Origin of the sequence: Allomuricauda sp. M10 (assembly GCF_020782875.1) — a bacterium.
GTDB lineage: Bacteria > Bacteroidota > Bacteroidia > Flavobacteriales > Flavobacteriaceae > Flagellimonas.
Genome location: NZ_JAJGBN010000001.1, coordinates 1 through 115003 on the forward strand (window position 1 = coordinate 1; position 115003 = coordinate 115003).

Below are 115003 nucleotides of genomic sequence, written 5' to 3' on the forward strand. Positions count from 1 at the left end.
GTATTTGAAAAGTATACTATGTGATTTAAAAGTTTACGTATTAAAATCTGAGAGTCAGTTTAGTTATTTGTTAGTTAATGCAAGTCCAACCCAATTTATTTGGGTTGGATTTCTTATTCAAAACAGAAATATGTAGAAAGGAGGTGCAAATCCCTCAGCGCCCACAATCTAAAAGCGGTCAAATCCAATGATTTGACCGCTTTTGTTTTTTGGTGCCATTTCAAGACGTCACTTTTGGGAATCAATGTTGTCTTTGGCATTAGAAAATCCAATTGTCATATTTCCTCAAAAAGAACGTCTTTTGTTTTACGCACTTTTGTTCTGAACTGCGTATGATCTTTCGTTGACCGATACCCGACCGGGGCAATTACCGCAGCATTCAATCCTTTTTGGTCAAGTCCAAGAATGGCATTGAACTTTTCTTGCTCAAACCCTTCCATTGGGCACGAATCAATTTTAAGTTCTGCACATGCGGTCAATAGATTGGAAAGTGCCAAATAGGTTTGCTTTTCGGACCAAGTTTGCCAAGCTGAATCTGATTTTTCGGACAAACTATTCTTGATAAGATTACTGTAGCCGTTCAGTTTTTCCAAGGGTGTTCCTTGTATTTGGGAAGTTGCTTGAATGTATTCGTCAATATGCTCATTTTTTCTTTCGGTGTAATTACAGAACACGAAAATATGGGAGGCATCGGTCAATTGTACTTGGTCCCATGCCGCTTCCCTTAGTCTATTCTTGAGCTCTTTGTTTTTAATGATCAGAACCTTATAAAGTTGTAGTCCATAAGACGATACTGATAGCTGTACAGCCTCCTTTAGTTTCTCCAGATCTCCCTCTTTAATTGTTTTGGATGCATCAAATATTTTTGTTGCATAGCGCCATTTTAAGTCTTCCAATAAATCCATTGTCTTCTGTTTTTAAATTATTTTATTCATTGTTTTCAACTAGCTCTTATTGATCAATAAGATTCCAAAGGTCATCGCCAGCAACCCGAATGCCCTTTTTATAACAATGGGCTCTTGTGGCAATCCAAACCATCCATAATGCCCGGCAACCGCAGAAAAAATAAGCTGTCCAAAAAGGCCTATGGAAATCATGGTAGATATGCCAAGTTTTGGGATGGTATAGTAATAAAGCCCAATGCCAATGACACTGAAAAGTGCCCCGGTGAACCATAGATATTTGGGGATGTTCAGTAAATGTGATGCTTTTGGAAAGTCTTTGACAGTCAAGACAACTACCAACAGGGCGAAAAGCATACTAAAAAAGAATGTTGTTAGGGAAGCCAGCAAAGGATTTTTGAGTTGAACACCCAGTTGTGCGTTCAATCCCCCTTGCATGGCCAAGAACACCCCGCCTATAAAAGCCAATAAAATGTTGATATACTGGTTCATGACCCTACTGTTTGATGGATCAAAACTAGCAGGATCTCTTTTGGGAAATCTTAAGGTACATTAAGAAACAAGAACGGGTATGGGTCTAATTTTGGTTGCTGTTTTAATCACCAATTACCTGCTTTCTTAACCAAAGTCAATGAATAAGATGACATCACAAAATAGCTTTGCTGAATTATGAAAAAGTCAAAAAGTAAATATTGCGCCACTGTATTTCTAGGGGTGCAAAACCTCATTTTTTGGGTGATGTCGGTTTGTCCGATACTGGGTTTTGGTCAACTGTCCGATCAATCCAAGAATCAGATTGATTCATTGTTCATGGATTGGGAGTTGGGAAACCATCCCGGCGGAGTGGTGGGTGTCATGCAATCTGATGAACTTGTCTATTTGAATTCCTTTGGAAACGCCAGTTTGGAATATACGGTTCCCAATACGAAGACTACTTTGTTCAACATTGGGTCCATATCAAAACAATTTACGGCAATGGGTATCGTAATTCTTCAAGAACGAGGATTATTGTCTTTGGATGACCAGGTTCAACAGTATTTTCCTGGGTTTCCAATTTTTCATAACCCCATCAATATAAGACATTTACTACAGCACACAAGTGGATTAAGGGATTTTCATGATTTAATGGCATTGGCCGGTTGGCGTGGTGATGACTATAGAAACAATGAGGATATCTTAAGAGTGGTTCAAATGCAAACCGATTTGAATTTTGCACCTGGTGAAAAGTTCATGTATTCCAATACGGGATATGTTGTTCTTGCGGAAATCATTGAAAAAGTCACTGGGGAGGATTTCAAAATTTGGATGAAAAACAATGTTTTTGAGCCTTTGCAAATGCACAGTACCTATGTGGAGGACAATTATCAGCGTGTTGTTTCCAATAGGGCCACATCGTACTATCATAGTCACGATAAGGTGTTTGAAATGGCCCAGGGCTATTGGGCATATACAGGTGCCGGGAATATGTATTCCACAGCTGGGGACCTGTTGAGGTGGTCCGCTAATTTTTATACCTCCAAGGAAGGTTGGCAAAGGCCATTTGAAATCCTACAAACTTTAACCCGGTTGAATAATGGCACCATTAATAATTATGGTTATGGAATTTATGTGGATGAAAAGTTCAAAAAAAAGAGGATCCAGCATGCAGGAGTGGTAGGCGGCTATAGAACCTTCTTGAGTGTTTATCCGGATGAGGAATTGAACATTGTGGTATTGACCAATTTTTCGAACGCACCGTTTGGTGAAAGAGCGGATGATATTGCTGGGATCTTATTTTCAAAATCCAATGAAAGAGCAGGCCTGTTTCCCAATTCAAAAGTTGGGGAGAAGATGGAAGATCAATCCAAGCCATTATCGAATTTAAGCGATTTCACAGGCACATTTTATAGCTCTGAAATTGATACTTATTACACTTTTTATGTAGCGGACAATGCCTTAAAATGCTCCCATATCCGGCTTGGGGAATTTGTGATAGAGGAAATGGGTAATGATATGTTTAAAAGTAGTTGGCCTCTTGAAACCATAAAGATGTCACGCAATCTACATGGTGAAGTGGCTGGTTTTTATGCATCCACCGGGAGAGTTAAAAATTTGAGGTTCAAAAAAATCAAATCATCATCAATCAATTAATATCATGAAAACAGCGGTCATCAGATGTTTGTTGTTCGTATTGGGCTTGGCCTTTGGGTATGGTCAAAACGATACTATCATCATTCAAAATGTAAATGTAATCCCCTTGCACGAGGAAGCTGTATGGGAAAATCAAACAGTGGTAATTTCTGACGGCAAAATATTGAAAGTATCCGTTTCAATCGATACATCGGTGTACCGGTCGTCCAAAGTAATTGATGGTACAGGAAGATATTTGATACCAGGATTGAGTGAAATGCATTATCATTGGCGCAACAAACAAGGTGGGATTTCCCGCGACTTCAAATTGTTGTTGGCCAATGGTGTTACCACGGTACGAAACATGGCGGAATACGATTGGCAGGACCATATTGCAATACGCGACAGCATAAACAACAGCCAATTGATGGGACCTAATTATTATACGGCCGGACCCTATTTGCAATCTAGTGATTTAAAATCAAGTGCCGAGGTAAAAAAGGTAATTGAACTTCACCATAAAAAAGGGTTTGACTTTATAAAGATTGCAGACAATCTACCCAAAGAAATTTATCTGGAAGTTTTAGAAACCGCACAAACATATAATATTCCGGTGGTGGGACATGCACAACGGGAGATGGGCTTGGAGTTTTCACTTCGAATGAAATCCATTGAACATGTGGAGGAGTTTGTGTATTTGGTTGATGAAGAACAAAGAGACGATGATGGGTTCTTGCAGGATGCGGTGGAACAGATTAAAAACAGTGGAATTACAATTGCCCCTACTTTGGTGGTCTTTGATATGATCGTGAAGAGTTTGGATGACAAAAGCTTTTTGAAACTTGGTAAGGGGAATACAACAAAATATATGCTGAATGGAGATTATGGGTATTGGGCTTCGGATGAAAATCCTTATCGACAAAATTTAAAGGGAAAGGTAATCAACGGAAAGGATGCATTGCCTTTACTTGAAGGCTATTTCGAATGGATGAAAAAATTCACGAAAATGTTGGCAGATGCCGATGTGCCCCTGATGACCGGAAGCGATACCTTTGGATTTGTGGTGCCAGGGTTTTCATTACACGAAGAATTCCAATTCCTGCAAGAAGCAGGTCTTTCGCCCTATCAAATTTTAAGGGCAAGTACAGTTGTGCCTGCCCGCTATTTGGGGTCAATAGCCACGGAAGGCACTATTTCCGAAGGAAAAAATGCCAATTTGGTCCTATTGAACAAAAATCCCTTGGAGAATATAGCCAATACCAAATCCATTGAAGGTGTTGTGTTAAAGGGGGAGTGGTTCGACCGCCACCGATTGGACCATCTTTTGGAGGAAGTACAACTTTTGAATCAATAAGTCATTAAATTGAAATTTCCCATGCCACATTTTGTATTGGACTGTTCCCAAACTGTTATAGAATCGCAATGCCCGGAATCCATAATGCAATTGGTTTACAAAACCGCTGAATCCACAGGGTTATTTTACCCAGCGGATATAAAAGTGAGAATCAACCCGTTTGAGCTATATATGGTCGGAAATTCCAAGGAAAATTTTATTCACATTTTTGCCAATATCATGGAGGGTAGGACCACGGAACAAAAAGCAAATTTGTCTAGGCAGATTGTTTTGGAACTGAAAGCCATGTTTCCTGAGATTCCCATTATTTCCATCAATATCAGGGATTTTGAAAAGGCCACCTACTGTAACTAAAAGATGGTTTAAATTTATTGTATGAAGACAAAATCGATCATATCCATAATCACTATTGTTTTAATGGTCATGAACCTACAATCGCAAACAAACGTCAAGGAGAATGTTGTGGGTTCCATTCATCTGATCAATTCAGAGTTTTTGGAGGAAGAGCAGGAAGTGCAAATATATCTGCCTGCCAGTTATCAAGATTCTGACAAAAAATACCCGGTAGTCTATATTTTGGATGGCCAACGGTTCTTTTTGCATGTGGTCAGTTTGAGTCAATCGTTCCAACAATTTCAATTGGCACCTGAATTTATCATTGTAGGGATCAAGAATTCGTATCCTCAAAGGTTTCAATATTTTGGGGAAGAAAAGGAGACTTTCAAAAGCTTTATAAAAGAGGAATTGTTGCCTTACGTGAACCAACAATTCAGGGCCAACGGTGAGCAACTGCTTTTTGGTTGGGAGTATGGTGGAAGTTTTACTTTTGATGTGCTGTTGAAAGAACCATCACTTTTTAACGCCTATTTGATGGCGAGTCCATATCCCATTTTTGATGCGATTGACGGCATGGACACAACGGTAAACATTAATGCCAAGCTCTATTTTGCCGTGAGCCCAGATGAATATGATGTTAGGCACAGCACCGAAAAATTGAACGACAAACTGAGATCACAGCCTATTGAAGGTCTTGCATGGAAATATTTTGAGTTTGAGCTTGAAGAACACCGCTCCACAGGCTACCCTACCTTATACCATGGTCTTCGGGACTACTTTAAATATTATCAGGAGTTTGAAACGAACAACCTTAAAAAATTTATGGCTGCTGGAGGCATGGATTTCGCTTATTCTTATGCCGAGCAAAGGGCTAAAAAATATGGATTTTCATCGGAACTCTCCCTTTGGTCGCGTTTTACCATTGTTCGAAGTGCCATGCGCGCCGATGATTTTGAGCAGTTTGAGATCCTGTTGAGTGCCCTGGGCAATAAAATCTTTATAAGTGAACTGGTGGAAAATCGGGACTATGCCGTATCCCAAATCGCCATATTTTATGAAAAGCACCATCGGTTTCAAGAAGCTGTGGAACTCTATGATATCTTATTAAAAAAATATCCGGATTCGGAAAATTTGTTGACCAGAAAACAGAGCGCAGCATCAAAACTCTAAAAAGTCAAATTTAAAAGTGAAAGATAGAATGAAATATGGAATGCCTTTGCTGGTATTGATGCTGATAGCTTCCCATCAATTTTTTGCCCAAAGCACGGTTGAACAGTTGGAAGTAAACTCGAAATACTTGCAGGAAACGAGAAAGGTCCATGTGGTATTACCAGAAAAGTATGGGCAATCCACCAAAGAATACCCTCTTATTTTTGTGTTGGACCATGAGCTGTTGTTCAATACCACCGCTGCAATTTCCGCCCAATTGAGCGCCACTTCCCGAATGCCGGAATCCATTGTTGTTTCCTTGGTCGCCGGTAGTCAACATCGCAATTATTTTGCGCCAAATTTATACAACAATCATCGGGACCGTGCATATAACTATGGTGGTCATCAGGATAATTTTTTAGGCTTTATCGAAAATGAACTGTTGCCGCTTTTGGAGAAAAAATACAGACTTGCCAAGTTTAGAATGGTTGTCGGGTTTTCACCCTCTTCGGTTATTGCATTACATACTTTGTTGAACAAACCCGTATTGTTCCAGGCCTATATCTGCTTGGCAGCCGGGAATATCATTGGTGATGGCTATGCCAAAGATACTCGGCTGATAGAAACATTGGAGGAACTGTACAACAACCCAGGGATACCGGAACATTATCTTTATGTGGTATCGGGGGGCAAGGATGCAGAAAGTCAGCCTTACATTATTTCCAATGTTGAGGATTTTAATACGAAATTGACCAAGGCCGATCTATCCAAGGGTCATGCAAAGGCAGAAATTCTTTATGGGGAAGGCCATACCGATGTGGTGTTGCCCGGGTTGATCTCCGCCTTTAATTTTATTTTTCCAAGGGACAAGTGGGTTGTGGATTATTTGGATTTGATAGAACAGGAAGGATCAGCCAAGGAAAATATCCTTCATTTTTACGACCAACTGTCCAAGACCTACAACTTTCAAATTTATCCCAACGTGGATAGATTGTACAGCATGAGTTGTCTGAAAAATATTGGGCGACGATTGTTGGGAACAAATAAAGAAGCGGAAGCCATAGAACTTTACGAATATTGGACAGCTTTGTATCCCCAATCCCATTCGGCCCATTATTATTTAGGGATGGCCTACAAAGCAGCGGATAGGCTTAAAATGGCCAAAGAGTCCTTTAGCCGGTCCTATACCATAGCAATGCTTCAAAATAGTGAAGATGCAGCGCTGTACAAAAGGGCCCTAGAAGAATTGAATAATTAATAATCATTCAAGAAAAATGAAACTAAAACATATCCTTTTTTTTATGGTTTGGTGCATTGGTACCCATTTGATTACTGCACAGCAAGGCGAAACCATTGTTCCCGGTGAAAGGATCACCAACCTTTTGGAACAATATTACCAAATGAACCTTAAGGTTTTTCAAGCGGATTCCACACCCGAGGACATTGACAACATTTTTGAACTGTTCACGGACGATTTTACCTATGTGCATCCCAATTATGGTGGGGTTTACACCCGTGAAGACCTGTTTAACGGTTACGTGCGCAACCAGAAAAACGGGGGCTATGATGGCAGTGTAGTGAACATTAAGGTGGAGAACAAAATTTTGGGGCTCAATGCGGTGGCCGTAAGCAAACGGTTCATGACAAAGGAAGCAGGCAAAATTGTACAAGGTGAAGCCCAAATGGCCCTTTTTGAGTTTAGGGATGGAAAGATTTATAGGATCACGGAGTTTTGGTGACAAGTTGATTCGTTTTTTTGGAGTACTACCTTTTAAGTCAATGATGAATTTTTGAACAATTTTGATTTTTCTTAGCAATGAAAACTCAGATTATGAAAGTGAAAAAAAACATTGAATTTTTGGTGCTGGCATTTGTGCCAATTATATATGGTTGCGATACTAATAACCAAAGTGTAGAAAAAGGTGATTCATCAACCGCAAATGAAAACCTGTACTTTGGGTATAAGCCACCAGGATTAACTCCTGAAATTTTTATTCCCAAAAAGAGTACTTCTGAGGGTTGGAAATTAGGGAATGAGGACGCATTGGAAATGGAAGAGTTTTACTTCACTTACTCAGGTGACGACCTCTTTCAGCCGGCTGTTGTGGTTTTTCGGAATGAAGGCAGTTATTACAGATCGAACAAATACAGTTTTCACCATAATGGGAATGAAAATAGCGACATCTTATACTCAAGACAATATTATATTGAACGAACAGCTACTGGTTGGTCAAAATTGAAAACCCTGGGCCCAATGTTTGACAGGGAAGATTGGGGCATTATGGTGATGTCAGTATCCTCTAAAGGGACTATGGTCTTTGACGATTATAAAAATAATGATGTGCTCCGCATATCAACGATTAAAGATGGCAAGCGTGAAGAACCAAAACTGCTCGGTCAGGATATTAACACAGGGAGATGGACGGCCCATCCCTTTATTGCACCTGATGATTCCTTCATAATATGGGGTAGCGAGCGAGAAGATGGGTATGGCAAGTCTGACAATTATATCAGTTTTAAACAACAAGATGGTTCATATGGTTCGGCTATTAATATGGGAGATAAGATAAATTCAGAACTAGTTGAAAGTGGTGCAAGGTTATCCCCTGATGGAAAATATTTATTTTTTAGTAGGTCAGAAGAAAAAGTTAAGGAAGATGGAAGTACATACTGGGAGTCAAAAAAATATTGGGTTGATGCAAAAATCATTGAACAGTTAAGACCTCAATAATAAAATATGACTTCCGAATCATGGCTGCGATGGAGATATTATAATACAATAGTTGGCCGTAACTCCCTTACTGCAAATAAGGGCTTATTTAAACAAGTAAACGGTGAAGTGGTTGTTGGAGAAGCCCAAATGGCTCTTTTTGAATTTAGGGATGGGAAAATTTGTAGGATTTAAAACCCTCTTGTTATCCTAGTGGCAACACTACTTTTGTGTAGCCCACAAATGTTGGCCCAAGCAATTATTTTCCATTACTTCAATAAGTCGTTCTGAACGGTCATCTGGAATACCACGGTGATACTGTTACAAGATTCTTGCATTTGTTGTAGGTTGTCCAAGGCACTTTCGGGCAATTTTTGCTTGGCAGATTCCCAGGTCATCTTATCGGGCCATTGCGCATAGGCAATAAAGCTACCCATCTCGTTTTTGTGGAGACGGGAGCCAAGTCCTCCCGCATGTATCATAAATGCTTCTGTCACATGCTGCCATAAGGTCTCAAATTGCTCTTCCTGACCTTTGGTAACATCAAACTGATAGAGTACTGCATACATGTTGTTCGTATTTTTTTGTTTTCCTAATCCCAAGAGTGGGAAGTTGAGATGGCATGTTTGCCCGCACCACTATAGTAAAATGCAATTCCGGCCACTAGATAAATGAACAATAGATCCAAGGACCATCCCCCAAATTGGTTCAGGGTAAGAATGTTTTGGGTCTGCGCCATTAGTATGGCCAATAAACAATTGACGGATAGTATTAATCCGGCCAGTCGGGTCCTAAAACCTATCAACAGCATCAATGGGGCTATTATTTCGCCTATGAACACTCCATTGGCCAAAAAAACAGGTAGTCCATATTGTTCCATTAGATCTCCGATAAAACCTGTTCCGTTTTTTACTTTGTCAAAACCATAGATTAACATGGTAAAGGGAATGGCAATCCTAAATAAAAAAATAGCGTTGTTTTTGTTTCGTTTCATGATATGTTCGATTAAAAATTATAGGTAAAAAAGAGGCCCATGTTCTCCAGTTTTTTACGGGCATTATTGAATTGGTCCAGATTCACGGCCCAACCTGTGGCAAGTTGATTTTGTTGTACCCCTATTTTGAACTGTTGCAGGCCCCTTATGTACCCTTTGTTGCTTAGATTTCCCGTTGCCAACAGATGTATGTAACCAAAAAGTTCACCCCCAAGGTTTGGAGAATAGCCAACCACTAAAGACTGTTCAAACGAAAACCCGTTTTGATAGGTGCTACCGGCCGAATAGGACAATGAAAAATCAGGCTGCTTGAAATTATAGGTTAGGGAGAGTGTTCCAAAAGCGCCAGGATTTTTAATGCCGATTGCAGAATTGGCTTTTATGCTCTTGGTAAGGGCGTAGGACATGTTGTTCCGTATAAAATAGATGTTGTTGGAGTCATCCTCGTATCCGGCATCAAAAAGAGTCAAATTATCCACGGAAATCTTCGGATGGATGGTATACCGGATCATATGCTTGTAGGTTAAGGATCTATTCCCGAAAACAAAATCCGGAACAAAGTGTAGCTCCTGACAAAAAATATGGCTTGTCAAGGTTATGACAAATAAGACAGACAGTATAGTTTTTTTCATAATAGGGATGGATTAATATTGCCGCAAACCTATAATTGAACAAACTGGGAATGATTAAGGTATCTTAAGAAATTGAGAGGGCTGATTTTATCAAAAAATAAAAGGCGTAGGCTCATCATCATGCAGAACCAACGCCTTAAGAATGGAGTAAACCCCTTTTTCAGGGTCAATATAAGGGGAACGAAAAGCTTTCGAGATGGCCATAGGTTGTAAATCCTAATTTGTGATAGATTCTCTCCCCCTCTTGCGAGGCTACCAGAAAAACCATTTTGCTCTTTGCTTTTTGGCTTTGATGAATGAGGAACTGGGTCATTTTTTTACCAAGTCCCATGCCCCTATACGCGGCCTTGGTGCCTATCATGTGAATGCCCGATACCCCGTTTTTGTCTATGTAGACCATGCCGCAGCTTGCAAAGGAATTGCCCAATTTCCCTAAGAAAAGTTGTAATTCAGGCTTATCTGTCAAAACCTCAATGGTTGAAGGTGCTACAGGATAACCGAAGGATTCAGAAGCCACTTGGGCAAACAGCCTAGCCTCATTTGGTGACTCCACAGGGACAAAATCGGATACGGCCACTTGGTCAAAATCGATATTTGTCGTGTCCAATGCCATGGCCTTTATTTTGGAGGTTAAACGAAAACCTTGGGATTCCAAATTGTTCTTCAGGGTGTTACTTTGGTAGATTCCTATGGAGTTGGGTATAGTTTGCGATTGAATTTTTTGCTGTAATCCTTGAATGTCCAATGTGTCAACATCCAAGTTGAAAACTTTGCTGGGCCATGAGTCCTGGGATGGGTTGGTGAAGGTGTATCCCTGTTCGATCCCAAAGAAACCACCATACGTTCCAATTTGTTCCCAAAAAGCGAATAAATGTTCAATGATCTGCTTGTTCATCCTGTTTGAATCGTAATAAAAATCTTTTTCTTTTAAACTTTTAAAGGTATTTGTTGTAGCCCATCAATTTCGTGTTGGGTGCCATGGTTCCATTATATGGCTTATGGATTTGGGACTATTGCTCCCCGTAAACGGTACTACTTTTTCATGCTGTACTGTTGTTGTTCGGTACAAACCTATGGAGGGTAAAACTTAAGAATCTTAAGGTTCCTTAAGAAAATGGATCATTTCAGCTTTTTCCGCAGGGCGCTCAAAAATTCAGGGGTAATGCCCAAATAGGAAGCAACCATATATTGCGGAACACGTTGCTCAATACTTCGATACTTTAAGCGGAATTCAAGATAGCGTTGTTCGGCCGGTTTGCTCATGGAATTGATTGTGCGGTCCTGTAGGGCTACGTATGCTTTTTCAAACTTTGTCCTGTAGAATCGCTCAATGGTAGGCACTTTATCATAAAGCTCGTTTAATGTATCCCTGTGTATCTGTAGCACAGTGGTCTCTTCCAACGCCTGTACAAACTGTTTGGCAGGAGTTTGGGTCAAATAACTGTATAGGTCGTTGACCCACCACCCTTCAATACCAAATTGAACAATATGCTCTTTGGCTTCTTCATCCATATGGTAGGCACGTAGGCTACCTTTGGCAATGAACCGCATGTGGTTGGAAACATCACCGGCAAAGAGCAAGACTTCCTTCTTCTTCAAGCGTGTTTCCACATAGCTGTTGCATACAATATTTTCCTCATCAGAGGTTAGCCTAATCGTTTCCTTCAAGTGTGATATGAGTAATTCCTTTGGGTCCAAAATCTAAATTGAATTTGAATTTACTAAAAGTTGCAGAAAATGGGGTAATCGGTTGGTTGGATAGTTGGCAAGAAAATGTTCTTAACCAAAGTCAATGAAAAATGAAATACCCAGATTTACATTTGTTCCCATGTTTATTTCAAGGACAATGAATCTTAAGACTACTTTACGGGTTTCGGGTATAAGTTACCTTATGATATTCCTTACAGGGTTCTATGCTAATTTTTTTGTTCTGGAAGCCATAGTGGTTTCCACGGACCCCATAACTACCGTGACTAACTTTATCGAGTATCGCCCAATGTTGAGGGCGGGTATTTTGGGCTTTTTGGCAATGCTGTTTTTTGATGTTGTCTTGGTAGGTTCATTGTACTACGTAACAAACAAAGTGAACCGAAGGATGACCATTTTGGCTTCGGGATTTAGAATGTTGCACGCACTGGCATTTGCAGTGGCCTTGGCAAGTTTGTTCCATATTTATGGGATGACCGATCCTGCCACCGGATTGGATTTGAATCAACTTGAACCCAAAATCACGTTAGCATTGGAAAATTTTGACTCAATTTGGACATTGGGATTGCTGTTCTTTGGCGTACACTTGTTTTTATTGGGATATCTGTGTATTAAATCAAACGGGATAGCTAAAGGTTTAGGAGTCATGTTGCTTTTGGCAGCGTTGGGTTATCTCACGGATTGTTCGGCCAAGCTTTTTATGGGGAACTATGTTGATTATCAGGAGGTTTTTGGACTGTTGGTGATCATACTGGGAGTTGTAGGGGAGTTGACCTTCACCATTTGGCTACTTTTTAAAGGCTTCTTTGATGCTCGATTGGAAAGCATTGGTTGATTACCTATTGGTGATGCGTTTTCGAATCCTGCTCAGCGATTCAGGTTTGATGCCCAAATAGCTAGCCAAATGATATTGTGGAACCCGTTGAAGAAGTTCAGGACTATTTTGCATGAGGTCCGTGTACCTTTTTTCCGGATTGGACATCATAAACTGGGCCTGCTTATCCTGATATGCCCCGAGTTCTTCCTCAATGGTAACACGGCACAGGGACTCAAATCCCGGTACCTTTTCAAAAAGTTCCCTTTCCCTTTCCCTGGACAATATGGCCAATCGGGATTCCTCAATACACTCCAAGTAATGATTGGAGGGAATTTTTAGATTATAACTTTGTAATGATGAAATGGCATCATTTTCAATATAAAACTCCGTGGTTTTTTCTTCCCCATCCACCATATAATATTTGCGAACCAGTCCTTCAATATTAAAAAAGGATTCATTGGAAACCTGACCCTCTCGGAGTAAAATGTGTCCTTTTGGAAAAGTTACTATGGGAATGCATTCGGTCAGCACCTGTTTTGCTTCCTCGCTCAGGTCCAAGGCTCCTTCCAATAGCTGTACGATTTCACTTTTCAAATCCAAGTTTTGGATGTTCAACAAAAATTGAACTACTAAACTATGAAATCATTTGTCATCTTTATATCTAAAAAGATGTTCTTGAGCGTAATTTTTTTTTAAGTTGAGCCGATTTTTATTGCTTAGAAGTTATTCTTAAATAGTACCCGTCGGGATCTACAATGCGGAAATCTTCAAGCCCCCAAGCTTGCATAACCAAAGGTTCTCGTATGGGATATCCACTTGATTTTACCTTTTCATAGAGTCTCTTTACATTTTCAACTTCCAATACGATTTCTGCCCCATATCCTTTTTGAACATTTTTATGGTCAGGATTAAAGTGGTGATCATTGGAAAGTTTTGCCAAAGGGCCGATACCAATGGTAACGTTTCCTTGTTTAACAGGTTGATAGGATGGATTTAGTTTTGATCCTTGCATGGTAAAACCCAGGACCGTGGTATAGAAATGGACCGATTTTTCCATATCCGAAGTGAATAGCTCTATTCTAATGTTCATTCCATTTTGATCTTGGCCATTATTTTTGGATTTACAGGAATAACAGATAAGTAGGAGGCATGATAATATGATGGTAAATAGCTTCATAATATTGTTTGTTGATGGCATGCTAGGCAAGGGTTGTGGAACTTTTGCCTACACAGTGGTTTCTTGCCATTGATAAGTTCCTTTTACAGATTTTCTGTCTGCCTATTTTTGGGCAGTCAATTAGTGTAGTTATATAACGATTCATGTTAATTGTTACCTTGATCCGTTGCTTAGGAATTAAAAAGTGAAAGAATACGGATACAAAGCATTTTCATTTCTAAAACTTTATTAATTCGGGTACAAAGCAAAGTAGAAGGCATCTCAATTTCATTAACATAGGTTAAGAAAGTTGTTTGTTGAATATCATTATCCGGAATGGCCTAAACAGTTATTTTCTCATTTTTCAGATTTTGATTGATACCCATTCCTTTGGAATTCTGAAATCAAAGCTATTTAATCCGCCTTTTTCCCTTTGAGCAGGGCATAAATAGCCATGGCATGCCCGTGACCCAATCCAAATTCTTCTTTCAGCCAATTAGTAATTTGTGTGGCTTTTACCTCAGGTTTTATTTTTCCGTTTTGGGTGAATCCCATCTTTTCCGCTATAGCTTTAAAGTCGGAAGGCGATTTGCCCGTTTTTGCCTGAATGTTGTCTAAATACGCTTGGAACGACATTTATTGGGGAGGATTGAGTTTGTGATAGGCGAAGTAGGAAGCCATTAAAATGCCTAAAAATATCAATGGGAAGAAGGATTGAAAATCCATGCCGTCCACTGCAAAATGGCTGATGCTGGCAAAAATAAAATCGAATGCAAAACCGGCATAGGCCCATTCCTTGATGCGTTTTGAAACTTGAGGGATGATCAATGCTAGGGCGCCCAATACCTTGAAGACCACTAGGGCATTTCCAAAATAGTCGGGATAACCCAAATGCCGGATGCCCTCTTTGGCCAGTTCGGTTTGCGATGTAAGGGCCGGCAAAACGCCTTCCATTAAAAAGATGATGACCGTGGTGGTCCAGAAAATGATCTTGTTTGTTTTAGTTGTTGCCATGGTAGTTTGTTTATGTTTAGTTCAAAAATATTTGAATTTTAGTAGTTGATAAGAGGTGAATCCGACATATTGAAAGGTTGATTGCGACATAAAAGTCCCTATTTCATTTACACCCAAACCTGCATTTGAAAATTATGGTCAACCTTTAGGTTGGTCTTTTTCCTGATTTCAGCTTTTATGGGAAGAATATAGGTGTCCGCCTTGGTATCGAACCAGATTGCGGTGTCCCACTCCACAACACCGATCTTGGCAACTGCTTTCATTCTGCCCCAGCCTTCTTCCTGCCATTTTAAATGCTCCCTGATTTCTTTGGAAATGGTTTTGGGCAACGAAACAAAATACCAACCTCCCGGAGCATTGTGCTGCCACATTTTGGTGGTGAATTCATACTTGATTTTGGCTTGCATTTAATTATAGGATTGAATGCCTACTGTGATAAATTTTCTTCCGATCTTTTTTTCTGAATCTGTAAAATGTTATTCTGGATATCTTTCATTATCCATTTACCCCACCAACCTGCATAAAAATTGAAAGTTGTATTCATTCTGAAATTACTGTACAAATGCAAACGATGAAGACCATTAGGTAATTTTTCCAGTTCATAAGTGCCATTCAGAACATTAAAATAATCCCCACCTATTACGACATGTTCGTCTAGGGCAGTTGAAGGGATTTCGTGCGGATATGCCTTAATGTCAAATGTCATTCTTCGAATGTCAATATATTCTGTAACCGTTTCATGAAACACGAGTCCTTTTGTGAAAATCGCTTCACGGTAGGCACCAACTCCTTCAAAATTTAATTCTGCTTTTACTGGCCTAGGAAAACCAAGCATTCTTGTCAAATATCCTTTATCGTCTTCGACTGGTATTTCATGAACTCTAGTGACATTTGACCAAATTCTTTCTGTGGGAGCATCAATATCTATGTAAGTATATGCCTTGTAAGTTCCTGGTACAGATTCTATAAGACTTTCAATAGGCCCAATGAGGATTGGTAACAACACTAAAACTGAAATGTTGAGTCTATCACTTATTTTTTGAGTCTTTAAATAACCGCCAATTATTCCTCCTATTGATGAAGCTAAAAGGTAGACAGGCAATATCATAAGCCAGCAAGCCCAGCCTTCAATCACAAGAGCAAGAGTGATTACTAGAAACAGCAAAACGGAAATCCAAGGTGTGAAAACCCTATATGCTATCCTTTTTGCTTTTTCATGTGGTGATAAGTAAACCGTTAAAGCCCCAACTATTATGGGAAGCAAGAACAAAAAGGTAACTGACATTACCGAAAAGAGATCCATCCAAGTATCGATTCCGAAAAATAATCGAAGGACCACCGCGTATAATGTTGGAATCCCGATTGCAATTAAAAATCTTTTTGTTTTACTATTCATCCAAATATGCTTAGAAATCAAGTTTCAAAATCTTAAGATAACAATGTTTTCTATTTATTGCTAGAAAGGAATCCAGTTAAAAAAACACCCGAAGGGTGAGGTTTGGGGTAAATCCAAGAGAACGGCGGTAGATTACTTGATCAAGCATTAAACCATCACCATCTGTAGAAGTACGGTAAACAATGGAAAGGGGCACCACACGGTTGTAAAGATTCAGTGCAGAAAGACCCAACTGCATCTTGGCATTTCTCTCGTCCAAGTTAAATTCATAGACTGCCGAGGCGTCCAACCTGTGGAAACTGGGAAGTCTGTACCCGTTCAGATTGCCAAAGACCACGCTTCGGGTATCTTCATCATAACTGTTGATGGGGGTAATGGGTTGTCCAGTGCGGTATTGCCAACCCAGGGAAAGTTGAAAATTATTCAGTTGCAAACTATTCGAAATGCTGAAATTATGGGTAATGTCATTGTTTCCCCTAAAACTTTTTTCCTGGATTTCCTCAAAGGTGAAATTAACATCACTGAATGAATACCCAATCCAAAATCGATATTGATCAATTCGTTTTTTTATAAGGAGGTCCATCCCCATGATCCTGCTTTTACCTTCACTTAAACTGGGTTCTGGGAGTGTGAAACCTTGGCTATAAGTCGTTAAGCCGGTGAGTCGCTTGTAGTAGGCTTCTGCATCCAACGTCCAACCATTTTTATCGAAAAGTAGCCCTGTGGAAATCTGTTTGCTTTGCAGGAGCGGAAAATTCACATCATCGGAAAGCCTCCAAAGGTTGTTCTCCAATCGCAGCTCGGTTTGGTTAAATTCGATAAGTTGCGAAATAGGTTGGTTCCTTCGCTCCAACCCGGCCCGTAACCTAAGGGATTCGGATAGGGGCAGTTCCATATTCAGGCGCGGTTCCAGATAAACCCTGGCCAAGCTTCCGTAGTGCACGGTCCGCAATCCAATTTTCAATATACCGGTATTCTGTTTAATGAAGGAATACTCCCCAAAAAGCACATTTTTAAAATTGCTTTCATGCACCGGCAAGCTCAAATTATTGACGGGTTCCCCACTGGAAACTGAACTGAGGTCCACTTCCAGATTGGTGTTGGAAAGTTGGTAGCCAAAGGTAAAACGGTCTCCATTCCCCAAAATCCGATCAGATTTCAGATCCAAGCCAAAATCACTGATCCTGTTTCCTCGGATATTGGTCTCTTCCAATGTAGTGCCAAAAAGTTCCTCATTCAGATAATAGGAGTCATAGGATGAAAAATAGGTGGTCACTTCTTCGGTCTGGTTGGGGGAGGTATGATGGGTCCAGTTTACGCTCACCCCTCCATTGCCTGTGGTGAGAGAATCAACTTTGGTTTCACCTTCACTCATGAAGGAAAAATTCGTGCGGTTGCGGGTCATTAGGGCACTTAAGGAAATTTTATCCTTTGCAGAAGGTTGATACACAAATTTGGCATTCAGATCGTAGAACCGAAACTCGTTTTGGCTGTTTTCATACGTATAGTCGTCATCTGTGCTCACATTCAGCGGGTTGCCATTACTGTCGGTAATGGTTCCGCTATTGTTGAAGATTTTCCTTTCGTATGCTTCGTAAGTTGGACTTTCAAATACATCCAGATAGGAATTTCGTGCGAAAAGGGACAAAGAGGATTTTTTGGAAAGGGGCAGTTTGATAAAGCCGTCTACGCTCAAACCGTCTATGCCAAAACCCCCAGAAAGTTGGGAAGCCACCTTTTCATCCGTGGCAATATTGATTACTCCAGAAACCCTATCGCCATAGACCGCGCTGGTGGCTGTTTTAAAAATATCGGCTTTTTCAGTGGCATATGGATTGAACCGGGAGAGCATACCGAAGAGATACCCGGTGTTAAAAACCCTAATATGATCGAAGAGCACCAAATTTTGGTCTGAAGTTCCACCGTGGATTTGAATACCTGAGGCCGATTCGTCCAAACTTGTGACGCCCGGTATCATTTGAATGCTTTGCAGAATATCAGGAGTGGTCTGTCCCGGAATGGGTCCTAAAGGTCTTTGGGTCAGGGTGATGGATCCATCCCTGTTTCGGTCTATCCCTGTGGTGATATAGGAGGTTACAATTACTTCCTGAAGTTGTTTGTATTGTGGGGAAAGATAGATGGGAATACTATTTTCAGAGGATTCAAAATCAAAACTGCCATAACCGGAAACATCTAAATGGTGGGTTGGAAGACCATCATCAATGAATTGAAGAAATCCCTTTTGGTCGGTTTCAAGGAGTAGGATAGAGTCTACCATTACCTGATTTTCAACTAAAGGCATTCGGGTTTCCTGGTCCAATAAAAAAAGACTGATATTGCCCGAAATAGCAATGGGTGCGATAATGACTTGGTCCTGAGCTTCGAGTTTTTCAAAATGCAACGAGGTCTGCGCTTCTAGAACAGAAAGGAGTTCGGTTAAAAGTAATCCATCTACTTGTAGAGTGATTTGTTTGCTGGCCACAACATCTTCGGCATAGGAAAAATGAAGGTTGAGGTCTTTTTCCAGCTGCTGGATCACCACTTTTAAGGGTGTGGCATCAAAATCATAAAATAGCTTTTCTTGGGCATGGGAAGTGGTCATGCCTAAAACAAGAATGCATAATACGATAAAAATGTTCCTCATTTCTTACTCAGACAAGGTAACAATTCTTTTGTCTGCAGAAATGTGATATTTGAGGCCCATGGGTTCCATGGTAGTTTTTAAGGCATTTTCAAGATTTTGATGGGTAAATTGTCCCGTAAAAAGTCGGTCTGTTTGAATGGAATTCGCTTCAAAAGTGACGGGAAATTGTACCGATAATTCCTCCAATACTTCCGAAAAAGGTTGCTCGGAAAAGCGGGAAAAACCATTTTTCCAGTCGGGAGTCTGTTCGGTAAAATTGTGAGTATGGATCAAATTGTTCCGAAAATCCAATTCCATTCCCTGGGAAAGTTTTGTGGGTTCCAATTGGGAGTTTAATGGAGCAAATACCACGGTTCCCTCGTAACATTGGATTTTTAAATCTTTACGATTTTTAAGGTTGAATCGGGTTCCCAGTACGGATACGGTTCCTTGTCGGACCTTGACCTTGAAATCGTTACCGGAACGGATGTCAAAAAATGCTTCACCATCAAAATTAACGGCGCGATCTTCCTCCCAACCAAATCGTTTGTAACTCAGGGTCGAGTTTGCATTCAGTTCTATCATGGAGCCATCGGCAAGAAGTACGGATTCTTTTTCCCCTATACCTGTGGAATAGGTTACGTTGCCAAAAAAGTAGGTGTACCCTGCAAACAATAGCGCAATGGAAGCCGCTGCGGCCGGAATCCACCACAGCCTTTTCACTTTTGGTTCTTTTGTGGCCTGTTGGTTTTTGGCCGTGACCATGGCCAAGGCTTTCTCTACGTCAATTTCAGGACCGCTTAATTTTTTAGCCTCTTGATCAATGGCCATAAGCTGCCTGTAGACATCTGATGTCCTAAATCCCTCAAGTTCTTCCTCGGTCAGTTCCCCTGCCAACCATCGGGACAAAAAATCTTCATTGGTGTATTTTTCTTCCATAGGCATAGACCTTCTTGATTATAGGACAGTTATAGTTTAGATTACCCTATTAAAATTTTAATTCTTTTCCCAAAATATCCCTCAAACCCAAAAGTGCCCTACTCATTCTGCGTTCTACAGCCTTTACTCCAATTCCCGCGATCTCCGCGATTTCGGCATACGTTTTTTTCTCAACACGACTTAAGAGGTAAACTTCCCTTTCTTTTTGTGGGAGGGATGCAATGGCATTTTTCAGTTTTTCATGGAATTCGTCCAGCTCCATCAAATACTCTGGACTTTCATGATCAATGGAGTTGTTGGCTTGTTTTAAATGCTTCAACACAATTTTCTCGTGCTCCTTTTCATTGATGAAGGCATTGTTGGCGGCGCGGTACAAGTAAGCTTTCACCTTGGAGAAAGTAACGGTGGAACAAAGTTTCCAAAGCTTCACAAAAACATTCTGTACAATATCCTCGGCCTGTTGTAGGTCGCCACATTTATAATAAACGAACCGCGTCACCGCCTCGTAATGGGACCGGAAAATGTTCTCATATACTTTTTGCTCACAAATGGAAGGCTCTTGCTCTATCATGCTATGCTTGGGGCAAAAATTTTTGCGCTGGTCACAAAAATAATTAGAAAAAAATAGGGTGCGTTGCCATTTGCCTGTCTAACTAATAGAAAAAGAAATTTTATATCCTGATGATGCACAACAAAAGATGGATGGCGGCCTTGTTTTTGGGCTGCTTCCTAGCAATACAAAGCGTATCGGCACAAGAGTGGCAAACCAACCTGGGGAAGGCCCAGGAACTGGCCAAAAAGAATAACGAGAATATCATTTTGGTTTTTCAAGGGTCCGACTGGTGTGCTCCCTGCATTAAGTTGGAACGTGAGATCTGGAGCACCGAAGAATTTCAAAAATTGGCCAAGGATCATTTTGTAATGTTGAAGGCCGATTTCCCAAGAAAGAAACAGAACAAATTACCAGCTGCCCAAGAGGAGCACAACAAAACGTTGGCCTCTAAATACAACCCGAACGGATATTTCCCTTATGTGGTGGTGCTTGATGCCACTGGAAAAGTACTGGGGCAATCCGGGTACGAAAAGTCTTCACCCAAGGCCTATTTCAACAAGTTGAAATCATTTTAAGGGACAGTTATGTTGAAGTTGAAAAACATACTTTCCAGTGCAGTCCTGTTCCTGTTGGTAGTTGCGGCTTATCCAGGAAGTCCTAATAAAACACTATCGGATACCACCTCACAACTTCAGGTTTTCCAGCGCACCTTGAAATTGATGGGCAGCCGATTTGATCTCACCGTCGTAGCGGAAAATCAAGCAAAGGGAGATGAATATCTGGATATGGCCATTGCCGAGATTACCAGAATAGAGCGTTTGATTTCTTCCTGGGACCCCAATTCCCAAACCTCCATGATCAATAATAATGCGGGTGTAGCCCCAGTGAAGGTGGATCGTGAACTTTTTAATCTGATCGAAAGGGCGATCAAAATATCAAAATTGACCCAAGGTGCTTTTGACATCAGTTATGCCTCCATGGACAGGATATGGAAATTTGACGGTTCCGTGATGGAAATGCCATCCGAAGAAGCCATAAAACAGTCCGTTGCCAAAGTAGGCTATCAAAATATTGAAATGGATCCCGAGAACAGCACTGTTTTTTTGAAGAAGGAAGGAATGAAGATCGGTTTTGGGGCCATTGGAAAGGGATATGCAGCGGATATGGCCAAAGCGTTGCTGTTGAAAAATGGTGTGTTCTCGGGAATCATCAATGCATCGGGTGACTTGAATGCATGGGGCACCCAACCCGATGGTAAAGATTGGATGGTGGCCATCGTAAATCCCTTGAACAAGGAAAAAGTCTTTTCATGGTTGCCGGTGCGTGACCAAGCTGTGGTAACCTCAGGGAATTATGAAAAATTCATCATCCTGAACGGGGAACGCTATACTCACATCATCGACCCAAGAACCGGATATCCCAGTAAAGGGGTGCGAAGTGCCACCATTTTTACTAAAAATGCCGAACTCGCCGATGCCTTGGCCACTTCAATTTTTGTGATGGGAGTAGAAACCGGTGTGGATTTCGTGAACCAATTGAAAGGGGTGGAATGCATCATCGTGGATGATGATAATAAGATCATTACCTCGGATAATATAACCCTGAAAGGAATTGAAAATCAAAGCAAATAAATTGTTTATGAAGAAGATATTGATTGCCCTGTGCGCCATGACCAGTTTGTCATCTTGTGTGGTATTGCACGAGTATGAAAAGGTGGACATCAATGACCCCGATATGGTACTGGCCGATAAGAAATTCGTGAAGTTCGAAACCAATTACCAAGTATACCGTGAAGGGGCATCCGGTGGAAATGGAGGAAAGACAGGAGGTGGTTGTGGTTGCAATTAAGATGAACATATTCAGGTTGAGGTGGCTGTTGCTGCTCTGCCCACTATTGGGTATGGCCCAGCAGGAAAATGCCAATTCCTATAAAAAGAGGGTGTTGGAAACCACCGAGGTGGATATCCTTTCCAGTTATTATGAACAAACGGGTAACAACGCATCTGTAACTGGAGGTATCGGTACAGAAAAGCTTACCGACATAGCGCCTTCCATTGTGGTGAGCATTCCCTTGAATGCCGATGATGTTTTGAGTGTTGACGTGGGCATTTCTACCTATACCTCAGCTTCTTCCAGTAATTTGAATCCTTTTGACATTACCAAAACCAATGGAGGTGTGAGCGGTGCATCCACAGGAGGAGGAGGCAATGGTGGCGGTGACGACGATGGGGAGGACGATGACAATCCAAGTGGGTATTCTGGTGCCATCGGAAGTCCTTGGGTGGCATCGTCTGGGGCATCCCGCCAGGATACTTGGAGCAGTGTTTCTGTTGGGTATTCCCATAGTTCTGATGACCGAGATCAGATCGTAAACGGAAATGTTTCCTTTGCGGCGGAATTCGATTATATCTCCTTTGGTTTTGGGGGTGGTTACACCCGACTTTTCAATGAAAAGAATACCGAACTAAGCTTAAAGGGTAGTGTTTTCTTGGATACTTGGCTGCCCAGATATCCAACGGAATTGGATAGCTATTTGGAAGTCAATGGCAACTTGAATTCCGGGTTTTTTACTGGAGTCGATATTTGGGATCAAAATGGTAATCTTACGAGTAAGACCGGTTCCAATACCTGGCATCCGGTAGATGGTTTTAGCTTGATTTCGAATAAAAAACGGAACAGTTATGCTTTCTCGGTATCTTTTTCCCAAATACTAGGCAAGAATACCCAAATGTCCATTTTTGCGGATGTGGTCCGTCAAGAAGGCTGGCTTTCCAATCCCATGCAACGGGTTTACTTTGCGGATGTGCCCAATTATTTTATCGGGAATCCTGCCAGTATCCCATATTACACAACTTCCCAAAACACTGAGGTGTTTATGTTGGCGGACGATATGGAACGCTTGCCGGACAATAGGCTTAAATTTCCGGTCGGCATCCGTTTGAACCATTATTTCAATGAAATTCTGACGGTACGTACTTATTACCGTTACTATTTTGATGACTGGGGATTACAGGCACATACGGCCAGTGTGGAGCTGCCCATTAAGATTTCGCAAAATTTCACCCTCTATCCGTCATACCGATATTACAAGCAGAACCAGATAGATTATTTCGCACCGTTCGACACCCATTTGTCCACAGAGCAATACTATACCTCGGACTTTGACCTGTCCAAATATGATGCGCACCAATATGGGTTCGGTATTTCGTACACGGACATTTTCACCAAGTTCAAAACGTGGCGGTTCGGGTTAAAGAGTATTGATTTAAAGTATAACAACTACCAGCGGAGTACTGGCCTTAAGGCCAATTATTTCGGTGTTGGATTCAAATTTGAAATGGATTAAACCTAGGTCTTGAACCCCCAAGGCTCCTGCACATATTGATTGCATACATGAAAACGAGTTTAAAATTATTTCCTTCACGGTACACCTTGGTAAATGCCTTCGCGGTACTATTTATTACCTTGTCGTTTTTACTTCGATTGGCATTCATGATCATGGATTTCTCACAAACAGACCACTCCTTTATGGGGTTGTTGAAGGTGTTTTTTGTGGGACTGTTCTTTGATTTGGGCACGATATCCTTCTTCTATGTGGTGGCCACCCTTTATTTTTTGTTGATGCCCAAACGGTTTTATGGGACTTTGGTTGACCGAATCTTGGTTTACTTCGGATTTTCATTGGCCTTGCTGGTCATTTACTTTTCCTTTTTTGCTGAGATCACCTTTTGGGATGAGTTTCAAAGGCGGTTCAATTTTATTGCGGTGGATTATCTCATCTATACTTATGAGGTTTTCAAGAACATCAACGAATCCTATCCCTTGCCCATTTTGATCGGGGGAATGTTACTCTTGGTCGTGCTCACAGTTTGGATATTCAAACGAAAAGGATTTTTCCAAAGGACATTGAGTGCAAATGAAGGTTTTGCCCAAAAGTGGATTCCATTTGTCATTGCGGTTGCCCTGGTCTTGTTTTATGGCACTTCCATAGAGAACGATTTGGCCGAATCTTCGAGTAACCGATACAATAACGAATTGTCCAAAGCGGGGATCTATTCCTTCTTTGCTGCCTTCAGGAACAATGAACTCAGCTATACCGATTTTTATAAGACCATTCCAGAGAAGCAGGCCTTGGCCAATGTACAACATCAGGTAAGTGGTCCTTTGGACAGTCTGGTGAATCCCACCAAAAATATACTGAGACATGTAAAAGGTGGGGCAGAAAAACGTCCCAACGTGATCCTGATATGTGTGGAAAGCTTCAGTGCTAGCTATATGGGCATATTTGGAAATGAAAAGAACATTACTCCCAATTTGGATTCCCTTGCACAAGCTGAAACCTATTTTTCGAATCTTTATGCAACCGGAACCAGAACTGTGCGGGGTATGGAGGCCATTACCCTTAGTATTCCTCCAACGCCGGGTAGAAGCATTGTAAAACGCAAACACAACCAAAACCTGTTCACCATAGGTGAGGTATTTAGGAGCAAGGGCTATTCTCGTACCTTTTTTTACGGTGGAGATGGATATTTTGACAATATGGACAAGTTTTTCAGCGGCAATGGGTTCGATATTGTGGATCGTGGACGCGGATTCCTTCCTAACGGGGATATTGTGACTTCGAGGAAAAATATAGAGGATGATGAGGTGACTTTTGAAAATGCCTGGGGGGTTTGCGATGAGGATATTTTCAACAAAGTGATGAAAGAAGCAGACGCTGCGTCAGAACAAGGAAAACCGTTCTTTGATTTTATCATGACCACCTCCAATCATAAACCCTACACCTATCCGGAAGGTAAAATTGATATTCCTTCTGGTACTGGTAGGAGCGGTGCCGTCAAATACACCGATTTTGCCATTGGTCAATTCTTAAAGCAGGCAAAATCCAAATCGTGGTACAACAATACCGTTTTTGTAATCATGGCAGACCATTGTGCAAGCAGCGCCGGCCGATGGGAATTGGATGTGGACAATTATCACATCCCAGCGATCATTGTGAACTTGGAAGGAGGCAAAGGATATCAAATAGCACAACAATGTTCCCAAATCGATGTAATGCCGACTTTGTTTTCCCTTTTGGGATGGAACTATGAAAACAACTTCTTTGGACGGGATGTCTTCAGTATAAAACCCGATGAACAAAGAGCATTTGTGGGTAATTATAGAAAGTTGGGTCTTTTAAAATCCAATGAATTGATGGTTTTGGGAGACGGAAAAGTGGCCAATCAATACGTTTGGAATAAGCAAGATAATAGCCTTTCCAGTCAACCGACCAATGAAGCGTTTTTGACAGAGGCCATATCGTATTACCAATTGGCCGATTTTTTATACAACCATGGTGGTCTTGATTTAAAAGCAAATCCATGAACAAGGTCCATTTTATAGTAAATCCGATTGCAGGAAAAGGAGCAGCCGCATTTGATGAGGCCTCACTCTTCAGATATTTTGGGCCCGATCAATACAAACTAACGGTAAAAACATCCAACTATTCGGGGCACGCCACCATTTTGGCCAAAGAATCGGTTGGCGAAGGGGCAGAAATTGTAGTGGCCTGCGGGGGAGATGGTACCATAAATGAAGTGGCATCCTGTTTGGTTCACACTAAGGTATTGTTGGGAATCATTCCCATGGGTTCTGGAAATGGATTGGCCGAAAGTCTTGAAATTTCACGCAATATTAAAAGGGCCGTTGAAATCATCAAAAGCGGCAAAACCAATAGAATTGATGTGGCCATGGTAAACGGCAAGCCGTTTTTCAGCAATATGGGCATTGGGTTCGATGCCACGGTAATTTCCAACTATAATGCATCACAAAACCGAAGGTTTTGGGCCTATCTGAAGGCGGTGTTAAAATCCATCAAGGATTATAAATACAATGAAAAGATCAAAGTGGAAATGAACGGGCAGAGTTTCAAGACCCGACCTTTTATGTTTTTCATTTCCAACTCAAAAGTAATGGGTTATGATATTTCACTGACCCGAATGGCCTCGCTCCAAGATGGCTTGTTGGATGTGGTCATCATCGATGATTTGAGCAAAATGCAAATGTTGTTTTTGGGTTTGATCATCCTGCTGCGGTTGGACCAACACGTAAAGAAAATACAATATTACAAGGTCAAGAACTTAAAATTGGCCTTTGAGGACAAGCAAAGTGAACATTTAATGCAAGCGGATGGGGAGCTCCACAATTTGGTGGACAGGGAAATCTTTGTCAACGTAGAGGAAAGGGCTCTCCATGTTTTGTGCCCATAGAAGATGATGGTTTATTGGTTTTGAGTTTAAGTTGTTCATATGGGTGTTCAAGTTGGTTTTGATTGACTGAACTTGACGCAGGCCTCTGGGAAACTGGAGGCTTTTTTGTTTTATAGGAAAAGGAGCACATATTATCGATATGTTTTTTGGACTTTGGCAGAATAGTATTATGTTGCCGAGGTTAAAATAGCGCATGAAAAAAATTTACATTTCAACCTTACTGGGCTTGTTCCATTTCTTTGTTTCGGCCCAAACAGAATTCATTACGACCTGGAAAACTGACAATCCGGGTACTTCCAACGACAATCAGATAACCATCCCGACATTCCCAGGTGAGACCTATGACTTTACAGTAGATTGGGGCGATGGTACTTCCGATACCAATGTAACTGGTGATATCACCCATACCTATTTGGTTGCAGGCGTGTATACGGTTTCGATTACCGGAATGTATCCCCAAAGTTATTTTGCCCCGTTGGAAACTATTGAGGATGATGCCGAAAAACTTTTGACCATTGAGCAATGGGGTTCTCAGCAATGGAAATCGATGTGGAGTGCCTTTGCGAGTTGTAAAAACCTGGATGTTGTTGCAACGGATGTTCCCAATTTAAGTTTGGTGGAAAATGCAGGGGAAATGTTCCGGTTTTGTTCCTCTCTTATTGGTAATTCAAGTTTTGAAAACTGGGATTTGAGTAATGTAAAGGCCACCTTTAATATGTTTGATGGCGCCACTTTGTTCAATCAAGACATTGGTAATTGGGATATGGGCAATAATGTGAATACCCAGACTATGTTCCAGAATGCGGAAGCCTTCAATCAAGATATTAGTGGATGGAACGTTGAAAAAGTGACTGCAATGCTTTTGATGTTTTCAGGTGCCACAAGTTTTGATCAACCCCTTGGCGATTGGGACGTGAGCAATGTTACTACTATGATAGATATGTTCCAAGGCGCAAGTCTATCACAAAGTAACTATGACCAAACATTAAATGGATGGGCCAGTCTCCCCAGTTTACAAAACGGGGTGCAGTTCAACGCCGGAAACAGCACTTATTGTAATGGGGAAATTTCTAGGAACAAATTGATCAAAGAACATGGTTGGACCATATCTGATAGTGGCAAGGATTGTCCGTTTGTCACCACATGGAAAACAGACAACCCTGGGTTTTCAGCCAGTAACCAAATATTACTTCAAACATATTTTGGCGAATCCTATAATTATACGGTGGATTGGGGGGATGGATCTTCAGACACCAATGTAACGGGAGATATTACCCATACCTATGCCGTTCCGGGGATTTATCAGGTCTCCATCTCTGGCGATTTCCCAAGAATTAGTTCTGGAGAAGACAAGGATAAACTTTTAAGGGTTGATCAGTGGGGGAGCATAGTGTGGACCAGTATGGAATACGCATTTGCAAGATGTTCAAATTTGGCCATCGCCGCGAATGACGTGCCCAACTTATCCAATGTTACCAGCCTTGCAGGTATGTTCTTTTATAGCAATTATGCTTTCGATAATACGGGGACCCGGGAGTATGCCAACTTAAATGGCAATGAAAATTTCAATGCATGGGATGTGAGTACCATAACGGACATGGCAAACATGTTTGACAAATCCTCTTTCAATCAAGATATCTCATCATGGGATGTAAGCCAGGTGCAGAACATGTCGTTTATGTTTTATAGTGCTTCATTTAATAACCCAATAGGAAGTTGGGACGTGAGTAATGTGGAGAATATGGAAGGCCTTTTCGGCAGCAGTATGTTCAATCAGGATATCTCCAATTGGGATGTAGGAAGTGTAGCCAATCTCAACCTGATATTCAACAGTACCTATTTTAACCATGATATTTCGGGTTGGAATGTTGAAAATGTCGTTAGTATGCATCATGCATTTAGCCAAGGACATTTTGATCAAGATTTGAGTTCGTGGGATGTGTCCAATGTAACGGATATGTCCAATGCATTTGATGATTCCGATCTTTCCAGAGAAAATTATGATGCCATTTTAGCTGCTTGGGCACAACTCCCTGGCTTAAAAAATGGTGTTGTTCTGGGAGCCAATGATGCGGTGTACTGTTTGTCCGAAGTGGACAGGAACTCTTTGATCAATGACCATGGTTGGATTATAAACGACTATGGGAAAGATTGTGATCCTGAAGAGCCATTTATCACCACATGGAAAACCGATAATCCTGGTCCGTCGAACGATAATCAGATTACCATACCCACAAACGACAGGGAAATTTATGATTATCGGGTGGATTGGGGTGATGGTTCTTTTGATGAGGGTGTTACAGGGGATATTACCCATACCTATGCGCAACCTGGGGTCTATCAGGTATCCATTACCGGAAAATTTCCACGGATCTATTTTAATGGATCTGCAGTAAGTTATGAATTCGCTCCTAAAAACTCGGACGATCTAAAATTGCTTTCTGTGGATCAATGGGGGTCCAACCGCTGGAAGACCATGTCCTTTGCTTTTGCAGGTTGTGAAAATATGAATATGAAGGCTACGGATATTCCTGATTTTTCTCGTGGTATAAGTATGAATGGGATGTTTTTGGAATGTTCTTCATTAATTGGAAATGAAAGCATTTCCAATTGGGATACACAAGGGATAACCTCAATGTTTTTAATGTTCAAGGATGCCATAAATTTTAATATTCCCATTGGAACATGGGATATGTCTGGAATGCGATATATGGATTGGGCCTTTGAAAATGCAACTTCTTTCGACCAAGATTTGAGTGGTTGGGATGTTTCGAATGTAGACCTAATGATGGACATCTTCAAAGGTTCAGGTTTGTCCAATGCCAATTACAACAACATTTTAATTGGTTGGAGCCAATTACCCTCTTTAAAGAATGGAGTGCAATTGGGCGCACCGGATAATTATTACTGTAGTGCGGCAGAAGCACGTCAACTTTTGATCTATACCTATAGCTGGGTCATCAATGATGCAGGGCCCAATGGAGAATGTAATTTCGTAACAACCTGGAAAACGGATAATCCAGGGACTTCTGCGGACAATCAAATAACCATCCCAACTTTTCCCGGTGAAACGTATGACTACACTGTGGATTGGGGAGATGGAAATTCCAACACCAATGTAACAGGGGATATTATCCATACCTATGCCACTCCAGGAACGTATCAAGTTTCCATTTCCGGTAGTTTTCCGCGCATATTTTTTGTGGATGGGGATAAGGATTTTGAAAAATTGATCGCTGTCAACAATTGGGGAAATATACCTTGGACTTCTATGGCAGGAGCATTTGCAGGGTGTGCCAATCTTGATGTTTTGGCAACCGATTCCCCTGATCTTTCTAACGTGCAAAGCATGCAATCCATGTTTATGGGGTGTTCTAATTTGGTTGGCAATGCAGGTTTTGCTTCCTGGGATGTTGGGAATGTTACGGATATGTTCGGTGTTTTTATGAATGCTCCCCTTTTTAACCAAAACATCGGAAGTTGGAATGTTGCAAGCGTCACAGATATGGGAGCCATGTTTTTGGAAGCTACTTCTTTTAACCAGGATATTTCCTCTTGGGATGTATCCAATGTTGTCCGAATGGTCAATATGTTCAGTGGTGCTGGCTCGTTCAACCAAAATATTGGTGGATGGGATGTCTCCAGCGTTGATGATATGGCCTATATGTTTAGGGCGGCCAACAGTTTTGACCAGAACATTGGGAGTTGGAACGTCTCCAGTGTTCAAAGAATGGAAGGAATGTTTATGGCAAATAAAGCATTCAATCAAGATATAAGCAGTTGGGATGTTTACAATGTTACTGGTATGGGGGTCATGTTTCTTGGTGCAGAACTGTTTAACCAGGATATATCGGCATGGGATGTTTCCAATGTAACCGATATGGACAGCATGTTTCAAGAGGCACTATCCTTTGATCAAAATCTGGGAGGTTGGAATGTTTCCAATGTTACCAATATGAGTTGGATGTTCTGGAATGTTCCCATGTCCACAAATAACTACGATGCCATTTTGAAAGGATGGAGCAGTCTTCCAAACCTGCAAAGTAATGTTGAATTTAATGCTAATCTAAGTCAATATTGTAGCGCCAGTGCTGATCGTCAATTTATTATTGATACGTACGGTTGGACGATCACCGATGCCGGTGCCAATACAGAATGCTTGTTTGTGACTACTTGGAAAACGGATAATCCAGGGGCTACAAGCAGCGATAGGATTAGAATACCCACTTATGAATATGAAACCTATAACTATACGGTGGATTGGGGTGATGGTACAATGGATACCGGAGTAACAGGTGATATTACCCATCAATATGCAATACCTGGAACGTATACGGTAATGATTAGTGGGGATTTTCCAAGAATTTATTTTAATGATTTTGATGGAAATACCCAGGATTCAGATAAAATTCTCTCCGTGGATAATTGGGGGGATATTAAATGGATTTCGATGGATAATGCATTTACGCATTGTTCCAATCTAGATATTTTGGCAACGGATGTACCAAACCTTGCCGACGTAACCTCATTGTTGGCCATGTTCAGGTTTTGTGAGTCATTGGTTGGAAATGATAGCTTTGTTGATTGGAAAGTAGGGTCAATCACCCATTTTTCCAACATGTTCGACGGAGCATCAAAATTCAACCAAGATATAAGTTCGTGGAATGTTTCCAAGGCTGTTTATACAGATTATATGTTTTCTGACGCAAAAGAATTTAATATCGATATTTCTAACTGGGACATTTCAAGTTTAAAATACATGTGGGGCATGTTTTCAGGGGCCAGTTCGTTTAATCAACCTATCGGGAAATGGAAGGTTCATAACATTGATTCCATGCAAGCATTGTTTGCTGGTGCAAGTGCATTCAATCAAGATATTTCTTCTTGGGACGTGAGTAATGTGCTAAATATGGTAGCCATGTTTTCCGGGGCAAGTTCGTTCAATCAAGACATCAGTAATTGGAATGTTGGAAATGTTACCAATATGAACGTCATGTTTGCTAATACCGAGTCGTTTAACCAACCTATTGGTAAGTGGAATGTGAGCTCTGTAGAGGATTTGCGGGGAATGTTTGATGGAGCCATTTCCTTTAACCAACCGCTAAACGAATGGGATGTTCCAAATGTTACAGAATGTTATACAATGTTTGCAAATGCGACATCATTTAATCAACCGTTGAGTAACTGGGACCTTTCAAAAGTCACAGATATGAGAGGCATGTTTGCTAATGCTACTTCTTTCAATCAAGACCTTTCCGATTGGAACATGTCCAATGTCACATCAATAGGAGGAATGTTCAATGGGGCCACTTCTTTTAATCAAAGTCTTGGGGCGTGGGATGTCAGTAATGTGATAAATATGGATTATCTCCTATCCAGAACGGCGATTACTTTAGAAAATTATGATGACACATTGATTGGATGGGGCAATTTGGATTCCTTCCAAAATAATGTCACCTTAAATGCAGGAGGAGTTCAATATTGCGAAAGTACCGAAGTACGACAAAACCTAATTGATAACTATGGTTGGGTAATAACGGATGGGGGACAGGTTCCTCTGTGTGGCCAGGACAACGATGCTGATGGCGTTCTAGACCATATGGACCTTTGTTTAAATTCCCAACCTGGGGTGGTAGTGGATGAATACGGTTGTGAGATACTTCCGGTTGATGCCATTAAAGTATATGCACTTACCCCATCGTGCAATGGTAGCTCTGATGGGAAGATTGTGTTTTTAATGGACACAAAGGAACTTTTGTTCAATATTTCCATTGTGGGCGAATCCTATTCAAATCAATACAATAACATGAGTGGGGATGAATTTAGGATCAACAATCTTTCGGCAGGATTGTACACGATTACGGTGTCCATCCCAGAGATTCTATTTGAGCAGGTCTACGGGGTAACTGTAAATGATCTGGAATCTTTGACAGGTAAAAGAACGGGTATGGATCCCAAAGAGGGAACCGTTGTTTATGAAGTTTCGGGAAGTAAAAATTATCAGGTCAATATAAATGGTGAAAAACGGAGTTACACTTTTAATAGCACCGGACAGCAGACTATTGCTCTTGAAAACTTGTATGGACAAACCCAAATAACCATTTCGGGAGAAAGTGATTGTCAAGGAACCATTGCGGATAGCTTCTTCATTGGGGATACTATCCAAGTGTATCCTACCATAACGGCTTCAAATGTAAATTTCCTTACAGGGGAGAGCAGTTTAAAAGTAAATGTTTTTGGACTCGATGGAAGGTTGGTGAAACAGCTCTTCTATGACCAACAGCAAAAAATGTTGGATGTTTCAACACTAAAGTCTGGAGTCTATATACTGCAACTGGAAATGAGTGGTAGAATGGAAACCGTAAAGATTGTAAAGCGATGAAAAAAATAAAATCAATAACCGGAATTCTATATTTTGCAATCCTTGCCCTAATGGTTGCTTGTGGTGGCGGAGGCGGGGGCGAGCAACCTGCCCCAGAGCCTGAACCAAATGGTGATTTACCTGTTAAAAGTATCGGAACTCTACCCGTCAATGGTGAACCTTGTTCCGATTATGAAGAGGTAACGTCAGATGCTTCCAAAGTTTCCATTACATTCAAATGGAATGCCGCGCAGTATACCCAAAGTTATGAGCTAACGATTTTGGAAGGTACTACTGAAGTAAGCAACGGGAGTTATACTGTTTTGGAGGCTAAGGTTCAGCTAGACCGAGGAAAGACCTACACATGGTATCTGACATCGGTGAATGATGATGGGCAGACTAAGGGCGACACCTATTCCTTTACTACACCAGGAACTCCCATTGGCAATTATGCACCTTACGCCGCACAAATTACTATCGGATTTGATACCGGAACCATGGAAATGTCCGTAAACTGGATTGGGGGCGATGAGGATGCCGATGTGTTGACGTATGACGTGAAAGTTTGGGAAAATGATATTATTCTAATGGAAGAAGTGGATTATACCTCGGATTCATTACCGCTTATTTCATTTATCAGTGGCGAGAGCTACACTGTAGAAGTGGTTTCCAAGGATTCTTCAGGTAATTATTCAGTTTCAACTGTTAGCGAAACAGCTCCGGAATAGGAACAATAGAAAGGGTATAATTTTACCATTTCGAAATATAGATTGCAGAAAAGGATTTAAATTTGCGGCATGATTGCCACAATTTGCAGAAAAGCCCATTTTAATGCCGCTCATAGGCTCCATAATCCCCATTGGAGCAAGGAAAAGAACTTGGAAGTTTTTGGGAAATGCAACAGCCCAAGCTACCACGGTCATAATTTTGATCTGGAAGTCAGGATTAGGGGAACTGTGGACCCGGATACCGGTTTTGTGATGGATCTGGCCGAGTTGGGCATTTTGATCCGTGATGAGATCGAGGAACGTTTCGATCATAAAAACCTAAACGAGGATTGTCCTGAGTTCAAGGATCTGTTGCCGACTACCGAATATTTCGTAAAGGTCATCTACGATATTTTGAAACCCAAACTGGCCGATGGTCAATTGCTTCATATTACTTTGCACGAAACCTCAAAAAATTCGGCAGAGTATGGGGATTGGTAATATTTTCCGATATTGCACCGCTTTTTAATGGGATATTAGCTCAGTTGGTTTAGAGCGCTGCCTTGACAGGGCAGAGGTCACTGGTTCGAATCCAGTATATCCCACTTCATTTGATTTCCCTACAAATTTTCCAAAACCCTCTCCAAAGCCATTCCACGCGATCCTTTGATTAAAAGGGTTCCTTTTTTTATGGGTTGATGTGTCAAAAATTCCTTGAAGTCGACAAAACTTTTAAACTTTTGGAAGGAAGTGTTGGTGTTGTAAAAGTTTTCGCCCACCAAATACACCTGTTCAAAATTTAATTGTTGTACCAGGTCGGTAATTCCTTGATGTTCCACTGCCGCCGTTGGACCCAGTTCGAACATGTCACCGATAACCACAATCTTGTTTTCAGCATCCATGGCATCAAAGTTTTCCAAGGCCGCCTTCATACTGGTGGGATTGGCATTGTAGGCATCCAAGATGATCTTGTAGCCATTTTTCTCCATGATTTGGGAGCGGTTGTTCTTGGGTTGATATTCTTCAATGGCCGTTTTTATGTCTTCCAAAGGCACATTGAAATATTTTCCCATCAGAATGGCGGCACAACAGTTCGTGAAATTGTACTTGCCAATCAGTTGGGATTTGATTCTGATGCCCTCCACTTCCAAAACAACATAAGGATTCGCCTCAACAAAAGCAATGTTGTAATAGGTGCTATCCGATGTGCTGAACCCCATTTTTTTGGTATACGTTGCCAGTTTTTCCCTTTGGATGGGATCATCGGCATTCATAAAAACGTAATTACCGTTTGAGGTAAGGTAGTCATAAAGCTCACTTTTCCCTTGTATCACGCCTTCAACCCCTCCGAAACCTTCCAAATGGGCCTTTCCAAAGTTGGTGATGTATCCGAAATTGGGTTGGGCAATCTGGCACAAATGGGCAATTTCTCCTTTGTGGTTGGCACCCATTTCCACAATGGCCATTTCAGTATCTTTCTTAATGGACAAAAGGGTCAAGGGCACCCCAATATGGTTGTTCAGGTTGCCTTGTGTGGCAATGGTCCTGTATTTTTTTGATATTACTGCATTGATCAACTCCTTGGTTGTGGTCTTGCCATTACTGCCTGTCAAAGAAATGACCTTGGCGTTGTTGTGGTTTCTATGGTAGGTGGATAATTGTTGAAGGGCTTCCAACACATCGTTCACCAAAATGGTTCTGTCAGAAGTTTTATGCTCTTCTTCATCTATGATAGCATAGGCAGCCCCTTTTTCAAGGGCATCCTTCGCAAAGGCATTACCATTGAAGTTGGGTCCTTTGAGGGCAAAGAACATACAGTTTTCCTCAATTTTCCGGGTGTCGGTGCAAATGATGGGATGCTCTAAAAATAGGGCATGAAGCTTTTCCATTGTCATAAATCGAAGATAAAAAAAAGCCCCGACCTTTGGTCGGAGCTTTTAAAAATATGCTCACAGTTCTTATTTGGCTTTTTTGTGCCTAACTGTTTTGTTCTTGATTTTGGATTTGGAACCTACCCTAGACATGGCGCATCTGAATCCGACGTCGTCCGTGGCCATATATTGGGGCATGTACCTTCTTTGTGCAGGATCCAACCAGTAGGCCCTATCTCTCCAGGAACCACCTTTGTAAACCCTTACCTCGTCATTGATCAATGAGGTCCTGTAGTTAGAGGTGTCGTATTTGCGAACCAGTTTTCCTGTTGAATCACGCTCAGCTTTGAACTGTGGTGAATCGTACATTTTTCTGTTGTCTTCTTCATCGCTGAAACGATCGAAGAATCTTGATGATCCTGGGTCACCATCCCTATAACCACGGTTGTCACTTTGGTCAAAGTTGGTCCTTAGGTAGGTTTCTTCTTCACCAACTGGGACTTCTTTGATTTCACCAGGAAGGTTCATGGCAACCACTTTACCGTTTGGCAAGGTGTCATAAACGATCTGGTCGGTCAATATTTCTACTTTACCATCTTCACCAATGGCTTTCTTCATGAAAACGTTACCACGGTAGTAGTTAAAGTCACTGATCTCATCGTCAACAATGGGGCGATATACATCGGCTACCCACTCGCTTACGTTACCGGCCATATCGTATAGACCGAAATCGTTTGGTTTGTAGGATTTAACCTCAGCGGTAATGTCGGCACCGTCATCAGACCATTCGGCAATACCGCCGTAGTCACCTTTACCTTGTTTAAAGTTGGCCAACTGATCACCACGTCCCACACGTTGTCCGTTACGGGTGTAGTCACCTTCCCATGGATATTTTTTTCTACCTCTGTAGTTGTTGTACTCTCTGGAGCCAACCAAAGCGTTGGCAGCATATTCCCATTCTGTTTCGGTAGGAAGCCTGTACTCTGGCATGATTACACCGCTACTTCTTTTGGCAAATACGTTTACAGAGTCACGTTTTTGCTTTCCTTGCAACGAGTCGATCTCGCCACCATATACGGAATTAGGATTGTTCAAATAGGCCTCGGTGCTAAAAGTACCACCAACTTCCCCGTTCAATACTTTGTATTTGGTATCATCGGCCAAAAAGCCTTCCCTTTCCAACATGGCTTCGTTCACCCTATCCGTTCTCCATTCGGCATATTGGGTAGCCTGTACCCAGTTCACACCCACAACAGGATATTCTGCATAGGCTGGGTGCCTTAGGTAGTTGTTGGTCATGGTTTCGTTGAAGCCCAATCGGTTTCTCCATACCAAGGTATCCGGTAGGGCACCGGTATAGATGTTGGTGTAATTTGGGTTTTCTGGTGGGTACACTTCTTTAAGATAATCCAGGTATTCCAAGTACATTACATTGGTTACCTCGGTTTCATCCATGTAGAAGGACTGCACGTGTTGTTGCGTAGGTGTGTTGTTCCAATCGTGCATAATGTCATCTTGGACCTTACCTTTGGTAAAGGTTCCACCTTCAACAAATACGGTTCCAGGAGGAGTTTCCTGCTCCTTGAAGTCGGAATTGTATTGGAACCCTCCTTCTTTGGCGTTGATTTTCCAACCTGTGGCTCTGGAGACGTCCTTGGAAGATGAAGAGTTTTTACAACTTGAAAAACTTCCCATCACAATAGCGCAAGAAAGGACAACTTTGATAAAGTGTTTTTTCATAATTTGGGCTTGAGTACTTTAATACTTAGGGTTTTATACCCTTGGTAACTTCAACTTGTTTAGATTTTTTAATCCTTCAATGGCATTAAAACGACGTTTTTGCCATTATATTTTGTGGTCATCAAATAATTCTGGCCATTTCCACTTTGGCATTGGCTACACTTTTCTAACGGAGATGATAGGGAATTAGTATGAAGGCCTTACTTTTTAACGGTACTTTGCCTTATTCAAGAGGGCTAATGTTATATATAGGTATACTTACATCGAAAAAAGAACAAAAAATATGAAGCCTATCACAAGAATTTGTACAATTGACCGTTTACAGGTAATACATCCAAATGTATTTTGGAACGTGAACTTTACTAAACGCTAAAAACTTCGAATGAAAAAGTTACTCATTTTGGTAGTGTTTCTTATCGTGGCCCCAAGGATAAGTGCACAGCAAGAAAGAGCGATCACCACAGCCGTACCCTTTTTGACCATTGCTGCCGATGCAAGGGCATCCGGTATGGGCGATATGGGTGTTGCCACTTCCTTTGATGCCTATTCCCAGCAATGGAACCCGGCAAAGTATGCTTTTGCCACCCAGAAAATGGGTGTAGGAGTGAGCTATACACCTTATTTGGAAACCATTGTTAACGATGTTTCCCTTTTGAACGCCACTTTTTACAACAAACTCAACGATCGTAGTGCTTTTGCCTTTGGCCTTCGTTATTTTGGTCTTGGGGAAATAGAGTTAAGACAAACGATCGATCAAGAAGCAACTTTGGTAAAACCCAATGAATTTGCTTTGGATGGTTCCTACTCCCTTAAATTAAGCCAAAGCTTTTCCATGGCCGTTGGGGGTAGATTCATAAGTTCCAATTTGAGATTTCAGGATGGGACGCAGGATTCACAAGCGGCCAATTCGTTTGCAGTGGATGTGGCCGGTTTTTACCGATCACCTGAAATTGCCTATAGTAATTTTGATGGTCGTTGGAGATTGGGATTCAATATCTCCAATATAGGGGGGTCTATACAATATGATGAAGGCGGACAGAAAAATTTTTTGCCTACCAATTTGAAAGTAGGTACCGGGTTCGATTTTATTTTCGATCAAGACAATGTACTGGCGATCAATACCGAGTTCAATAAATTATTGGTTCCTACTCCGAGGGATTTTAACGGGGACGGTGAAATTACCGCCGAGGACAACGACGAATATCAGAACATCAGTTTCTTCAGTGGTATCTTCGAGTCTTTTGGCGATGCTCCTGATGGTTTCAGTGAAGAATTGAAAGAGATCACTTGGGCCTTGGGAACCGAATACCGTTTTAGGGAAGCCTTCATGTTGCGTGGGGGTTACTTTAACGAAAGTGCCGAAAAAGGTGCCCGTAAGTATTTTACCATGGGTGCAGGTTTCAAGTTTAAATCGGCCCAAATAGACTTATCTTATCTTTTCTCTACCTCACAGGTTAAAAATCCTTTGGAAAACACCTTGCGTTTTTCTTTGACCTTCAATTTTGGGGAAGAATTTTTGAACGACTGATCATCCAATAAATAAATAGACGAAGACCTGTCCCCATGGACAGGTTTTCTTATTTTTGGGTAATACCTAATATCGAATGGAAAAAAAGCGGATCGGGTTTGATCTTCTCGTTTTTGAGGACGAAGGGGAGTTGTCACAAAATGATCAAAAATTGTTAAGCGCTGCCGTGGCGGCCCGCAAAAATGCCTATGCACCTTATTCCCGTTTCAAGGTGGGGGCGGCCGCATTACTTGAAAACGGCGAAGTTGTTATCGGCAACAATCAAGAGAATGCTTCCTATCCATCCGGACTTTGCGCCGAGCGCGTGGCAGTATTTCAGGCGGGGGCTCGTTTTCCGGGTGTTGCCATTGTTTCCGTAGCGATCAGTGCGGCTTCCGAGGACCATGTAACGGATATGCCAGCAGCACCTTGTGGCAATTGCAGGCAGGCTATCATGGAGTATGAGCACAAACAGCAATCGCCCATTTCTATCCTAATGAAAGCGGAAAAAGGACCCATTTTTAAGTGCAATGCCATGGAGGAAATTTTGCCTTTGGCATTCAATAGCTCATTTTTGGGCGATTCTTAAATCAATTCTTTTTCCAAAACAGATATATATGTATTTTTGCTCTTCCCCAGTACAGGGAAATTTCAATTAATACTACCGTTGATGAAAAAAATCACCAAAGAAGTTTACTTAAAATGGTATGAGGACATGTTGTTCTGGAGAAAGTTCGAGGACAAATTGGCCGCCGTATATATTCAACAAAAAGTCAGGGGGTTTCTACACCTGTACAATGGACAGGAGGCGGTTTTGGCTGGCTCACTGCATGCCATGGACCTGACCAAGGACCGTATGATCACTGCCTATCGTAACCACGTTCAACCCATTGGTATGGGTGTGGATCCAAGAAGGGTAATGGCCGAGCTTTATGGAAAGGTTACCGGAACTTCTAGGGGTATGGGTGGTTCCATGCACATTTTCTCCAAGGAACACCGTTTTTATGGTGGACACGGTATTGTAGGAGGACAGATTCCTTTGGGAACAGGTTTGGCATTTGGAGATAAATACTTCAAAAGGGATTCCGTAACCCTTTGTTATATGGGTGACGGTGCTGTAAGACAAGGAGCCCTTCACGAATCGTTCAACTTGGCCATGTTGTGGCAATTGCCAGTGGTCTTCATTTGTGAGAACAACGGGTATGCCATGGGAACTTCAGTTGCCCGTACCGCCCACACAACAGATATCTGGAAATTGGGCTTGGGTTATGAAATGCCTTGTGGTCCTGTGGATGGAATGGATCCTGCCGCTGTAGCCAAGGAAGTGGACAAAGCAGTGGAAAGGGCACGTACCGGAGGCGGACCAACTTTCTTGGAGATGAAGACGTACCGTTACCGCGGTCACTCCATGTCCGATGCGCAACATTACCGTACCAAGGAAGAAGTTGAGGAATACAAAAAAATAGATCCCATCACTCAAGTGAAGGACATCATCTTTGAAAAAGGATATGCTACCGAGGATGAGATCAAGGATATAGATCAAAAGGTAAAGGATTTGGTCGACGAATGCGAAAAATTTGCGGAAGAGTCAGATTTTCCACCGATCGAGCAATTGTACGACGTTGTTTACGAACAGGAGAACTATCCATTTTTACCACATAAATTATAATTAGATGGCAGAAGTAATCACCATGCCTAGATTGAGCGATACCATGGAAGAAGGTACCGTGGCAAAATGGCTCAAAAAAGTAGGGGACAAAGTAGAAGAAGGAGATATATTGGCCGAAATCGAGACCGATAAGGCTACCATGGAGTTCGAATCCTTTCATGAAGGAACATTACTCCATATTGGAATTCAGGAAGGTGAAGGTGCTCCGGTAGATTCACTTTTGGCCATCATCGGAAACGCAGGAGAGGATATTTCATCCCTTTTGAACGGTGGGTCAGCTCCTGCCAAGGAAGAAGCAAAAGAGACACCTATACCCAAAGCTGAGGAAAAAGCCGCGGCCCCAAAAGCAGCAGCTTCCATTCCGGCCGGAGTGGAAATCGTGACCATGCCAAGGTTGAGTGATACCATGGAAGAAGGTACCGTTGCCAGCTGGTTGAAGAAAGTGGGTGATAAGGTGGAAGAAGGCGATATTTTGGCTGAAATCGAAACTGATAAGGCCACTATGGAGTTCGAATCTTTTTATTCCGGAGTACTTTTGTATATAGGAATTAAAGAAGGTGAAGGCGCTCCCGTGGATTCCCTTTTGGCCATTATTGGTCCGGAAGGCACCGATGTGGATGCCGTTTTGAATGCCCAATCCGGTGGGAGTACAGCGTCAAGCACGCCCGCAGAAGAAGCTCCAAAGGCTGAAGCACCCAAAACCGAAACAGCTACGGAAACCGTTACGGTTACCCAAGATGGCCATCGTATTTTGGCATCGCCTCTGGCCAAGAAAATAGCCAGTGATAAAGGCATCAACCTAGCCAATGTAAAAGGTTCGGGGGATCACGGTAGGATTGTGAAAAAAGATGTTGAGAACTATCAACCATCCGCAGCACCTGCAAGTGCCCCTGCAGCCCAAACCACTGCAGCCGCTGCACCAGTGGCTCCAATGAATTTGCCGGTAGGACAGGAAAGTGTGGAAGAAGTGAAGAATTCCACCATGCGTAAGGTCATTGCCAAGCGTTTGGGTGAATCCAAGTTTACCGCACCACATTATTATTTGACCATTGAAGTGGACATGGACAATGCCAAGGCTTCAAGGGAACAGATCAATAATTTGCCAGACACCAAGGTGTCTTTCAATGATATGGTATTGAAGGCCTGTGCCATGGCCCTTAAAAAACATCCACAGGTAAATACCTCTTGGAATGGCGATACCACCGTGTACAAACATCATGTGCATATGGGTGTGGCCGTAGCTGTGGAAGATGGATTGGTAGTGCCAGTAATCAAGTTTGCCGATCAATTGACCCTTTCCCAATTGGGAACTGCGGTGAAGGATTTGGCAGGTAGGGCAAGGACCAAGAAAATCAAACCGGACGAAATGGAAGGAAGTACCTTTACCGTTTCCAATTTGGGTATGTTCGGTATTTTGGAATTCACTTCCATCATCAACCAACCCAATTCGGCTATCTTATCCGTTGGAGCCATCGTGGAAAAACCTGTGGTTAAAAATGGACAGATTGTTGTTGGCAGTACAATGACGGTTACTTTGGCTTGTGACCACAGAACAGTGGACGGAGCTACAGGTGCCCAATTCCTTCAAACCTTGAGGGCTTATCTGGAGAACCCAGTAACTATGTTGGCATAATTTTTAGAGAATCGATTGTCAGTTCGAGCGCAGTCGAGATGTCACCCTGAGCGTAGTCGAAGGGAACAATAACATATGATGAAAGCATCCTTTTAAGGATGCTTTTTTTATCTTTAAAATTCAAAAAACGAATAACATGAAAACTTTTCTTTATGCCCTTGCGACCTTGATTGCCATGGAATGTGGAACGTCGCAGAACATGGGCAGTCCAGCTGCTGAACCGGGCACGATCAAAAAAACAACCGAAAATTTTACGGATGCGGAGCGAATAGGTGAGATGATGAACTATTTGGCATCGGACGATATGAAAGGGCGTGATGCTGGTACCGAAGGAATAGAATTGGCCGCGACTTACATCGAGAACTATCTAAAATCTTACAGGGTTAAACCGTATTTCAATTCTTATCGTGATACGTTGTCCAATTTCACAAAACCTGCGTTTAACATTGTAGGGATTGTGGAAGGGAATGATCCTGAATTGAAGAAGGAGTTTATTGTCATCGGAGCACATTACGATCATATTGGCATCGTGCCTATGGAAAACGGCGATGCTATTGCAAACGGGGCCAATGACAATGCTTCTGGTACTTCAACAGTACTTGAGTTTGCCCGATATTTTGGCACTCACAAAACCAACAAGCGAAGTCTAATCTTTGCCCTTTTCAGTGCTGAGGAAAAAGGATTGTTGGGATCAAAACATTTGGCCAAGGAATTGAAGGAGCAAGGTTTGAACCTATATGCTATGCTCAATTTTGAAATGACCGGAATCCCGATGAAGGATAAGGATTATTTGATGTACCTGACAGGTTACGAAATGTCTAACTTGGCCGATATCAGCAATGGCTACGCTAAGGAAAAGTTAGTGGGATTTTTGCCCACAGCGAAGGAATATAGTTTATTCAAAAGGTCGGATAATTATGCCTTCCATTTAGAGTTGGGTGTGCCATCCCATACGTTTAGCACTTTCGATTTTACCAATTTTGACCACTATCACAAAGTTGGGGACGAAGCGGATAAGATGGATTTTGTACATATGGCCAATTTGGTGAACAAAACTATTCCTGTGTTGGAAGGGATTGCCAATGCACCGACCCAGGAAATCAAAAATAATTAAGTGTCCTCTTGAAGGGATGGAAGGTAAGGTTTATGGATTCCCGTTTTCACGGGAATGACAAATTATAGTGATAATGGCAAATATTGTAATCACAGGAACAAGTAGGGGAATAGGATTGGAGTTGGTAAAACAATTTGCCCAGGAAGGTCATCAAGTTTTGGCCCTATCCCGCAATGCAAAGCCAGTTGAAAGTTTACAACTTTCCAACGTGCATACTTTTCCATTCGATTTGGGAAATCCTTCCGATTTTCAAAAAGTAAACGATTTTCTTTCCCAATGGCATGTGGTCGATGTGCTCATCAACAATGCAGGGCGATTGGTGAACAAGCCGTTTCAGGATATTTCAGCAGAAGAATTTGAGAGCGTTTACAAGGTAAACGTGTTCGGTGTGGCAGAAATGACCAAGACCGTACTTCCCTTAATGGGTAAAAACGGACACGTGGTCACCATCAGTTCCATGGGAGGGGTGCAAGGGAGTGTCAAATTTTCTGGCCTTTCTGCGTATAGTTCCAGTAAAGGGGCTGTGATTACATTGACAGAACTTTGGGCGGAGGAATTCAAGGAAACAGGCCCCAGTTTTAATGTTCTGGCCTTAGGTGCTGTACAGACCGAAATGTTGGAAGAAGCTTTTCCAGGTTACCAAGCCCCTGTGACCGCTGCCGAAATGGCTGCTTATATCAAGGATTTTGCCTTGACCGGACATAAACTCTATAATGGTAAGTTATTGCAGGTCAGTAACAGTACGCCTTAGATCAGTTGATTGCAAAGTTGTCCACGAATCAATTACCTTTGTTTCAGTGAGCACCACCCTTCAAAAATATTTACCGGAACGCGCAGTGGAACCCTGTTTTGAACTCATCAAGACACATGGGGTACACCTGAAGATCGTGAATCATAGGGTAACTCGTCATGGAGACTATCGCCGAATGCCCGGTGGCATGCACATGATCACGGTCAACGCATCCTTGAACAAATACCGATTTTTGATCACATTGGTTCACGAGATTGCCCATTTGGTGGCCTTTGAAAGGCATGGTCGCTTAATAAAGCCCCATGGAGAAGAGTGGAAACGTACCTTTCAACATTTAATGGTACCTTTTATCAGACCAGAAGTGTTTCCGAACCAATTATTACCTATCATTGCGTCCCATTTCAAGAATCCGAAAGCCAGCAGCAGTACAGATGCACGCCTGTCCATCGCACTAAAGGCTTTTGATGTTGAGGAACGGTTGAATAGCTATGTATACGAGTTGCCCTATGGGAGTGTTTTTAGATTGTATAACGGAAAGCTCTTCAGAAAGGGAGACAAAAAGGTAAAACGTTACGAATGCGTGGAATTGGCCACTGGCAGAATGTACCTGTTCCAGCCAAATGCCGAAGTGGAATTAGTAAATTGATTTGTAAATAGATTAACAATGAACAAGAATTATTACGCAGTTTTGATGGCTGGAGGGGTTGGTTCCCGATTTTGGCCGGTGAGCACTACCGCAAACCCAAAACAGTTTCATGATATGTTGGGAACGGGAAAAACCTTGATTCAAAAGACATTCGATCGTTTGAACAAGTTCATTCCCACTGAAAATATTTTAATCCTTACCAACGAGCGTTATAATGATTTGGTTCTGGAGCAACTACCAATGGTAAAACCGGAACAGGTGGTATCTGAACCTGCCATGCGTAACACGGCACCTTGTATTTTGTATGCTTCGTTGAAAATTCAAAAGATGAATCCCAACGCGGTAATGATCGTAGCACCAAGTGATCATTGGATTGAAGATGAGGCTGCCTTTGAAAGGGACGTAACCGCATGTTTCGATAAATGCGAAAAGGAAAATGTGCTTTGCACCTTAGGGATCCAGCCCACGTATCCCAATACAGGTTTCGGTTATATCGAATTTGAAAAAGGAAGTGGCGAAAAACTGAAAAAGGTGTCACAGTTTAGGGAGAAACCGGATTATGAAACCGCCAAGGAATTTTTGGCACAAGGCAACTTTCTGTGGAACGCCGGAATTTTCATGTGGAGTGTAGAAACCATTGTGGAAGCATTTAAATCGTACCAACCCGGTCAATATGAGCTTTTCGGTGCAGGGATTTCATGCTACAACACTATGGAAGAAACTGCATTTATCAAGGAAAACTATGCCAAGGCCGATAACATTTCCATAGATTATGCTATCTTGGAACAATCCAGATCCATTTACACACTGCCTGCTACCTTTGATTGGAACGACCTAGGTACTTGGGGAGCCCTGTATGAAAAATTGGATAAGGATGCTTCTGAAAATGCCGTAGTGAACGCCCAAGTGGTACTTGAAAATGCCAAGGGCAATATGATCAGGTCCCCAAAAGGTAAAATTGTTGTGGTCGATGGACTTGAGGATTATATAATTGTGGATAAGGAAGATGTGTTGTTGATCTATCCAAAATCCAAACAACAGGATATCAAAAAAGTACTTGGAGAAGTAAAAGATAAATTTGGGGAACAATTTGCATAATATATGAGCAAGGAACAATTAAAAGGGGTTACACGTCCAGACCAAGATAGTGGTGACGAAGTAAGAAAGGATTTTAAGGGACTTTTGGGCAGTATCAGAAAGTTTCTTTCCGATTTGTTGGAAATTCGTTCCAATACCGATGTCGTTACAACTACAGAATCCATCATTGCTGACATTCCGTTCAAAGGTCACACCTCGTGGATTCTTATTTGTTCCATTTTTATTGCTTCCATCGGGCTTAATGCAAACTCAACCGCTGTGGTCATCGGAGCCATGTTAATTTCCCCATTGATGGGTCCAATTTTGGGTATGGGACTTTCCTTGGCCATTAACGACATCGATACGTTGCGGAGATCGCTCAAAAATTTCGCCGTAATGGTGGTGTTGAGTGTGATCACCGCCTTTTTGTTCTTTTATCTTTTTCCCTTGAGAGATGAATCTTCGGAGTTGTTGGCGCGGACCAAACCCGATATCCGTGATGTGCTTATTGCTTTTTTTGGGGGCTTGGCATTGGTAATCGCCAGGGCTAAAAAAGGAACGATTGCAAGTGTGATCTTTGGTGTGGCCATTGCTACCGCTTTGATGCCGCCACTCTGTACCGTAGGTTTTGGGTTGGCGATCGGTAAGCCTTCCTATGCGGCCGGTGCCCTTTATCTGTTCATTATCAATACTATATTCATCGGACTGGCCACGTTCTTGGTTATCAAGTTTTTACGATTTCCGATGGTGCGTTATGCCAATTCGCACAGAAGAAGGTTGATTTCCCGATTGGCTTCCATTACAGGGATTTTGGTAATGATCCCAGCTGGATTTACCTTCTACCAGGTTTTTCAAGAATCACTGTTTAAGAAGCAGGCCCAGGAATTTCTAGGCGATACCATCGAAATGTACCAATTTCAGGGAGCAGGAAGATATGTGGACAACTTGACCAAAATTGAATACAATGATGGTAACACCCCATTGATCGAGTTGGTCTGTATGGGCGATGAATTGATTCCTGAAAATGTGGTGAATACGTGGCGTACCCAAAAAAATCAATTTTCCCGATTGAAAGATGCCGACCTCCATATCATTCAAGGAGGCAAAGACGATTCCGAGGAAAAGTTCAATTATGTAAGCGAGTTGTACGAAAAGAACAAGGCCGAATTATTGAACAAGGATGAGCAAATCAAATTGCTTGAAGCCGAGTTATCCAACCTGTCAAAAAATGCAGAAAAACAGATTCCTTTCAAGGCCATAAGTGATGAGGCCAAGGCTAATTACGAAAACCTTTCCCAAATGGGATTCTCGTATCAGATCAGCACCGACTTTAAAAAATTGGATACCGTACCTGTGTTCAGCATCAAATGGAAGGATGGGATCCGTTCGTCCCAAAAGGATGCCGATGCCCAAAAAATGTTGACCTGGTTAAAACTGCGCCTTCAAGATTCTACCCTAGTGGTCAAGGAAGTGGAATAATTTACAGATATCTAAAATCTTTAGTCTTACGTCTAAAGTCTAATACAAAAGGTTGATCAGTTGCGCTCCTCAATGTACATTTGGCGTACTTTTTTGAATAGTTCCGAGGAGTAAACAAAATCCGTTACGGCCTGATTGTCCGTTTTAAAGATTTCTTTGTTCGTGCCTTCCCATTCCTTGTAACCATTTTTCAAGAAAATGATCTTTTCCCCAATTTCCATCACCGAGTTCATATCGTGAGTGTTGATCACTGTGGTGATATTGTATTCTTGGGTGATTTCATGAATCAAGTTATCAATCAAAATAGCAGTCTTGGGATCAAGTCCGGAGTTGGGTTCATCACAGAAAAGATATTTGGGATTCATCACAATGGCCCGAGCAATAGCGACACGCTTTTGCATTCCCCCGGAAATTTCCGCTGGGAATTTTTTATGTGCATCGATCAGGTTCACGCGCTTCAAAACAAAATTCACACGATCCTGCATTTCCGATCTAGACTGGTTGGTGAACATATCCAAAGGAAACATCACATTACCTTCCACGGTCATGGAATCGAACAGGGCACTGCCCTGGAATACCATTCCCATTTCCTGTCTTAAATTTCGGCGTTCCGCAATGGAAAGTTCCGAATAGTATTGGCCATCATAACAGATCTGGCCTTCATCGGGTTCGAACAATCCCAACAAACATTTTAAAAAAACCGTTTTGCCAGAACCACTTTGCCCAATGATCAAATTGGTCTTCCCTTTATCAAAAACAGTGGAAACACCTTTTAGTACATGATGTTCCCCAAACGATTTGTGTACATTTTCTACCTCTATCATCAGCCCAAAAGCATTTGTGTTAATACATAGTTACAGATGATGATGACCACACTGGTCCATACAAAAGATGTTGTACTGGCCTTGCCCACTTCCAATGCCCCACCTTTCATGTAATACCCATAGAAAGAAGGCACAGTGGCAATGATAAAAGCAAACACGATGGATTTGATAAAGGCGTAGGTGATGTGAAAAGCGTCAAAATCCATTTGAAGCCCTTTTATGAATTCACCACTTGGGGCATAACCACCAAAAACGGCAGCCACCCATCCTCCCAAGACACCAACGAACATGGAAACCGCTACGGCAAAAGGATAGATCATAGTGGCAATGATCTTGGGGAAAACCAAATAGTTAAGGGAGTTCACGCCCATTACTTCCAAGGCATCAATCTGTTCCGTAACCCTCATGGTACCGATACTGGAGGTAATATAAGATCCCACTTTACCCGCCATGATGATGGAGGTAAAGGTCGGGGCAAATTCCAAAATTACGGATTGCCGTGTGGCGAAACCGATCAGGCTTTTAGGTAAAAAAGGATTGTTCAGGTTCAATGCCGTTTGGATCGTTACTACGCCCCCGATAAAGAAGGAGATGAATATGATGATACCCATGGACCCGAAGATCAGATCATCTATTTCCTTTAAGATCAACGATCTCATGATGGGCCACTTGGTTGGCTTTTTGAATACTTCCCAAATCATGATGAAGTATTTTCCAATCGCTTCAAGGTATTTCATTCGTTTACTTTGGACTTGAGGTCATAAAAATAAGAATAATGTAGAGCATTTAACCTTCATTTAAACTTTTTAAACAGGATAAATGAATAGCTTTGTGGTCGTTCGAATAATTTCTTTCCATGAAAAAGACCAACCTTCTTTTATCCTTTTTATTGGTGTGCATGATCAGCTTGTCCTTTGGACAGCGAAAAAAAAATAGTAAGGAAGAGGTTCCAAGAGAGCTTTTGGCCCAATCCCCAAAACTGGTGGTCGGCATTGTTGTGGACCAAATGCGATATGATTATCTCACCCGATTTTGGGACCAATATGGAGAAGGTGGTTTTAAAAGAATGGTGAACGAGGGATTTAATGGTAAAAATCATCATTTTAATTACGCCCCTACGAGCACTGGTCCCGGTCATGCTTCGGTTTATACAGGTACCTTTCCCGCCATGCATGGTATAATCGGGAATGATTGGTATGACAAGGAATCGGGAAAAATGGTGTATTGTGCCGGGGATGATAGCTATGAGTCTGTTGGTACCACATCAGATGCCGGACAGATGTCGCCCCATAGAATGTTGACGACTACAATCACAGATCAGTTGCGCTTGCACACCCAACAAAGGGGAAAGGTCATCGGGATAGCACTAAAGGATCGCGGTGCCATTTTGCCCGCAGGGCATTCCGCGAATGGTGCCTTTTGGTATGAAGGTGGTGAAACCGGAAACTGGATTACGAGTTCCTATTATATGAATTCCCTTCCGCAATGGGTGATTAATTACAACAACTCCGATGCGGTTGAAGTCTATAAAAAATCATGGACAACTTTAAGACCCATAACTTCCTATGCTGAAAGTGGCACGGATGCCAATAACTACGAAGGGATGTTCAAAGGGGAGATCACCTCGGCCTTTCCACATGATCTTCCTGCATTGTGGGATGCCAATGGGCAATTTGGTTTGCTTCGGAGTACGCCATACGGAAATAGTATCACTGCGGACTTTGCCATTGCGGCCTTGGAAGGTGAGCAATTGGGAACGGACGCCATAACCGATTTTTTGGCCGTTAGTTTTTCCAGTACCGATTATGTTGGCCATTTTTTTGGGGTGAATTCCAAAGAAATTGAAGATACTTATATCCGATTGGATTTGGATTTGGCACGATTGTTTGCAGCCTTGGATGCCAAGGTAGGAGCAGGGGAGTATACGGTTTTCTTAACTGCAGATCACGCTGCCATAAATGTTCCGGCTTACTTGACCGACCAAAAATTACCTGGGGGTTATCTGGATATGAAAGGGATCAAAGAACAATTTGATGAGTTTTTGAAATACAAATATGGCACTACCGATGTAGTGAAAAACCAATCCAATTATCAATTGTTTTTGGACCATAAGATTTTGAACAATCTAGATATTGATTTGGATGATGCCCAAGAAGACATTGCAAAGGAATTGTTGCACTACGAAGGTATTGGTCAGGTGTACACAGGTCATCAAATGTGGGAGAATGATTATACCGAAGGTATCCCTTATATTCTGCAGAATGGGTATAATCAAAAACGTTCCGGTGATGTGTTGATCGTGCCAAGTCCAGGTTATGCTTCTTATGGAAGAACCGGATCTACACACGGGACCCCCCAAATTTATGACACCCACGTGCCACTTTTGCTTTTTGGCAAAGGAATCAAGCATGGTAGTACTGTGAACAGGACGGAAATTCCGGATATCGCCCCGACTATCGCCTCACTTCTGGGTATTGCTTTCCCGAGTGGGACAACCGGCAAACCCATTTCAGAGGTTTTGGAGTTTGACTAAGTACTCGGTTATTCCATTTTAAAGGGAAAGAGGGATTTTATACGATAATGTTGAATACTGCTTTAACCTTATCAATGTTCCTTGTCCTTCTCCTACGTTTAAAAATGCCGCTCAATAAATCAGGCTTACTCCGAATCTCGACCAAGCTATAAGTAGGGTGGATTTCTGATATTTGGATAAGGATGATTTCACCACATGGCCCGAAATTGGACTTTACCTTATAACGAAGTAAAAGTTCCGGACCACCATGTAGTAATCGATTCCAGCCCTTATGGGTCAAGCCGGTTTTTAATCGGTCCAAGATTTCTTCCGATCCAAGTTCAATCTCGAATTTTGATGCCTCCTGAATTGTTGGTTTCATGATGAGGTTGTTTTTCTACCATTATCTATGAATTTTTGTAGGAAAATCTGGCAACGTATTAAAATACAGATTGTTTGCTCGATTTGGGATTGTAATTGATGAAAGCTTATTTCGAGTTGATGAATGCCATTTTTGAATTGATGAATATTGAATCCCGATAGTTTGAAACTATAATTTGGACAATACTCCTTTCCATCTGTACGTACGGATAAACCTACCCTCTGTTCTGGACACGTAAAAAGGTTTCTGTTGCAGGAAAGCGATGAGAAACCCAAAGATCATTTGAATATATAATCTTGGGCTTTTGGCCTGCCAAGCCATTTTTAAGGAAGCAATTTTGGCAAGAACGATTCCGTAGCGCATTTTGTACAATGCTTCACCTTTTTCCAAAAAGTTTTGGGAACTGTATCCGTGCCCGGTTGGCCGGAGGTGCTTTACATGCAGTTTTGGAATAGTCTCTGTTTCAAAATCATAGTATTTGGCCAATAACGTATCTACGGTATCCCAACCTGGGCCCGGCCTCAATCCACCAATTTTATTGAAACAGGCTTTATGATATAATTTTATAGGTCCTCGGATATGGTTTTTGTCCGCAATGTTTTCGTAGACCCATTCATTTCCTTTTTTGATGAAAAGCAATCCAGAGCACATCCCCAATTTCCAGTTGGACTGAAAATGATTGACCATAATTTCGAAATAGTCAGGAGGTAAAATAATGTCGGCATCGAATTTTCCAATAAGATCAAAATCAGAAGTTTGTGCCAATCCAAAATTAAAGGTGTCCACTACTTTTTTACCCGGAATATGTTCATCAACAGATTTCCGTTGAAATACTTTGATCCAAGCGTGGTTTTGGGCAAAACTCTGAGCAATTTCTAAAGTGGCATCCGAAGAATTGTCATCCACTATAATGACCTCGTTGGGCAAATAGGTCTGACCTACAAAGGAATTTAAGCAATCCTTTAAATAGGCTGCTTCATTATGGGCCGGGATAACAATGCTGATCAACATGGGTTAAAATTCCAAAAAACAATTTACAATTCCCAATAGGTTTTACTCGCTGATTGGAATTTTATGGGTTTGGTCATTCTGAAAGAGCGAAGTGATTGAAGAATCTCACGGGATTAGCTCACAGGAGATTTCTCGACTGCGCTCGAAATGACACTCTAATCATTTCTTTCGGCATAAACAATGTAATACCGATTGGTGAAATAGCGCAATAATGGACGGATTCCTATTTTTTTGGTGGGATTGGTCCATTTGGCGGTATCCTTAATGGTCCATCCCGCTTTTTCCAACAGCCAATCGAACTGCCAATCTTCAAATTCGTGGTAATGCCTATCCCAAGGGTCTGTTTTACTTCTATAGGCTGATGAAAACCACAGGCGCATGGGAATACTGGCCACCAATTTTTTGGCCTTCAGTTCCTTCAACACATTAAAAGGGGCAACCAAGTGTTCAAAAATTTCAAAGGCGGTTACAACCTCTGCATCGGATTGGGCAACAGCTTCAAAGTCAATATCCAGATCCTCACCTATGGTGTTCTCTACTTGGAAGCCGTTGGCTTTCATAATTTCTGAAAAGGGATTCTCGACCCCAAGATCCAAAATGGATTCCTTGGTGTTCACATGCTTTTGCAGAAACGCCAAGGTGTGCCTATAGCGTTTGTTCGGAAAGTTGTTCTCGTACATCTAGTATCTATATACAATGGCATTGACGTTCATTCCGGCGCCAACGCTTGCAAAGATAACAACATCTCCCTTTTTTAGTTCATGTTCTGGAAGTTCCCCGTTCAAGACCTTGTCCAACAAAGTGGGCACTGTGGCTACAGAGCTATTGCCCAGTTCGTGGATGCTCATCGGCATTACATTTTCAGGGACTTCCTTACCGTAGATTTTGTAAAACCGTTTAATGATGGCCTCGTCCATTTTTTCATTGGCCTGGTGGATGAAGATTTTTTTCACTTCATCAATGCCCACTCCACTTTTGTCCAAACAAGTGGCCATGGCCTTGGGAACTTGAATACAGGCAAATTCATAGATTTTTCGCCCCTGCATTTTGATGTAGCGAGTGTCCTTACAACTTTCAGCTCTATTGCTTTTGTCGAAATAGAGATAGTAAGCCTCTTCATTGGCAAAAGTCATTGAGGCATGCGATAGGATTTCCCCCGATGCGGGATTGGCTTCTATAACTGTTGCCCCGGCACCATCAGAAAAGATCATACTGTCACGGTCATGCGGATCAATAATACGGGAAAGGGTTTCCCCCCCAATGACCAAACATTTTTGGGCCATACCACTTTTGATAAATGCAGTGGCCTGGATAACACCTTCTATCCAGCCCGGGCATCCAAAAATGATGTCATAGGCCACACAATTCGGATTTTTTATTTTCAGCAAGTGTTTCACCCTAGTGGCTAGGCTTGGTAAAGTATCCCCTTGGATTTTGCCAGGGGTAAGGTCGCCGAAATTATGGGCAAATATGATATAATCCAGTTCTTCTTTGTCAATACCGGCCATGGTGATGGCCTTTTCGGAGGCCAGGTACCCAAGGTCGGAGGTTTTCAGTTCTGGTTCGGCATAACGTCTTTCAGCAATTCCCGTGATAGCCTTGAATTTTTCAATGATGACCGTATTTTCCTGCCCAAAGGAGGAGCCATCGGTTTCCATAAACCGATGTTCAAGAAAAGCATCATTTTTGGTGACGATGGTCGGGATGTAGCTTCCAATGCCTGTAATGCCAATTTTCATATTGAGGTTTTTAAAATTGATTTAAGATAGCAACTTTTTCATTTAGTTATTATGCATGCATAATAAATGCTACAATGTCCAAAACACGGTTTCAAAGAAATGGAAAAGTAAAAAGCCTTGGTCGGAAATCCCAACTAAGGCTTTTTGTCACTATTTACAAAGGTTTTTAGGCCTCCATATACTCTTCGATAGGGGCGCAGGTGCAGATCAAATTACGATCCCCAAAAGCCTCATCGGTTCTTCTGATGCTTGGCCAAAATTTATTTTCGGCCACAAATGGCAATGGGAAGGCAGCTTTTTGTCTGCTATAGGAATGTTCCCAAGTATCACTGGTGATCATGGCCAAAGTATGAGGTGCATTTTTGAGCACGTTGTCCGTTTCTTCGGCACTGGCTTCATCAATTTCACTTCGGATGGAAATCATGGCATTGCAGAACTTGTCCAATTCGGCAAGGCTTTCACTTTCAGTGGGTTCGATCATCAAAGTTCCAGCAACAGGGAAAGAAACCGTTGGAGCATGGAAACCGTAGTCCATCAATCGCTTGGCGATGTCCGTTACCTCAATTCCGTTGGCTTTGAAAGGACGGCAATCAATGATCATTTCGTGTGCAGCCCTACCTCTTTCACCTGCGTAAAGCACATCGAATTTTCCTTTTAGTCGGTCCTTGATGTAGTTGGCGTTCAAAATGGCCGCTTTGGTGGCATTGGTAAGTCCTTCAGCTCCCAACATCTTGATATATCCGTAAGAAATCAAACAGACGAGAGCACTACCCCAAGGAGCAGCGGAAATGGCCGTAATGGCATCTTCACCACCTGTTTTTATCACAGGATTGGACGGTAGGAACGGTTTTAATTGTTCGGCCACACAAATAGGTCCAACCCCTGGTCCACCACCTCCGTGTGGAATGGCAAATGTCTTGTGAAGGTTCAAGTGGCAAACGTCGGCACCGATGGTCGCAGGATTGGTCAACCCGACCTGGGCGTTCATGTTGGCACCGTCCATATACACTTGTCCTCCGTTATCATGGATTAATTTGGTAATCTGTTTGATGGAGGACTCAAATACCCCATGTGTAGAAGGGTAAGTTACCATCAAAGCCGATAGATTTGCGGAATGCAATTTGGCTTTTTCTTCCAGATCGGCCATATCGATGTTTCCTTTCTCATCCGTTTTGGTCACAACCACTTTCATGCCCGCCATAACAGCAGAAGCAGGGTTGGTTCCGTGCGCCGAAGCAGGAATCAAGCAAATATCGCGATGTCCTTCTCCTCTGGATTCATGATAGGCACGAATGACCATCAATCCAGCGTATTCGCCTTGAGCTCCAGAGTTAGGTTGTAATGAAGTGGCCGAAAAACCGGTGATTACGTTCAAATACGATTCCAAGGATTTCAACACTTCTTGGTAGCCCTCAGCTTGTTCTAAAGGAACAAAGGGATGGATATTGCCCCAATGGGGCCAGCTCAACGGAAGCATTTCCGAGGCGGCATTCAATTTCATGGTGCAACTTCCCAAAGAGATCATGGAATGGTTCAGTGCCAAATCCTTGCGCTCCAATTTTTTGATGTAACGCATCAATTCGGTCTCGGAATGATAGGCATTGAACACGTCATGCTCCAAAAAGGCTGTGTTGCGTTGTAGGGATGCAGGGATTACTTCCTTAATGCCACTTTCCAATGCAAATTCCTTTTTCTTGTCTTGGGAAACGATGAAACAGGAAAGCAACAATTTCAAATCCTCTTCAGAAGTGGCTTCGTTCAAAGATATAGAAACAGTTTCCTGATCAATATAATTCAGGTTGATGCCACGGCTCTCGCAAACTTCTTTTAACTTTCCAATGTTGGAAAACTTCACTTTGATAGTGTCAAAGAAGCTCGTGTTCAATTGATCAAGTTCAATCGCTTCCAAACCTTTTGCCAAAAGTTTGGCACTGGTGTGGATCTTGTTGGCAATGTATTTCAATCCGTTTGGGCCATGGTACACGGCATACATCCCTGCCATAACGGCCAATAAAACCTGTGCAGTACAGATATTGGATGTGGCCTTGTCTCTTTTAATGTGTTGTTCCCTTGTCTGGAGTGCCATTCGCAGGGCACGGTTGCCATCGGTATCTTTGGTCACTCCAATGATTCTTCCGGGTAAACTTCTTTTATATTCTTCCTTGGTAGCAAAAAAGGCTGCGTGAGGTCCACCATACCCCAAAGGGATACCGAAACGTTGGGTGGTACCCACCACAACATCAACGCCCCATTCCCCAGGAGCTTTGAGCAGAACCAAGCTCAAAATATCCGCAGCAACGGCTACTTTGATTTCTGTTTCCTTGGCTTTTTCCACAAATGCGGCATAGTCATGAACTTGACCGTGTTTGCCTGGGTATTGCAACAATGCACCATAGAATTCGGAAGCGAAATCAAATGTTTCGTGATTGCCAACTACCAACTCTATTCCTAAAGGAATGGCCCTTGTTTTAAGTAGGTCCAAAGTTTGGGGCAATACTTCTTCCGAAACGAAAAATTTGGAGGCACCATCCTTTTTCTGTTGTTTTCCTCGAACATCGTACAACATGGTCATGGCCTCGGCCGCTGCCGTACTTTCATCCAAAAGGGATGCATTGGCAATTTCCATTCCGGTCAAATCGGTGATCATGGTCTGGAAGTTCAAAAGAGCCTCCAAACGGCCTTGGGCGATTTCCGCTTGATAGGGCGTGTAGGCTGTATACCATCCTGGGTTTTCCAAGATGTTCCTTTTGATGACGGATGGGGTCAAGGTTTCATGATATCCCAATCCGATATAGGTTTTGAAGATCTTATTCTTTTGGGCCAATTCTTGAAGATGGCTCAAGAATTCGTGTTCACTGATCCCAGCAGGAAGATCTAACGGTTGTTTAAGTTTGATGTCATCGGGAATGGTTTCGTAGATGAGTTGTTCCACGCTTTCAACCCCAATAGTTTTGAGCATGTGGGGCATGTCTTTTTCTGTAATGCCTATGTGTCTGGCGGCAAAAACCTCTGTGTTCATGTTCAATCCAATAAAGTGCACAAAATTAGGGATTAATTCAATGAAAATGGGCAATTTTGATGGTCGGGGATGCAAAGTTGTTAACCACAAATTAACCTTTTACTTTCTTCCCTCGATTTGCTCAGATGCGTACGTTGAAATCCATATTCGATTTTTATTTGGATGCGAGTATCCATGTGGCCTTGGCGGTCATTGCGATGGCCGGTGTCACCTTTCACCTGTTCGGTACTTTTTCGGATACAGATCTCTTGGGGTTTATTTTTTTCAGTGTGATCGTTTGTTACAATTTTATCAAATATGGGGTGGAAGCCTATAAATATTTGATTGTTTCCAATGCCTATCACAAGACCATTCAAATTTTTAGTTTCCTCTCCTTCGGTTGTGCCCTTTATTTCTTTTTCCGACTGGATGAACGTATATGGTGGGGAACCTTTATTCTCGGACTATTGTCTGGCCTTTACGCGGTACCGTTATTGCCAAGGGCCAAGAATTTAAGAAACTTGGCTGGACTTAAAATCTATATTGTCGCCTTTGTGTGGGCCGGGTTTACCGTGTTGTTCCCAGTTTTGGATGCCAACTTGCCCCTGGACTGGGATTTTTGGATTGCATTTGTTCAGCGCTTTTTATTGGTGTTGATATTGATTCTGCCTTTTGAAATTCGTGATATGCAATGGGACGACAAGTCTCTAAGAACCTTGCCTCAGGTTTTGGGAGTCCGGAATACTAAAAAACTGGGGATAGGCATGATCGTGGTTTTCTTTCTGTTCACCTTTTTAAAAGATACCATTCATCCCATGGAGATAGGTTTGAGATTGGCACTTGCCATCGTTTTGGTTTGGGTATTGGTATCCGATAAAAAAATGCAGAAACGCTATTTTGTTTCCTTTTGGGTAGAGGCCATCCCTATATTTTGGTTTTTCCTATTTTGGGTGGCAGAGCACTATTTCTAAAGCTTTTCTTCTAGGTCGCGCTTCATGCGCTCCTTTTCATCCTTTGTCAACATGGTGAGCCCGGCTCGGTCGCACATAGACGTTAGTTCACTATTCTTTTTGGAATACTGCTTACAGGTCTTGCAGTACAAGAGATGAATGCGAAGTTTTACAATATCCCAAAAACTCGCTTCCTTGTATTGTGATTTGTTACAGATATTTGATGCCTCCTGACATGAAATCTTCATAGCTAAAACCAATTATCGTTTAAACAACCCATGAGTGCCGTTCGTGCCCTATGGATCATCACCCAAAGGTTGGACGGATTAATGTCCAGTTCATTACAGATATCTTCCGTACTCATGCCCTGTATGGTCTTCATTTTAAAGGCCAGGGCCTGTTTTTGGGGCAGTTTGGAAATGCAGTCTTGAATGGCAAGACCCAGTTCCTCGTTTTCCATGATATTATCGCCATCTTTGCTGTACGGGTCGGCCACCTGTTGCTCCAACCAATCCCCTTCGGCTTCCGAATCATCACTATAATTGATGCGGACCTCAGCTTTGCCTTTTTTGGAATTGATCTTTCGGTAATGATCGATTACTTTTCGTTTTAAAATGGATATCAACCAAGTGCGTTCGGCAGCATCGCCCTTAAAGTTTTTGGCCGAATTAAGTCCGGCAAAAAAAGTTTCCTGTACCAAATCTTTGGCCAAGTCGGCATCGCTTACCCGTGCAACCGCATAGTTGAACAGGTAATCGGCATAGAGGTCGACCCAATTTTCAGGATGGAGTTCGTGCGCGGCCATAATTGTTTAGATGTGCCAAAATTAATTTTTTTTGGAACAAATCACCTTTTTTGTCGGTTTCTTTGACAAAAACCGTTTAGACGTTGAATGAATGCCAGACTAACAATATAAGGGCTTTTTTTGTTCGAATTTTCTGATCTAGGGCTTTTTTGAGAAAATGGCCCAGTAATATTGAAATGGAAGGTTGTCTTTTACCCTGTGGTGGATAAGACAGTTCTTTATGATATTTGGAGCAGGATATCCTTAATGTCCTCGGATTTTAGGGGTTTTACCAGATAATCTGAAACGGCGTCTATTCTTCGGGCTTTTTTGATGTCCATTGGATCTATGGAGGAGGAAACCAAATACACCTTAATTTCCTTGTTCAACCCAGGAAGTAAATCAACAAATTCATCCATAAACTGAAATCCATCCATGACCGGCATGTTGATATCCAAAAAAATAATGTCTGGAAGTGCCTCCAATTCGTCCTTATTGGCCATTATATGTTCTAGGGCTTCGGCTCCATCAGAAAAAGTGCTTATCGATTTTACGGAAGGAATACTTCTTAAAGTTACTTTCAGGGTAAATTGGTAGATATCGTCATCATCCACGACAAATACATTAAGAGGCTTCATAATCAGCTATTTAGATTTATAAAAAAGGATGTGCCAACACCCTCTTCACTTTCGGCCCAAATACTACCGCCCATGGCATCTACTTGGGCCTTCGTCAAAAATAGCCCAACACCCTTGGCATCCTTGTTTCTGTGGAACACCTTGTTGAACCCGAAAAGTTTGTGTCCATTTTTCTTCAAGTTGATTCCAAGTCCGTTGTCCCTGAATTCAAGTTGTGTTTTTCCGTTCTCCACTTTGGAATGAATGAAAATTTCGGGGGTTCTATTTTCCGAACAATACTTCAGGGAGTTACTTACCATATTTAAGAAAATACTCTCCAAATAGACTTTGTTATACATGGCAGAAGGAGCGTCGGTAAAATTGGAGGTTATGTTTGCTCCCGATTTTAAGATCTGGGCCGCCAACATTTCTTTCGTCTTTGACAGGGTGTCCTCAAAGGAGATTTTTTCCACAGGGATTTGTTCGGCGTTTTTTATCATCAATGATTCCACCAAGGTATCCAGGGTCCAAGTGAGATGATTGGTAACGGTCTCGATTTTTTCGATGAGTTCCTCCTTCATCTCTGCATCGTTTTCTGTCTTATAAATGTTCAGTAGGGCACTCAAGTTGCTGACGGGGGACCTTAAATTGTGCGATGTTATATGGTTGAACTCGGCAAGCTGCCGGTTTTGGGCTTTTAGTCTTTTTGCGGATTCTTTTAGGCTCTTGTTGGTTTCCATGATTCTGTGTGCCGCCTGTTTTTGGGTGGTTATGTCCCTTATGGCTATGGAAACAAGGAGGCCTTCAGGTGTTTCAAGAGGGCTCAGGGTAACTTGAACCGGAATTTGGAAACCCGACTTGTTATGTACAAAAAAATCCAGGTTGTGTGGAAGTCCGGTATGTTTGGGGTCTTTAAAAAAAGCAATTGCGTAAAACTCCATAGTGTCCCATAGTCGTTGCGGAACAAGCATGGACACATGTTTCTCTTTAAGTTCGGAGAATGTGTATCCAAACATTTTTTCGGCTTGCTTGTTGATCAAATGGATGGTCCCTTTTTGATCTACGATTACCATGGAGTCCGGTGCGGAATCCAAAAGCCCCCGAAATTTGATTTCGGACATACGCTGTTCCGTAATGTCCTGGGTGATGCCTACCATTTTAACCACATTACCGGCACCATCCATTATAAGTTCGCCAAAAAGTTCAACGGTTCTAATGGCGCCATTTTTGTGGACTATTCGGTGCATGAATTTTCTGAACCGTTTTTCGGATATGAATTCCTCTGCGTTGGCACGAAAATTATCTCGATCATCTGGGTGAATTGCCTCAACAACATTTTCAAAACCCAATTGAGATCCAATTTCCAAGCCAAAAATCCGATACATATTATCAGACCAGATAAGGTGGTCATTCACAATATCCCATTCCCAATAACCTATTTGGGCCATTTCCTCAGCAAATGTCAACTGTTGGTTTTTTTTAACCAGCTCTTGCTCTTTGTTGACCTGATCGGTTATATCCTGACATGTGCCGAACATTTCCACAGTTTTTCCGAGATCAGTTTTGACAATGCCCATGGACTTGATGATTTTTGTTGTACCGTCCCTAGGCTGAATACGATATATGAGGTCATCGTAGGTCCCGGTTTCCAAAGCCTTTAGTATCTTTTGCTCCACGAGGTCCCTTTCGTCCACATGAACATGATTCAAATAGACTTCATAGGAAAGGGGCTCATTTTTGGAATGACCGTAGATTTCATAAAGATTATCGGACCAAGTTAGTTCCCCCGTAATGGTACTCCAGTTCCAATTTCCAATTTTGGCCATTTTTTCCGCATTGTTGAGTTGCTGGTTTTTCTTGGCCAGTTCAAATTCTGCTTTTTTACGATCCGAAATATCTAGGAGGACTCCTACTATTTTAACACAAGTTCCATTTTTAAATTCGGGATAACCTATTTTACGTATGAAGCGTAGATTTCCCTTGGCCGTAACCATTTCCACATCAAGGTCATACGGTTCTCCTTTATGAATGGCATTTTCCAATGCTTGGCGGGCCTTTTCCCTACAATCTCCTTCTTTGTAAAAGCTTAGTTCTAATTCAAGGGTAGGGACAAAATCATTGGGGACTTCAACAATTTTTTTTATGGTATCGTTCCAATATAGTTCTTTGCTGACCATGTCAAATTCATACACCCCTATTTGCACGGCATTGGCCGTGTGGTTCAGTATCTGTTTGATCTTGATATCCTCAATGTCCTTATGTTTCATTTCAAGAAGAATTGATTGGTTAGATTTTGGGATAATCAGGTCGTGTCAGAAACCGGCTGGCTTCCATTTCCCTAAAAAACTTAAAACTAAGATAGAAAAGATAGTAAATATATTGTGTGAAATTTATGACAGGAATCAATTTTTCAACAATCCCGCTCTTTCCAATAATGCATCAATATTCGGTTCTGCGCCTCTAAATCTTTTGTACAGTTCCATCGGGTTTTCGGTACCTCCTTTGGAGAGCACATGCTCCCTGAACTTGTTCGCAATTTCTCTGTTGAAAATACCATGCTCCTTAAAATAGGCGAAGGCATCTGCATCCAATACCTCGGCCCATTTGTAACTGTAATACCCTGAAGAATATCCACCTTGGAAAATATGGGAGAATGAAGTGCTCATGCAAGTTTCAGGTGTTTCAGGAAACAGGTTGGTGCTTTTGAATGCTTCGGTCTCGTATGCTTTCACATCCTTGATGTTGGAAGGGTCCTTTCCGTGCCATGCCATGTCCAAAAAGCCAAAACTCAATTGGCGAACCGTTGCCAATCCTTCCTGAAAGTTGGCCGATTCCTTAATTTTTTCAACCAATTCCATGGGAATCAATTCTCCTGTTTCGTAGTGAAACGCAAAAAGCTCCAATGCCTCTTTTTCATAACACCAATTTTCCATCACCTGGCTGGGCAGTTCCACAAAATCCCAATATACAGAGGTACCGGACAGACTCGGATAGGTTGTATTGGCCAACATGCCATGAAGTCCATGTCCAAATTCATGGAACAAGGTCGTCACCTCATTAAAAGTAAGTAGTGAAGGTTTGGTACTGGTAGAACGGGTGAAATTGCACACGTTTGAAATATGTGGTCTACTGTTCTTTCCGTTCAAGGTGTATTGTGATTTGAAGGAAGTCATCCATGCCCCATCACGCTTACCGGTTCTAGGATGAAAATCGGCATAGAAAAGGGAAATGAAGTTGTTGGCGTCATCATAAACCTCGTAGGTCTTGACTTCTGGATGGTATTTTTCAATCGTTGAAACTTCCTTGAACTGAAGACCGAACAATTTTTCGGCCACCAAAAACACGCCCTTGATCACATTTTCCAATTTGAAATAGGGTTTTAGTTTCTCATCATCCAGATTGAACAATTTCTGTTTCAACTTTTCAGAATAAAAGGCACTGTCCCATTTCTCCAAACGATCAATGCCGTCCAATTCCTTGGCGTAGTCTTCCAGCTCGGTGTATTCCCTTTCAGCGGCAGGTTTGGCCTTTGTCAAGAGTTCATTAAGGAACTCCAATACTTTTGCAGGGGTTTCTGCCATGCGTTCCTCCAAAACAAAATCGGCATGGGTGGCATATCCCAACAAATTGGCACGTTCAAACCTGAGGTTCGCAATTCTCAATACATTTTGTTGGTTGTCCAATTCGTCATTATGGAATCCCTTGCTGCCAAAAGCGATGGCCAATTTTTTGCGCAGTTCCCGGTTTTCGGCATATTTCATAAACGGAATGTAGCTGGGATACTCCAAGGTAATGAGCCACCCTTTTTTTCCTTTGGACTCTGCCAAATTTGCGGCGGCTTCCACAGTGCCTTCGGGTAGGCCTTTCAGGGCATCCTCATTGGCGATAAGGAGTTCATATTTGTTGGTTTCAGCTAGAACGTTCTCCCCGAATTTCAATTTTAGTTTGGAAAGTTCTGCATCAATTTCACGAAGCCGTTTCTTGTCCGTTTCGTTCAGGTTGGCTCCATTTCTACTGAAACTTTTGTATTTCTTGTCCAAAAGCGTGTATTGTTCGGGTGTCAAGTCCAAGCTATCCCGTTGCTCATAAACAGCTTTGATGCGCTCAAAAAGACCTTGATTCAGTGTAATGTCATTGCTGAATTCGGATAATAAAGGAGAAACTTCCTGGGCTATTTTTTGAATTTCCTCATTAGTTTCCGCAGAATTCAGATTGAAAAAAATACTGGAAATACGATCCAATTGTTGCCCTGCAAAATCAAGGGCTTCCAGCGTATTGCTGAAAGTTGGAGGTTCTGGATTGGCCACAATTTCGTCGATTTCTTTTCTGGCATCGTCCATGGCCCGAAGAAAGGCAGGTTTAAAATGATCGTTCTTTATTTTAGAAAAAGGAGCTTGCTCGAAAGACTCCAATAAGGGATTATTATTGTTGGACATGTTAGATACTTAGATTTTTTGAATTTGAATAAAATTTCAATCTCATTATTTTTTTTCCTGACTCTTCAATCGAATCACAAATAGGTCGGATACCAAATAGGCAAAGCCGACAATGGATGACAAAACGGCCATGGTGGCAGGGGCTAGTATCCTGATGTTTTTGCCATTGGTTTTTTTATTCATGGCCGCAATGGCTCCTTCGGAATACTCGTTTAGATCTACAAATCCGTTGCCGTTCAGGTCATATTTGTCGGCATATTCCTCAATGAATTGCCAATGGATTTCAATATAAATCAATAGTGCGGCATAGAGGGTGAATACCAAAAGTGCGGTTTGCCATAAACTTTTCAGATAGGGATTGCTCACTTTTTTATATGTGATCCCAACAAAGGCGATGACACATATCGCCATTAATATGCCAATTTGATTGTAGCTCATGCCGCCCTGAACATTAGGATTTTTTCCTGACCTCTTCCGCTCCTTGAATAACCTTTTCTTTCAAGGATTCCTTGTAGGCCTCAATTTTGGCCAATACGTGGGCATCAGCACTACCGATGATTTGGGCGGCCAATATCCCTGCATTTTTGGCCCCGTTCAATGCTACGGTGGCCACGGGCACTCCGCCAGGCATTTGCAAAATGGATAATACTGAATCCCACCCATCAATGGAGTTGCTGCTTTTTACTGGTACTCCGATTACAGGTAAAGGCGACAAGGATGCCACCATTCCAGGTAGGTGAGCTGCACCACCAGCTCCCGCAATGATTACGGAGAAACCTTTTTTATGGGCATTTTTACTGAAATCGAACAATTTCTCGGGGGTACGGTGGGCAGAAACGATGTCTACCTCCACGGTGATCCCAAATTCCTTCAATATATCTACGGCGTCCTGCATAACGGGAAGGTCACTGGTGCTTCCCATGATCACGGCTACTTTGCTCATATTATTCGCTTATCACTTTAATCGTTTCCTTTACTTTTTGTGCCACTTCACGGGCACGTGCCATATCCTCATCTACAATGGTCACGTGGCCCATCTTACGGAAAGGCCTGGTCTGTCTTTTTCCATAAATGTGCGGGGTAACACCATCCAGTTTCAATATCTGATCCATGTTCTGGTAGACCACATCACCGGTATGGCCTTCGGCCCCCACCAAGTTAACCATTACGCCGGCCACCTTGCTGTCGGTTTTGCCTAAAGGCAAGCCCAAAATGGCACGTATATGTTGTTCAAACTGGTTGGTGTAACTGGCTTCTATGCTATAATGGCCACTGTTGTGCGGCCTTGGGGCCACTTCGTTCACTAAGATTTGATCGTCCTTGGTCTGGAACATTTCTACGGCCAAAAGACCGATTTGGTTCATGTGTTCCGAAACTTTCAAGGCAATTTCCCTTGCCTTATCAGCTATTTTTTCATCAATACGGGCAGGACAGATTACATATTCCACTTGGTTGGCCTCAGGGTGGAATTCCATCTCCACCACAGGATAGGTAACTACTTCACCTTTGGTGTTGCGGGCCACGATAACTGCCAATTCGTTTTTAAAGTCGATCATGCGTTCCGCAATACATTCCACATTGGGCAGTCCTTGCAGGTCTTCCATTTGGCGAACCACTTTTACACCTTGGCCATCGTAGCCGAATTGTGCACTTTTCCAAACAAAGGGCAGTTGCAGACCGCCATTGTGAATGCTATCCTCAATTTCGGAAGTATAGGCAAATCGGGTAAAAGGGGCTGTAGGGATTTCGTGATCCGTATAGAACAATTTTTGGGTAGCCTTGTTCTGTATGGTACTAAGCGTTTTAGTAGGCGGATACACTTTTTTGCCTTCGTGTTCCAATTTCTCCAAGGCATCAAGGTTCACATTTTCGATTTCGATGGTGAGCACATCAACATCCTGTCCAAATTGGTACACTGCATCGTAATCCATCAAACTGCCCTGAACAAATTCGTTACAGGCAATTTTACAGGGGGCGTCTGCCGCTCCATCCATTACTTTGGTGTAAATGTCCCATTTCCGGGTTTCGTAGAGCATCATTTTGCCCAGTTGCCCACCTCCTAAGATTCCCAGTTTAAAGTCGGATGAAAAAAATTGCATTGATCAGCGAATTGTATGAATGCAAAAATACATGAAATCCATGAAGGTATAAAAGAACTAGGGTTATACCACTTGTAAAAGTGCTATCTTTGCCAACCTGACCATAACGAGAATACTGTGATCAAGCTTCACGATAAGTTTTTTAAACCCTATTTAAAGGAGGAGCAGATCCTTAATGCCATTGCTAAAATGGCAAAGGACATCGCCAAGGATTACAAGGATGAAGTGCCTTTGTTCGTGGGGGTGCTCAATGGTGCCTTTATGTTCGTTTCCGATTTTTTAAAGGCTTACCAACATCCATGCGAAGTTTCCTTTGTTCGATTGAGTTCCTACCAAGGGTTGACCTCCACGGGAATTGTAGAGACCTTGTTGGATGTTCCAGAGGAAATGGAGGGGAAAAGCGTGATCATTTTGGAGGATGTTGTGGATACCGGCCGTACATTGAAGCAGTTGGTACACCTGTTCTCCAATACCAATGTGAAGGAATTCAAGATAGCGGCCCTGTTCTATAAATCGGAAGTGTATAATGGCGAGTATCCGATAGATTATATCGGATTGGACATCCCTGATAATTTTATTGTGGGATATGGACTGGATTACAACGAGTTAGGCAGGAACCTGAGGGAAGTTTACCAATTAAATCAAGCTAATATGATCAACCTAGTGCTGTTCGGCAAACCAGGTGCCGGAAAAGGTACCCAGGCGGGGTTTTTAAAAGAAAAGTATAATCTTAAGCACATTTCCACTGGGGATGTTTTTCGCTATAACATTCAAAACGGCACAGATTTGGGCATGTTGGCCAAATCGTACATTGATAGAGGGGATTTGGTTCCCGATGCGGTGACCATTGATATGTTGAAGGATGAAGTGGAGAAAAATCCCGATGCCGCTGGTTTTATTTTTGACGGATTTCCACGTACCGCAGCCCAAGCCGAAGCATTGGACAATTTTTTGGAATCCAAGAACATGAGGGTAGATGCCACCATTGCCTTGGAAGCTGATGATGATATTTTGGTGGCCCGTTTGTTGGAACGCGGTAAGGTAAGCGGTCGTTCCGATGATCAGGACGAAAGCAAGATCCGCAACCGTTTTGATGAATACAACGAAAAAACGGCACCGCTCAAGGCCTACTACCAAAAACAGGGCAAGTTCCATTCTGTGAACGGAATTGGGGATATTGATGAGATCACCACGCGTTTGAGCCAGGTGATCGAATCTTTAGATTGATATACTTCTAATGGCCAGTTAGGCCTTTCGCTTAAAAACTAAAACCGACAAGATGACCGAGGGCAATTTTGTGGATTATGTGAAGGTACACGTCTCTTCCGGTAACGGGGGTAAGGGCTCTGCACACTTGCACCGTGAAAAATATGTGGCCAAGGGTGGCCCTGATGGTGGTGATGGAGGCCGTGGCGGTCACGTGATCGTTCGGGGCAACAAAAACCTTTGGACACTCTATCACTTTAAATTTCAAAGGCATTTTAAGGCGGGCCATGGGGAACATGGGGGTAAAAGCCGAAGTACTGGGGCCGATGGTACCGATGTGTACATGGAAGTGCCCTTGGGAACCGTAGTGCGGGATACCGAAACCAATAACATCCTTTTTGAGATTACGGAGGACCAAGAGGAAAGAATCCTTTTGGAAGGCGGAATGGGCGGTCGTGGTAACTGGCATTTTCGGACCGCTACCAACCAAACCCCTCGTTACGCACAACCTGGTATTCCTGGACAGGACACCCAAGTAACTTTGGAATTGAAGGTTTTGGCCGATGTGGGACTGGTAGGATTCCCAAATGCTGGAAAATCTACCTTGCTTTCCGCCATGACCTCTGCTAAACCAAAGATTGCCGATTACGAGTTTACCACCCTGAAACCCAATTTAGGCATTGTGGAGTATCGCGATTTTCAAAGTTTTGTGATGGCCGATATTCCTGGGATTATTGAAGGTGCAGCCGAAGGTAAAGGGTTGGGTCACTATTTCCTTCGCCATATTGAACGGAATGCAACACTACTGTTCTTGATTCCTGCCGATAGTAAGGACATCAGTCAGGAATACAACATCCTTTTAGGGGAATTGGAACGGTACAATCCGGAGTTGTTGGATAAAAACCGGTTCGTTGTGATCTCCAAATGCGATATGTTGGATGCCGAACTCATTGAGGAAATGAACGAGGACATGAAGGAAGATTTTAAGGATGTTCCCTATATGTTCATCTCTTCGGTAAGTGGGTTGGGTATTCAAACGTTGAAAGATAAACTGTGGTTACTGTTGAACGAATAAAGGGCATTCTTTCCTGATCCAATCGTTTAATTGTCTAATTTTAAGGAAATCAGATCTACCACTTATGCGCCTAGTATATTCCTTGTTAATGATTTTTCTGGTACTTTCCTGCAGTACTGTAAGGGTGAATTATGACTATGACAAGGCAATCGACTTTTCCAGCTACACTACCTACAACTATTATTCGGATATGCGGACCGGCCTTAGCCAATTGGATGAAAAACGCCTTATTCGCATTTTGGATTCTACTATGACCATCCGGGGCTACAGATTGGCAGAGGAGCCTGACTTTTTTGTAAATATCCTAAGCAATGAATTCCAAGGAGCTCCCAGCAGTTCAGTGGGTGTTGGCATTGGTGGAGGGGGGCGTAATGTTGGCGGTGGTATATCCCTTGGATTACCTGTAGGCAGTCCAAGTGTGCAAAGGAACATTCAATTCGATTTTGTGGATGCCCAAAGGGATGCCTTGTTCTGGCAAGCCACAGCCCAGAGCGGTTATAGGGAAAATGCATCTCCCAGTGTTCGCGAAAGCAATCTTAGGGCCTTGGTGAAAAAGGTCTTTTCCAAGTTTCCTCCCAAGGCTAAGTAGTCTCCTTACAGCCACATACCTTATTAAAAGGCTTTACCGTTCAGATAATCCAATTTACCACTGGTCATAATTTGTTCATCAGGGGAATGAACATGTTTTACTTTAGCCAAACAATCACAAATCAAAAAGCCATGATCGTATTAGCAAAATTCATTATCGCCGTATTAGTAAGCATTCTGCTGTGATCAAGTACAATCAGTAAAACAGATTAGTCATGAAAAAATTTAGAACTTCTCAAATTGTAATCATTGCCATCGGTATCATTGGTGGACTTATAGGTATTTTCGGAAAATTTGATGGATGGGATTACAATACCTATTTTCCGATTTTTTATTCCGGAACCACCATGGTCTGGATTTCTTTTTTACCGAACAAAGGATGTTGTTGTAATCTTTTTAAAAGAAAGGCCACACAAAATTCTTAATCATCAATAGTATGGGCAAGGGTTGGCCATTTGTGGTATTCCGTAAATTTGGTCATATTGCCAACCTTATATGGAACTAAGCGGAAAACGAAGAACATATGCCTTTTGGATTCTCCAACTTATCGGTTGGGGGTTTATCAATTCCATTGTGTTGCTCGTTCCAAAGGAAATCAGTGTGGAGCTTTCCGTGTTTTCCTTCATTTTTGGAATGGTCATTGGGATAACCGCCACCTCTATGTTGAGATGGTATTTAAAAAGGTTTGTATCCTTTGATGACTTCAAATGGATGGACCTGGGCAAAATTTTAATAGGACTTTGTTTAACATCCATCATATTTGCCGGATTGAATATTGTTTTTGGCTATCTCTATATCAAAATAGGTTTTGAACTGACTGATTCAGAGAAAATTATGTTCAAAGGATATAATAATCTTTTGATGCAGATTTTCAACGCTTTCTTTTTAGTAGGGGCTTGGATGGTTACCTATTTGGGAATCAAGTTGTTATTGAAACTTAATCAAGAACGCATTGAAAGATTGGAACTGAATACCAGTTTGAAACAGGCCCAATTGAATACGTTGAAAGGGCAGATCAATCCCCATTTCATGTTCAATAGTCTCAACAACATCCGTGGGTTAATGCTGGAAGACGTGAACCGATCCAGGGAGATGCTCACCAAACTGTCCGAAATTTTAAGGTATTCCCTGACCAAGAGTACCGTTAACGATATTTCAGTTCGTGAAGAATTGGAGGTGGTGGATAATTATATCGACCTGTCAAAAATCCAGTTTGAAGACCGATTGGAATTCATCAAAAAAATTGACCCAGCTAGTTTGGACCTGAAGATTCCGCCCATGGTCATTCAATTGTTGATTGAAAATGCCGCCAAACATGGTATTGCCAATTTAAAGAACGGGGGAAGGATAGTGTTGACCATTCAACCCGAAAATGAAGAGTTGTTGATCGAAGTCAGGAATACGGGAAAGTTGAATATTTCCAAAGATTCCACCCAATTGGGTTTGAAAAACATCAAGCAACGGCTAAAATTATTGTATGCCGATAAGGCATCCTTTACCTTGGAAGAAGATTCAGATGAGGTGGTGGCCAAAATCATAATTCCGATGTCATGAAGATCAGAGCGGTCATAGTGGAAGATTCCCGTTTGGCGCGGAATGAGTTGAAGGAACTGATAAAACTGCATGACGACCTGGAACTTGTCGGGGAAGCCGAGAACGTGGATGAAGGGGTGGAATTGATCCAATCCGAAAAGCCCGATCTTTTGTTTTTGGATATCAACATGCCCGAAAAGGATGGTTTTGAGCTCCTTGAAATGCTGGATGAAGTGCCCATTACGGTTTTTACCACAGCCTATGACGAATACGCCATAAAGTCGTTTGAATACAACGCCCTTGATTATCTTTTAAAGCCGGTCAGTGAAAAGCGTTTTGATATTGCCATGGAAAAGGTTAGGGCCCAAATGGAAGCCAAGAACAACCAATCCAAAGCCAAAAAACTGACCGATGGCAGCCAAATATTCATCAAGGATGGGGAATCGTGCTGGTTGGTAAAGATTGGTGACATTGAACTTTTCGAGATTGTGGGCAACTATACCCGTGTCTATTTTGCCAATGAAAAACCATTGTTGTACAAATCGCTAAATCAAATTGAAGAGAAACTACCCGAAGAATTTTTCTTTCGTGCCAATCGGCAACAGATTGTCAACACCAACTTTGTGGAAGGAGTGGTTCCTTGGTTCAATGGCAAGCTGAAACTGACCTTGACCAATGGGGAAGAGGTAGAAGTTTCCAGAAGACAATCCTATATTTTTAAAGACCGGATGAGCCTGTAAAAATGAAGATTTTAGAGCGATTTCAACAGTCCGCCATCAATCGGAATATTGGTTCCTGTGATAAAAGCGGCTTGATCAGAAGCTAAAAAAGCAACCAAATATCCGTACTCTTCCGGCTTTCCGATCCGTTTCATCGGCACTTGCTCCTCCATATTGGAACGGACTTCATCAGAGGTGATTCCGAGTTTTTCCGCTTTTTTGGAATTGAGTTGTGCAATACGGTCCGTGTCAAAATAACCGGTAAGTGTGCTGTTCATGGTGATGCCATCCTTTGCAACATCATAAGCCAAACTTTTGGCCCAAGTGACCACGGCCGCCCGAATGGAATTGGACAATGCCAAATAATTTAAGGGCTCTTTGACCGAAATGGAAGCCACATTAATGATGCGCCCCCAACCTTGCTTTTGCATATGGGGTAGAGCCAATTCGGTTGTCAACACCACAGATTTGAACAAAAGGTCAAAAGCTTCTTGGTAATCGTCCACTTTTTTTTCAAGGGCGCCACCAGCTTGCGGACCTTGGGTGTTGTTCACCAAAATGTCTACGTAATTGTTTTCGAAATAGTGGGTAATTGTGGTCTTGTAGGTTTCAAATCGGGAAAAATCAACCACAAGATATTGATGTGCTTGCCCTTGTTTGGTGTCCAATTCCGCAAGTATGGTTTTCATACGTTCCTCGTTCCTTGCCATAAGGGTCACGCTGGCGCCACTGGCCGCCAATTGTCGGGCAACAGCCTCCCCGATTCCCTTACTACTGCCACCTACAAGTGCCTTTTTGCCTTTTAATGAAATGTTCATGTTATTTGTATTCTGATCGTACTGGGCTGAAAATATCCATCAATTTGCAAACGGTGATCGCTTTTCCGCTGTGTGGTGTGTTGGATGGAATGATCACCACATCACCGGGGCCATATAATTTGGTTTCGCCGGCCAAAGTGAATTCAAAAGTACCTTCAACCACATGCATGATCTGTTCGTGTATATGATGGTGTTCGGGTACCACTGCACCAAGTTCCACATCCCAAAATACCCAGCTCATTTGTTCGGCATGGACCAATTTTCCATGATAACCGGGCATAATTTCCTTTGATTCGATTTCCGATAGGTTCATAGTTCTCAAATTTGTCACCAAGATAAAAATTAATAAGGGTTTCATTGTTTGGTTTGGACCAGGCAATGGCTATTTTTGAATCATATTAGAATTTGATGCACATACATTTTATCGCCATAGGGGGCAGTGCCATGCACAATTTGGCCCTTTCACTTCAAAAAAAAGGGTATACGATCACAGGTAGTGACGATGTGATTTTTGAACCATCCAAAAGCAGGTTGGATGCCAAAGGATTGTTGCCTAAGGAGTTCGGTTGGTTTCCTGAAAAAATTAGCGAAGGTTTGGATGCTATCGTATTGGGAATGCATGCAAAGGCCGATAATCCCGAGTTACTGAGAGCTCAACAGTTGGGACTTAAAATCTATTCCTACCCTGAATTTTTGTATGAGCAATCTAAATTCAAGACCCGTGTGGTAATAGCTGGTAGTCATGGGAAAACGACCATAACTTCCATGATCCTGCATGTGCTCAAATACCATGATATTGATGTGGATTATATGGTGGGCGCCCAGTTGGACGGATATACCGATATGGTACACCTGACCAACGAAAATGATTTTATCGTTTTGGAAGGGGATGAATATTTGTCTTCACCAATTGACCGAAGGCCCAAGTTTCATTTGTATCGACCTAATATTGCGTTGTTAAGCGGAATCGCCTGGGATCACATCAACGTATTTCCAACTTTTGACGACTATGTGGAGCAATTCCGCATTTTTGTGGATAGTATAGTGAAAGGCGGAAGCATCACCTATTGTGAGACGGATCCAGAAGTTAAAAAAGTGGTGGAGGAAACTGAAAATCCTATCCGAAAGTTCCCATATGCTGTACCTGCGTATCGAGTGGAAAATGGCCAGACCCTGCTTGAAACCGAAGAAGGTGAAATGCCCTTGGAAATCTTTGGGGAACACAATTTGACCAATCTGGCCGGAGCTAAATGGATATGCCAACAAATGGGTGTGGATGAAGAGGATTTTTACGAGGCGATCGCTACGTTCAAGGGAGCATCCAAACGATTGCAGAAAATTGCCGAAGGCAGCAATAGTATTGCATTTAAAGATTTTGCCCATGCGCCCAGCAAGGTAAAGGCAACGGTAAACGCCGTGAAGGAGCAATTCCCAAACCGAAAGTTGTTGGCTTGTTTGGAATTGCACACCTACAGTAGTCTAAACCCGGAATTTTTGGTGCAATACCGCGGTGCAATGGATCAAGCCGATCAGGCAGTTGTGTTTTATTCGTTGGATGCATTAAAGATCAAAGGAATGCCCGAAGTTGCCCCTCAGCAAATTTTAGATGCTTTTGGTAAGCAGGATATTACTGTTTTTACGGATGCCAAGGATTTTCAAGCGTTTGTATATGGCCAACATTTTGAAAATGCGACCTTGCTCTTGATGAGCTCTGGCAATTACGGTGGCCTTGATTTTGATAAATTGGCAGGGATGTTTTAAACCCCGAATTGCCTTAAATGGTGGTCTAAATGTTTGTACTGCATTTGGCCCCATTGTTCAGGGGTAAAATGTCCAAAGACGGGATGCGGGTCCCATTCGGTTTTGTGCTTTTCTTGATGAAAATCATTGATCAAAACAACCAATTTGTCCTTTTCAGTTTCAAAATCCTTGTCCGTTGTCACTTTTAATCCTTTGGCAGTGGGAAGATTGTGTCGCCAAGGTTTGTCATCATACAGACTTTTCCTGAAAAATTTGCCCATAAGCTTCAACATGGGATTTGGTTTGTTGTAGGTATTGGTCCTTCCTAATCCTATCTTAAGCGGAAATTGGCAGTGGTTCAGCATTTGACCAACCTTCATTTTGCCCCATAATCCTTCAGATTCTGAGGTCAAATCCCCTATCCTGGATAGAATTTCGGTATGGGCCGCTTCTTCAAAAAGTGATTTCATATGGAAGGGTTTATCCTGAAAATTACATAAAATTATTCTCCTATCTTTAGGCCATGCAAGAAAAACTAGCTTCCTTTTCTATAAAAAATTGGGCAGACGATGACCGACCAAGGGAAAAATTGGTACAAAAGGGCAGTTCCGTTTTGTCGGATGCGGAATTGATTGCCATTTTGATCGGTTCGGGAAGTAGGAATGAGAGTGCAGTGGAGCTTGCCAAGCGTATTCTGGCATCGGTGGACCACAACCTGAACGAGTTGGGAAAACTTTCCGTGAACCAATTGATGCGATTTAAAGGTATTGGTGAGGCCAAAGCGGTGACCATTGCCGCGGCACTGGAAGTTGGCAGAAGGAGAAGGGCGGAGGATACCAAAAAAATCACTAAGATAACCGGTAGCAACGATGTTTTTGAATTGTTGTACCCCATGATCGGGGAACTACAGCATGAAGAGTTTTGGATCATTTACCTGAACAATTCCAACAAAGTGGTGCACAAGGCGCAATTGAGCAAAGGTGGCATCACCGGAACTTTGGTGGATGTAAGATTGGTATTGAAACAGGCCCTTGAACTGGGGGCCGTGGGTATCATTTTGGCGCACAACCATCCGTCAGGAACCCTAAAGCCAAGTACGGCGGACAAACAGATTACACAAAAATTGAAATCGGCCTCCGAGGCGTTGGATATAAAAGTGCTGGACCATTTGATCATAGCACAACACGATTATTATAGTTTTGCAGACAAAGGAATATTATAGCCCATGCTGCTGATATTTACCCATAAGGTCACAAATAGACTTACCTATACTGCCAAACAGATTTTTGAAAGAATTCTGGGTGTGGAGGTGACCTTTGCCACAAAGGTGGAGGATTTCATCAAGCACAATGGCCCCAAAATGACCTATTCCAAACAACCTTTGCAGAATGAATTCTTTATCCGTAGCAATGATCTTTTATTTGAACAGGGCATCAACGACCTTGAAATAAAAGTATCGGATTGGGACGGGATTCCCTGCTTTTTTTCGGCAGGGGAAAAAAGCACCATTCCCTATGATATTTTTTCGGCCAGTTTTTTTCTATTGAGCCGCTACGAGGAATATTTGCCCCATGTTAAGGATAGTGTAGGACGATTTCCGGTAAAGGAAAGTTTGGCCTATCAGCATAAGTTTTTAGAGTTGCCCGTGGTAGATCTTTGGGCCTACAAATTGTTGGATGCGCTAAAAGCACGTTTTCCCAAACTGAAACATCTGGAGCGATCGTACAATTTCACTTCCATCATCAATGTGACCACTTCACATGCTTTTAAAATGAGGGGGTTGGCTCGTTCCTTGGGCGGATTATTTTTAGACCTTGGCAATTTGAAGTTTGGATATGTTTGGGACCGTGTTTCGGTATTGATGGGCCTAAAAAAAGACCCTTACGATAACTTTTATGAGTTGGTGGAAATCCATAAAAAGTTTCCGATCAAGACCATGTTCTTTTTTCAGTTTGCCAAACATTCGGCCCATGATAAGAACGTTTCCCCTAACAACAATAGGTTCCGATATCTCATCAAATCCATAGCGGATTACAGCATCGTTTCCCTCAGTACCTCATTTCTATCATCAACCGATAAAAATGTTTTGAAAGAGGAAAAGAAGCAATTGGCCAATTTGGTGCATCGGCCTATTACCTACTCTAGACTTAGGTATAACCGCGTTAATGTACCTGCCGCTTATCGTAATTTGGTGGAAACCGAATTTACCGACGATTTTTCCATGGGGTATACCCACGAGATCGGTTTCAGGGCCGGTACCTGCACGCCATTTCATTTTTATGACATCAATATGGAAGTAAGGCAACCTTTAAAGGTGCACCCCTTTGCCTTGCACGATTATGCTTTGGTAAACTTCAAAAACCCCTCGGAAGTGTTTGAAAAAATGGATAGGGTCTATCGTATGGTGAAACAGGTGAACGGAAATTTCATCATGGTGTTTTCCAACGAGCTTTTGGGAGGTAAACATCATATGGACTGGATGGAACTGTATCAATCCTTTTTAAAGCGCTATTATGTTTGAAAACAAGGTAACGGACATCTTTTTCGATCTTGACCATACCCTGTGGGATTTTGAGAAAAACTCTGCCCTTACCTTCGCCAAAATATTGGCGGAAAATAAGGTGGAAGTTGATCTTTCGGCTTTCCAGGAAATCTATTCGCCCATCAATTTTCAGATGTGGGCCCTTTACCGTGAAAACAGGATCAGTAAATCAGAGCTACGTTATCAGCGTTTGAGGCAAACTTTTGATGCCCTTAATACCCCAGTTTCCGATGAAATTATAGATGTGCTGGCACACGAATACATCGAACAATTGTCCACTTTTACCCATTTATTACCCAATGCGGTAGAGATTTTGGAATATTTATCTCCCAAGTATAAACTTCACATCATAACCAACGGATTTCAAGAAGTACAGGAACGAAAACTGAAGGGGAGTAGCATCCATCACTATTTTAACCAGGTGGTCAATTCGGAAATGGCGGGGGTGAAAAAGCCACATCCTGCCATTTTTGAACTGGCTTTGGACAGGGCCAAGGTACATCCAAAAAACACCTTGATGATCGGGGATGATCTGGAGGCCGATATACAGGGGGCAAAGGCCATGGGTATGCAGGTGATCCATTACAATTCCAACAATGCCATAACCCATGAAATCTGCCTCATGATTAACGATCTGATCGAAATAAAAAGCATTTTATAGAGTTATAGTAACAGCGGTATACCCCGTTACGGACACTGGAAATGTTTTTGGCTATGAAAAGATCATTTTACCTGCTCCTCTGCATCACTGCAGTGTTGCTCCTTTCCCAATCCTGTACCGAACCTCAGGATTTCAGTCAGTTTGATGACTTGCGCATTACCCCAACCTTGGCCACGGGCCTGTTTTATATGGAATCCGATGAAGCGACCATCAATGATTCAGGATCTCTGTCAACTTTTTATATCCAAACGGTCAATTTTGATGCCTTTAATGAACAATATGTTGCCGAACATTTGATCGAAGGGACCATTACCTACGAAATTGTGAACACTACAAGCAAACAGTTACGAATCACTCTTGAGTTTTTGGATGAAGGAGGTAACACTTTGGATGCAGAACAATTTGATGTACAGGCCGATCCATCCGGCACCAATATTTGGGAAGTGGCCTATGGCCCGGGAGGCAAAAGTTTGGATATTTTGGCCAATACCTCTAGCCTTCGAATAACGGTCACCAATTTGGGTGATACCACAAGTGTTTCTGCCCAATCGGAACCCAAAATAAAGTTCAGATCTGCTGCCGAGTTTTTATTTAGGTTGAAATGAGGATAAGGTTCTATTTTCTTTTTTTTACCCTCTTGGGAGGCTCCGTTCTTTTTGCCCAGAACAAGGAACTGCTCTACGATTTTTATGAGATCCCTCAATCGCTGATGGTCAATCCAGGGGTAAAAACCTCGGAGAAATGGCATGTTGGCATTCCGGTTATTTCTGGATTGTCCTTTCAGGGAGCTACCAGTGGCGTTACGGTGAACGACCTGTTTGCCAACGACGGCATTGATTTCACAACCAAGGTCCAGGAACGTGTATTGGATGCCATGACCCGGAAGGACGATTTCAGTACCACCAACCAAATTGAGGGTATTACAGTAGGCTTTAGGGGAAAAAACCGTCCTGATGATTACTACTCTTTCGGAATGTACGGTGAAACCGATGTTATTGTGTACTGGCCAAGGGATTTGGCCCTTTTGGCTTTTGAAGGCAATGGCGGTGACAATATTGGTAGAAGTTTTGATCTCGGCGATCTGAACCTTCGCGGTGAAATGATCAATGTGTTCCATTTTGGTGTCAACAGAAAAATGAGTGAATCCCTCACAGTGGGGGCAAGGGCCAAATTATATTCCAGCATATTTCAATTTCAGTCGATAAAAAACTCGGGAAGTTTTGTGACCACGGAAGGTCAGGACAATATTTATATGACCTCCATAGCTGCCGATATGCAATTTCAAACGGCTGGCGTAAGAGGATTTTACGATATTTTGGAAGAGGATACCGGTACCACAAAAAAAGACATTAAGAGTTTATTTGCCGAGCGGGTATTGTTTGGAGGTAATTTGGGTCTGGGGTTCGATGCAGGTTTTAGCTATCAGTTAACGCCGCAAACTACCGTTACAGGTAGTGTTTTGGATGTTGGTTTTATCTACAATAACAAGGATGTTTGGAACTATACCCTCAATGGTAGCACCAGTACCGAAGGTATTTTAGTTTACTTACCGGAAGATATAGATGATTTGGACAACGATCTTTGGCAAGAACTGGTTGACGATATTGATGCGGCACTTCCACATGGTGAAAACCAAAAATCCTATATTTCTTTCAGGCCGGTCAAGGCATATGGATCTATTCGATATGACTTTGGCGAAGCGGGAGGTAATCCCTTCGATAATTGCGGATGCGGCGTGAACGATCAGGGAGGGGGTAGTAATAGGGACTACTATCCGAATAGTGTAGGGGGGCAGTTGTTCATGATGAAAAGACCACGGGGAGTACAAGCAGCGCTGACCGGGTTTTATCAAAGAAGATTTGGTAGGGTTTTGGCGTTGAAAACCACCTATACTATAGATAAATATTCATTCTCCAATATAGGCTTAGGCCTTAATCTTCAGGCAGGTCCGGTAAATTTTTACATCCTTGGAGACAACCTTTTGGGCTATTCCAATATAGCGGACAGCCATTATGCTTCTTTACAGTTCGGAATTAATATCATATCTTGGAACGATAATTGATTTATCTTCCTCATGAAATCTAGAATTACATATTTTTTGTTGTTGGTATTGGGATTTACCTATGCAGGACAGGCACAGTTGAATGATTATAAATACATCATTGTTCCCAAGAAATTTGCTGCCTTTAAAGGTGAAAACAGATACCAGACCAGTACATTGGTCAAATATTATTTCACAAAGAATGGTTTCAATGCCATTTATGATGATGAAATGCCTTTGGACCTAGCAACCAATAGATGTTTGGGGCTTGTGGCCGATCTTTTGGATAATTCCTCCATGTTTTCAACCAATATAATAATCACACTGAAGAATTGTGAAAATTCTGAGGTATACAGAACCTTTGAGGGAAAAAGTAAGACAAAGGACTATGTGGATGCATATAAGGAAGCCATTCAAGATGCCTTTGTTTCTTTTGCGGGAATGGATTACAAATACCAACCCAAGCAAACAGAGACTCCGAAAAATCCAGTGGTCATCAGTTTTAAAGACGATGTAAAAACAGTCGTAGAGAAGGAAAAAGAGTACGTTGTGGAACAAAAGGCCACAACCGAAGAGCAAGTATATAAAAGTGTGGAACCCAAACCATCAAACATTTCCAAAGCTGTTGCGGTAGAGGCATCAGAAACGATCACTACCGACCTTTTGTATGCCCAACCCATTGCAAATGGATATCAATTGGTGGACAGTACACCCAAGGTGGTCCTAAAATTGGAGTCCACCTCCATGGACAATGTTTTCTTGACCCAGGTTGAAGGGAACAATGCCGTGGTATTCAGCAAGGATGGCAAATGGATATTAGAGTATTTGGAAAACGGGAACAAACAACAAAAGGAACTGAACATTAAGTTCTAATAATCGTATTTATCTTTCCAACGGATTTTTAAAAAATCTTTCATGGCCTTTTCCCTTGCATTATTACCAGGATGGTAAAAGGTAGTGCCGGATATTTCCTTAGGTAAAAATTCCTGATCGGCAAAATTGTTTTCATGGTCGTGGGCGTAAGCGTAACCTTCCCCATATCCCAAATCCTTCATGAGTTTGGTTGGGGCATTTCTGATGGCCATGGGAACAGAAAGATCTCCGGTCTGTTTCACGATTTGTTGGGCCATATTAATGGCCATGTAGCTGGAATTGCTTTTTGGGGAACCTGCCAAGTAAGTGGCACATTGGCTAAGAATGATTCGAGCTTCAGGATATCCAATGGTGTTCACGGCTTGAAAAGTGGTGTTGGCCATTACAAGGGCAGTGGGATTAGCATTTCCAATGTCCTCAGAAGCAAGAATAACCATCCTTCGAGCTATGAATTTAACATCCTCACCTCCTTCGATCATGCGGGCCAACCAATACACTGCGGCATTGGGATCACTACCTCTAATGGATTTAATGAAAGCCGAAATAATATCGTAATGCTGTTCCCCGGTCTTATCATACAACACCGTGTTCTTTTGCACCTTGCCCATGACCAGATCATTGGTGATGGTGATGGTATTTCCGGGTTCGGAATTTACTATCAGCTCGAAGATGTTCAGCAACTTTCGGCCATCGCCGCCAGATAGTCTTAATAAGGCTTCGGTTTCTTGTAGATCAATTTGTTTGGATTTTAGAACACTGTCCGTTTTAATGGCCCGTTCCAAAAGGGCAATAAGGTCTTCTTTTCCAAAGGGGTTAAGAATGTAAACCTGACAACGGGACAGCAGTGCGGGAATTACCTCGAAACTTGGATTTTCGGTTGTGGCACCGATTAAGGTCACCCAACCTTTTTCCACGGCACCCAACAAGGAATCTTGTTGCGATTTGCTGAACCGATGGATCTCATCAATAAAAAGGATGGGGTTTTTGGATGTGAAGAGTCCACCACTTTGTTTGGCCTTGTCAATCACTTCCCGAACGTCCTTAACCCCACTACTTATGGCACTCAAGGTATAAAACGGGCGTTGGCTTTCCGTTGCAATGATATTGGCCAAGGTGGTTTTTCCAGTCCCCGGTGGTCCCCATAAAATCAGGGAAGGGATTACACCGTTCTTGATCTGGTTGGTCAATGCGCCTTTTTCGCCCACCAAGTGTTGTTGACTGATGTAATCCGCCAATGTTTTGGGCCGTATCCGTTCTGCCAAAGGTTCGTTCATGAGATAAAAATAAGACAAATTTAGGGGTGATGGATGCTGTTACAGGGACGAGATCTTAACCAAAACTGACAATTTGTGTAAATTGGATACTGTGGTAAGTATTTTGATTCCCGATTGAAGTATGAAGTCATCTGAACCTTTCAAAATTCCCTTAAGTGTGGTATTGGCGCCTTTGGTTGCCGTGCTTTGCATTTGGTCGGTTTATTGGTATGAAGTGGGGGCAGGGGTCAATTTGAACGATTATGGCGTCTATCCAAGGAAACTGTGGGGATTGAGAGGTGTGGTGCTGAGTCCCTTCATTCACGGGTCCGTGGAGCATTTATATAACAATACCATTCCATTGGCCATTTTGTTGGCCTTCCTCTTTTATTTTTATCAGAAGGTGGCCCTAAAAGTTTTGGTCTATGGGGTGTTGCTATCCGGGTTTTTGACATGGTCCATCGGAAGGCCATCCTACCATATCGGGGCAAGCGGGGTCATCTATGTGTTGGCCAGTTTTATCTTTTTTAAAGGGATTTTGGCTAAGTATTACAGGTTGGTGGCCTTATCCTTAGTGGTGGTTTTCATTTATGGAAGTATGATTTGGTACATTTTTCCGGTGAGGGAAGAAATTTCATGGGAAGGACATCTGGCAGGCTTTATTACCGGATTGGTATTGGCTTTTTTAATGAAGGCGGAAATCCCGAGTCTTATAAAATATGATTGGGAAAAGGATGATTTCAAAGAAGAGGACGACCCATTTTTAAAACATTTTGATGAGAACGGCAATTTTATTGAAAACATGGAAATTCAGGATGAGCCTCCCATCCAAATCAGATATCATTACAAGAAATCCGAGGAAGACTGATGTTATTTCAGACGTTGCCTGACAACTTCATACAGAAACACGCCGCAAGCAACAGAAACGTTCAAGGAGCCAATGTTGCCCAATAAGGGAAGTTTGGCCCGATGGTCTACCATGCCCAGAACGGAAGGGGAGACGCCTTTTTCCTCAGAACCCATGATGATGGCAGTTGGTTGATCAAAACCAATGGAGTAGATATCATCATCCGCCTTTTCGGTGGCAGCGGTAATGGCAATGCCAGAAGATTGTAGATAGAACAGGGCATCCTTTAGGTGATCCACCTTTGCAATGGGCACATTGAAGACGGCTCCTGCTGAGGTTTTGACCGTATCATCGGTAATGGGGGCGGAACCGTTTTTGGGTACGATGATCCCATGTACACCACAGCATTCCGCGGTACGGATGATTGCGCCAAAATTACGCACATCGGAAACCTGATCCAATAGCAGAAAGAAGGGCATTTTTTCTTCAGAAAGGACCTTTTCCACCATTGCTTCAAAATCTTGAAACTGTACCGGTGATATTTGTGCAACGATGCCTTGATGGTTGTTGCGGGTCATCCTGTTCAGTTTTTCAATGGGGACGTAGGAAGAACTAAGTCCGGATTTACGAATGGTAGTCTCCAGCTCTTTGAAAAGATCGCCTTTCAACCCTTTTTGGATGAATATCTTATTAATGGGTTGGTCGGCGTGTATTGCCTCTAAAACGGCACGTATGCCATAAATGAGCTGGTTGTCTTTCATGGCGCAAAAATAAATAAAAAACGGCCATCTAATAGTGGCCGTTTTTTAATAGTTATCTTTTTGAAGATCATGAATTTTTATTAGTGTTCAGATAGTTGAACACTTTGATCAAATCGTCTTCATCCTTAAGATTAATATTTTGCTCTTTTAAATAATCCTTTAGGTCTTCTTCATTTGCATTTCCAAATGTTTTAACGAAGCGGCCTTTGTTGGTAGGTATCAACTGTGCAAATTTGGCCCCGTCCTTCATATAGTAAAACTCCACAAACTGGGAGAATTTGTTCGGGGTTGGCCTAACCATTGAATTTACTGGTTTGGTCCCTTCCGTGAACTTTACATTTTTCTTGAACAATAGGTTATAGTCCTTTCCTTCGTCAATAACATAGAAATAACCATTCTTTACAAGCTCATCTTTGTTTTCATAGGTCATCATACTAATTTCCTGACCGGTATTTTGATCGATGACCCTCAATTGTTTCATGGTAGCCAAAGAGGTTGGGGTTTCTTCCGGAAGTGATGAATCCTTGATTTCTATTTCATCATTGTATGCATTGTGCCTGTAATAAAGATTTCCTACCAGTTCATCTTTATAGTACACCTTGCAAGGTACAAAGTCATCATTTAAGTATGGTGAGCCTACGGTATTTAAGCTAGTGGCGCCTGTGTTAAGATTTTTTCTAAGTGCCGAAAAGAAGGCTCCACCTTGTCCTGATCCATTAAAGGTTTCAAGATTTGATCCTCCCATCCCAACCTGTCCATAGGATAATGTTGTAAAGGCAGAAAGAAGCAATAAAGTCGCGATGTGTTTCATAAAAGAATTTTTTGCAAAATATGAAAAATATTACGGTTTTGAAGTCTAGGTATGTTAATTTATAAATCCTTAATTATTAAAGGGTTCCTATACAATAGTGACAAAAAAAATACCACCCGATCGGGTGGTATTTAATTTTAATGTAAACCTATAGATTAATTGGCAGGCTCTATTTGGAAATTATAGGTTCCGAAGCCAACGAATGTCAAATCGATATTAACATAACCGGTGCAGGTGTTTATACTTCCAGATCCAACTACATCTACCATATATACGGTGCCGCCACCTGAAATGTAATGCCATGGTTCATTGGAGGCAACCTCTACAGTACCATCTTCATCAACAACTGTCACTCCAAAGTAGAAAGTGTCAGGATTTTCAATATATGGGTTGTTTGTTCCAAGGATTCTGAAGCTCAATGGATCGTTTGGATCTGGGATAACAGGTACCAAATCGCCTTCACCATAATCTTCCCATCCATCAACATTCACAACAAAGTCACCATCAAATAATGTTGAAGTGTCGGTAAGACCACATTTGAATGCAATGGAATAGAAGAAAGGTGATGAATAGTAACCACCTACGGCAGCAACGTCACCACTTACATCTCCTTTGGTATAAGACCTGCCATCCGTAGTGAACACTTCCCAAGATACTTCAAAGCTATCGGTACCTTCTATATCCGCTTGGTCAAGCCCTAATGCTGTAAGGGCTTCTCCATAGGTAAATGTAAAGGTGGTTTGTGGTTCACCAAATTGATTGTTGGTAAAGCTAGAGGCTGCAGCAGATCCAACAACTGCCGATCCAGATAGATCAGTCCCGCTTACAGTGTTGTCGGTTAGCGTAACGCTGTAATCAATGTGATCCAAAAGGGTGTTGTCTTCACCATCTTGATAAGCCAAGGTTAGAGAAACAGCAGAAGAAGTATCGTTCAAATCAATAACGGTTCCCTCAATGCTGATTATTCTGGTAAATGCGCCTTGCTCTACTTCGTCAAAGACCTTGTCAATGACTTTTTCTTCACTATCACATGCAGCTAAAGCTAAAATTAAGCTACATGCAATGGATTTTATTAATGTATTTTTCATAGTTCTCTTTTTAGTTTGAATAAGGGAATGATGGACCTGCTGGATTGGTATCCCAGAAAACCTGAACAGTCTGCGTAGCCTTCTGTGTAATGTTCGAATTGTTGTTCGCTGCATTTGAAGGATAGAAGAAAGATCTGATAAAGCTTCCTGGATCAGGCTCCAAGTTAGGTTGTAGGTTGCTTGGGTAGCCAGTTCTTCTGTAGAAGTTGTAGGCATCGATTCCGTTTCCGTAAAGGGCTACGAACATCTCTTGTCCCAAAACATTCCATCCACCGGTTGCATCTGCGTCAAAAGCGGCATCAATAGTATCGCTATGATCGGCAATTTCAGTAGTGGTTGGCTCATAGGTTTCTACGTCAGCACCAGAATCAAGAGCACCGAAAGGCAATACTTTAGATACTGATTTGCTCAAACCAGCCAATACAAAACTTTTGGCAGTACCTGGATTGTTGGCCAGCATAGCTACTTCTGCTCTCCAGAAGTCCACTGTTGAAGCCAGCAATACTGGAGTGATACCGGCACCACCACCACCTTCACCAAGTACGCGACCTTCGAAAGTGTTATCGTCAAAAGCTCCGCCAGCAGGGTAAACACCTACCAAAGATCTTAGGAATCCATCTGGTGGAATACCCTCGTCATTTCCATGGTCACGTCCCCAATATCCATTGGTCAAAGTACAGAAAGGGAAACCTGCATAATGGGCTGGAGCGGTTTGCAAAGAACATTCCAAAGTTTCCAAACTTGGCTCTGCACCATCAGAACCTGGTGTAAATTCATTCTGGCGATAGAAATAATAACGCATCCTTGGATCCGCTGTATCCATCATGTATTGCATCAAGCTATTGGAACGGTAACGTCCACCACCTGAAGTGGTATAGTCGGCACCGTAAGCGGGGTGACGTGTGTCAGGAGATACCTCGTTTGTACCCCAAGTAAACTGCATATCGTCAGCAACAGATTGAATGTAGTTGCCTCCACTGATGATGGCGTTAAACTTACTAACAGCATCGCTGGATGCCAATCTTTCGGTAATATAGATCTTAAGCTTTAAGGTGTTACAAGCTTTGATCCATTTGCTGGCATTTCCGTTGTAGAAGAAATCATTATCCGGAGCAACCCCACCGCTATTGAAAGCCGCAATCGCTTCATTCAATAAAACCTCTATATTGGCATAGATGTCTGCACCTGCATCAGGGCTAGGGTTAAAATTATCGGCACCATTGTTGGCCTCACTATAAGGTACATCACCCAAAAAGTCTACCAACATGGACATGGTATAAGCTTCCATGAACTTACCCATTCCAATATGGTAATTCAATTCGGCATCTTCAGCAAGTGCGTACATTGCATAGGTATCGGTCAAAATTTCGGTATAGGCATCTTCCCATCTGCCATCGAAACTTGATGGGCTGTAGGCCGTACGATACTGCCTAGATCCCATGTAATCTATACGGGTTACTTGGGAGCCAGTATAACCAAAACTTTCTACAATACGAATAAAGGTCTCTTGAATCCCATTCAACAGGAAGTTGGGATCAGCATTGTCTGTTGACAATGCGTTTGGATCCGTTCTCAAATCCAATTCTGTAGTTTCGCACGATTGGAACAAAACCATTCCGAATGCAAGTGCCAAACTCAATATTTTTACTATTTTTTTCATAACGAAGTTATATTATTTTATGTCCTTGATTAGAAAGTGGCTTTAACGCTTACACCATATCTCTTGGAGCTAGGTCCGTTCAACCAGTCAAAACCACGTCCGTTACCAACACCAAGACCAGCTACGTTAGGGTCAAAGTTTGCGCTCTTTGGTGTATTGAAGGCCTCATACCAAAGGTTGAAACCTGATACAGTGAAAGAAAGCGAACCAAATGGTGTCTTGTCCAAGAATTTCTTAGGTACAGAATAACCCAAGGAAACTTCTTGTAGTCTCAAAGCAGTAGCATCATATATATTCATTTCAGCTGGACCAAAAAGTACATTGCTGAAATAATATGCAGAGTTGTTGATCTGAACATTGTTAGGCTCCCCGCTGGTGTTTACACCTGGCAATACAAAAGAAGTCTCACGATCATCTGTGTCTGCAATAAGACCCCTACCTAACAAGGTAGCAACAGTTTGAGAGTAAATGTCGCCTCCGTGTACATAGTTGAACAAGAAGTTGAAGTTGAAACCTTTGTAGCTGAACGTATTGTTCACGTTCATAATGAAATCTGGGTTTGGATCACCAATAACAGGCAACCTGTCATTTTCATCCACTTCTTCAGAAATGTAGTTACCACTACTATCTGTCAAGAAGTTTCCATTCTCATCCCTGGCAACCCTACTACCTACGATCACACCCAATCTTTCGCCTTCGATAGCTGCGTTACCCAAGTTGGAATAACCAGAGTAAACGATCAAATCGGTATCTGCTCCCAAATCGGTAACCTCAGAGTAACCGGTGTTAAAGTTGGTATTCACGGACCAGTTAAGGCTTTCTCCTCTAAGAATGTCAAGGCCAAGGTCAATTTCAAGACCTTTACCTTTGATCTCCCCAACGTTGGTCTGAATAGAGGTACCACCTGTACTTGGATCCAAAGGTCTATTGATGATCAAATCTTTGGTAACCCTTTGGTAAGCGGATACATCTAGATTCACAAAGTTGAAAAAGCGTCCTTCCAAACCAACTTCAATTTCAGAATATTTTTCTGGTTTGATGTTAGGGTTGGCCACAGTGTTGGATACGGAGTTTGTTACTACATAACCACCATCATCGCTGATGAAATCTTGAGTATTGATACTTAAGTTAACAGATGTTGGGAATCCTTCGGCAAATCCAGCAGATTCTCCGTAACCACCTCTAAGTTTCAAGAAGTTTATACCACTTTGGCTTTGTAGACCGTCAATTGCAGAAGTTGGAACAAAAGAGAAACTTGCTCCTTTGTAGAACAATGATCTGTTGTCAACTGATTGGTTGGATACCCAATCGTTCCTACCGTTCAAGGTCAAATAAAGGAAGTTGTTATATCCAAAATCTACCTGGCCATAAAGACCTACGATGTTTTTGTAAGAAGTGTACTGGATTTCGTTCTGAAGGTCGAAGTTGAAGTGTCTCAACACGCCAAAAACGTTTTGTCCACTACTGAAAACACCTTGTCTGTCATAGTTGGTAGACCTTGTGGTTCCACCTACGTTGAATGTCATGTCCAATTTTTCAGTAAGGTCATAGTTACCGGTCAAAATCAAACTGTGATCCCAGATGGTATTGTTGTTATCCCAAGTAGCATAAATACCTGAAATGTATTGGGTAGATACCCCAACACCACCTTTGTCTTGTGCTTCTGTATTACGCTCGTTATATACGTCATAACCAAAGCGATACAAGATGTTCAAGTTTTCGGTAATGTCATATTGTAGAGACATGCTACCAAAAGCCCTGTTGGTCAACTGACGGGTTTTGGCGTGTTCCACGGTCCAAAGAGGGTGCTGAATGGAGTTGTTTTGTCTATAGTAAACACTTCCACCAGTAATTGGGTTTTCATAGGGAAGCCCCATCAAATCCACTGATCGTGGAGTAAAGAAGATGTTACTGAAAACGGAAGAACCATTACCCACAACTTGGTTACCATCTCCCAATGCAACAGGAGGTGATTTGAAATCGGTACGGGAGTAGTTCATGGTACCGGAAACGGTGAACTTGTTGCTAAGCATGGCACGACCACCAAGGCCTATTGTGTTTCTGTTCAAAGAGTTTCCTCTGGTAAATCCTTCATCTTCCAAATGTCCAAAAGTAGCGTTATAAGAAACTTTTCCATCATCTGAAGAACCACCTGCATTGATGGATATGTTAGCCACTGTACCTGTTTTGAAAAACTCCCCTACGGAATCGTATGGCTTCCATGCATATCTTCTTCCTTGATACTCAGGGAATGCGGCAGGAATTCCTGTTGCGTTACCTGCAGTTGAATAGGGGTGAAGAATGGTGCCATCTGACTGTAGGTCATATGTACTTGGGAAGTTGGCTGAATTTCCCCAACCTGCTCTACCTTCTTTTTCAAAGCTTGGTCCCCAGTTACTGAAGAACCATCCGAATGCTTGGTCAAAACCGTTACCATATTTCATGGTATATTCTGGCATTGAAGCAATTTCGTTGAAGAATATCGAAGAAGTAACGGTAATCTCTGATTTTTTTGGTTTTCCTCCGGCCGCACCGTTTTTAGTGGTAATCAAGATTACACCATTTTTACCGGCTTCACCGTAAAGAGTAGCTGCTGAAAGACCTTTAAGTACGTTAACTTCTGCAATACTGTTAGGGTCAAGGTCCAAGAACCTGGAAGAACCATTGTTACCGTCCTCAAAGCTACCTTGCGCGTTGGTATCACTACTAAAAGGCACACCGTCCACAATAAATAGCGGCTGGTTGTTTTGGCTGAACGATTGGTAACCGCGTATTACGATGTTCGTTGCTGAACCGGAAAGACCACTCTGTTGCGTAATGTTAACCCCAGAAGCCTTACCACTAAGAATCCTACCTACGTCACCTTCGGTCTTTTGCTCAAGCTGATCGGCGCCTACAGAAGACACTGCATAACCCAAAGCCTTTTTTTCACGCTTGATACCTTGTGCGGTTACAACAACCTCTTCAAGGGCTTGGGTATCTTCCACCATTTGCACATTGATGACAGTTGCTGCTCCAACAACGCGTGTGGATGGCTTTTGTCCTATGTAAGTGAAGAGAAGGGTCTGGCCTGCACTTGCACTGATCGCATAGTTACCATCAAAATCTGTTTGGGTACCGGTACTGGTCCCTTCAACGACAATATTGACTCCAGGTAGAGGGAGGCCATCGGCATCCGTAACAGTACCTGTAATCGTCTTGTCTTGTGCAAAGGATATATGCACAACAAACGCCAATAATAGCGTTAACAATCCATTAAGTTTTGTTCTCATTGTTAAATTATTTGAATTAGCTAGGGGCTAAAATCATAATTTCGTGTTAATAATCCAAACTAATTTTATAAAATCTTTAAGAGTCCCTCTCTAAATGCAATAAGTGCAAAATGTTTATGAATGATTGAAAACTCTTCAATTTGAAGGGGGGTGAATTGATCTTAATGCAAATAATCTTATGAATGCCCTGTAATTGCTGGGGGTGTAATTTTTAAGGTCTAAAAAACGCAGGCTTCATTCATAATTAATGGCTGTGGTTAAGTTAAAAAGTCCTTAAGCAAAAATTAACATAACAAAGAATCGGTGATGCGTACCTTAATATATTATACCAATGCGGTCGGTCTTTTTTATTTTCGGCTGTGGGATGGGGTGGTGAGATTGCAATTGGAGAGGATTTTTTGTTCGGTTTGTTGTTGGGATTTTGAGGTTGATGATGACCTTGTCTTTTGGTTTCCTCCTGTCATTAGGAACTTTTTTTCCGGTCAAGGGCAAAATTAATTCCCTTCCATTTGAATTATTCCGAAATATCACTACATTTGCAGCCCTCAAAATGAGGGTTATTCAGTTTTTAAAAGAAATTTAATGCCAACAATTTCACAATTAGTACGAAAAGGAAGGGCCACGATTACCAAGAAGAGTAAATCGGCTGCTTTGGATTCGTGTCCTCAAAGAAGAGGGGTTTGTACGCGTGTGTACACCACTACACCGAAGAAACCAAACTCTGCAATGCGTAAAGTTGCCAGGGTAAGGTTGACCAACGGTAAAGAGGTGAACGCTTACATCCCTGGTGAAGGACACAACCTTCAAGAGCACTCGATAGTATTGGTAAGGGGCGGAAGAGTAAAGGATTTGCCTGGTGTTCGATACCATATCGTTCGCGGTGCGTTGGATACTGCCGGTGTTGCCGGAAGAACACAGCGTCGTTCAAAATATGGTGCTAAGCGTCCTAAAAAGTAATCAACTTTAAGAAGAAGCGATGAGAAAAAAGCAGGCAAAGAAAAGACCATTATTACCAGACCCAAGATTTAACGATCAACTTGTTACACGTTTCGTGAACATGATGATGTGGGATGGTAAAAAGTCAATTGCATTCAAGATTTTCTACGATGCAATCGATATTGTTGACCAGAAAAAGACAGACGAGGAAAAAACAGCCTTGGAATTGTGGAAAGATGCCCTTTCCAATGTAATGCCACACGTAGAAGTAAGAAGTAGAAGGGTTGGTGGTGCTACATTCCAGATTCCAATGCAGATCCGTCCGGACAGAAAGATATCCACTGCCATGAAATGGTTGATCAGTTACTCCAGAAAACGTAACGAGAAATCCATGGCCCAAAAGTTGGCTTCCGAAATCTTGGCTGCTGCCAAAGAAGAAGGTGCTGCCGTGAAGAAGAGGGTAGATACCCACAAAATGGCTGAGGCCAACAAAGCATTCTCACACTTTAGATTCTAATCAGAAATGTCAAGAGATTTAAAATACACAAGGAATATAGGTATTGCAGCACACATCGATGCTGGAAAAACAACTACTACTGAGCGTATTCTTTTCTATACAGGTGTGAGCCACAAAATTGGTGAGGTGCACGATGGTGCTGCCACTATGGACTGGATGGAGCAAGAGCAGGAGCGTGGTATTACCATTACTTCAGCGGCTACTACATGTTCTTGGCAGTTTCCAACAGAGCAAGGGAAACCAACTGAAGATGCAAAATCATACCACTTTAATATTATCGATACTCCCGGACACGTGGACTTTACCGTTGAGGTAAACCGTTCTTTGCGTGTATTGGACGGTTTGGTGTTCTTGTTCAGTGCCGTTGACGGTGTTGAGCCACAATCTGAAACCAACTGGAGGTTGGCCGATAACTATAAAGTGCCACGTATCGGTTTCGTGAACAAAATGGACCGTCAAGGATCTAACTTCTTGAACGTGTGTAAGCAAGTTCGCGAAATGTTGGGATCTAACTCTGTGCCAATTGTATTGCCAATTGGTGACGAAGCTGATTTCAAAGGTATCGTTGACCTAGTGAAGAACAGAGCTATTGTATGGCATGATGACAACTTCGGATCTACTTTTGATGTTGTTGAGATTCCTGCCGATATGGAAGCTGAAGTAAGGGAATATAGAGCTGCTTTGATCGAAGCAGTGGCAGAATATGATGAGGCTTTGATGGAAAAATTCTTCGAAGATGAAGATTCCATCTCTGAGAATGAAATCCACGCCGCACTTCGTGCAGCTGTGATGGATAGGGCCATTATCCCAATGATCTGTGGTTCTTCCTTCAAAAACAAAGGGGTTCAATTCCTATTGGATGCTGTTTGCCGTTACTTGCCTTCTCCAATGGATAAAGAGGCTATTATCGGTATTAACCCTGATACTGAAAAAGAAGAAAGAAGAAAACCAGATCCAAAAGAGCCTTTTGCTGCATTGGCATTTAAGATCGCTACCGATCCTTTCGTAGGTCGTTTGGCATTCTTCAGGGCTTATTCTGGTCACTTGGATGCAGGTTCATATATCTTGAACAACCGTTCCGGTAACAAAGAGCGTATCTCCCGTATCTACCAAATGCACGCCAACAAACAAAATGCCATCGAGTTCATCGAGGCTGGTGATATTGGTGCTGCTGTTGGATTCAAGGATATCAAAACTGGTGATACCCTTTCCGATGAAAAACACCCAATTGTTTTGGAGTCCATGCAATTCCCTGATCCTGTGATCGGTATTGCTGTTGAGCCTAAAACCAAGGCGGATGTTGATAAAATGGGTATGGCTTTGGCTAAATTGGCCGAAGAAGATCCAACCTTCCAGGTTAAAACCGATGAAGCTTCTGGTCAGACCATTATTTCTGGCATGGGTGAGCTTCACTTGGACATCATCGTAGATCGTTTGAGACGTGAGTTCAAGGTTGAGGTAAACCAAGGTAAACCTCAGGTTGAGTACAAAGAGGCTCTTACTGCCAAGGCAAACCACAGAGAGGTCTACAAGAAACAAACCGGTGGTCGTGGTAAATTTGCGGATATCGTATTCGCTATGGAACCAGCTGCTGAAGGTAAAGTTGGATTGGAGTTTGCTAACGAGATCAAAGGAGGTAACATTCCTAAAGAATATGTTCCATCAGTAGAAAAAGGATTCAGGGAAGCCATGAAAAATGGACCTTTGGCCGGATTTGAGATGGATAGTATGAAAATTACCCTTATCGATGGATCTTTCCACCCTGTGGATTCTGATTCCTTGTCCTTCGAATTGGCCGCTAAATTGGGTTACAAGTCTGCTGCCAAAGCTGCTAAAGCGGTGTTGATGGAACCGATCATGAAATTGGAGGTTCTTACACCAGAGGAGAACATGGGTGATATCGTAGGTGACTTGAACCGTAGAAGGGGACAAGTGAACAACATGGACGATAGGGCCGGTGCAAAAGTTATCAAAGCTGAAGTACCACTTTCTGAAATGTTCGGATATGTAACTTCCTTGAGGACCTTGTCTTCAGGTAGGGCTACATCCACTATGGAATTTTCACACTATGCCGAGACCCCTTCCAACATTGCAGAGGAAGTGATCAAGGCAGCTAAAGGAGTAACAGCATAATTATCAGCAAGATGAGTCAAAAAATTAGAATTAAATTGAAGTCTTACGATCACAATTTGGTGGACAAATCTGCTGAGAAGATCGTGAAAACAGTGAAAACCACTGGTGCGGTGGTAACGGGACCTATTCCATTGCCAACAAACAAAAAGATATTTACGGTTTTGCGTTCACCCCACGTGAACAAAAAATCTAGGGAGCAGTTCGAATTGAGCTCTTACAAGAGACTTTTGGACATTTACAGCTCTTCATCAAAAACCATTGACGCCCTTATGAAGCTTGAGCTTCCTAGTGGAGTTGAGGTTGAGATCAAGGTCTGATAAATTTTAAGTGTTGAGTTTTAGGTCGTGAAATCCTTGTAGCTTTCAACTTAACACTTAAAACTTACAAAGAACATGTCCCTGACGATGGTCTGGGAAAAACGGAGAAAGAAAAAAATCTGGGTCAGAGCAGAATTCTTTTCTTGACCCAATTTTTTTGCCACGTAGTTGGCGCAACTAAAAAGAGTAATCAATTAATAATTAATAAATATGTCTGGGTTAATAGGAAGAAAAATCGGCATGACCAGCATTTTTGACGAGAATGGAAAAAACGTTCCATGTACCGTTATTGAAGCTGGACCATGTGTGGTTACCCAAGTCAGAACCGAAGAGGTTGACGGGTACAAAGCCCTTCAACTTGGTTTCGATGACAAGGCAGAAAGACATGCTAACAAGGCCGAAGTAGGTCACTTTAAGAAAGCAGGTACTTCTACTAAAAAACAAGTCATTGAATTCCAAGGATTTGAAGGAGAATACAAATTGGGAGACACTGTAGGTGTTGACATTTTTCTTGAAGGAGAATTTGTTGACGTGGTAGGAACATCAAAAGGAAAAGGTTTCCAAGGTGTTGTTAAACGTCACGGTTTTGGTGGTGTTGGTCAATCTACCCACGGTCAGCACAACAGGTTAAGAGCTCCAGGTTCCATTGGTGCCGCTTCTTACCCTGCCAAAGTTTTTAAAGGAATGAAAATGGCCGGTAGAATGGGTGGTGACAGAGTGACCGTGCAAAACTTAAGAGTATTGAAAGTGGTTCCAGAAAAGAACATCTTGGTTGTTAAAGGATGTGTGCCTGGTCACAAAAATGCATACGTAACTATTCAAAGGTGGCAATAATGAAGGTAGCAGTATTAGATATCACAGGAAAAGAGACCGGAAGAAAGGTAGAGCTTTCTGATGAGGTTTTCGCCATTGAGCCTAACAACCATGCCATTTATTTGGATGTTAAGCAATATTTGGCCCACCAAAGACAAGGAACCCACAAAGCAAAGGAAAGAGGAGAGATCTCCGGAAGTACCAGAAAGCTTAAAAAGCAAAAAGGTACAGGTACCGCTAGGGCTGGTAGCATCAAGTCTCCAGTGTTTAGAGGTGGTGGTCGCGTGTTCGGTCCAAGGCCAAAGGATTATTCCCAAAAATTGAACAAGAACCTTAAGCGTTTGGCCAGAAAATCTGCGTTGAGCCTTAAGTCTAAAGAGAACGCTTTGGTAGTGGTTGAGGATTTCAATTTTGAAGCTCCAAAGACCAAGCAATTCGTTAGTTTCTTGACTTCATTGGGATTAGAAAATAAAAAGTCTCTTATTGTGTTGGGCGATACAAATAATAACGTATATTTGTCGTCGCGTAATTTGGAGCGTTCCGAAGTTGTAACTGGTTCAGAATTAAACACTTACAAAATTGTTCACGCGAACAGTGTAGTGCTTACTGAAAGTGCTTTGGAAGGAATTGAATCGAATCTAAAGAAATAAGAAAATCATGAGTGTGTTGATAAAACCGATCATTACGGAAAAAATGACCGCTGACAGCGAGCTGCACAATCGCTATGGTTTCTTTGTTGACCCAAAGGCCAACAAGTTGGAAATCAAGGCTGCGGTAGAGGCTACTTATGGTGTTTCTGTGGAAAAAGTTCGAACCATGAACTATGGTCCAACGCGTAAGAGTCGCTATACAAAAACCGGAATCCAACATGGAAAAACGAATGCTTTGAAAAAAGCGATCGTTGATGTTGCCGAAGGTGATATTATTGATTTTTACAATAATCTATAAAGACGAGAGATGTCAGTTAGAAAATTAAAACCGATAACCCCTGGTCAGCGTTTTAGAGTAGTAAACGGATTTGACGCGATTACTACTGATAAGCCGGAGAAAAGCTTGCTTGCTCCGTTAAAAAGAACAGGTGGTAGGAACAGTCAAGGTAAAATGACCATGCGCCATATTGGTGGTGGGCATAAAAGAAGATATCGTATTATCGATTTCAAAAGGGATAAACAAGGAGTGGATGCCACCGTGCAGTCTATCCAGTACGATCCCAACAGAACTGCATTTATTGCCTTGGTAGAGTACGCAGATGGCGAAAAAAGATATGTGATCGCCCAAAACGGATTGCAAGTGGGTCAAGCCATTCAATCCGGAACAGGATCAGCCCCTGAAATTGGAAATGCACTTCCATTGGGCGAGATTCCATTGGGTACCATTATTTCATGTATCGAATTGAGACCTGGTCAAGGTGCCGTTATGGCCCGTAGTGCCGGTACATTTGCCCAGTTGATGGCAAAGGACGGTAAGTTCGTTACCATTAAATTGCCTTCTGGTGAAACCCGTATGGTATTGGCCACTTGTTTGGCTACCGTAGGAGCCGTTTCCAACTCCGACCACCAATTGTTGGTATCTGGTAAAGCAGGTAGAAGCAGATGGTTGGGCAGAAGACCAAGAACTAGGCCAGTGGCCATGAACCCTGTGGATCACCCAATGGGTGGTGGTGAAGGTAGGGCTTCAGGAGGTCACCCAAGATCTAGAAAAGGTATTCCGGCTAAAGGTTACAGGACCCGTTCCAAGACCAAGGACACCAACAGGTACATCGTAGAACGTAGAAAGAAATAAAAGAAAAAGTAAATGGCACGTTCGTTAAAAAAAGGACCATTCGTTCATAATAGTCTGGAGAAAAAAGTCCAGACCAATATAGAGACAGGAAAGAAGACAGTTATCAAAACGTGGTCAAGAGCCTCTATGATAACCCCAGACTTTGTGGGACAGACCATCGCAGTGCACAACGGAAAACAATTTGTTCCCGTTTATGTAACTGAAAACATGGTAGGACACAAACTTGGAGAATTTTCACCAACACGATCTTTTAGAGGTCATGCTGGAGCTAAAAACAAAGGTAAAAAGTAAGTAAGCAATGGGAGTTCGTAAAAGACAAATGGCCGAAAGGTTAAAGGAAGAGAAAAAGCAACTTGCTATCGCAAAGCTTAACAATTGCCCAACATCTCCAAGAAAGATGCGTTTGGTGGCAGATTTGGTAAGAGGAAAACAAATAGAGATGGCCTTGGCCATCCTAAGGTTCAACCCTAAGGAAGCCTCTAGAAAGTTGGAAAAACTTTTGCTATCCGCCATCGCCAACTGGGAAGCTAAAAATGAGGACGCCAGTATCGAGGATGCTGATCTTTACATCAAGGAAATCCGTGTAGACGGTGGAACGATGTTGAAGAGATTGAGACCAGCTCCACAAGGTAGGGCCCACAGAATCAGAAAACGTTCCAATCATGTTACCATGATCTTGGAGTCCAATAACAACGTTCAAAGCTAGAAGAAGAATATGGGACAAAAGACCAATCCAATAGGAAATCGCTTAGGAATTATCAGAGGATGGGAATCCAACTGGTACGGAGGAAACGATTACGGCGATAAGCTGGCTGAAGACGATAAGATCAGAAAATATGTCCATGCCCGTTTGGCCAAGGCCAGCGTGTCAAGGGTAATTATCGAGAGAACCTTGAAATTGATCACCATCACCATTACCACGGCCCGTCCAGGTATCATTATCGGTAAAGGTGGACAAGAGGTTGATAAACTTAAGGAAGAGCTTAAGAAGATCACCAACAAAGAGGTTCAGATCAATATTCACGAAATCAAGAGACCTGAATTGGATGCCAATTTGGTAGCTGCCAGTATCGCAAGACAGATCGAGAGCAGGATTTCATACAGAAGAGCCATCAAAATGGCCATTGCAGCTGCAATGCGTATGAATGCCGAAGGGATCAAAGTTCAGATTTCAGGACGTTTGAACGGTGCTGAGATGGCTCGTTCAGAATCTTACAAAGAAGGAAGGATTCCATTGTCTACTTTCCGTGCCGATGTAGATTATTCTTTGCAAGAAGCTCACACTACCTATGGTAGGTTGGGTGTAAAGGTTTGGATCATGAAGGGCGAAGTTTATGGAAAAAGAGAACTTTCCCCATTGGTAGGATTGAGCAAGAGTCAACCAGGAAAAGGCGGTAAACCAGATGGTGGTAAAAAACCACGCCGTAGAAAGTAATAAGATAAAGTAAGGTAAGATGTTACAGCCAAAAAGAACAAAATTTCGTAAGGCCCAGAAAGGGCGTATGAAGGGAATCTCTCAAAGAGGGCACCAGCTTTCCAACGGAATGTTCGGTATCAAGTCCTTGGATTCAGAATTCATCACCGCCCGTCAGATTGAGGCTGCACGTATCGCTGCGACAAGGTACATGAAGAGACAAGGTCAATTGTGGATCAAGATATTCCCGGACAAGCCCATCACCAAAAAACCTCTTGAGGTTCGTATGGGTAAAGGTAAGGGAGCACCAGAATATTGGGTAGCCATTGTAAAACCTGGAAGGATCATGTTCGAGGTGGCCGGGGTTCCCCTAGATGTTGCCAAGGAAGCCTTGAGGCTTGCTGCACAAAAGTTGCCTGTTAAGACCAAGTTTGTTGTAGCTAGGGATTATTCCGCCTAATTTTTAATTGAGAAGAAGAAAGATGAGACAATCAGAAATAAAAGAACTTTCAATTGAAGAGCTAAAGGAGAAATTGGCCGAGTTCAAAAAACAACACGCCGATCTTAAAATGGCTCACGCCGTTACTCCTTTGGAAAATCCTTTACAGATCAGAAAGACCAGAAGGACGGTGGCAAGACTTGCAACTGAATTAACTAAAAGGGAATTACAATAATTGGTTCTGCCTTATGGAAAACAGAAATTTAAGAAAAGAAAGAATAGGCGTTGTTACCAGCAACAAAATGGAGAAATCAATTGTGGTTTCTGAGGTAAAACGAGTTAAACACCCTATGTACGGTAAATTCGTTTTGAAGACCAAGAAGTATGTAGCCCACGATGAGAAGAACGATTGCAACGAAGGTGACACCGTTAAAATAATGGAAACCAGACCTATGAGCAAAACAAAATGCTGGAGGTTGGTAGAAATCCTAGAAAGAGCTAAATAATTATGGTACAGCAAGAATCAAGATTAAAGGTTGCGGACAATACCGGTGCAAAAGAAGTTTTGACCATCCGCGTACTGGGAGGTACAAAGAGAAGATATGCTTCCCTAGGTGACAAGATTGTTGTATCCGTTAAGGAGGCAACTCCAAACGGTACCGTGAAGAAAGGTTCTGTTTCCACAGCTGTTGTGGTTAGGACGAAAAAGGAAGTAAGAAGACCTGATGGATCTTACATCCGTTTCGACGACAACGCCTGTGTATTGTTGAACGCTGCTGGTGAGATGAGAGGTACCCGTGTATTCGGACCTGTTGCAAGGGAGTTGAGGGACAGACAGTTCATGAAGATTGTTTCATTGGCGCCAGAAGTGCTATAAAAGAATTATCAGAGAGATGAAGTTGAAAATCAAAACAGGGGATACGGTCAAGGTCATTGCGGGAGACCACAAGGGCAGTGAAGGCAAAGTACTTCAGGTAGACCGTGAAAAGAACAAAGCTATCGTGGAAGGCATCAACGTGGTGTCCAAACACGAAAAGCCAAGTGCTAAGAATCCTCAAGGAGGCATAATCAAAAAGGAGGCACCTATCCAAATCTCCAACCTAGCATTGATCGATCCAAAATCTGGAGAGGCAACCCGCGTTGGGTACGAAGTAAGGGATGGTAAGAAAGTTAGGGTTTCCAAAAAATCCAATGAAGTAATTTAGTCATGAGCTACATTCCAAGATTAAAACAAGAATATAAGGAGCGTGTGATCAAGGCTCTTACCGATGAGTTTGGGTACAAGAACGTAATGCAGGTACCTAAGTTGCAAAAGATCGTAGTAAGCCGTGGTGTTGGTGCAGCTGTATCAGACAAAAAGCTTATCGATCACGCTGTTGACGAGTTGACATTGATCACTGGTCAGAAAGCAGTGGCCACCCTTTCCAAAAAGGACGTTGCTACCTTTAAATTGAGAAAAGGTATGCCCATCGGTGCCAAAGTAACCTTGAGAGGTGAGCGTATGTACGAATTTTTGGATAGATTGATTACCTCTGCCCTTCCAAGGGTACGTGATTTCCAAGGAGTAAAAGCTACCGGTTTTGACGGTAGGGGTAACTACAACTTGGGTATCACCGAGCAGATCATCTTTCCTGAGATCAATATTGACAGGATCAACAGGATCAACGGTATGGACATTACCTTTGTTACCTCCGCTGAGACTGATAAAGAAGCAAAATCATTGTTAACCGAATTGGGAGTACCCTTTAAAAAGAACTAGTATGGCCAAGGAATCAATGAAAGCCCGTGAGAGAAAAAGGGCGAAAATGGTTGCAAAATATGCCGAGAAAAGAAAGGCCCTAAAAGAGGCCGGTGATTACGAGGCACTTCAAAAGCTTCCAAAAAACGCATCTCCGGTACGTCAGCGCAACCGTTGCAAATTGACCGGAAGACCAAGAGGTTACATGAGGACCTTCGGTATATCAAGGGTTACTTTTAGGGAAATGGCCAACCAAGGTCTAATCCCAGGAGTTAAAAAGGCAAGTTGGTAATTTAGATAAAGAAAAGAAATGCTTACAGATCCAATTTCAGATTATTTGACCAGGATTAGGAATGCCAGCAAGGCAGGTCATAGGGTAGTGGATATCCCCGCTTCCAATCTAAAGAAACAGATTACCAAAATATTGTTCGACCAAGGATATATTTTGAGCTACAAATTTGAGGAAGACGAAGTACAAGGGAACATCAAGATCGCCCTTAAGTACGATAAGTTTACCAAAGAGCCCATCATCAAAAAATTGCAAAGGGTAAGTAAGCCCGGTTTGCGTAAGTATGCAGGTTCTGATGAGCTACCAAGGGTATTGAACGGTTTGGGTATCGCTATTGTGTCTACTTCACATGGAGTAATGACCAGCAAGCAGGCCAAACAAGAGAATGTGGGTGGCGAAGTATTGTGCTACGTATATTAATTGAGAAAAGAGTAGAAAAATGTCAAGAATAGGTAACAATCCAATTACACTTCCTGCTGGAGTGACTGTTGAGGTAAAAGACTCAATAGTAACTGTAAAAGGTAAACTTGGGGAACTTTCACAAGAGTTTTCAGAAGTAGAGGTGAACGTAGAGGATGGCAGTGTTTCAGTAGTAAGACCTTCCGATTCCAAGGAGCATAGGGCAAAACATGGTTTGTACCGTGCTTTGATTGCCAATATGGTAAAAGGAGTTTCACAAGGATGGAACAAGGATTTGGAATTGGTGGGTGTTGGATACAGAGCCAGCAACCAAGGACAGAAATTGGATTTGGCCCTGGGCTTCTCCCACAACATCATCTTGGACATCGCTCCGGAGGTGAAAGTTGAGACCATTTCCGAAAAAGGGAAGAACCCGATTATAAAACTAACATCGCACGACAAGCAATTGGTAGGTCAAGTAGCTGCCAAGATCAGATCCTTCCGTAAGCCAGAGCCTTACAAAGGAAAAGGTATCAAGTTCGTAGGTGAGCAATTAAGAAGAAAAGCCGGTAAATCAGCTTAATAATTAAGACTATGGGATTATCTAAGACTGAAAGAAAATTACGCATCCGAAGAAGAATCAGAAAAGTATCCTTCGGAACTGAAACAAGACCAAGATTGTCTGTGTTCAGGAGCAATAAAGAAATATATGCCCAGTTGATCGACGACAACAAAGGGGTAACCTTGGCATCTGCCTCATCTAGGGATAAGGAATTCGATGCGAACGGTACCAAAAGTGATGTCGCCACAAGCGTGGGTAAGGCCATAGCGGAAAAGGCCCTTAAGCTAGGAATCGAGGCCGTGGCTTTTGATAGGGGAGGAAACCTATATCACGGAAGAGTAAAATCATTGGCTGAAGGAGCTAGGGAAGCAGGACTAAAATTCTAAGAAAACTATGTACCAGAATTACAAGAACGTAGAGATAGTTAAGCCAGGTGGACTGGAGTTGAAAGACCGTTTGGTTGGAGTACAAAGGGTTACCAAGGTAACCAAGGGTGGTAGAGCCTTTGGTTTTTCAGCGATTGTCGTTGTAGGTGATGAGAATGGAGTTGTTGGACATGGTTTGGGAAAATCCAAAGAAGTTGCCACAGCTATTGCAAAAGCAATTGAGGATGCCAAGAAAAACTTGGTTCGCATTCCTTTGAACAAAGGAACCCTTCCTCACGAGCAAAAAGGTAAGTTCGGTGGTGCCAGGGTATATATCCAGCCAGCATCACACGGTACCGGAGTAATTGCAGGTGGAGCTGTAAGGGCGGTATTGGAAGCCGTTGGTGTACATGACGTATTGTCAAAATCACAAGGTTCCTCTAACCCTCACAACGTGGTAAAAGCTACTTTTGATGCCTTGTTGCAATTGAGAAGTGCCGATACCGTTGCCAAACAAAGAGGAGTTTCTTTGGAAAAAGTCTTTAAAGGATAACAATAAGTTGATAGTTCATAGTTGATGGTGTAAAAAGGATTTTGATAGAACCAAATCCAATAACTGACAACTGATAACTGAACACTGAAAACTGATAAAATGTCAAAGATTAAGGTAAAACAAGAAAAAAGCGCCATCAAAAGGCCAGAGAACCAAAAAAGAACTTTGGAGGCTCTTGGTCTGCGCAAGATAGGACATGTTGTGGAACACGAAGCAACGCCTAGTATCCTTGGAATGATTAATAAGGTAAAACACTTGGTTTCCACTGAGGAAGCTTAAATATAAGGCACATGGATCTAAATAATCTTAAGCCAGCCGAAGGCGCTGTGCACAAAGAAGGAAAACGTTTAGGTAGGGGTGAAGGTTCCGGTAAAGGTGGTACTGCTGCACGTGGACACAAAGGAGCCAAGTCTAGATCTGGATATTCCAAGAAAATTGGTTTTGAAGGAGGTCAGATGCCTTTGCAAAGACGTGTACCTAAGTTCGGTTTCAAGAACATCAACAGAAAAGAGTACAAAGGAATCAATTTGGGCAAATTGCAAGAGTTGGTAGACAATGGTGCCATTAAAGGTGAAGTTACCTTGGATACCTTGATCGACAACGGACTGGCCCACAAAAATGATTTGGTAAAGATTCTGGGTGATGGCGAATTGAAAGCGTCCCTAAAAGTATCTGTACATAAATTTACTGCTTCCGCTAAGGCCGCTATCGAGGCTGCTGGAGGTGAGGCAATAAGTTTATAAGGAATAGAGCAGCATGAAGAAATTTGTTGAGACCATATCTAATATCTGGAAGATTGAGGAGCTGAGACAGCGTATCATCTTAACCCTTGGGCTATTGTTGGTTTACCGATTTGGTGCCCAGGTAGTTCTTCCTGGTATTGATACAACCCAATTGGCCCAGTTGACCTCTCAAACGGAAAGCGGGATTTTGGGTATATTGAATGCTTTTACGGGTGGGGCGTTTGCCAATGCATCCGTTTTTGCCTTGGGTATCATGCCATATATCTCTGCATCCATTGTGGTACAGTTGATGGGAATCGCGATTCCTTATCTTCAAAAACTACAAAAGGAAGGAGAAAGTGGTAGAAAGACCATCAACCAGATTACTCGTTGGTTGACCATCGGTATCTGTATTGTTCAGGCCCCAGCCTATTTATATGGATTGGGAGCTTTGGGTGTGCCGGATAGCGCATTCGTTTTGGGCAAAGGATTGGATTTCATCGTGCCTGCAGTGATCATTTTGGTTACCGGGTGTGTGTTCGCCATGTGGTTGGGTGAGAAAATCACCGACAAGGGTATCGGTAACGGTATCTCCCTTTTGATCATGGTGGGTATCATCGCTAGAATGCCACAAGTATTCGCCCAGGAATTCGTATCAAGGACCACTAACAACACTGGTGGTATCATGTTCATTTTGATCGAAGTTATTGTTTGGTTCTTGGTAATCTTGGCCAGTGTTTATTTGACCATGGCCGTTAGGCAGATTCCAGTGCAATATGCCCGTAGAACAGCTTCTGGAGGATACGAAAAGAACATCATGGGTGCAAGACAGTACATTCCTTTGAAGTTGAATGCTTCCGGGGTAATGCCTATCATCTTTGCCCAAGCCATCATGTTCGCGCCAAGTTTGTTGGGTAGAACGTTCAACAATACCGCTGTAGGTCAGTGGATGGAAGTTCAGTTCGCCGATATTTTTGGTTTGGCCTACAACATTTTGTTTGCCGTTTTGATTATCATTTTTACCTACTTCTATACTGCGATCACCGTGCCTACCAATAAAATGGCAGATGATTTGAAGAGAAGTGGTGGTTTTATCCCAGGTATCCGTCCAGGTAAAGAAACTGGGGATTTCTTGGATCATATCATGTCTTTGATCACCTTGCCAGGTTCCATTTTCTTGGCCCTTTTGGCTGTTTTGCCGGCCATTGTGGTAAAGTTGATGGATGTTCAAGCAGGTTGGGCCTTGTTTTATGGAGGTACTTCCCTATTGATCATGGTCGGTGTTGCGATAGATACTGTACAGCAAGTGAATTCTTATTTGTTGAACAGGCATTATGACGGCTTGATGAAAACCGGCAAAAATAGAAAAGTAGCATAATTTATGGCAAAGCAGTCGGCAATAGAACAAGACGGGACTATTATTGAAGCATTGTCTAATGCAATGTTCAGGGTAGAATTGGAAAATGGGCATGTTGTTACGGCGCACATCTCGGGGAAAATGAGGATGCACTACATCAAATTGCTCCCTGGAGACAAAGTAAAGTTGGAAATGAGCCCATACGATTTAACAAAAGCAAGAATTACTTATAGATACTAGTTACAATGAAGGTAAGAGCATCAATAAAGAAGAGAAGTGCCGACTGCAAGATTGTTCGCAGAAAAGGCAGATTGTACGTAATCAACAAAAAGAATCCTAGATTTAAACAAAGACAAGGGTAATTATGGCAAGAATTGCAGGTGTAGATATACCTAAACAAAAGCGTGGCGTTATTTCGCTTACCTACATTTTTGGTGTGGGCAAGAGCAGGGCGCAAGAGATTTTGAAGACAGCCCAGGTAAGCGAGGATACCAAGGTTTCAGATTGGACCGATGACGAGATCGGTAGAATTAGGGATGCAGTTTCCGCTTTCACTATTGAGGGTGAGCTTCGCTCCGAGACCCAAATGAACATCAAGCGTTTGATGGATATCGGTTGTTACCGTGGAATCCGTCACAGAGCTGGTTTGCCACTAAGGGGTCAACGTACAAAGAACAACTCTAGGACCAGAAAAGGAAAGAGAAAAACTGTTGCTAACAAGAAAAAAGCAACTAAATAATAAAACATAGTCATTAGTCTTTAGAGTTAGAAGAATCTGTTTGAAATGTAAAAGTCTAGGATTCCAATAACTAAGAACTAACACTAGAAACTAAAAAGTATGGCAAAGTCAAATACCAAAGTCGTTAAAAAACGCAAAGTAATCGTAGAATCTACGGGAGAAGCTCACGTAGTGGCTTCTTTCAACAACATCATCATTTCCCTTACCAACAAAAAGGGTGATGTGATCTCTTGGTCATCTGCAGGTAAGATGGGATTCCGTGGATCTAAAAAGAATACCCCATATGCTGCCCAGGTAGCCGCCGAGGATTGTTCCAAAGTAGCTCACGAAGCAGGATTGAGAAAAGTGAAGGTTTATGTAAAAGGACCAGGTAACGGTAGGGAATCTGCTATCCGTTCCATCCACAACGCTGGGATCGAGGTTACCGAGATCGTAGACGTTACTCCACTACCACACAATGGTTGTAGACCTCCAAAAAGAAGAAGAGTTTAATCAATTTTAATAATGGCCCGATAAGGGTCTTCACCCAGAAGGCGCAGTTTAGATTATCGAAGGATTAGCCTTAATTCATAATCGCGCTTTCCAATTTTAAGAAGATGGCAAGATACACAGGACCAAAAACTAAAGTCGCCAGAAAGTTCGGCGAAGCAATTTTCGGGGACGATAAGTCTTTTGAAAAGAAAAATTACCCTCCAGGGCAACACGGAGCTAGCAAGCGTCGTGGTAAAAAATCGGAATATGCTGTCCAGTTGATGGAAAAGCAAAAAGCAAAATACACCTATGGTATTTTGGAAAGACAGTTCCGTAACCTGTTCGAAGAGGCCAAAAGAAAAGAAGGTGTAACCGGTGAGATCCTACTTCAACTGTGCGAATCCCGTTTGGACAACGTGGTGTACAGAATGGGAATTTCCCCATCAAGAAGAGGTGCGCGCCAATTGGTTTCACACCGTCATATCACTGTTAATGGTGAAGTAGTGAACATTCCTTCCTACAAATTGAGAGCTGGCGATGTAGTTGGTGTTAGGGAGAAATCTAAATCCGTTCAGGCCATTGAAGATTCATTGTCGGCCAACAGCTCCGTTTATGAATGGATCACTTGGAACCCTGCGAAAAAAGAAGGTACTTATGTATCCGTTCCAGAAAGATTGCAGATTCCAGAGAACATCAAGGAGCAGCTGATCGTCGAATTATACTCTAAATAAGAATTCAACATTAATCCAATTATGGCATTACTTAATTTTCAGAAGCCCGATAAAGTTATAATGATAGATTCAACAGATTTCGAAGGGAAATTTGAATTTCGCCCTTTGGAACCTGGCTATGGATTAACAGTTGGGAATGCGCTGAGAAGGGTATTGCTTTCCTCTTTGGAAGGTTTCGCCATCACTTCTGTGCGCATAGATGGAGTTGAACATGAGTTTTCTGTTATCCCAGGCGTTGTTGAAGACGTAACTGAGATCATATTGAACCTAAAACAAGTTAGGTTTAAAAGACAAATTGATGATGTTGAGAGCGAGACCGTTTCCATCTCCGTTAGTGGAAAGGAACAATTGACCGCTGGAGATTTCCAAAAGTTCATTTCAGGATATCAAGTACTTAACCCTGATTTGGTGATCTGTAACATGGATCCTAAAGTGAGCATCAACTTGGAGATCGTGATCGAAAAAGGACGTGGATATGTTCCTGCTGAGGAAAACAAAAAATCCAACGCACCGCTTGGTAGCATTGCTGTGGATTCAGTTTACACCCCGGTAAAGAACGTAAAATACAGCATCGAGAACTACAGGGTTGAGCAAAAAACCGATTACGAAAAATTGGTTTTTGAAATCATCACCGATGGTTCCATCCATCCTAAAGATGCGTTGACCGAAGCTGCAAAAGTTTTGATCCACCACTTTATGTTGTTCTCTGACGAGCGCATCACTTTGGAAGCTGACGAAATTGCACAGACCGAAACCTATGATGAGGAATCTTTGCACATGCGTCAGTTGTTGAAGACCAAATTGGTAGACATGGATTTGTCCGTAAGGGCATTGAACTGTTTGAAAGCCGCCGAGGTGGATACCTTGGGAGATTTGGTTTCCTTCAACAAGAACGATTTGATGAAGTTCAGAAACTTCGGTAAAAAATCCTTGACAGAATTGGAGGAGTTGGTTATCAACAAAGGCCTTCAGTTTGGAATGGATTTGAGCAAATACAAATTAGATAAAGATTAATTAATCATATTTTGCTCTCCCTTTTGGGATTTGGAAGCAAGATGATAAACTGTAAAAATGAGACACGGTAAAAAAATCAACCACCTAGGAAGAACATCGGCCCACAGAAAGGCCATGTTGGCCAATATGGCTTGTTCCTTGATCGAGCACAAAAGAATCAACACCACTGTGGCCAAGGCCAAAGCTTTGAAACAGTATGTTGAGCCTTTGATTACCAAAGCTAAGACAGAGAACAACCAGACTGCCGAAAAAGGTATGCATAACAGAAGGGTTGTTTTCAGCAGCTTGAGAAACAAATATGCCATCACCGAATTGTTCAGCACCGTTGCTGAAAAAGTTGGGGACAGACCAGGTGGGTATACAAGGATTATCAAATTGGGTAACCGTTTAGGTGACAACGCTGATATGGCCATGATCGAATTGGTCGATTTCAACGAGTTGTACAACGCAGGTGACACCAAGAAAAAATCTACTCGAAGAAGCAGAAGAGGCGGTGGTGCTAAAAAAGCGGAAGCTCCGGCACCTGCAGCAGCCGAAACCAAAACTGATGATTCTGAAGAATAAGAACAATGTTATTAACTATTGCATTAGTGGAAAAAGGATAAGTGAGAACTTATCCTTTTTTTATGTTTTTTTGCCATAACTGAAATTTTTAGAACACGACATGAAGTATCACACAAAGAAAAAAGCATTGATTTTGTTGGCCGATGGAACCATTTTCTATGGTAAAGCCGTTGGTGGTAAAGAAGGTACCGCTGTTGGGGAAGTATGTTTCAACACGGGGATGACAGGGTATCAAGAAATTTTTACCGATCCCTCCTATTACGGTCAACTTATGGTGACCACCAATGCCCATATCGGTAATTACGGTACCAATGAAGATGAAGTGGAATCCGATTCTGTGAAAATAGCAGGGCTTATTTGCAAAAATTTCAGTTATGAATATTCAAGGCCCAGTGCGGATTCAAGCTTGTTGGATTTCTTGAACAAAAGCAACCTGTTTGCCATTTCCGATGTGGATACCAGGGCTCTGGTAAGCTATATTCGCGACAATGGTGCCATGAATGCCTTGATTTCTACACGAGTGGACGAGATCGATGCCCTAAAAGAAGAATTGAAACAAGTTCCTAGCATGGAAGGCTTGGAACTTTCCTCAAAGGTATCCACTAAAGAACCTTATTATTATGGTGAGGAAAATGCGGAGTACAAAATCTCAGCTTTGGATATCGGTATCAAAAGGAACATTTTACGCAACCTTGCCAAAAGGGGAGCCTACATAAAAGTATACCCGTACAATACTCCATTTTCAGAAATGAAATCATGGAACCCTGACGGATATTTTATTTCCAACGGACCTGGGGATCCAGAACCATTGACAGATGCAATCGCCGCCACCAAGGAAATGATAGGTTCGGACAAACCCGTATTAGGAATTTGTTTGGGCCACCAAGTATTGGCTTTGGCCAATGGCGTATCTACCTATAAAATGCACAACGGTCACAGGGGAATCAACCATCCTATCCTCAATTTGGTGACGGGCAAGGGAGAGATTACTTCCCAAAACCATGGATTTGCCGTGAACAGGGAAGAAACCGAAGCTCATCCGGAGCTGGAGATTACCCACGTGCACTTGAACGACCAGACCGTTGCTGGTATCCGAATGAAGAACAAAGAGGTGTTTTCGGTACAATATCACCCAGAGGCTAGCCCTGGACCACATGATGCCGATTACCTTTTCGACCAGTTCTTCGATGCTATCAAAACAGCGAAAAACTAAAACGTTATAGTTTTATTTTTAAGCATTTATGTACGTTTTGTGTGCAATATGTTAAAGTTAAAAGGCGCTGCTTTTGTATCTTTACCTAAATAATCACAACTATAAATATTGAATAAAAATGAGCATTATTATCAACATTCATGCAAGACAGATATTGGATTCAAGGGGTAATCCTACCGTTGAGGTAGATGTAGTTACCGAAAATGGTACTTTGGGGCGCGCAGCCGTTCCATCAGGAGCCTCAACAGGGGAGCATGAAGCTGTTGAGTTGCGCGATGGAGGAAGCACTTTTATGGGAAAAGGTGTTACCAAAGCCGTTAACAACGTAAATTCAATTTTGGCCGAAGAGTTGATTGGAACCTCGGTTTTTGAACAAAACTATATCGATCAAACCATGATCGAACTGGATGGTACCCCAAACAAATCCAAATTGGGAGCAAACGCTATTTTAGGTGTTTCCTTGGCTGTGGCCAAAGCCGCTGCCAATGAGTTGGGTATGCCTCTTTACCGTTATGTGGGTGGAGTGAGTGCCAATACCCTACCTGTCCCCATGATGAACATTATCAACGGTGGATCCCACTCAGATGCCCCTATTGCATTCCAAGAGTTTATGATCATGCCGGTTAAGGCCAAAGATTTTAGCCACTCCATGCAGATGGGTACCGAAATCTTCCACAACCTTAAGAAAGTATTGCACGATCGTGGGTTGAGTACTGCAGTTGGTGACGAAGGTGGTTTTGCTCCGACTCTTGAAGGTGGAACTGAAGATGCTTTGGATACCATAGGTAAAGCTGTTGCCAAAGCGGGTTACAAATTGGGTGACGATGTAATGATCGCCTTGGATTGTGCTTCCGCAGAATTTTATGTGGATGGCAAATACGATTATACCAAGTTTGAAGGAGATAAAGGTAAAGTAAGGACTTCTGCCGAGCAGGCCCAGTATCTTGCAGATCTTTGCGAAAAATATCCGATCATTTCCATTGAAGATGGTATGGACGAGAACGATTGGGAAGGTTGGAAGCTATTGACCGAGAAAATCGGTGACAAAGTTCAGTTGGTAGGTGACGATTTGTTCGTGACCAACGTGGAGCGTTTGTCTAGAGGTATCGAAAATGGTATTGCCAATTCTATCTTGATCAAAGTAAACCAGATTGGAACTCTTACCGAGACCATCGCAGCCGTGAACATGGCCAAGAATGCCGGATATACTTCTGTAATGTCTCACCGTTCTGGAGAAACCGAGGACAATACCATTGCCGATTTGGCCGTGGCTTTGAACTGTGGTCAGATCAAGACTGGTTCTGCTTCCCGAAGCGACCGTATGGCCAAGTACAATCAATTGTTGAGAATTGAAGAAGAATTGGGTGATACTGCTTACTACCCAAAAGAAAAAGCCTTCAAGATCAAATAATCATAATGATTTGTTAGTGTACAAAAAACCTTTCCCATTTGGGAAAGGTTTTTTTTTGCTACAGTAATAAACTTTGTCTAAATTGAATATTCAACAGAATAAACCTTCAAAATTTCCCATATGAACAATTTCCTTTTTGTTTCCGCAGAAAATGATGCCCTTGCCAGTTGCAAAGCCGGTGGTATGGGTGATGTGGTTCGTGATGTGCCCAGACAGATTTCTGAGCGAGGGGATAAGGTACATGTTATTGTACCTGCGTACTCGAGATTGCATCATGGGGGACTGCCGAAGGCCACGTTGAATTTTTCATTGAGGGGATTGAATTATACCGCGGAATTGTTCGAGGTAAAACCCAAAAAAGAATTCCCGAACATCTTCCATTATGTTTTGCACCATCCTGAGATAGAAGCTGGGGATATCGCCCATATTTATCACAACGACCCTGAAGAACCATTCTACACCGATGCCATCAAATACTTTATTTTTTGCACCGGGGTTGCGGAAGCTATCAAAAAGGGAGCTTTTGGAGATTTGGATGTGGTTCACCTGCACGATTGGCACACGAGTTTGTTGTTGTTTTTAAGACAATACCATCCTGATTATACCAATTTAAAGGATATAAGATTTGTATATAGCATCCACAATTTGGCCATTCAGGGTATCCGTCCCTTTGATGGCAACTATTCTTCCGTAAAGAACTGGTTCCCCAATGTGCCGTTGGATTATCAGCGGTTGATGGATTACAGGTACCAGGATTGTATCAACCTAATGGCCGTGGGTATACGATTTGCAGATGCCGTGCATACGGTTTCTCCTTCCTACAAGGACGATGTATTGTTACCGAGTTCACCGCCGGAATTCATTGGTGGCGAAGGATTGGAAAAAGATCTGCAACAAGCCGATTCGGAAGGAAGGCTTTTTGGAATTTTGAACGGGTGCAACTATAAGAACATCAACAAGGAGGAAAAAGGAAATATCTACCGGAATACTGTTAAGGCATTATTCGGATGGCTTCAACAGGAAGACAAAAAATATAAGGCCGACTTTTTGGCCCACACCGGAGAAAAGATCATGGATTATGTGGTGGATAGGCCCAAGTTCATAGCCTCCAGTGTGGCCCGGCTAACGGAACAGAAATTCTATTTCATCATGCGTTCGCCCGATGCTTTTGTGGAAATTCTTAAAAAGTTGGAAAAGGTGGACGGTATTTTTATGCTGTTAGGTACCGGTGCCCCGGAATACGAGAGTATGTTCCGAAAGCTAAGTTATGAGCACAAAAACTTCATCTTTACAAACGGTCAATCCGAAAAACTCATCGACTCCATGTATTTGGAATCCGATCTGTATTTCATGCCGAGTCTTTTTGAACCCTGTGGCATAAGCCAGATGTTGGCCATGCGCAACGGAAATCCGTGTTTGGTTCACCATACCGGGGGGTTAAAGGATACAGTGGAACATATGAAGACTGGCTTTAGCTTTGATGGCAACACCTATGACGAAAAAATTGAGGACATGCTCAAAGTGTTCGATCAAGCACTGGATGTATTTGCCAATGACAAGCCCACTTGGAAAAAAATACAGGCTGCAGCCAAGAAAATGCGCTTCACTTGGCAGAAGTCAGTGGACGAATATTATACGCTTTTGTATAAATTGGACTAGCTGGGTTTTAACCTTTAAATTTTATTGTTAACAACAGCACAAATAGGTGTTGGAAATTGTTAATGGTCGCGCTTTTTCGTAATTTCCGCATTCCATTTTTACTAATCTATTAAAATATAAAATGTCGGATACAGCTATACTCGAATATGAGGGAAAACGGTATGAATTCCCTGTAATTAAAGGTACGGAAGATGAATTGGCTATAGATATCAACACCCTTAGGGCCACAACAGGAATGGTGACCATAGACCCGGGATATAAAAACACCGGATCTTGCGAAAGTGCCATTACCTTTTTGGATGGTGAAAAAGGAATTTTGAGGTATCGTGGATATTCAATTGAAGAGCTAGCTGAAAAAGCCGATTTTTTGGAGGTTGCCTATCTTTTGATTTTTGGCGAGCTACCAAACAAGGAGCAACTTGCCAAATTTCACCGTGATATCAAAGAAGAATCCCAAGTAGATGAGGAAATGAAGAAGATTTTGGATGGTTTTCCAAAAGCAGCTCATCCGATGGGTGTTCTATCTTCACTTACCAGTGCTTTGGTTGCTTTCAACCCAAGTTCTGTGGATGTTTCCTCCGAGAAGGCCATGTACAATTCCATTGTACGCATTTTGGCCAAGTTCCCGGTTTTGGTTGCGTGGACCATGCGCAAAAAGAAAGGCCTTCCCTTGGATTATGGGGATGATTCTTTGGGTTATGTGGAGAACATCCATAAGATGATGTTTAAAAGACCCAACCAAGAATACAAAAAAGATCCAATTGCCATTGATGCTTTGGACAAATTGTTGATTCTTCATGCCGATCACGAACAAAACTGTTCTACGTCCACCGTTAGAATCGTAGGCTCTTCCCATGCAGGCCTATTTGCCTCATTATCAGCAGGTATTTCTGCATTGTGGGGACCATTGCACGGTGGTGCCAACCAAGCTGTATTGGAAATGTTGGAAGCTATTGAAGCGGACGGAGGGGATACCAAAAAATATATGGCCAAGGCCAAGGATAAAGATGATCCATTCCGATTGATGGGCTTTGGTCACCGCGTGTACAAAAACTTTGACCCGCGTGCCAAGATTATTAAAAAAGCTGCGGATGACGTGTTGGGCAACTTGGGTATCGATGATCCTATTTTGGATATTGCCAAAGGATTGGAAAAAGAAGCCTTGGAAGACCCATACTTCGTGGATAGAAAATTATATCCCAACGTGGACTTCTACTCTGGGATCATCTATAGGGCGTTGGGCATTCCAACTGAAATGTTCACGGTAATGTTTGCCTTGGGCCGTTTACCCGGATGGATTGCTCAGTGGAGGGAAATGCGTTTGAGAAAGGAACCTATCGGAAGACCTCGTCAAATTTATATTGGGGAAAACCTAAGACCATTTGTTCCTTTGGAAAAAAGGTAAGATTTGGGAGATGAAATAAAAAAAGGGCGGATACACCGCCCTTTTTTTTGTCATAACTGTCCGGCCGAACCAAGGTTCAGTGATCGGTCACTATCATGGCACATTCGCATAATTTCACAATGGTAATATTTTCTGATTTCAGAGAGGTTCTCATTGCCTAACATGCTTTTGGATCTCTCGAATTCCTGATGGATAAAATTATGGGCATCAATGGAATTAAGGCTCCTTACGGTAGAATCCAAGGAATTATGATATCTTTTGAGGGAAGCATCGACCTTTAAGGTACTCCAATCCCAGCTATTGTTGGGATGATTCGCAATGGATTTGAAATCCTGTGGAAAATCATCATGGGAAATGCAGTCCTGGTATTTTGCGGAATAATTTGTTGAGATTGTTTTGTTGATGCTTTTTGAGTCATCAACCTTGCCAATGGCACGAAAAGCATTCATGCTTCCCAAAACGGCGAAAGCACTTGCAAGCAGCATGGATGAAAATAACAACTTTTTCATATGTAGGAAAAATCTTAATACAAATGTAATTAATATTTTTTTTCTTTCATCGATTTATGTGCTTAAAATGTTCGAAATACACAATTTTTAAACATTTGATAAACAAAGGGTTGTAAAATTTTGTTTTTTGATAATCCTAAATAGGAAGGACCAAATCCACCTGTGTGTAGTCCTTTTTTGTAAGTGGAAAATACGGACTAAAACACTAGATTTGCCATAGAATTTATGCGGGAAAACCCCAATGTGTTTTAAAAAAGTGCAATGGGACATAAAATTCGCAGACTATGATAAGATTGAATATCGTTGATGAGACCAGTCCGTTGAGATCGGTTATTTTGGGCACTGCACAAAGTAGTGGTCCTATCCCATCTTTAGAGGAAGCCTATGATCCAAAATCCATGGAGCATATATTGGCAGGTACCTATCCCAAAGAGGAAGATATGATCAAGGAAATGGATGCTTTTGCCCAGGTTTTCCACAAATATGGTGTTCAAGTTTTCAGACCAGAGGTATTAACGGATTGCAACCAGATTTTCGCTCGCGATATTGCATTTGTTATTGAGGATAAATTGTTTCATTCCAATATCTTACCGGATAGGGAAAGAGAATTTGAAGCCATTCATGAGGTATTGGAAATGATCGACCCCAATAATGTTATCAGGCCACCACAAGAAGTACATATAGAAGGTGGGGACGTGATGCCATGGAACGACCATATCTTCATAGGGACATATACCGCTCCGGACTACAAGAATTACATTACAGCACGCACCAATAGGGAAGCTGTGGAGTTTATCCGTGATATGTTTCCCCATAAAACCGTAAAATCATTTGAGCTAAGAAAATCCAATACCAATCCTAGAGAGAATGCCCTTCATTTGGATTGTTGTTTTCAACCTGTAGGAAAGGATAAGGCCATTTTGTACAAAAACGGATTTTTGGTAGCGGAGGAGTACGAATATTTGGTGGATTATTTCGGTCCGGATAATATCTTTGAAATCGATAAGGAAGAAATGTACCAAATGTTCAGCAATGTATTTTCCATTTCTCCCGAAGTGGTGGTTTCCGAAAGGAATTTTACCCGTTTGAACCATTGGTTGCGCGATCAGGGTTTTACCGTTGAGGAAATTCCCTATGCCGAGATAGCTAAACAAGAAGGTCTGTTGCGTTGTAGCACCATGCCCTTGATCAGAGAATAAATGAATACTACTTCCTGCTGCCACAGGTAAGCCAAATACATACAACAGTTGAGAGCACAGATTACCAACACCATTCTTATGGTTCGTCCCGTGAATTTTCGGATGAACGAACAAACGGCGGTCAATAATTATTTTCAGGAAGACCCGCATTTAAAAAATACCGTAATCAACCAACGGGCGCAGGAAGAGTTCGACCAGTTTGTAAAAGTACTGCGGGAGCATGGCGTTAATGTCATTGTGGTAGAGGATACTTTGGAGCGAGACACCCCGGATTCCATTTTTCCGAACAATTGGGTTTCCTTTCATGAAAGCGGAACCGTTTGTATTTACCCCATGTTTGCCTTAAACCGCAGAAAGGAACGTCGCGAGGACATACTAGATCTTTTGGAGGAAGAAGGATTTGTGATCAATGAGGTTATGGATTATACGGTTGCTGAAGAGGATGATATCTTTTTGGAGGGAACAGGGAGCATTCTCATGGACAGGGTCAACCAAAAGGCCTATTGTGCCCTTTCGGAACGGGCCCATGAGGAACTGTTTATTGAGTTCTGTGAGGATTTTGATTGTTTTCCGGTCATTTTCCATGCCAACCAGTCTGTTGATGGCAAACGCCTTCCCATTTATCACACCAATGTGATGATGGCCTTGGCAGAGACTTTTGCGGTGATTTGTTTGGATTCCATTGACGACAAAAAGGAACGCAAGAACGTGGTGG

At 42.2% G+C, this 115003-nt stretch carries 123 protein-coding genes and 1 tRNA gene (1 of these 124 cut by a window edge); 81 read left to right on the top strand and 43 right to left on the bottom strand.

Going from position 1 to position 115003, the window contains the following annotated elements; translation table 11 throughout:
* Positions 1 to 275 precede the first annotated feature (275 nt).
* Together LKX84_RS00005 and LKX84_RS00010 are read right to left on the bottom strand one after the other, a co-directional pair.
* Positions 276 to 905, bottom strand: coding sequence for an NAD(P)H-dependent oxidoreductase (locus LKX84_RS00005; RefSeq protein WP_228234803.1), 630 nt, complete (start codon positions 903 to 905; stop codon positions 276 to 278).
* 39 nt (positions 906 to 944) lie between these two features.
* A complete protein-coding gene (locus LKX84_RS00010) occupies positions 945 to 1394 on the bottom strand; it encodes a DMT family transporter (RefSeq protein ID WP_228234804.1) in 450 nt (149 codons plus the stop codon).
* Positions 1395 to 1571: 177 nt separating this feature from the next.
* On the opposite strand from LKX84_RS00010, the gene LKX84_RS00015 reads away from it, so the two are divergent.
* From LKX84_RS00015 to LKX84_RS00045, 7 genes are all read left to right on the top strand, one after another.
* Positions 1572 to 3032: a serine hydrolase domain-containing protein gene (locus LKX84_RS00015; RefSeq protein ID WP_228234805.1), complete on the top strand. Its 1461-nt coding sequence runs from the start codon at positions 1572 to 1574 to the stop codon at positions 3030 to 3032.
* A 4-nt stretch (positions 3033 to 3036) separates the two neighbouring features.
* Positions 3037 to 4365 (top strand): amidohydrolase family protein, encoded by a 1329-nt coding sequence (locus LKX84_RS00020; protein WP_228234808.1) that lies wholly within the window; start codon positions 3037 to 3039, stop codon positions 4363 to 4365.
* Between the two features lie 21 nt (positions 4366 to 4386).
* On the top strand, positions 4387 to 4719 hold the full coding sequence (locus LKX84_RS00025) for a 5-carboxymethyl-2-hydroxymuconate Delta-isomerase (protein ID WP_228234809.1): 333 nt from the start codon (positions 4387 to 4389) through the stop codon (positions 4717 to 4719).
* Positions 4720 to 4740: 21 nt separating this feature from the next.
* Complete coding sequence (locus LKX84_RS00030) at positions 4741 to 5871, top strand: alpha/beta hydrolase (protein WP_228234810.1); 1131 nt, start codon at positions 4741 to 4743, stop codon at positions 5869 to 5871.
* 16 nt (positions 5872 to 5887) lie between these two features.
* Positions 5888 to 7108 carry an alpha/beta hydrolase-fold protein gene (locus LKX84_RS00035; RefSeq protein WP_228234811.1) on the top strand — a complete coding sequence of 407 codons (1221 nt, stop codon included), beginning with the start codon at positions 5888 to 5890 and terminating at the stop codon, positions 7106 to 7108.
* 16 nt (positions 7109 to 7124) lie between these two features.
* Positions 7125 to 7589: a nuclear transport factor 2 family protein gene (locus LKX84_RS00040; protein ID WP_228234812.1), complete on the top strand. Its 465-nt coding sequence runs from the start codon at positions 7125 to 7127 to the stop codon at positions 7587 to 7589.
* Between the two features lie 92 nt (positions 7590 to 7681).
* On the top strand, positions 7682 to 8581 hold the full coding sequence (locus LKX84_RS00045; protein ID WP_228234813.1) for a hypothetical protein: 900 nt from the start codon (positions 7682 to 7684) through the stop codon (positions 8579 to 8581).
* Positions 8582 to 8829: 248 nt separating this feature from the next.
* Here LKX84_RS00045 and LKX84_RS00050 read toward each other — a convergent pair whose 3' ends face one another.
* The 5 genes from LKX84_RS00050 to LKX84_RS00070 form a co-directional block, all read right to left on the bottom strand.
* The gene (locus LKX84_RS00050) at positions 8830 to 9129 is read right to left on the bottom strand and encodes an antibiotic biosynthesis monooxygenase family protein (protein WP_228234814.1); all 300 of its coding nucleotides are present in this window, start codon (positions 9127 to 9129) and stop codon (positions 8830 to 8832) included.
* A gap of 23 nt (positions 9130 to 9152) precedes the next feature.
* Positions 9153 to 9554: a DoxX family protein gene (locus LKX84_RS00055; protein WP_228234816.1), complete on the bottom strand. Its 402-nt coding sequence runs from the start codon at positions 9552 to 9554 to the stop codon at positions 9153 to 9155.
* 11 nt (positions 9555 to 9565) lie between these two features.
* Positions 9566 to 10066, bottom strand: a complete 501-nt coding sequence (locus LKX84_RS00060) for a hypothetical protein (RefSeq protein ID WP_228234817.1) — start codon at positions 10064 to 10066, stop codon at positions 9566 to 9568.
* Positions 10067 to 10352: 286 nt separating this feature from the next.
* Positions 10353 to 11081: a GNAT family N-acetyltransferase gene (locus tag LKX84_RS00065; RefSeq protein WP_228234819.1), complete on the bottom strand. Its 729-nt coding sequence runs from the start codon at positions 11079 to 11081 to the stop codon at positions 10353 to 10355.
* Between the two features lie 224 nt (positions 11082 to 11305).
* Positions 11306 to 11884 (bottom strand): Crp/Fnr family transcriptional regulator, encoded by a 579-nt coding sequence (locus LKX84_RS00070; protein ID WP_228234820.1) that lies wholly within the window; start codon positions 11882 to 11884, stop codon positions 11306 to 11308.
* Positions 11885 to 12032: 148 nt separating this feature from the next.
* Here LKX84_RS00070 and LKX84_RS00075 point away from each other — a divergent pair, with 148 nt between their 5' ends.
* Positions 12033 to 12728 (top strand): DUF4386 domain-containing protein, encoded by a 696-nt coding sequence (locus tag LKX84_RS00075; protein WP_228234821.1) that lies wholly within the window; start codon positions 12033 to 12035, stop codon positions 12726 to 12728.
* Here LKX84_RS00075 and LKX84_RS00080 read toward each other — a convergent pair whose 3' ends face one another.
* The 9 genes from LKX84_RS00080 to LKX84_RS00120 all read right to left on the bottom strand — a co-directional run bounded on the left by LKX84_RS00080 (position 12729) and on the right by LKX84_RS00120 (position 20409).
* Positions 12729 to 13304 (bottom strand): Crp/Fnr family transcriptional regulator, encoded by a 576-nt coding sequence (locus LKX84_RS00080; protein WP_228234822.1) that lies wholly within the window; start codon positions 13302 to 13304, stop codon positions 12729 to 12731.
* Between the two features lie 115 nt (positions 13305 to 13419).
* Positions 13420 to 13800, bottom strand: a complete 381-nt coding sequence (locus tag LKX84_RS00085) for a VOC family protein (RefSeq protein WP_228234823.1) — start codon at positions 13798 to 13800, stop codon at positions 13420 to 13422.
* Between the two features lie 480 nt (positions 13801 to 14280).
* Entirely contained in the window at positions 14281 to 14502 is a 222-nt protein-coding gene (locus LKX84_RS00090; RefSeq protein WP_228234824.1) for a DUF4287 domain-containing protein, read from the bottom strand.
* Positions 14503 to 14880 (bottom strand): DoxX family protein, encoded by a 378-nt coding sequence (locus LKX84_RS00095; protein WP_228234825.1) that lies wholly within the window; start codon positions 14878 to 14880, stop codon positions 14503 to 14505.
* Positions 14881 to 14987: 107 nt separating this feature from the next.
* The gene (locus LKX84_RS00100) at positions 14988 to 15287 is read right to left on the bottom strand and encodes a DUF1905 domain-containing protein (protein WP_228234826.1); all 300 of its coding nucleotides are present in this window, start codon (positions 15285 to 15287) and stop codon (positions 14988 to 14990) included.
* Between the two features lie 20 nt (positions 15288 to 15307).
* Complete coding sequence (locus LKX84_RS00105; RefSeq protein ID WP_228234827.1) at positions 15308 to 16276, bottom strand: hypothetical protein; 969 nt, start codon at positions 16274 to 16276, stop codon at positions 15308 to 15310.
* Positions 16277 to 16352: 76 nt separating this feature from the next.
* Entirely contained in the window at positions 16353 to 18920 is a 2568-nt protein-coding gene (locus LKX84_RS00110) for a TonB-dependent receptor plug domain-containing protein (RefSeq protein ID WP_228234828.1), read from the bottom strand.
* 3 nt (positions 18921 to 18923) lie between these two features.
* Complete coding sequence (locus tag LKX84_RS00115; protein ID WP_228234829.1) at positions 18924 to 19838, bottom strand: FecR family protein; 915 nt, start codon at positions 19836 to 19838, stop codon at positions 18924 to 18926.
* 49 nt (positions 19839 to 19887) lie between these two features.
* The gene (locus tag LKX84_RS00120; RefSeq protein WP_228234834.1) at positions 19888 to 20409 is read right to left on the bottom strand and encodes an RNA polymerase sigma factor; all 522 of its coding nucleotides are present in this window, start codon (positions 20407 to 20409) and stop codon (positions 19888 to 19890) included.
* A 110-nt stretch (positions 20410 to 20519) separates the two neighbouring features.
* Between LKX84_RS00120 and LKX84_RS00125 the strand changes: the two genes are divergently transcribed.
* The 10 genes from LKX84_RS00125 (at position 20520) to LKX84_RS00170 (ending at position 34315) form a co-directional block, all read left to right on the top strand.
* On the top strand, positions 20520 to 20966 hold the full coding sequence (locus tag LKX84_RS00125) for a thioredoxin family protein (protein WP_317206445.1): 447 nt from the start codon (positions 20520 to 20522) through the stop codon (positions 20964 to 20966).
* Positions 20967 to 20975: 9 nt separating this feature from the next.
* Complete coding sequence (locus LKX84_RS00130) at positions 20976 to 22022, top strand: FAD:protein FMN transferase (protein WP_410548856.1); 1047 nt, start codon at positions 20976 to 20978, stop codon at positions 22020 to 22022.
* Positions 22023 to 22029: 7 nt separating this feature from the next.
* Positions 22030 to 22239 (top strand): DUF4266 domain-containing protein, encoded by a 210-nt coding sequence (locus tag LKX84_RS00135; protein WP_228234836.1) that lies wholly within the window; start codon positions 22030 to 22032, stop codon positions 22237 to 22239.
* 1 nt (position 22240) lies between these two features.
* On the top strand, positions 22241 to 23737 hold the full coding sequence (locus LKX84_RS00140; RefSeq protein WP_228234838.1) for a DUF3570 domain-containing protein: 1497 nt from the start codon (positions 22241 to 22243) through the stop codon (positions 23735 to 23737).
* Positions 23738 to 23784: 47 nt separating this feature from the next.
* The gene (locus LKX84_RS00145) at positions 23785 to 25758 is read left to right on the top strand and encodes an LTA synthase family protein (RefSeq protein WP_228234840.1); all 1974 of its coding nucleotides are present in this window, start codon (positions 23785 to 23787) and stop codon (positions 25756 to 25758) included.
* Positions 25755 to 26642 (top strand): diacylglycerol/lipid kinase family protein, encoded by an 888-nt coding sequence (locus LKX84_RS00150; protein WP_228234841.1) that lies wholly within the window; start codon positions 25755 to 25757, stop codon positions 26640 to 26642. Before LKX84_RS00145 ends, LKX84_RS00150 begins: the two co-directional genes overlap by 4 nt.
* Positions 26643 to 26835: 193 nt before the next feature.
* Positions 26836 to 33024 carry a BspA family leucine-rich repeat surface protein gene (locus LKX84_RS00155; RefSeq protein ID WP_228234842.1) on the top strand — a complete coding sequence of 2063 codons (6189 nt, stop codon included), beginning with the start codon at positions 26836 to 26838 and terminating at the stop codon, positions 33022 to 33024.
* Positions 33021 to 33731, top strand: coding sequence for a hypothetical protein (locus tag LKX84_RS00160; protein ID WP_228234843.1), 711 nt, complete (start codon positions 33021 to 33023; stop codon positions 33729 to 33731). The genes LKX84_RS00155 and LKX84_RS00160 overlap by 4 nt, the downstream gene beginning before the upstream one ends.
* Before the next feature lie 69 nt (positions 33732 to 33800).
* Positions 33801 to 34211, top strand: a complete 411-nt coding sequence (locus LKX84_RS00165) for a 6-carboxytetrahydropterin synthase (RefSeq protein WP_228234844.1) — start codon at positions 33801 to 33803, stop codon at positions 34209 to 34211.
* Positions 34212 to 34240: 29 nt separating this feature from the next.
* Positions 34241 to 34315: transfer RNA gene (locus tag LKX84_RS00170), tRNA-Val, on the top strand.
* Positions 34316 to 34330: 15 nt separating this feature from the next.
* On the opposite strand, the gene LKX84_RS00175 is transcribed toward LKX84_RS00170, so the two are convergent.
* Both LKX84_RS00175 and gldJ read right to left on the bottom strand, forming a co-directional pair.
* Positions 34331 to 35605: a UDP-N-acetylmuramoyl-tripeptide--D-alanyl-D-alanine ligase gene (locus tag LKX84_RS00175; protein ID WP_228234845.1), complete on the bottom strand. Its 1275-nt coding sequence runs from the start codon at positions 35603 to 35605 to the stop codon at positions 34331 to 34333.
* 63 nt (positions 35606 to 35668) lie between these two features.
* Positions 35669 to 37321 (bottom strand): gliding motility lipoprotein GldJ, encoded by a 1653-nt coding sequence (gene gldJ, locus LKX84_RS00180; RefSeq protein ID WP_228234846.1) that lies wholly within the window; start codon positions 37319 to 37321, stop codon positions 35669 to 35671.
* A 382-nt stretch (positions 37322 to 37703) separates the two neighbouring features.
* On the opposite strand from gldJ, the gene porV reads away from it, so the two are divergent.
* The 9 genes from porV (at position 37704) to LKX84_RS00225 (ending at position 47197) form a co-directional block, all read left to right on the top strand.
* Complete coding sequence (gene porV, locus LKX84_RS00185; protein WP_228234847.1) at positions 37704 to 38849, top strand: type IX secretion system outer membrane channel protein PorV; 1146 nt, start codon at positions 37704 to 37706, stop codon at positions 38847 to 38849.
* Positions 38850 to 38925: 76 nt separating this feature from the next.
* Positions 38926 to 39417: a cytidine deaminase gene (gene cdd / locus LKX84_RS00190; protein ID WP_228234849.1), complete on the top strand. Its 492-nt coding sequence runs from the start codon at positions 38926 to 38928 to the stop codon at positions 39415 to 39417.
* Between the two features lie 81 nt (positions 39418 to 39498).
* Entirely contained in the window at positions 39499 to 40497 is a 999-nt protein-coding gene (pdhA, locus tag LKX84_RS00195) for a pyruvate dehydrogenase (acetyl-transferring) E1 component subunit alpha (protein WP_228234851.1), read from the top strand.
* Between the two features lie 4 nt (positions 40498 to 40501).
* A complete protein-coding gene (locus LKX84_RS00200) occupies positions 40502 to 42130 on the top strand; it encodes a pyruvate dehydrogenase complex dihydrolipoamide acetyltransferase (RefSeq protein ID WP_228234853.1) in 1629 nt (542 codons plus the stop codon).
* Between the two features lie 136 nt (positions 42131 to 42266).
* Positions 42267 to 43244, top strand: coding sequence for a M28 family metallopeptidase (locus LKX84_RS00205; protein ID WP_228234855.1), 978 nt, complete (start codon positions 42267 to 42269; stop codon positions 43242 to 43244).
* A 73-nt stretch (positions 43245 to 43317) separates the two neighbouring features.
* The gene (locus LKX84_RS00210) at positions 43318 to 43995 is read left to right on the top strand and encodes an SDR family NAD(P)-dependent oxidoreductase (protein WP_228234857.1); all 678 of its coding nucleotides are present in this window, start codon (positions 43318 to 43320) and stop codon (positions 43993 to 43995) included.
* 46 nt (positions 43996 to 44041) lie between these two features.
* Positions 44042 to 44641, top strand: coding sequence for a SprT-like domain-containing protein (locus LKX84_RS00215; RefSeq protein ID WP_228234859.1), 600 nt, complete (start codon positions 44042 to 44044; stop codon positions 44639 to 44641).
* Between the two features lie 18 nt (positions 44642 to 44659).
* Positions 44660 to 45739: a mannose-1-phosphate guanylyltransferase gene (locus tag LKX84_RS00220; protein WP_228234861.1), complete on the top strand. Its 1080-nt coding sequence runs from the start codon at positions 44660 to 44662 to the stop codon at positions 45737 to 45739.
* 3 nt (positions 45740 to 45742) lie between these two features.
* Positions 45743 to 47197, top strand: coding sequence for a DUF389 domain-containing protein (locus LKX84_RS00225; RefSeq protein WP_228234862.1), 1455 nt, complete (start codon positions 45743 to 45745; stop codon positions 47195 to 47197).
* A 56-nt stretch (positions 47198 to 47253) separates the two neighbouring features.
* Here LKX84_RS00225 and LKX84_RS00230 read toward each other — a convergent pair whose 3' ends face one another.
* Positions 47254 to 48021, bottom strand: a complete 768-nt coding sequence (locus LKX84_RS00230) for an ABC transporter ATP-binding protein (RefSeq protein ID WP_228234863.1) — start codon at positions 48019 to 48021, stop codon at positions 47254 to 47256.
* Positions 48021 to 48758, bottom strand: a complete 738-nt coding sequence (locus LKX84_RS00235; protein ID WP_228234864.1) for an MlaE family ABC transporter permease — start codon at positions 48756 to 48758, stop codon at positions 48021 to 48023. The genes LKX84_RS00230 and LKX84_RS00235 overlap by 1 nt, the downstream gene beginning before the upstream one ends.
* Before the next feature lie 119 nt (positions 48759 to 48877).
* Between LKX84_RS00235 and pafA the strand changes: the two genes are divergently transcribed.
* Entirely contained in the window at positions 48878 to 50554 is a 1677-nt protein-coding gene (gene pafA / locus LKX84_RS00240; RefSeq protein WP_228234865.1) for an alkaline phosphatase PafA, read from the top strand.
* 37 nt (positions 50555 to 50591) lie between these two features.
* Here the strand turns inward: pafA and LKX84_RS00245 are convergent, their stop codons facing one another.
* The 5 genes from LKX84_RS00245 to gcvP all read right to left on the bottom strand — a co-directional run bounded on the left by LKX84_RS00245 (position 50592) and on the right by gcvP (position 56684).
* Positions 50592 to 50915 (bottom strand): hypothetical protein, encoded by a 324-nt coding sequence (locus LKX84_RS00245; protein ID WP_228234866.1) that lies wholly within the window; start codon positions 50913 to 50915, stop codon positions 50592 to 50594.
* A 168-nt stretch (positions 50916 to 51083) separates the two neighbouring features.
* Complete coding sequence (locus LKX84_RS00250; protein ID WP_228234867.1) at positions 51084 to 51926, bottom strand: glycosyltransferase family 2 protein; 843 nt, start codon at positions 51924 to 51926, stop codon at positions 51084 to 51086.
* 155 nt (positions 51927 to 52081) lie between these two features.
* Positions 52082 to 52606 (bottom strand): methyltransferase, encoded by a 525-nt coding sequence (locus LKX84_RS00255; RefSeq protein WP_228234868.1) that lies wholly within the window; start codon positions 52604 to 52606, stop codon positions 52082 to 52084.
* The gene (locus LKX84_RS00260; RefSeq protein ID WP_228234869.1) at positions 52607 to 53665 is read right to left on the bottom strand and encodes a 3-oxoacyl-ACP synthase III family protein; all 1059 of its coding nucleotides are present in this window, start codon (positions 53663 to 53665) and stop codon (positions 52607 to 52609) included. It abuts the gene before it with no gap.
* A 166-nt stretch (positions 53666 to 53831) separates the two neighbouring features.
* Positions 53832 to 56684, bottom strand: coding sequence for an aminomethyl-transferring glycine dehydrogenase (gcvP, locus tag LKX84_RS00265; RefSeq protein WP_228234871.1), 2853 nt, complete (start codon positions 56682 to 56684; stop codon positions 53832 to 53834).
* Between the two features lie 125 nt (positions 56685 to 56809).
* Here gcvP and LKX84_RS00270 point away from each other — a divergent pair, with 125 nt between their 5' ends.
* Positions 56810 to 57634, top strand: a complete 825-nt coding sequence (locus LKX84_RS00270; protein ID WP_228234873.1) for a hypothetical protein — start codon at positions 56810 to 56812, stop codon at positions 57632 to 57634.
* Here the strand turns inward: LKX84_RS00270 and LKX84_RS00275 are convergent.
* The 8 genes from LKX84_RS00275 to LKX84_RS00310 all read right to left on the bottom strand — a co-directional run bounded on the left by LKX84_RS00275 (position 57631) and on the right by LKX84_RS00310 (position 65549).
* On the bottom strand, positions 57631 to 57861 hold the full coding sequence (locus LKX84_RS00275) for a hypothetical protein (protein WP_228234875.1): 231 nt from the start codon (positions 57859 to 57861) through the stop codon (positions 57631 to 57633). The genes LKX84_RS00270 and LKX84_RS00275 overlap by 4 nt on opposite strands.
* A 2-nt stretch (positions 57862 to 57863) precedes the next feature.
* Positions 57864 to 58418: a sigma-70 family RNA polymerase sigma factor gene (locus tag LKX84_RS00280; RefSeq protein WP_228234877.1), complete on the bottom strand. Its 555-nt coding sequence runs from the start codon at positions 58416 to 58418 to the stop codon at positions 57864 to 57866.
* A 218-nt stretch (positions 58419 to 58636) separates the two neighbouring features.
* A complete protein-coding gene (locus LKX84_RS00285; protein WP_228234879.1) occupies positions 58637 to 59035 on the bottom strand; it encodes a response regulator in 399 nt (132 codons plus the stop codon).
* Between the two features lie 2 nt (positions 59036 to 59037).
* Complete coding sequence (locus tag LKX84_RS00290) at positions 59038 to 61281, bottom strand: PAS domain-containing sensor histidine kinase (protein WP_228234881.1); 2244 nt, start codon at positions 61279 to 61281, stop codon at positions 59038 to 59040.
* A gap of 135 nt (positions 61282 to 61416) precedes the next feature.
* A complete protein-coding gene (locus tag LKX84_RS00295; protein WP_228234883.1) occupies positions 61417 to 63450 on the bottom strand; it encodes a M3 family metallopeptidase in 2034 nt (677 codons plus the stop codon).
* Positions 63451 to 63495: 45 nt separating this feature from the next.
* Positions 63496 to 63861 (bottom strand): hypothetical protein, encoded by a 366-nt coding sequence (locus LKX84_RS00300; protein WP_228234885.1) that lies wholly within the window; start codon positions 63859 to 63861, stop codon positions 63496 to 63498.
* 40 nt (positions 63862 to 63901) lie between these two features.
* Complete coding sequence (purE, locus tag LKX84_RS00305) at positions 63902 to 64393, bottom strand: 5-(carboxyamino)imidazole ribonucleotide mutase (protein ID WP_228234887.1); 492 nt, start codon at positions 64391 to 64393, stop codon at positions 63902 to 63904.
* A gap of 1 nt (position 64394) precedes the next feature.
* On the bottom strand, positions 64395 to 65549 hold the full coding sequence (locus tag LKX84_RS00310) for a 5-(carboxyamino)imidazole ribonucleotide synthase (protein ID WP_228234889.1): 1155 nt from the start codon (positions 65547 to 65549) through the stop codon (positions 64395 to 64397).
* A gap of 117 nt (positions 65550 to 65666) precedes the next feature.
* Here LKX84_RS00310 and LKX84_RS00315 point away from each other — a divergent pair, with 117 nt between their 5' ends.
* From LKX84_RS00315 to LKX84_RS00340, 6 genes are all read left to right on the top strand, one after another.
* On the top strand, positions 65667 to 66776 hold the full coding sequence (locus LKX84_RS00315) for an adenylate kinase (protein WP_228234891.1): 1110 nt from the start codon (positions 65667 to 65669) through the stop codon (positions 66774 to 66776).
* Positions 66777 to 66828: 52 nt separating this feature from the next.
* Positions 66829 to 67830, top strand: a complete 1002-nt coding sequence (gene obgE, locus LKX84_RS00320; protein WP_228234893.1) for a GTPase ObgE — start codon at positions 66829 to 66831, stop codon at positions 67828 to 67830.
* Between the two features lie 64 nt (positions 67831 to 67894).
* Positions 67895 to 68419, top strand: coding sequence for a DUF4136 domain-containing protein (locus tag LKX84_RS00325; RefSeq protein WP_228234895.1), 525 nt, complete (start codon positions 67895 to 67897; stop codon positions 68417 to 68419).
* Between the two features lie 214 nt (positions 68420 to 68633).
* A complete protein-coding gene (locus tag LKX84_RS00330) occupies positions 68634 to 68843 on the top strand; it encodes a hypothetical protein (protein ID WP_228234896.1) in 210 nt (69 codons plus the stop codon).
* Positions 68844 to 68913: 70 nt separating this feature from the next.
* Entirely contained in the window at positions 68914 to 69972 is a 1059-nt protein-coding gene (locus LKX84_RS00335) for a sensor histidine kinase (protein ID WP_228234897.1), read from the top strand.
* A complete protein-coding gene (locus LKX84_RS00340) occupies positions 69969 to 70691 on the top strand; it encodes a LytR/AlgR family response regulator transcription factor (RefSeq protein WP_228234899.1) in 723 nt (240 codons plus the stop codon). The genes LKX84_RS00335 and LKX84_RS00340 overlap by 4 nt, the downstream gene beginning before the upstream one ends.
* Before the next feature lie 11 nt (positions 70692 to 70702).
* On the opposite strand, the gene LKX84_RS00345 is transcribed toward LKX84_RS00340, so the two are convergent.
* Together LKX84_RS00345 and LKX84_RS00350 are read right to left on the bottom strand one after the other, a co-directional pair.
* Positions 70703 to 71488: an SDR family oxidoreductase gene (locus tag LKX84_RS00345; RefSeq protein WP_228234901.1), complete on the bottom strand. Its 786-nt coding sequence runs from the start codon at positions 71486 to 71488 to the stop codon at positions 70703 to 70705.
* A gap of 1 nt (position 71489) precedes the next feature.
* The gene (locus LKX84_RS00350) at positions 71490 to 71801 is read right to left on the bottom strand and encodes a cupin domain-containing protein (protein WP_228234903.1); all 312 of its coding nucleotides are present in this window, start codon (positions 71799 to 71801) and stop codon (positions 71490 to 71492) included.
* Between the two features lie 95 nt (positions 71802 to 71896).
* On the opposite strand from LKX84_RS00350, the gene LKX84_RS00355 reads away from it, so the two are divergent.
* Complete coding sequence (locus tag LKX84_RS00355; protein WP_228234905.1) at positions 71897 to 73249, top strand: UDP-N-acetylmuramate--L-alanine ligase; 1353 nt, start codon at positions 71897 to 71899, stop codon at positions 73247 to 73249.
* Here LKX84_RS00355 and LKX84_RS00360 read toward each other — a convergent pair.
* Positions 73246 to 73698 carry a DUF1569 domain-containing protein gene (locus tag LKX84_RS00360; protein WP_228234907.1) on the bottom strand — a complete coding sequence of 151 codons (453 nt, stop codon included), beginning with the start codon at positions 73696 to 73698 and terminating at the stop codon, positions 73246 to 73248. The two genes, LKX84_RS00355 and LKX84_RS00360, sit on opposite strands and share 4 nt — an antisense overlap.
* A gap of 53 nt (positions 73699 to 73751) precedes the next feature.
* Here LKX84_RS00360 and radC point away from each other — a divergent pair, with 53 nt between their 5' ends.
* The 6 genes from radC to LKX84_RS00390 are packed head-to-tail and all read left to right on the top strand — an operon-like array spanning position 73752 to position 79345.
* A complete protein-coding gene (gene radC, locus LKX84_RS00365; protein WP_228234909.1) occupies positions 73752 to 74450 on the top strand; it encodes a RadC family protein in 699 nt (232 codons plus the stop codon).
* Positions 74451 to 74453: 3 nt separating this feature from the next.
* Positions 74454 to 75749 carry a polysaccharide deacetylase family protein gene (locus LKX84_RS00370; RefSeq protein WP_228234911.1) on the top strand — a complete coding sequence of 432 codons (1296 nt, stop codon included), beginning with the start codon at positions 74454 to 74456 and terminating at the stop codon, positions 75747 to 75749.
* Positions 75742 to 76431: a YjjG family noncanonical pyrimidine nucleotidase gene (locus tag LKX84_RS00375; protein ID WP_228234912.1), complete on the top strand. Its 690-nt coding sequence runs from the start codon at positions 75742 to 75744 to the stop codon at positions 76429 to 76431. Before LKX84_RS00370 ends, LKX84_RS00375 begins: the two co-directional genes overlap by 8 nt.
* A gap of 53 nt (positions 76432 to 76484) precedes the next feature.
* Positions 76485 to 77036: a hypothetical protein gene (locus LKX84_RS00380; protein WP_228234919.1), complete on the top strand. Its 552-nt coding sequence runs from the start codon at positions 76485 to 76487 to the stop codon at positions 77034 to 77036.
* A complete protein-coding gene (locus LKX84_RS00385; protein ID WP_228234920.1) occupies positions 77033 to 78493 on the top strand; it encodes a DUF5723 family protein in 1461 nt (486 codons plus the stop codon). Before LKX84_RS00380 ends, LKX84_RS00385 begins: the two co-directional genes overlap by 4 nt.
* A 12-nt stretch (positions 78494 to 78505) precedes the next feature.
* The gene (locus tag LKX84_RS00390; protein WP_228234925.1) at positions 78506 to 79345 is read left to right on the top strand and encodes a hypothetical protein; all 840 of its coding nucleotides are present in this window, start codon (positions 78506 to 78508) and stop codon (positions 79343 to 79345) included.
* Here LKX84_RS00390 and LKX84_RS00395 read toward each other — a convergent pair.
* Complete coding sequence (locus tag LKX84_RS00395) at positions 79342 to 80619, bottom strand: replication-associated recombination protein A (RefSeq protein WP_228234927.1); 1278 nt, start codon at positions 80617 to 80619, stop codon at positions 79342 to 79344. The genes LKX84_RS00390 and LKX84_RS00395 overlap by 4 nt on opposite strands.
* A 121-nt stretch (positions 80620 to 80740) precedes the next feature.
* Here LKX84_RS00395 and LKX84_RS00400 point away from each other — a divergent pair, with 121 nt between their 5' ends.
* A complete protein-coding gene (locus tag LKX84_RS00400; protein WP_228234929.1) occupies positions 80741 to 81466 on the top strand; it encodes a rhomboid family intramembrane serine protease in 726 nt (241 codons plus the stop codon).
* 2 nt (positions 81467 to 81468) lie between these two features.
* Here the strand turns inward: LKX84_RS00400 and rlmB are convergent, their stop codons facing one another.
* The 5 genes from rlmB to LKX84_RS00425 all read right to left on the bottom strand — a co-directional run bounded on the left by rlmB (position 81469) and on the right by LKX84_RS00425 (position 89037).
* Complete coding sequence (rlmB, locus tag LKX84_RS00405; protein ID WP_228234931.1) at positions 81469 to 82206, bottom strand: 23S rRNA (guanosine(2251)-2'-O)-methyltransferase RlmB; 738 nt, start codon at positions 82204 to 82206, stop codon at positions 81469 to 81471.
* 67 nt (positions 82207 to 82273) lie between these two features.
* Positions 82274 to 83017, bottom strand: coding sequence for a hypothetical protein (locus LKX84_RS00410; RefSeq protein ID WP_228234933.1), 744 nt, complete (start codon positions 83015 to 83017; stop codon positions 82274 to 82276).
* 155 nt (positions 83018 to 83172) lie between these two features.
* Complete coding sequence (locus LKX84_RS00415) at positions 83173 to 84105, bottom strand: hypothetical protein (RefSeq protein WP_228234935.1); 933 nt, start codon at positions 84103 to 84105, stop codon at positions 83173 to 83175.
* A gap of 10 nt (positions 84106 to 84115) precedes the next feature.
* Positions 84116 to 85765, bottom strand: a complete 1650-nt coding sequence (locus tag LKX84_RS00420) for a SusD/RagB family nutrient-binding outer membrane lipoprotein (RefSeq protein ID WP_228234937.1) — start codon at positions 85763 to 85765, stop codon at positions 84116 to 84118.
* 29 nt (positions 85766 to 85794) lie between these two features.
* Complete coding sequence (locus LKX84_RS00425) at positions 85795 to 89037, bottom strand: SusC/RagA family TonB-linked outer membrane protein (protein WP_228234939.1); 3243 nt, start codon at positions 89035 to 89037, stop codon at positions 85795 to 85797.
* Between the two features lie 582 nt (positions 89038 to 89619).
* Between LKX84_RS00425 and rpsL the strand changes: the two genes are divergently transcribed.
* From rpsL to LKX84_RS00605, 36 genes are all read left to right on the top strand, one after another.
* Entirely contained in the window at positions 89620 to 89994 is a 375-nt protein-coding gene (gene rpsL, locus LKX84_RS00430; protein WP_013305196.1) for a 30S ribosomal protein S12, read from the top strand.
* Between the two features lie 19 nt (positions 89995 to 90013).
* Positions 90014 to 90490, top strand: a complete 477-nt coding sequence (gene rpsG, locus LKX84_RS00435; protein ID WP_163635147.1) for a 30S ribosomal protein S7 — start codon at positions 90014 to 90016, stop codon at positions 90488 to 90490.
* Between the two features lie 6 nt (positions 90491 to 90496).
* On the top strand, positions 90497 to 92623 hold the full coding sequence (gene fusA / locus LKX84_RS00440; RefSeq protein WP_228234941.1) for an elongation factor G: 2127 nt from the start codon (positions 90497 to 90499) through the stop codon (positions 92621 to 92623).
* Positions 92624 to 92634: 11 nt separating this feature from the next.
* On the top strand, positions 92635 to 92940 hold the full coding sequence (rpsJ, locus tag LKX84_RS00445; RefSeq protein ID WP_010519396.1) for a 30S ribosomal protein S10: 306 nt from the start codon (positions 92635 to 92637) through the stop codon (positions 92938 to 92940).
* Between the two features lie 210 nt (positions 92941 to 93150).
* The gene (gene rplC, locus LKX84_RS00450; protein WP_228234943.1) at positions 93151 to 93774 is read left to right on the top strand and encodes a 50S ribosomal protein L3; all 624 of its coding nucleotides are present in this window, start codon (positions 93151 to 93153) and stop codon (positions 93772 to 93774) included.
* The gene (gene rplD, locus LKX84_RS00455) at positions 93774 to 94403 is read left to right on the top strand and encodes a 50S ribosomal protein L4 (RefSeq protein WP_228234945.1); all 630 of its coding nucleotides are present in this window, start codon (positions 93774 to 93776) and stop codon (positions 94401 to 94403) included. Before rplC ends, rplD begins: the two co-directional genes overlap by 1 nt.
* A gap of 7 nt (positions 94404 to 94410) precedes the next feature.
* Entirely contained in the window at positions 94411 to 94701 is a 291-nt protein-coding gene (gene rplW, locus LKX84_RS00460) for a 50S ribosomal protein L23 (protein ID WP_163635143.1), read from the top strand.
* Positions 94702 to 94710: 9 nt separating this feature from the next.
* Complete coding sequence (gene rplB, locus LKX84_RS00465; RefSeq protein ID WP_163635142.1) at positions 94711 to 95535, top strand: 50S ribosomal protein L2; 825 nt, start codon at positions 94711 to 94713, stop codon at positions 95533 to 95535.
* Positions 95536 to 95547: 12 nt separating this feature from the next.
* Positions 95548 to 95826, top strand: coding sequence for a 30S ribosomal protein S19 (gene rpsS, locus LKX84_RS00470; protein ID WP_119645971.1), 279 nt, complete (start codon positions 95548 to 95550; stop codon positions 95824 to 95826).
* Between the two features lie 7 nt (positions 95827 to 95833).
* A complete protein-coding gene (rplV, locus tag LKX84_RS00475; RefSeq protein ID WP_073181014.1) occupies positions 95834 to 96241 on the top strand; it encodes a 50S ribosomal protein L22 in 408 nt (135 codons plus the stop codon).
* Between the two features lie 9 nt (positions 96242 to 96250).
* Positions 96251 to 96970 carry a 30S ribosomal protein S3 gene (rpsC, locus tag LKX84_RS00480; RefSeq protein ID WP_228234948.1) on the top strand — a complete coding sequence of 240 codons (720 nt, stop codon included), beginning with the start codon at positions 96251 to 96253 and terminating at the stop codon, positions 96968 to 96970.
* A 19-nt stretch (positions 96971 to 96989) separates the two neighbouring features.
* A complete protein-coding gene (gene rplP, locus LKX84_RS00485) occupies positions 96990 to 97409 on the top strand; it encodes a 50S ribosomal protein L16 (protein ID WP_163635139.1) in 420 nt (139 codons plus the stop codon).
* Positions 97410 to 97431: 22 nt separating this feature from the next.
* Positions 97432 to 97623 (top strand): 50S ribosomal protein L29, encoded by a 192-nt coding sequence (gene rpmC, locus LKX84_RS00490; protein WP_127023936.1) that lies wholly within the window; start codon positions 97432 to 97434, stop codon positions 97621 to 97623.
* A 13-nt stretch (positions 97624 to 97636) separates the two neighbouring features.
* Positions 97637 to 97894, top strand: a complete 258-nt coding sequence (gene rpsQ / locus LKX84_RS00495; RefSeq protein ID WP_119639413.1) for a 30S ribosomal protein S17 — start codon at positions 97637 to 97639, stop codon at positions 97892 to 97894.
* Between the two features lie 2 nt (positions 97895 to 97896).
* The gene (rplN, locus tag LKX84_RS00500; RefSeq protein WP_072881245.1) at positions 97897 to 98265 is read left to right on the top strand and encodes a 50S ribosomal protein L14; all 369 of its coding nucleotides are present in this window, start codon (positions 97897 to 97899) and stop codon (positions 98263 to 98265) included.
* 16 nt (positions 98266 to 98281) lie between these two features.
* Complete coding sequence (gene rplX / locus LKX84_RS00505; RefSeq protein ID WP_119639414.1) at positions 98282 to 98593, top strand: 50S ribosomal protein L24; 312 nt, start codon at positions 98282 to 98284, stop codon at positions 98591 to 98593.
* Between the two features lie 2 nt (positions 98594 to 98595).
* Positions 98596 to 99147 carry a 50S ribosomal protein L5 gene (gene rplE, locus LKX84_RS00510; RefSeq protein WP_228234950.1) on the top strand — a complete coding sequence of 184 codons (552 nt, stop codon included), beginning with the start codon at positions 98596 to 98598 and terminating at the stop codon, positions 99145 to 99147.
* Position 99148: 1 nt separating this feature from the next.
* Positions 99149 to 99418 (top strand): 30S ribosomal protein S14, encoded by a 270-nt coding sequence (gene rpsN / locus LKX84_RS00515; protein ID WP_228234951.1) that lies wholly within the window; start codon positions 99149 to 99151, stop codon positions 99416 to 99418.
* An 18-nt stretch (positions 99419 to 99436) separates the two neighbouring features.
* Entirely contained in the window at positions 99437 to 99835 is a 399-nt protein-coding gene (rpsH, locus tag LKX84_RS00520; RefSeq protein ID WP_228234952.1) for a 30S ribosomal protein S8, read from the top strand.
* A 19-nt stretch (positions 99836 to 99854) separates the two neighbouring features.
* Complete coding sequence (rplF, locus tag LKX84_RS00525) at positions 99855 to 100397, top strand: 50S ribosomal protein L6 (protein ID WP_228234953.1); 543 nt, start codon at positions 99855 to 99857, stop codon at positions 100395 to 100397.
* 11 nt (positions 100398 to 100408) lie between these two features.
* Entirely contained in the window at positions 100409 to 100762 is a 354-nt protein-coding gene (gene rplR / locus LKX84_RS00530) for a 50S ribosomal protein L18 (protein WP_228234954.1), read from the top strand.
* 7 nt (positions 100763 to 100769) lie between these two features.
* Positions 100770 to 101294 carry a 30S ribosomal protein S5 gene (gene rpsE, locus LKX84_RS00535; RefSeq protein ID WP_127023955.1) on the top strand — a complete coding sequence of 175 codons (525 nt, stop codon included), beginning with the start codon at positions 100770 to 100772 and terminating at the stop codon, positions 101292 to 101294.
* A 99-nt stretch (positions 101295 to 101393) separates the two neighbouring features.
* Positions 101394 to 101573 (top strand): 50S ribosomal protein L30, encoded by a 180-nt coding sequence (gene rpmD, locus LKX84_RS00540; protein WP_119639420.1) that lies wholly within the window; start codon positions 101394 to 101396, stop codon positions 101571 to 101573.
* A gap of 11 nt (positions 101574 to 101584) precedes the next feature.
* Positions 101585 to 102037 carry a 50S ribosomal protein L15 gene (gene rplO / locus LKX84_RS00545; protein WP_228234955.1) on the top strand — a complete coding sequence of 151 codons (453 nt, stop codon included), beginning with the start codon at positions 101585 to 101587 and terminating at the stop codon, positions 102035 to 102037.
* A 13-nt stretch (positions 102038 to 102050) separates the two neighbouring features.
* Positions 102051 to 103394 (top strand): preprotein translocase subunit SecY, encoded by a 1344-nt coding sequence (secY, locus tag LKX84_RS00550; RefSeq protein WP_228234956.1) that lies wholly within the window; start codon positions 102051 to 102053, stop codon positions 103392 to 103394.
* Between the two features lie 3 nt (positions 103395 to 103397).
* Positions 103398 to 103613 carry a translation initiation factor IF-1 gene (infA, locus tag LKX84_RS00555; protein WP_008239515.1) on the top strand — a complete coding sequence of 72 codons (216 nt, stop codon included), beginning with the start codon at positions 103398 to 103400 and terminating at the stop codon, positions 103611 to 103613.
* A gap of 5 nt (positions 103614 to 103618) precedes the next feature.
* Positions 103619 to 103735 (top strand): type B 50S ribosomal protein L36, encoded by a 117-nt coding sequence (ykgO, locus tag LKX84_RS00560; protein ID WP_010519235.1) that lies wholly within the window; start codon positions 103619 to 103621, stop codon positions 103733 to 103735.
* A 2-nt stretch (positions 103736 to 103737) separates the two neighbouring features.
* Positions 103738 to 104112, top strand: a complete 375-nt coding sequence (gene rpsM / locus LKX84_RS00565) for a 30S ribosomal protein S13 (protein WP_163635131.1) — start codon at positions 103738 to 103740, stop codon at positions 104110 to 104112.
* Positions 104113 to 104211: 99 nt separating this feature from the next.
* Positions 104212 to 104604: a 30S ribosomal protein S11 gene (gene rpsK, locus LKX84_RS00570; RefSeq protein WP_228234965.1), complete on the top strand. Its 393-nt coding sequence runs from the start codon at positions 104212 to 104214 to the stop codon at positions 104602 to 104604.
* Between the two features lie 104 nt (positions 104605 to 104708).
* The gene (gene rpsD, locus LKX84_RS00575; protein WP_228234967.1) at positions 104709 to 105314 is read left to right on the top strand and encodes a 30S ribosomal protein S4; all 606 of its coding nucleotides are present in this window, start codon (positions 104709 to 104711) and stop codon (positions 105312 to 105314) included.
* 21 nt (positions 105315 to 105335) lie between these two features.
* On the top strand, positions 105336 to 106328 hold the full coding sequence (locus tag LKX84_RS00580) for a DNA-directed RNA polymerase subunit alpha (protein ID WP_119639426.1): 993 nt from the start codon (positions 105336 to 105338) through the stop codon (positions 106326 to 106328).
* Between the two features lie 57 nt (positions 106329 to 106385).
* The gene (gene rplQ, locus LKX84_RS00585) at positions 106386 to 106892 is read left to right on the top strand and encodes a 50S ribosomal protein L17 (protein WP_228234969.1); all 507 of its coding nucleotides are present in this window, start codon (positions 106386 to 106388) and stop codon (positions 106890 to 106892) included.
* A 100-nt stretch (positions 106893 to 106992) separates the two neighbouring features.
* Positions 106993 to 108105: a glutamine-hydrolyzing carbamoyl-phosphate synthase small subunit gene (gene carA / locus LKX84_RS00590; RefSeq protein ID WP_228234971.1), complete on the top strand. Its 1113-nt coding sequence runs from the start codon at positions 106993 to 106995 to the stop codon at positions 108103 to 108105.
* Between the two features lie 118 nt (positions 108106 to 108223).
* A complete protein-coding gene (eno, locus tag LKX84_RS00595) occupies positions 108224 to 109516 on the top strand; it encodes a phosphopyruvate hydratase (RefSeq protein ID WP_228234973.1) in 1293 nt (430 codons plus the stop codon).
* A 120-nt stretch (positions 109517 to 109636) separates the two neighbouring features.
* Positions 109637 to 111175 carry a glycogen synthase gene (locus LKX84_RS00600; RefSeq protein ID WP_228234975.1) on the top strand — a complete coding sequence of 513 codons (1539 nt, stop codon included), beginning with the start codon at positions 109637 to 109639 and terminating at the stop codon, positions 111173 to 111175.
* A 121-nt stretch (positions 111176 to 111296) separates the two neighbouring features.
* Positions 111297 to 112580 (top strand): citrate synthase, encoded by a 1284-nt coding sequence (locus tag LKX84_RS00605; RefSeq protein ID WP_228234977.1) that lies wholly within the window; start codon positions 111297 to 111299, stop codon positions 112578 to 112580.
* Between the two features lie 50 nt (positions 112581 to 112630).
* On the opposite strand, the gene LKX84_RS00610 is transcribed toward LKX84_RS00605, so the two are convergent.
* Positions 112631 to 113089, bottom strand: coding sequence for a hypothetical protein (locus LKX84_RS00610; protein WP_228234979.1), 459 nt, complete (start codon positions 113087 to 113089; stop codon positions 112631 to 112633).
* 284 nt (positions 113090 to 113373) lie between these two features.
* Between LKX84_RS00610 and LKX84_RS00615 the strand changes: the two genes are divergently transcribed.
* Complete coding sequence (locus LKX84_RS00615; protein ID WP_228234981.1) at positions 113374 to 114288, top strand: dimethylarginine dimethylaminohydrolase family protein; 915 nt, start codon at positions 113374 to 113376, stop codon at positions 114286 to 114288.
* Positions 114289 to 114366: 78 nt separating this feature from the next.
* Positions 114367 to 115003: the 5' portion of a citrulline utilization hydrolase CtlX gene (gene ctlX / locus LKX84_RS00620; RefSeq protein WP_410548865.1), read on the top strand. 278 nt of this gene lie beyond the right edge of the window; the window shows 637 of its 915 coding nt (coding positions 1-637); it begins with the start codon at positions 114367 to 114369; its stop codon lies off the right edge, out of view.

Coding starts and splice junctions, on each gene's coding strand:
- porV (WP_228234847.1), top strand. CDS start 37,704: ATGAAAAAGTTACTCATTTTGGTAGTGTTTCTTATCGTGGCCCCAAGG.
- LKX84_RS00260 (WP_228234869.1), bottom strand. CDS start 53,665: ATGAAAATTGGCATTACAGGCATTGGAAGCTACATCCCGACCATCGTC.
- LKX84_RS00605 (WP_228234977.1), top strand. CDS start 111,297: ATGTCGGATACAGCTATACTCGAATATGAGGGAAAACGGTATGAATTC.
- LKX84_RS00075 (WP_228234821.1), top strand. CDS start 12,033: ATGAATCTTAAGACTACTTTACGGGTTTCGGGTATAAGTTACCTTATG.
- rplF (WP_228234953.1), top strand. CDS start 99,855: ATGTCAAGAATAGGTAACAATCCAATTACACTTCCTGCTGGAGTGACT.
- LKX84_RS00090 (WP_228234824.1), bottom strand. CDS start 14,502: ATGTCGTTCCAAGCGTATTTAGACAACATTCAGGCAAAAACGGGCAAA.
- LKX84_RS00220 (WP_228234861.1), top strand. CDS start 44,660: ATGAACAAGAATTATTACGCAGTTTTGATGGCTGGAGGGGTTGGTTCC.
- LKX84_RS00345 (WP_228234901.1), bottom strand. CDS start 71,488: ATGAACATTTCATTAAAAGGCAAAAAGGCACTTGTAGGTGGCAGTAGT.
- rplD (WP_228234945.1), top strand. CDS start 93,774: ATGAAGGTAGCAGTATTAGATATCACAGGAAAAGAGACCGGAAGAAAG.
- LKX84_RS00145 (WP_228234840.1), top strand. CDS start 23,785: ATGAAAACGAGTTTAAAATTATTTCCTTCACGGTACACCTTGGTAAAT.
- LKX84_RS00040 (WP_228234812.1), top strand. CDS start 7,125: ATGAAACTAAAACATATCCTTTTTTTTATGGTTTGGTGCATTGGTACC.
- LKX84_RS00005 (WP_228234803.1), bottom strand. CDS start 905: ATGGATTTATTGGAAGACTTAAAATGGCGCTATGCAACAAAAATATTT.
- rpsD (WP_228234967.1), top strand. CDS start 104,709: ATGGCAAGATACACAGGACCAAAAACTAAAGTCGCCAGAAAGTTCGGC.
- LKX84_RS00600 (WP_228234975.1), top strand. CDS start 109,637: ATGAACAATTTCCTTTTTGTTTCCGCAGAAAATGATGCCCTTGCCAGT.
- rpsG (WP_163635147.1), top strand. CDS start 90,014: ATGAGAAAAAAGCAGGCAAAGAAAAGACCATTATTACCAGACCCAAGA.
- LKX84_RS00425 (WP_228234939.1), bottom strand. CDS start 89,037: ATGAGAACAAAACTTAATGGATTGTTAACGCTATTATTGGCGTTTGTT.
- LKX84_RS00275 (WP_228234875.1), bottom strand. CDS start 57,861: ATGAAGATTTCATGTCAGGAGGCATCAAATATCTGTAACAAATCACAA.
- purE (WP_228234887.1), bottom strand. CDS start 64,393: ATGAGCAAAGTAGCCGTGATCATGGGAAGCACCAGTGACCTTCCCGTT.
- LKX84_RS00045 (WP_228234813.1), top strand. CDS start 7,682: ATGAAAGTGAAAAAAAACATTGAATTTTTGGTGCTGGCATTTGTGCCA.
- LKX84_RS00415 (WP_228234935.1), bottom strand. CDS start 84,105: ATGAAAAATACATTAATAAAATCCATTGCATGTAGCTTAATTTTAGCT.
- LKX84_RS00210 (WP_228234857.1), top strand. CDS start 43,318: ATGGCAAATATTGTAATCACAGGAACAAGTAGGGGAATAGGATTGGAG.
- rpsS (WP_119645971.1), top strand. CDS start 95,548: ATGGCACGTTCGTTAAAAAAAGGACCATTCGTTCATAATAGTCTGGAG.
- LKX84_RS00420 (WP_228234937.1), bottom strand. CDS start 85,765: ATGAAAAAAATAGTAAAAATATTGAGTTTGGCACTTGCATTCGGAATG.
- LKX84_RS00615 (WP_228234981.1), top strand. CDS start 113,374: ATGATAAGATTGAATATCGTTGATGAGACCAGTCCGTTGAGATCGGTT.
- LKX84_RS00235 (WP_228234864.1), bottom strand. CDS start 48,758: ATGAAATACCTTGAAGCGATTGGAAAATACTTCATCATGATTTGGGAA.
- rplV (WP_073181014.1), top strand. CDS start 95,834: ATGGGAGTTCGTAAAAGACAAATGGCCGAAAGGTTAAAGGAAGAGAAA.
- LKX84_RS00360 (WP_228234907.1), bottom strand. CDS start 73,698: ATGAAATCACTTTTTGAAGAAGCGGCCCATACCGAAATTCTATCCAGG.
- rplN (WP_072881245.1), top strand. CDS start 97,897: ATGGTACAGCAAGAATCAAGATTAAAGGTTGCGGACAATACCGGTGCA.
- LKX84_RS00200 (WP_228234853.1), top strand. CDS start 40,502: ATGGCAGAAGTAATCACCATGCCTAGATTGAGCGATACCATGGAAGAA.
- LKX84_RS00065 (WP_228234819.1), bottom strand. CDS start 11,081: ATGAACAAGCAGATCATTGAACATTTATTCGCTTTTTGGGAACAAATT.
- LKX84_RS00030 (WP_228234810.1), top strand. CDS start 4,741: ATGAAGACAAAATCGATCATATCCATAATCACTATTGTTTTAATGGTC.
- rpsQ (WP_119639413.1), top strand. CDS start 97,637: ATGGAAAACAGAAATTTAAGAAAAGAAAGAATAGGCGTTGTTACCAGC.
- gldJ (WP_228234846.1), bottom strand. CDS start 37,321: ATGAAAAAACACTTTATCAAAGTTGTCCTTTCTTGCGCTATTGTGATG.
- pafA (WP_228234865.1), top strand. CDS start 48,878: ATGAAAAAGACCAACCTTCTTTTATCCTTTTTATTGGTGTGCATGATC.
- LKX84_RS00010 (WP_228234804.1), bottom strand. CDS start 1,394: ATGAACCAGTATATCAACATTTTATTGGCTTTTATAGGCGGGGTGTTC.
- rpsC (WP_228234948.1), top strand. CDS start 96,251: ATGGGACAAAAGACCAATCCAATAGGAAATCGCTTAGGAATTATCAGA.
- LKX84_RS00230 (WP_228234863.1), bottom strand. CDS start 48,021: ATGATAGAGGTAGAAAATGTACACAAATCGTTTGGGGAACATCATGTA.
- rpmD (WP_119639420.1), top strand. CDS start 101,394: ATGTCAAAGATTAAGGTAAAACAAGAAAAAAGCGCCATCAAAAGGCCA.
- LKX84_RS00130 (WP_410548856.1), top strand. CDS start 20,976: ATGTTGAAGTTGAAAAACATACTTTCCAGTGCAGTCCTGTTCCTGTTG.
- rplP (WP_163635139.1), top strand. CDS start 96,990: ATGTTACAGCCAAAAAGAACAAAATTTCGTAAGGCCCAGAAAGGGCGT.
- rpsJ (WP_010519396.1), top strand. CDS start 92,635: ATGAGTCAAAAAATTAGAATTAAATTGAAGTCTTACGATCACAATTTG.
- LKX84_RS00245 (WP_228234866.1), bottom strand. CDS start 50,915: ATGAAACCAACAATTCAGGAGGCATCAAAATTCGAGATTGAACTTGGA.
- LKX84_RS00140 (WP_228234838.1), top strand. CDS start 22,241: ATGAACATATTCAGGTTGAGGTGGCTGTTGCTGCTCTGCCCACTATTG.
- rpsK (WP_228234965.1), top strand. CDS start 104,212: ATGGCAAAGTCAAATACCAAAGTCGTTAAAAAACGCAAAGTAATCGTA.
- rplR (WP_228234954.1), top strand. CDS start 100,409: ATGGGATTATCTAAGACTGAAAGAAAATTACGCATCCGAAGAAGAATC.
- LKX84_RS00110 (WP_228234828.1), bottom strand. CDS start 18,920: ATGAGGAACATTTTTATCGTATTATGCATTCTTGTTTTAGGCATGACC.
- LKX84_RS00160 (WP_228234843.1), top strand. CDS start 33,021: ATGAAAAAAATAAAATCAATAACCGGAATTCTATATTTTGCAATCCTT.
- LKX84_RS00055 (WP_228234816.1), bottom strand. CDS start 9,554: ATGAAACGAAACAAAAACAACGCTATTTTTTTATTTAGGATTGCCATT.
- LKX84_RS00135 (WP_228234836.1), top strand. CDS start 22,030: ATGAAGAAGATATTGATTGCCCTGTGCGCCATGACCAGTTTGTCATCT.
- LKX84_RS00300 (WP_228234885.1), bottom strand. CDS start 63,861: ATGGCGATATGTGTCATCGCCTTTGTTGGGATCACATATAAAAAAGTG.
- LKX84_RS00400 (WP_228234929.1), top strand. CDS start 80,741: ATGAAGTCATCTGAACCTTTCAAAATTCCCTTAAGTGTGGTATTGGCG.
- eno (WP_228234973.1), top strand. CDS start 108,224: ATGAGCATTATTATCAACATTCATGCAAGACAGATATTGGATTCAAGG.
- LKX84_RS00295 (WP_228234883.1), bottom strand. CDS start 63,450: ATGTCCAACAATAATAATCCCTTATTGGAGTCTTTCGAGCAAGCTCCT.
- LKX84_RS00340 (WP_228234899.1), top strand. CDS start 69,969: ATGAAGATCAGAGCGGTCATAGTGGAAGATTCCCGTTTGGCGCGGAAT.
- rpsM (WP_163635131.1), top strand. CDS start 103,738: ATGGCAAGAATTGCAGGTGTAGATATACCTAAACAAAAGCGTGGCGTT.
- LKX84_RS00370 (WP_228234911.1), top strand. CDS start 74,454: ATGCTGCTGATATTTACCCATAAGGTCACAAATAGACTTACCTATACT.
- rlmB (WP_228234931.1), bottom strand. CDS start 82,206: ATGAAAGACAACCAGCTCATTTATGGCATACGTGCCGTTTTAGAGGCA.
- rpmC (WP_127023936.1), top strand. CDS start 97,432: ATGAGACAATCAGAAATAAAAGAACTTTCAATTGAAGAGCTAAAGGAG.
- LKX84_RS00120 (WP_228234834.1), bottom strand. CDS start 20,409: ATGATAGAGCAAGAGCCTTCCATTTGTGAGCAAAAAGTATATGAGAAC.
- LKX84_RS00410 (WP_228234933.1), bottom strand. CDS start 83,017: ATGAAACACATCGCGACTTTATTGCTTCTTTCTGCCTTTACAACATTA.
- LKX84_RS00335 (WP_228234897.1), top strand. CDS start 68,914: ATGGAACTAAGCGGAAAACGAAGAACATATGCCTTTTGGATTCTCCAA.
- LKX84_RS00250 (WP_228234867.1), bottom strand. CDS start 51,926: ATGTTGATCAGCATTGTTATCCCGGCCCATAATGAAGCAGCCTATTTA.
- LKX84_RS00310 (WP_228234889.1), bottom strand. CDS start 65,549: ATGCAATTTTTTTCATCCGACTTTAAACTGGGAATCTTAGGAGGTGGG.
- rplE (WP_228234950.1), top strand. CDS start 98,596: ATGAGCTACATTCCAAGATTAAAACAAGAATATAAGGAGCGTGTGATC.
- secY (WP_228234956.1), top strand. CDS start 102,051: ATGAAGAAATTTGTTGAGACCATATCTAATATCTGGAAGATTGAGGAG.
- rplC (WP_228234943.1), top strand. CDS start 93,151: ATGTCTGGGTTAATAGGAAGAAAAATCGGCATGACCAGCATTTTTGAC.
- LKX84_RS00105 (WP_228234827.1), bottom strand. CDS start 16,276: ATGAATAGTAAAACAAAAAGATTTTTAATTGCAATCGGGATTCCAACA.
- LKX84_RS00150 (WP_228234841.1), top strand. CDS start 25,755: ATGAACAAGGTCCATTTTATAGTAAATCCGATTGCAGGAAAAGGAGCA.
- rplB (WP_163635142.1), top strand. CDS start 94,711: ATGTCAGTTAGAAAATTAAAACCGATAACCCCTGGTCAGCGTTTTAGA.
- radC (WP_228234909.1), top strand. CDS start 73,752: ATGCAAGAAAAACTAGCTTCCTTTTCTATAAAAAATTGGGCAGACGAT.
- LKX84_RS00025 (WP_228234809.1), top strand. CDS start 4,387: ATGCCACATTTTGTATTGGACTGTTCCCAAACTGTTATAGAATCGCAA.
- LKX84_RS00610 (WP_228234979.1), bottom strand. CDS start 113,089: ATGAAAAAGTTGTTATTTTCATCCATGCTGCTTGCAAGTGCTTTCGCC.
- LKX84_RS00115 (WP_228234829.1), bottom strand. CDS start 19,838: ATGGAAGAAAAATACACCAATGAAGATTTTTTGTCCCGATGGTTGGCA.
- rpsN (WP_228234951.1), top strand. CDS start 99,149: ATGGCCAAGGAATCAATGAAAGCCCGTGAGAGAAAAAGGGCGAAAATG.
- LKX84_RS00390 (WP_228234925.1), top strand. CDS start 78,506: ATGAAATCTAGAATTACATATTTTTTGTTGTTGGTATTGGGATTTACC.
- rplQ (WP_228234969.1), top strand. CDS start 106,386: ATGAGACACGGTAAAAAAATCAACCACCTAGGAAGAACATCGGCCCAC.
- LKX84_RS00375 (WP_228234912.1), top strand. CDS start 75,742: ATGTTTGAAAACAAGGTAACGGACATCTTTTTCGATCTTGACCATACC.
- carA (WP_228234971.1), top strand. CDS start 106,993: ATGAAGTATCACACAAAGAAAAAAGCATTGATTTTGTTGGCCGATGGA.
- infA (WP_008239515.1), top strand. CDS start 103,398: ATGGCAAAGCAGTCGGCAATAGAACAAGACGGGACTATTATTGAAGCA.
- LKX84_RS00395 (WP_228234927.1), bottom strand. CDS start 80,619: ATGAACGAACCTTTGGCAGAACGGATACGGCCCAAAACATTGGCGGAT.
- LKX84_RS00060 (WP_228234817.1), bottom strand. CDS start 10,066: ATGATCCGGTATACCATCCATCCGAAGATTTCCGTGGATAATTTGACT.
- rplX (WP_119639414.1), top strand. CDS start 98,282: ATGAAGTTGAAAATCAAAACAGGGGATACGGTCAAGGTCATTGCGGGA.
- LKX84_RS00325 (WP_228234895.1), top strand. CDS start 67,895: ATGCGCCTAGTATATTCCTTGTTAATGATTTTTCTGGTACTTTCCTGC.
- LKX84_RS00205 (WP_228234855.1), top strand. CDS start 42,267: ATGAAAACTTTTCTTTATGCCCTTGCGACCTTGATTGCCATGGAATGT.
- ykgO (WP_010519235.1), top strand. CDS start 103,619: ATGAAGGTAAGAGCATCAATAAAGAAGAGAAGTGCCGACTGCAAGATT.
- LKX84_RS00020 (WP_228234808.1), top strand. CDS start 3,037: ATGAAAACAGCGGTCATCAGATGTTTGTTGTTCGTATTGGGCTTGGCC.
- LKX84_RS00155 (WP_228234842.1), top strand. CDS start 26,836: ATGAAAAAAATTTACATTTCAACCTTACTGGGCTTGTTCCATTTCTTT.
- pdhA (WP_228234851.1), top strand. CDS start 39,499: ATGAAAAAAATCACCAAAGAAGTTTACTTAAAATGGTATGAGGACATG.
- obgE (WP_228234893.1), top strand. CDS start 66,829: ATGACCGAGGGCAATTTTGTGGATTATGTGAAGGTACACGTCTCTTCC.
- LKX84_RS00225 (WP_228234862.1), top strand. CDS start 45,743: ATGAGCAAGGAACAATTAAAAGGGGTTACACGTCCAGACCAAGATAGT.
- LKX84_RS00050 (WP_228234814.1), bottom strand. CDS start 9,129: ATGTATGCAGTACTCTATCAGTTTGATGTTACCAAAGGTCAGGAAGAG.
- LKX84_RS00385 (WP_228234920.1), top strand. CDS start 77,033: ATGAGGATAAGGTTCTATTTTCTTTTTTTTACCCTCTTGGGAGGCTCC.
- rpsL (WP_013305196.1), top strand. CDS start 89,620: ATGCCAACAATTTCACAATTAGTACGAAAAGGAAGGGCCACGATTACC.
- LKX84_RS00095 (WP_228234825.1), bottom strand. CDS start 14,880: ATGGCAACAACTAAAACAAACAAGATCATTTTCTGGACCACCACGGTC.
- LKX84_RS00015 (WP_228234805.1), top strand. CDS start 1,572: ATGAAAAAGTCAAAAAGTAAATATTGCGCCACTGTATTTCTAGGGGTG.
- LKX84_RS00255 (WP_228234868.1), bottom strand. CDS start 52,606: ATGTACGAGAACAACTTTCCGAACAAACGCTATAGGCACACCTTGGCG.
- LKX84_RS00380 (WP_228234919.1), top strand. CDS start 76,485: ATGAAAAGATCATTTTACCTGCTCCTCTGCATCACTGCAGTGTTGCTC.
- fusA (WP_228234941.1), top strand. CDS start 90,497: ATGTCAAGAGATTTAAAATACACAAGGAATATAGGTATTGCAGCACAC.
- LKX84_RS00580 (WP_119639426.1), top strand. CDS start 105,336: ATGGCATTACTTAATTTTCAGAAGCCCGATAAAGTTATAATGATAGAT.
- rpsH (WP_228234952.1), top strand. CDS start 99,437: ATGCTTACAGATCCAATTTCAGATTATTTGACCAGGATTAGGAATGCC.
- rplW (WP_163635143.1), top strand. CDS start 94,411: ATGAGTGTGTTGATAAAACCGATCATTACGGAAAAAATGACCGCTGAC.
- LKX84_RS00280 (WP_228234877.1), bottom strand. CDS start 58,418: ATGGCCGCGCACGAACTCCATCCTGAAAATTGGGTCGACCTCTATGCC.
- LKX84_RS00290 (WP_228234881.1), bottom strand. CDS start 61,281: ATGAAACATAAGGACATTGAGGATATCAAGATCAAACAGATACTGAAC.
- LKX84_RS00085 (WP_228234823.1), bottom strand. CDS start 13,800: ATGAACATTAGAATAGAGCTATTCACTTCGGATATGGAAAAATCGGTC.
- LKX84_RS00355 (WP_228234905.1), top strand. CDS start 71,897: ATGCACATACATTTTATCGCCATAGGGGGCAGTGCCATGCACAATTTG.
- LKX84_RS00270 (WP_228234873.1), top strand. CDS start 56,810: ATGCGTACGTTGAAATCCATATTCGATTTTTATTTGGATGCGAGTATC.
- rpsE (WP_127023955.1), top strand. CDS start 100,770: ATGTACCAGAATTACAAGAACGTAGAGATAGTTAAGCCAGGTGGACTG.
- LKX84_RS00330 (WP_228234896.1), top strand. CDS start 68,634: ATGAAAAAATTTAGAACTTCTCAAATTGTAATCATTGCCATCGGTATC.
- LKX84_RS00175 (WP_228234845.1), bottom strand. CDS start 35,605: ATGACAATGGAAAAGCTTCATGCCCTATTTTTAGAGCATCCCATCATT.
- rplO (WP_228234955.1), top strand. CDS start 101,585: ATGGATCTAAATAATCTTAAGCCAGCCGAAGGCGCTGTGCACAAAGAA.
- LKX84_RS00165 (WP_228234844.1), top strand. CDS start 33,801: ATGATTGCCACAATTTGCAGAAAAGCCCATTTTAATGCCGCTCATAGG.
- LKX84_RS00100 (WP_228234826.1), bottom strand. CDS start 15,287: ATGCAAGCCAAAATCAAGTATGAATTCACCACCAAAATGTGGCAGCAC.
- gcvP (WP_228234871.1), bottom strand. CDS start 56,684: ATGAACACAGAGGTTTTTGCCGCCAGACACATAGGCATTACAGAAAAA.
- LKX84_RS00350 (WP_228234903.1), bottom strand. CDS start 71,801: ATGAACCTATCGGAAATCGAATCAAAGGAAATTATGCCCGGTTATCAT.
- LKX84_RS00125 (WP_317206445.1), top strand. CDS start 20,520: ATGATGCACAACAAAAGATGGATGGCGGCCTTGTTTTTGGGCTGCTTC.
- cdd (WP_228234849.1), top strand. CDS start 38,926: ATGGAAAAAAAGCGGATCGGGTTTGATCTTCTCGTTTTTGAGGACGAA.
- LKX84_RS00285 (WP_228234879.1), bottom strand. CDS start 59,035: ATGAAGCCTCTTAATGTATTTGTCGTGGATGATGACGATATCTACCAA.